Here is a 113,475-nt window from a genome sequence, read left to right as displayed (position 1 = left end):
ACAGCCCGTACGGCGTGTCGTTGACGACGTCGATCGCGGTCTCCTCCGAGTCGTAGCCGAGCACCGTGGTGACCGGCCCGAAGATCTCCTCGGCGTAGATCCGCTGCTGCGGGGTGACGTTGCTCAGCACCGTCGGCGGGTACACCGTGCCCTCGGCCTGCCCGCCGCCGCAGTGCACCACCGCGCCGTGCTCCACCGCGTCCGCGACGAGCTCGGCGACCCGGTCGGCGGCCGAGCGGTTGACCAGCGGGCCGATGACCGTGCCCGGGTCGGTCGGGTCGCCGGTGGCCAGCCCCCGCACCTTCTTGGCGAAGCGCTCGGCGAAGTCCTCGACCCGGTCGGCGGGGACGAGCACGCGGTCGGCGGACATGCAGATCTGGCCGGCGTTCATGAACGAGCCGAAGGCCACCGCGTCGACGGCGTAGTCCACGTCGGCGTCGTCGAGCACGAGGATCGAGTTCTTGCCGCCGAGCTCCAGCACGGCGGGTTTGAGGTGCTGCGCGGCCTGCACCCCGATCGCGCGGCCCACGCCCGTCGAGCCGGTGAAGTTCACCCGGCGCACCCGGCGGTCGGCGATGAGCGCACCACCCACCTCGGCGCCGTCCTCGCGGGCGTTGGTGACCACGTTGAGCGCGCCGTCCGGCAGCCCCGCCTCGTGCATGACCTCGGCGAGGAACAGTCCGGCGGAGATCGGCGCCTCCTCGCTGGGCTTGAGCACCACCGTGTTGCCCGCCGCCAACGCGGCCGCGAAGGAGCGCGCGCCCAGGATCAGCGGGGCGTTCCACGGGGCGAACGCGGCGACCACGCCGGCCGGCTGGCGCACCGCGAAGCTCCACTCGCCGGGGTCGGAACCGGCCAGCACCTCACCGCGCGGGGCGGTGAGGCCGCCGGCGGCCTCCCGGAGGACGTCCGCGGCCAGCGCGGCGTTGAACATCGCCCAGGGGCGGGTGCCGCCGACCTCCTGCGCCAGCAGGTCGCAGGCCTGCTCGGTGCGCTGCTCCAGCAGTTCGGCGGCGCGGAGGAACACCCCGCGCCGGGTGGCGATGTCGGAGCGGGACCACTCGGTGAACGCGGCCTCCGCCGCGTCGACGGCCGCCGCGGCGTCGGCGGTCGACGCGGCGGCCACCTCCGCGTAGACCTCGCCGGTGTAGGGGTTGATGTCCTGCTCCGTGCGCCGCCCCTCGGCGGGGCGCTGCGCACCGGCGATCAACAGCTGCTTCGTCAGCGGCGCCATGACACCCACTTCCCCGGGCCGCTCGGCCCGGTCGTCTCAGCGATGTGCGTGATGCGCACGCAACGCCGGCATGCGCACCGTTCTCCCGGGAGGCTACGCCGGTTCACAGGTTGAAGACCTTGCGCGCGTTCTCCCCGAGGATGTTCTGCTTGCCCCGCTCGGACAGGAACGGGATGCCCATGATCCGGCCCGGCACGTCGAAGTCCCAGTGCGGCCAGTCCGAGGAGTACATGAGCGTGTGCTCGGCGTCCATCGCCTTGAAGGTGCTCTCCAGCAGCGACATGTCGGTGATCTCCATCGGCTGGGAGGTGTAGTACATCTCGCGCATGTAGTCGCTGGGCAGCTTGGTCAGCAGCGGGGCGTCGGACTGGCGCATCAGGTACTGGTGGTCCAGCCGCTGCATCAGGAACGGGATCCAGGCCAGCCCGCTCTCGATCCAGATCGTCTTCAGCTCGGGGAAGCGCTCCGGGATGCCGTTGATGACCCAGTTCGTCAGGTGCGTCATGTTGCAGGTGGCGAACGACAGCGCGTGGGCCGAGAGGAACCGGTTCATCATCGAGGTCATCGAGTCGCCCTGGTTCGGCCCGGCGTGGAAGCCGATCGGCATCCCGCGCCGCTCGAGCTCGGCGTAGACCTTCATGTAGGAGTTCTGGTGCACCCGCACCGAGCGCTGGCTGGTGACCAGGAAGCCGATCACGCCCGGGTGGTCGGCGTACTCCCGGATGGTCTCCAACGAGGCGTCCGGATCGTCGAACGGCAACCCCAGCATCGTCTTGATCCGGCCGTCCGCGGACAGGATCGTCTCGGTGAACCAGCTGTTGTAGGCCTTCATCAGCTGGGTGGCCACCGACTGCTGCGGGTGCAGCCCGACTTCCAGCATCGGCTGCGGGAACACGACCTGGACGTTGATGCTCATCGCGTCCATCGCGCGGCGGACCAGCGTGACGTCCCGGTGCACCTCCTCGTCCGTCACCGGCTCGGCGAGGCTGGCCTGGTGCAGGATCCGGCCGCTGACGTCCTGCTGGGTCAACCCGGGGGGGTGGTTGCTCAGCGCGACGTTGCTCGCGTTCGGCCAGTTCCGCATCATCTGCTGGCCGCTGTCGCGCAGCACCGGGTCCTCGATGCGCTCGATGATCTGCGGCCACGAGTCGAGTTCGACGTGGTGCGAGTCCACGTCGACGATGAAGTAGTCGTCCAGCCCGTACCGCTCGGTGTCCAGGCGGGCGTTGGCCAGGATCTCCCGCGAGTCGGTGCGGGTGGTGATCTCCTGCGTCGCGCGCGGCTGCGCGGTGTTCGCGTCGGTCACGGCTCCTCCTTGCACCGGTCAGCCGGCCGTGCGGCTGCGGGAGAACCACAGCGCGAGGTCGAACGGGTTGAGGTCCTGGGCCTTGAGCAGCGCGGTGGCGAGCACGACCGCTTCGGTGGTGCTCACGCCGTCCTCGAGCGGGGGAGTCGCCTCGTCGGCGTCCTCGTTGGCCGTGGCGTACAGCCGCGTGGCCGCGCTGACGAGCGCGCGCAGGTCCTCCGCCGGGACGTCGGCCACCCCGCCGGTGCGGAGGAGCTCGTCGGCTCCGTCGCGCACCCGGCGGCACAGCTCGCCGAACTCGGACGCCGGCGCGGAGCCGGATTCAGACGGTGACATAAACGCGGCCCTCCTCCTCGGCGACCGGGACGTCGTGCAGGCGGATCTGCTGCTTGCCCGGGTGGCTGCCGGTGGTGACGTCGTACTCGAAGCCGTGCCAGGGGCAGACGATGTGCAGCTCGTCCTCGTCGAAGTCCATGCCCCGGCTGCGCCGCTCGTCGTCGAGCACTTCGCGGACGCGGGAGACGAGCCGCCCCTGGCACACCGGCCCGCCCTGGTGCGGGCACCGGTTCTCGTAGGCGTAGAGAGCTCCCTGGAAGCGGAAGATGCCGATGGTGGTGCCCGCGACGTCGACGACGTAGCGCCCCCCTTCGGGGACGTCCTCGCTGGTGCCCACCGGATACCGCGTCGCTGCGGTGGTCATGTGGCCTCCGGTCTTCGGGTCGTGCGGCAGTCTTCGGGTTGCCGGGCCCAGCGGGCCCGGTCCTCAGTCTGCGTCGCGGGTGAGGCAGGTCGCATCAGTCGGATGACTGGTCACCGCGGCGGTCCCCGCAGATCGCACGGGTGGGCTAACGTGTGCGCCCGGGAGGTCCTGCGATGAGCACCTTCGGTGACGAGATCCGGTACGCCCGGGACGCGCTCGCCGCGCCCGGCGGCGGTTGGCTCGTCGCCGGCGGCAGGGCGGTCGGCAAGACCGCGCTGCTGCGCGACGTGGCCGAGCACGCCCGCACCGCCCGCGGAGCGGAGGTGCTGTGGGCGGCGGGCGGCCCCACCGAGGCGCGCGCGCCCGGCGCGGTGGCCGGCGCCCTGCTCGGCGCTGAGGTGCGCCCCGGGGACCCGGTGCGGCAGCGGCTGGCCGAGCGCGCACCCGTGCTGCTCGTCGTCGACGACGCGCACCGCGTCGACAGCGCCTCGGCGGAGCTGCTGGCGCACCTCGCGCGCGGCGCGCGGGGCCGGCGCGTGTGGGTCGTGCTCGCCGCCGACGCGCGCGCCCGGCTGCCCGCCGGGCTGGCCCGACTGCCGCGCCGCGATCTGTCCGGAGTGGACGAATCCGGGGCCGCGGGGATCGTGCCCGCGGCGAGACCGGCGGTGCGCACCGAGATGCTGCGCCTGGCCCGCGGGAACCCGCTGGTGCTGCGGGAGTTCGCCGCGGAGCTGGGCGAGGCCGAACTCGCCGGGTCCGCGCCGCTGCCCCGGCAGGTCCGGCTCGGCCCGGCCGGGCGCGCCGTGTTCGCCCCCGACTGGGACGTGCTCGACGGGTCCGCGCGCACCTGGTTGCTGCTGCTGGCGCACGGCCCGCCCGAGTACGGCGCGTGCGCGCGGGCGGCGGCGGAGTTCGGGCTGGGACCGGACGAGCTGGCGCCGGCCGAACGCGCCGGCGTGGTGCGCGGGGCCGAATGGGCGGAACCGCTGACCGCCGCCGCGGTGCGCCACGCGGGGACCACCGCCGAGACCGAGCGGGTCTGCAGCGCCCTGGTGCGCGCGCTCGACGCCGACGAGTGGCCGGTCGCCCGCGCCCGCGCCCTGGCGGGGGCGGTGCGCGCGCCGGAGCGGGCGGCGACCGAACTGGCCGCGGCGACCGTGCCGCTGGCGCGCGGCGGCCACCTGCTGGACGCCCACGCCGCGGCGGTGCGCGCGACCGAACTGGCCGCCGAGCGGTCCGACCGCGACCGCTACCGCATCATCGCCGCCGAACTCGCCTGGCTGGCGGGTTACAGCGAGCACGCGCTGCGCCTGCTCGACCGCGCGGAGCCGCGCGGCGCGGACGCGCGCACCTCCGCGGCGGTCATCCGCGCGGTCATCCACGGTTTCCGCGACTCGTGGACCCGCGGTTGGTGGCTGCTCCCCACCGAACCCGACCCGGAGCCGGGCGGGGCGGAGCACGCGTTCCGGCTGCTGGTCACCGTCATCAACGCCGGGTGGAACACGGTGTCGGTGGATTCGCTGCACCGGGCGGTGCGCCGCCTGCGCGGTGCCGTGGAACCCGGGTTCGCCGCTGCCGTCGGCGCGCTGGAGCAGGTGCTCGACGGCAACAGCGCACCGGTGCCGGAGCACAGCGCTGCGCTGCGCGAACTGGCCTGGTGGGCGCGCCCGTCGGATGCGCTGCACCCGAAGTCCTGGCCGCCGCCGCTGCTGCCGATGTTCCTCGGCGAGGAGGAGGACTACGCGCGGTTGTTCTCCGCGCTGCTGGACAGCGAGGCGGTGCTGGGCGCCCCGAGCACGCGGGCGCTGCTGCTGCTGAAGACCGCCGCGGCGGAGCTGGCGCTGGGGCGCTGGGACCGGGCCGCGGAGCACGCGGTCGCCGGCGCCGAGCTGGCCGAGGAGCTCGGCCACCACGCGCTGCGGGCGGATTCGCTGCTGTGCCGGGCGTGGATCGCGGCCGCCCGCGGTGCGGAGGAGCACTGCACCGGACTCGTGGACGCAGCGCTGCGCTGCGGCGAGGACGACGCGAACGTGCGCGAACCCGCCATGGTGCCGTGGGTCCGCGGACTGGCCGCGCTGACGCGGGGGCGTCCCGGTGAGGCCTGCGAGCACCTGCGGTGGGCGGTGCGGGACCCGGCAACGCCGCAGCGGGCGACGCTGCGGCGCCTGGCCACCGCGGACTACGTGGACGCGGCGGTGCGCGCCGGCGCCGGGGACGAGGCCGCGGCGGCCGTGGAGGATTTCGCGGGCTGGGTGGAGCGCGGCGCGGCCGCGTGGGCGCGGCAGGACCTGGCGCTGTGCCGGGCCCTCCTCGCCGGCGATGACGCGGACGAGTGGTACGCCCGGGCCCTGGAGCTGGCCGCGGACAGCGGTCGGGTGCTGTGCACCGGGCGGGTGGAGCTGCGCTACGGGGCGTGGCTGCGCCGCAGGAAGCAGGAGCAGCGGGCCCGCGCGTACCTGCGCGCCGCGGAGGGGCGTTTCGAGCGGCTCGGGGCGGAGGAGTGGCGCCGGGCGGCGCACGCGGAGCTGCGCGCCTCCGGCGAGACGCACCAGTCGGACCCCGGGGCCCCGCTGACCCCGCAGGAGCGGGAGATCGCGCTGCTGGCGGCGGAGGGGATGACGAACCGGCAGATCGCGGCGAAGCTGGCGCTGAGCCCGCGGACCGTGGGCTACCACCTGTACAAGGTCTTCCCGAAGCTCGACATCACCTCGCGGGCGCAGCTGGCGCACGTGCTGGACCGGGACTGAGGGCCCGTTCCTCGACCTCGCGTACCTGCTGCGCGGGGCCAGCGCGGCGCCTCGCAGCGTTGTCGTCGGTTGACGTGGCTCCGCCACGCCGCCCTCCTCCGCCTCGCGAGGCATCCACGCTGAACCCCGCTCGCAACGGAGGAGGTTCAGGAACAGGCTCCGGGGGAGTCCGCGGGGGGAACCGGTCGCCCGACGTGGAACGGGCCGCCGGTCGCGGTGACCGGCGGCCCGTGCGGTCGCATCACCCGCCGCGCAGCGCGGGGCTCGGCGGCGGTGCGGTGCGGGTCAGGCGAAGGCGTTCTGCACGACCTCGGTCTGCTCGACCTCGTGCACCTTCGCCAGACCGGTGGCCGGGGCGGCCATCGGACGCCGCGACACCCGCTGCAGCTTGCCCTGCAGCTCGGGGAACAGCTCCGGCAGGGACAGGCCGAGGAACGGCCACGCACCCTGGTTGGCCGGTTCCTCCTGCACCCAGCGGACCACGTCGGCGTTGGAGTAGCGCTCCAGCATCTTGCCGATCTTGCGGTGCGGCAGCGGGTAGAGCTGCTCCAACCGCACGATCGCCGTGTCGGTGATGCCCTGCTTGTCGCGGTGGGCGGCCAGCTCGTAGTAGAGCTTGCCGGAGCACATCACCACGCGCCGCACCTGCGCGGGGTCCGGCTGCGCCGGGTCGTCCAGCACGGAGGTGAACTTGCCCTCGGTGAAGTCCTCCACCGGGCTCGTCGCCGCCTTCATGCGCAGCATCGACTTCGGCGTGAACACCACCAGCGGCCGGTGGATGCCGTCGAGGGCGTGCCGGCGCAGCAGGTGGAAGTAGTTCGCCGGGGTCGACGGCAGCGCCACGGTCATCGAGCCCTCGGCGCACAGCTGCAGCCACCGCTCGATGCGCGCCGAGCTGTGGTCCGGGCCCTGGCCCTCGTGGCCGTGCGGCAGCAGCAGCACCACGTCGGAGCGCTGCCCCCACTTGGCCTCACCGGAGGAGACGAACTCGTCGATGATGGGCTGCGCACCGTTGAAGAAGTCGCCGAACTGCGCCTCCCAGGCCACCAGGGCGTTCGGGTGGGCCACGGAGTAGCCGTACTCGAAGCCGACGGCGGCGAACTCGGACAGCGCCGAGTCGTAGGCGAGGAACTTCGCCTGGTCGGCGGAGAGGTTCTGCAGCGGCGTGTACTCCTCACCGCTCTTGCGGTCGATGAGCACCGAGTGCCGCTGGCCGAACGTGCCGCGCCGCGAGTCCTGGCCGGCCAGCCGCACCGGGCGGCCCTCCACGGCCAGCGAGCCGAACGCGAGCAGCTCGCCGAAGGCCCAGTCGATGCCGCCCTCGCGGCCCATCTTGGAGCGGCGCTCCAGCACGGGCTTCACGCGCGGGTGCGGGGTGAAGCCCGCGGGCAGCTCGGTCTGCGAGTCGGAGATGTGCTCCAGCGTCTCCCGGGAGATCGCCGTGGACAGCCCCGTGGGCACCTGCTGCTCGGACTCCACCGAGGGGCTCGGTTCCGGCGGCTGCTTCTCCAGCTCGCGCACCTCGTTGAACACGTGCTCCAGCTGGCTGGCGTAGTCCTTCAGCGCGGTCTCGGCCTCGTCCACGGTGATGTCGCCGCGGCCGATGAGCGACTCGGTGTAGACCTTGCGGACGCTGCGCATCTGGTCGATCGCGTCGTACATCCGCGGTTGGGTCATCGACGGGTCGTCGCCCTCGTTGTGGCCGCGGCGGCGGTAGCAGACCATGTCGATGACGACGTCCTTGCCGAACGCGCGGCGGTACTCCACGGCCAGCCGGGCGACCCAGACGCAGGCCTCCGGATCGTCGCCGTTGACGTGGAACACCGGCGCGCCGATCGTCTTGGCCACGTCGGTGCAGTACTTGCTCGACCGGCCGTACTCCGGCGCGGTGGTGTAGCCGACCTGGTTGTTGACGATGACGTGCATGGTGCCGCCGGTGCGGTACCCGCGCAGCTTCGACAGGTTCAGCGTCTCGGCGACCACGCCCTGGCCGGCGAACGAGGCGTCGCCGTGCAGCAGGACCGGCAGGACGGTGAAGCCGTCGTTGCCCTTGTCGAGGATGTCCTGCTTGGCGCGGACGATGCCCTCGAGCACCGGGTTGACCGCCTCGAGGTGCGAGGGGTTGGAGGTCAGCGAGACCTTCGTCTCGCCGTCGCCGAACATGCGGAAGTACTTGCCCTCGGCGCCGAGGTGGTACTTCACGTCACCCGAGCCGTGCGCCTGGCCGGGGTCGAGGTTGCCCTCGAACTCGCGGAAGATCTGCGAGATCGGCTTGCCGACGATGTTGGCGAGCACGTTCAGCCGCCCGCGGTGCGGCATGCCGACGACGACCTCGTCCAGCTCGTGCTCGGCCGAGGCGTCGAGCACCGAGTCCAGCAGCGGGACGACGGTCTCCGCGCCCTCGAGGGAGAAGCGCTTCTGCCCGACGTACTTCGTCTGCAGGAACGTCTCGAACGCCTCGGCGGCGTTGAGCTTGGACAGGATGTACTTCTGCTCGCTCTGGTCCGGCTTGTGGTGGGGCTTCTCCACCCGCTGCTGGATCCACTCCCGCTCGTCCGGCTCGAGGATGTGCATGTACTCCACGCCGACCGAGCGGCAGTAGGAGTCGCGCAGCACACCGAGCACGTCCCGCAGCTTCATGTACTCCTGACCGGCGAAACCGCCGACCGCGAACTCGCGGTCGAGGTCCCACAGGGTCAGGTCGTGCGAGAGGACGTCGAGGTCCTCGTGCCGCCGCTGGCGGTAGTTGAGCGGGTCGATGTCGGCCATGAGGTGGCCGCGGGTGCGGTAGGCGTCGATGAGCTCCAGCACCCGCGCGGTCTTGTCGACCGCGCCCTCGGGGATGTCCTGGGTCCAGCGCACCGGCTCGTACGGGATGCGCAGCGAGGCGAAGACCTCGTCGTAGAACCCGTCCTCGCCGAGGAGCAGTTCGTGCATCTTGCGCAGGAACTCGCCGGACTCGGCGCCCTGGATGACCCGGTGGTCGTAGGTGGAGGTCAGCGTGACGATCTTGCTGATCCCCATGTCGATGAGGGTCTTCTCGCTGGCGCCCTGGAACTCGGCCGGGTAGTCCATCGCGCCCACGCCGATGATGGCGCTCTGCCCCTTGGTCAGCCGCGGCACCGAGTGGTTCGTGCCGGACGGGCCCGGGTTCGTCAGCGAGATCGTCGTGCCGGCGAAGTCCTCGGCGGTGAGCTGGTTGTTCCGGGCCTTGCGGATGATGTCCTCGTAGGCCTGCCAGAACTGCTGGAAGCTCATCTCCTCGCAGCCCTTGATGGAGGCCACGACGAGGTTGCGCGAGCCGTCCTTGCCGGGCATGTCGATCGCCAGGCCCAGGTTGACGTGCTCGGGGGTGATCGCGGCGGGCTTGCCCTTGGCGTCCTCGCCGTAGTGGCGGTTCATGTTCGGGAAGTCCCGCAGCGCGCGCACCAGCGCGTAGCCGATCAGGTGCGTGAACGAGACCTTGCCGCCCTTGTTGCGCTTGAGGTGGTTGTTGATGACGATCCGGTTGTCGAACAGGAGCTTCGCCGGAACCGCCCGCACGCTGGTCGCGGTGGGCACGGTCAGCGACTGGTCCATGTTCTTGGCGATCGCGGCGGCCGGACCGCGCAGGGTTTGCACATCTTCGCCGGCCGGGGCCTCCTTCACCGGTGCGGCCTTGGCCGCCTCGGTGGGCGAGGGCTTCGCCGCGGACTGGGACGCCGCGGGCTGGGATGTCGCGGACTGGGACGCCGCGGGCTGGGATGTCGCGGACTGGGACGCCGCGGACTGGGAGGGGGATGCGGATTCGCTCGACGCCGCGGACGGGGCGGTCCGGGCCGACTGGTCGGCGGGCTTGCGGCCGTCGGTCGACGTGCCCGTCGAGCCGGTGCTGCCGGCCGCACCGGAGTCGGCCGGACCGGAGGTCGTCGACGTCGAGGGAACCTGACCGTTCGTCCCCGTGCTGGCGGCGGTCGCTGTCGCGGTCTGCGCGCTTTGCTGCGTTGCCGAAGCGCTGGCCGCGGCTTGGCCGGCGGATTTCTCGGTGGATGCTTGGCCCGGCTTGTAGTCAGCGAAGAACTCGTGCCACGCAGAGTCTACGGAGGCGGGATCGCGGAGGTACTGCTCGTACATCTCCTCGATCAACCACTCATTGGGGCCGAACTGTGACGCAGGGCTGCTGCTGGACACGGCTGGCGTTCGCCTCGATCCATATGCTCGGGATTGACAGACACTCACGTACCAGGCTAACGGTCCGATCCGGGTGCGTGTCACACCGCGGCCACCGGGGCCGGGTGGTGCCGACGGAATCGTTCAGGAAACGGGACGTGTCGGGTTGCGCCGTTCTCCGCCTCGCGGAGCCGCGACGGGGAGCCGTCTGCTGTGCGAATCCTGCGCATGACCTCGATCACGTCGGCTGCTGGTACGCGCTGGTGCCCGATTATCGGCCATTCTGGGGGAGGGGTTTCAACAGCGCACCGGTGTGAGCCGGGCCTCCGCTCGGGTGAGGGGCGCACATGCCCGCCGGAATCGGTCCAGCACCCGTTCGGAGTACTGCTTCCGCCTCGGACGTGCCGGCGCGCCGGGACCCGCAGCGAGGCGACGCCGGAGGTTCCTCCCAGCCACCCCCATCCACCCGCCCTCAACAGCCGATCCGCGGGATCCCGAGTCCCGGCTGCCGAGTCCCCGGCTACGCGATGTGGGACTCGTCCGCGGCCTCCTCGCCGGCTCCGGCGGTGTCGCTGCCGGAGGAGCGCCACAGCTGCGCGTACCGCCCCCGCCGCCGCAGCAGCTGCTCGTGCGTGCCCTGCTCGGCGATCCGGCCGCCGGCGACCACGACGATGCGGTCCGCCCGCGCCGCCGTGGCCAGCCGGTGCGCCACCAGGAACGTCGTGCGCCGCTGCGTCACGCGCCTGCTCGCGTCGGTCACCAGCGCCTCCGTGGCCGGGTCCAGCGCGGCCGTGGCCTCGTCCAGCAGCAGCACGTCGGGTTCCACGAGCTCGGCCCGGGCCAGCGCCACCAGCTGCCGCTGGCCCGCCGAGAGCTCCCTGCCGCGCTCCCCGGTCCGCTGGCGGAAGCCGCGCCGCAGCTGCGCGATGCCGGGCAGCGCGCCCACGTCGCGAGCGGCGCCCTCGATCCGCGCGGCGGGTGCGCCGGGCCGCCCGTAGGCGATGTTGTCGGCGACCTCCCCGGAGAACAGGTGCCCCTCCTGCGGCACGATCGCCGTCCTCCGGTGGAAGGCGTCCGGGTCGTAGCGCCGCACGTCCACCCCGTCGGCGAGCACCGCGCCCGCGGTAGGGTCGTAGAAGCGGGCGAGCAGCTTGATCAGCGTGGACTTGCCCGCACCGGTGGCCCCCACGAACGCCACCGTCTCGCCGGGGGAGACGTGCAGCGACACCTCGCGCAGCGCCTCCTCCGAGCTGCCCGGGTAGCGGAAGGACACCCCGCGCAGCTCGATCTCGCCGCGCAACTGCTCCGGCACGGGCACCGGGTCCCGCGGCCGCGGGACGGACGTCGGGGTGCGCAGCAGCTCGCCGATGCGCCGCAGGCCCACGCTCGCCTGCTGGTACTGGTCGAACACGCCGGACAGCTGCTGGATCGGGGAGAAGAACTGGGTCAGGTACAGCATGAACGCCACGAGCACCCCGGCCGTCATCTCGCCCGCGGCCACCCGCGTCGCGCCCACGCCGAGCACGACCGCCTGGGCCACCTCGGACAGGAACGCCACGAACGGGAAGTACGTGGCGATGTAGCGCTGCGCCCGCAGGCGGGAGCGGCGGTAGGCGTCGCTGCGCCGCGAGAACTGCCTGGCCGAGTGCTTCTCCCGGCCGTGCGACTGGGCGACCCGCAGCCCGGCCACGTTCTCCTGCATGTCCGCGTTGACCGTGCTCACCCGCTCGCGGGCCTCCGCGTAGGCCACCGAGGACAGCCGGCGGAAGATCACCGTGGCCACCACCAGCACCGGCAGCACCGCCATGGCCACCAGCGCCAGCTCCAGGTTCGTGACCAGCAGCGCGACCGCGATGCCCACCAGCGTGAACAGGCTGACCACCGCCGTGGCCAGACCGGTCTGCAGGAACGTCGACAGCGCGTCGACGTCGGTGGTCATCCGCGTCATGATCCGCCCGCCGAGCTCCCGCTCGTAGTAGTCGAGCCCGAGCCGCTGCAGGTGGGCGAAGCTGCGCAGCCGCAACGTGTACAGCAGGGTCTCCCCGGCGCGCGAGGCCGCGACCGTCTGCAGCTTGACGAACAGCCAGCCCGCCGCCACGAGCACCGCCCCGATCGCGGTGACCAGCCACACCACGTCCGCGTTGCCGCTGGTGACCCCGTCGTCGATGCCCACGCGCACCAGCGAGGGCAGCGCCACCGCTGTCAGCGCGTCGGCGGCGACGAGCAGCACGGTCAGCAGCAGCCCCCACCGGACCAGGCGCAGCGTGCGGCTCAGGCGGAAGTGCGGGTCGGGGGCCGTCGGGTCGGCACCGGGCAGCCGCGGCTCGTCGGTGGCCGCGGGCAGGCGGCGCAGCCCCCGCTCCAGCTCCTCGGTGGAGTGCCCGTCCGCCCCCGGCGCGCCGTGCCCGGAGGAGCCCCCGGCCCCGGCCGCACCCGCGGCCCGGACGGCCTCGACGGTCTCGTCCGGTTCCGGTTCCGGCCACAACCGCGGCGTCGTCCCGTCCGGCCCCGGCTCGTCGAGGCCCGCGGCGTCCTGGTCGTGGCGCGCGTCGAGCGCGCCGTGCGGGGAGGCGAGCAGCGAGCGGAACAGCGAGCACCGCTGCTGGAGCTCCTCCTGCGTGCCCACGTCGACGACGCGGCCCGCGTCGAGCACGGCGATCCGGTCGGCGAGGGCCAGCGTGGACCGGCGGTGCGCCACGAGCAGCGTCGCCCGCGTGCGCATGACCGAGCGCAGCGTGCTGTGGATGGCCGCTTCCGTCGTCGGGTCGACCGCCGAGGTGGCGTCGTCGAGCATGAGCACGCGCGGGTCGGACAGCAGCGCGCGGGCCAGGGCCACGCGCTGGCGCTGCCCGCCCGAGAGGGTGTGCCCGCGTTCGCCGACGACCGTGTCGTAGCCCTCGGGCAGGGCGCTGATGAACTCGTGCGCCTCGGCGGCCTCGGCCGCGGCGCGGACCTCGGCGTCGGTGGCCTCCGGCCGCCCGTAGGCGATGTTGCCGCGCACCGAGTCCGAGAACAGGAACGCCTCCTCGAACACCACGCCCACCGCCGAGCGCAGCGAGGCCAGGCGCAGGTCGCGCAGATCGCGGTCGCCCTCGCCGGGCGGGCCGAGGCGCAGCGCGCCACCGTGCGGGTCGTAGAAGCGGGGGAGCAGCAGCGAGACGGTGGACTTGCCGGAGCCCGCAGGCCCCACCAGCGCCAGGGTCTCGCCGGGGCGCACCCGCAGCGACACGTCGCGCAGCACCGGCTGGTCGCGGGTGTAGCCGAAGGTGACGCCGTCGAGCCGGACCTCGAGCGGTCCGTCCGGCAGGTCGACCGCGCCGGGTCGGTCGGTGACCTCCGGCTGCGAGTCGATGATCTCGTGGATGCGCTCCACGCCCGCCCGGGCCAGCTGGGTCTGGATGATGATGCTGGACAGCATCCGCGCGGGTCCGGCCAGCATCGACACGTAGCCGGCGAAGGCGACGAACGTGCCCAGGCTGACCTGTCCCTGCAGCGCCATCCAGCCGCCGAGGCCGAGCACGCCGATCTGCCCGGCCGAGGGAAGCGCGGACAGGCTCGCCGCGGGCAGGGACGTCATGCGCGCGGCCCGCAGCCGCTCGGCGAACAGCCGCCGGGCGCGGGACTCCAGCGCCCGGACTTCGCGGGCCTGCTGCCCGAAGCCCTTGACCACGCGGACGCCGGTGACGTTCTCCTCGACCTGCTGGGCGATCTCGGCGGCGCGCTGCTGCGCCGACCAGGTCGCGGGGAACAGCGTCTTCTTGCTGCGGGCGGAGACCACGGCGATCAGCGGCGCCACGATCAGCGAGACCACGGTCAGCAGCGGTGACAGCCACAGCATGGCCCCGAGGGCGATGACGCCGAGCACCAGCGAGCCCAGCGCCATCGGCAGCATGGACAGCAGCGCGTTGATCAGCTGCAGGTCGCTGATGGACCGGGACACGACCTGGCCGGTGCGCATCGCGTCCTGCTTGCCGCCGTCGAGGCGCTGCACCGCGCCGAACACGGCGCGGCGCAGGTCGTGCTGCACGTCGAGGGCGAGCCGGCCCGCGCTGTAGCGGCGGACGAAGGCCGCGCCGAAGCGGAACAGCCCCAGGCCGAGCAGCGCGCCGACGATCCAGGGCAGGCTCCCGGTGGAGCCGCGGACGGCTTCGTCCACGGCGCGCTTGGTCAGCAGCGGGACGAGGGCTTCCAGCCCGACCGCGGTGCCCGCCGCGCCCAGCGCGAGCACCAGCGCCGCGGGGTGGCGCCAGCAGGCGGCGGACAACCGGCGGATCCAGCCCCCCGCCGCCCGGCGCGGGGAAGCGGGTCCGCCGGACTCGTCCTGCGTGGTGTTCGTCGCCTCGATCTGCGCCGTGCCGGAATCCTTCACCTCGCCAGGTTAGGCCGCTTCGCCGACATCGGCGGCCGGCCCGCCGCGGCGGTGTGAGCTCGCCGACCGCGCGCAGCGGCACGGGGGTGCCGCTGGTCCGGGCAGCTGGGCCGCGGAAGCGGTGCGCGGGGAGGAAGAGGCAAACGCTTTTCAGAGGACGTCGCGGCGGCGGCTGGCGGCCCAGCCGAGCAGGACGATCGCCGCGGTGTAGGCGGCGAAGGTCAGCAGGCTCGCCCACCACGGGTGCCCGCTGCTGCCGCCGGCGAACAGGTGCAGCGTTTCGACGACCCCCGGCGGCACGGAGCCCCGCGCGGGTCCGGGGAGCTCCGCGGTTCCGGAGAGCTCCGCGAGGAAGATCGGCACGGCGATGTTGCCCACCACGCCGCCCGCCGCGGAGGCGGGCAGGTACGCGCTGATCGCGTTCGCCGTGACGTTGCCGGAGCTCGTCAGGAACGAGGCCAGCATGGACTCCACCGGGAACCGGTACAGCAGGAGGACGAAGATCGAGGCCACGGAGTTGGCGATCAGCGCGCCGAGGCCGACGCCGAGCAGCGTCCACAGGATCATCACCAGCACGCCCGCCCCGCCGACGGTGAACCAGTCGAGCGGGCGGCCGAAGCCCTCCAGGCCCGCGCCGACCAGCGCGCCGATGCTGGAGCACAGGACGTTGACCAGCCCGTAGACCAGACCTGCGCCCGCGTAGACGAGCAGTTTGGCGCCGAGGACGGCGCCGCGCGGGTTGCCGGTGAGGAACGTGGTGGTGATGCTGCGGTTCCAGTGCTCACCGGAGACGGCCATCGCGCCGAACAGGGCGGCGAAGATCGTGCTGAAGTTCGTCGCCATGGACACCGTCAGCAGCCCGAGCGGCAGCGTCCCCCCGAACGCCTGCTCCAGCTCGTTGAGCGTGCCGAGGGCCGTGCCGAGCCAGCCCGCGAGGAAGCTGAGCACCGCCACCGGGACGAGCAGCGCCCACCACAGGTGCGTGGTGGCGATCTTGCGGATTTCGGCGCGGACGAGCCCGCCCATCACGCGTTACCTCCGATACCGGGACCGTGCGGGAACTGGCCGGACGGGGGCGGTCCGGGAGGTCCCCACGCCCCGGCTCCTCCCTGCGGTGGCTGCCCTCCGTGCGGGGGCGGCCCGTGCGCACCTCCCGGCGGTTGGTCCCCCGCGTACTGGCCGCTGGTGAGCTGGAAGAACAGCTGCTCCAGGTCCACCTGCTCGGTGGCGGCCTCGTGCAGCGCGACTCCGGCGCCCAGGGCGATCTCGGCGATGGTGCGGGAGTCCGCGCCGGTCACGGCGATCCGCCCGTCGGGCAGCTGCTCCTGGCCCAGGCCGTGCTCGGCCAGCGCGGTGACGAGCGCGGCCGGGTCGGAGGCGCGCACGAGCGCGCGGGTGCGCTGCGCGGCGCGCAGCTGGTCGAGGTGCCCGTCGTAGACGCACTGGCCGCGGCTGATGATGACCACGTGGTCCACGGTGTGCTCCATCTCGCGGAGCAGGTGGCTGGAGGCGAGCACGGTGCGGCCGCTGGCGGCGAACGTGCGCAGGAAGTTCCGCAGCCACGCGATGCCCTCGGGGTCGAGGCCGTTGGCGGGCTCGTCGAGCACGAGGATCTGCGGGTCGCCGAGCAGTGCGGTGGCCAGCGCCAGCCGCTGCCGCATGCCGAGGGAGAAGCTTCCGGCCTTGCGCCGGGCGGCGCTGCTGAGCCCGACGAGGTGCAGCGCGTGCCGGGCCTGCTCGTCCGGGACGCCCATGGCGGCGGCGTAGCAGCGCAGGTGGTCGAGCGCGGTGCGCCCGGGGTGGAAGCTCTGCGCGTCGAGCACCGCGCCGACGACCGAGGCGGGCCGCGGCAGCCGGTGGAAGGGCAGCCCGTTCACGGTTGCGGTACCCCCGGTCGGGTTGACCAGGCCGAGGATCATGCGCAGCGTCGTGGTCTTGCCGGAGCCGTTCGGCCCGAGGAAGCCGGTCACGAGGCCGGGGCGGACGGCGAAGCTCAGGTCGTGCACCGCGTGGATCGGACCGAAGCTCTTCGTGAGTCCCTGCACCACGATCCGGCCGCTGTTGTCGTGCACACGCCCCTCCTTGTCCGGACCGGCCCGCGCAGCGGTGCGGGCCGGTGCCCATCCTGCCGGACCGCCGCGGAGTTCCCGGCGGGTGGCGCCGGGGTGTGACGTGCGCCTCACGGGAGGGGGCGCGTTTTCACCCGATAGAACCTGTATCGATTCTGGAGCAAAATCACGCCCCCGAGCGGTTGCTGATTCTCGGCAAACGCCGCCACGTGACCTACACTGAGTGGTGGCGGCCCGCTCCCGGTGACCCCCAGGCCGGTTGAGCGGGCCGCCCTCTTCGTTCCCCGCGTGTTCCCTCCGCAACTGCCGGAGGGGCGACATCACCCGGTGCCGGTGGTGCCCTGCGGTGCGCACCCGCTGGCCCGGCGGGCCCCTACTCGAGCACGTCGCCCACCGCCGTCGCGGCGATCCCGTGGGCCGTTCCCACCGCCTCGTTCGTCAGCACGCCGTCGTGGGCGTTGAGCCCGTCGGCCAGCGCCGCGTCCTCCAGGCAGGCCTGCCGCCATCCCTGGTCGGCCACGCGCAGCACGTACGGCAGGGTGACGTTGGTCAGCGCGTGCGTGGAGGTGTTCGGCACCGCGCCCGGCATGTTCGCCACGCAGTAGAACACCGAGTCGTGCACCCGGTAGGTCGGCTCGTCGTGCGTCGTCGGGTGCGAATCGGCGAAGCAGCCGCCCTGGTCGATGGCGATGTCCACGAGCACGCTGCCCGGTTTCATCGCCGCCACGAGCTCGTTGGACACGAGCTTCGGCGCCTTCGCCCCCGGGATGAGCACGGCGCCGATGACCAGGTCCGCCTCGCGCACCGCCTGCTCCACGGCGTAGCGGTTGGAGGCCACCGTCGTGATCCGGCCGCCGAACGCCCTGTCGATCTCGCGCAGCTTGGCGACGTTGGTGTCCAGCAGTTGCACGTCCGCGCCCATGCCGAGGGCGATGCGCGCGGCGTTGAGCCCGGCGACCCCGCCGCCGATGACGACCACGCGGGCCGGCGGGACGCCCGGCACGCCGCTGGGCAGCATGCCGCGCCCGCCGCTCGGCCGCATCAGCGAGTGCGCGCCGACCTGCGGCGCGAGGCGCCCGGCCACCTCGCTCATGGGGGCGAGCAGGGGCAGGGTGCCGTCGGCCAGCTGCACGGTCTCGTAGGCGATGCCGGTGACGCCCGCGGTCAGCACCGCCCGGGTGAGCTCCTCCGACGCGGCCAGGTGCAGGTAGGTGAACAGCACCTGGTCCCGCCGCAGGTGCGGGTACTCCTCCGGGATCGGCTCCTTGACCTTGAGGACGAGCTCGCCCTCCGACCAGACGTCCTCGTGCTGCCGCAGCACCTTCGCGCCCGCGGCCAGGAAGTCGTCGTCCGGGATGGACGAGCCCGCCCCCGCCTCGGCCTCCACGAAGACCTCGTGCCCGCGGGTGGTCAGCTCGTGCACACCCGCCGGGGTGAGCGCGACCCGGTACTCGTTGTTCTTGATCTCGCGCGGTACAGCGATGCGCACGGTCGATCCTTTCCCTCGGTGTCGCGTGTCACGATCCGTCGCACCGCTGGGCGACGCATCATTCCCACACGATGAGCGTGCCCACCTCCGTTTGTGCCGTCAGCACAAAACGCCTGCGCAAGGAGATGTGGGCCCGAACGGGCGATGACGTCGAAGAGGAGCGCGGACCGCCGGTACCGGTCCGCCGAGCGGCCGGTGCACCCGGTTGCGGTCCTCGTGGGGACCGGGGGCACGCGCTCCGCTGCGCACCTCCAGCGCGGAACACCTGCGCAAGAGCGGTGTGGGGCATGATCGGGGGAGGCCGCGCGTCCGCGGGGCGCGTCCGCGCGAAGCGCTCGAGGAGGGTGACGATGGCAGAAGCAGGCCGAGGGTTCCGCGTCCGGCCGCCGCGCCCGTCCGACCTGGAAGCCCTCCTCGCCATCCACGGCGACCCGCGGACGAACCGGCACAACCCGCGCGGGCCGCTGCGCGACCGCGAGGAGGGCCGAGCCCTGCTGGAGGAGTGGATCGACGACTGGCGGCGCTGCGGCATCGGTTACTGGACGGTGACGGCCTCCCCGGATGTTCCGGGAGGGACCGGTGCGCCGGGAGAGGTGGGTGCGCGGGGGAACCCCGGAGGGGGAGACCCCGGGAGCATCGCCGGTTTCGGCGGCGCGCGGTACCTGGCGGCCGGATCGGCGCGGGTGTTCAACCTGTACTACCGGTTCGCCCCGGACCGGTGGGGGCGCGGGTGGGCCTCGGCCCTCGCGCGGCACGCGGTCGGCGCAGCGCACCGCGCCGACCGCGGGACACCGGTGATCGCGCGGATGGAACCCGCCAACCGGGCGTCCGAACGCGTCGCGGAGAAGGCGGGGCTGGCCTTCGCCGGCCACGACCGCAACGGGCGCCGCGTCCTCGCCGACCGCCCGGTCGCGGAGGGGTTCCTCGCGGACCTGCCCCCGTGAGCGCGGGAGGTCAGCGGGCGCTCAGTCGTGCTGGGCCCACGCGCCGGCGAGCAGCTGGACGAGCAGCGCCGCGCGCACGTCCGGGTCGTCCAGGTCGAGCTGCAGGACCTCCTCGACCCGCCGCATCCGGTACCGGAAGGTGTTCGGGTGCACCCGCAGCTCGCGGCTGGCCCGCCGCGGCTCGGCCGGGTGCCGCAGCCAGGCGTGCAACGTGGCCACGTAGTCCGAGCCGTGCCGCCGGTCGTGCTCGCGCAACGCCGCGAGCGGCCCCAGCGCGCCCACGCCCGCGTCCGTGGCGGCCCCGGCCATCCGCGACAGCACCAGCGCTGGCCAGTGCTCCTCGTACACCACCACCCGCGAGCGGGTGAGCCCGCCGCGGGACAGTCCCACGAGCTCGTCGGCCTGCCCGCGGGAGGCGGCGAGATCGGCGACGCCGACGGCCGTGCCCACGCCGATGAGCGGACGCGGGTCGATGTCCCACCCGGCCAGCGCCTCCCGCAGCGTGCGCCACCCGCCGGGACCGGAACGGTCCGGAACCACCGCGTACAGCAGGTTGCCGATCTCCGTGACCAGCGGGTGCGGCCCGATCCCGCGGGTGATCCACTCCCAGATGCCCAGCCGGTGCCCCTCGTCCGGCCCCTCCGGGGCGGGCACCTCGATCGCCACCACCCGGTGCGGCTCGTTCGACACGGCCAGCTCCGTGGCGGCCGCGCGCCAGCCCTCGCCTCCCTGCAGCAGCAGGCGCACCTGCTCGGCCGAGCGCTGCCGCTCCGCGTCGGAGACCGCGCGCCAGCGCAGCAGGCGCAGCGCCACGAGCGGGGCGGTGTCGGCGAAGGCGGTGGCGCGCTCCTCGGAGACCTCCTCCGGCACCACGGCCCACATCGACCCCAGCAGCTCGCCGCCCATCCGGATGGGCACCACCAGCCGCGGCAGCGTGCCGTCCTGCTGCGCGGGCACGAACACGGCCGAGCCGGACTTGCTCAGCTGCCGGAACGTGCCGCGGGCGCGGAACTTGGCCAGCACCTCGTCCGGCTGGCGCCGCCCCATGATCGTCGACACGCGCGCCGGGTCGATCCGGTCCTGCCGCGCCGAGTGCGCCAGCACCTGCGAGTGCGCGTCCTCGATCGTGACCGGTGCGTCGACGACATCGGCGACCGCGTCGGCCACGCGGAACAGGTCCCCCAGGCCCGGCAGCCCGGTGAACTCCCGCGCGGAGCCGCCGGCCGCGGGCACCTCCGGCTCCTCCCGGCGGCCGCCGGCCTCCGCCAGCGCGGCGCGCACCAGCCACACCAGTTGCGCCCACGAGGTGCCGGGCAGCACTTCCACGAGCGCGAGTCCGGCCTCCCGCGCGGCCGCGCGCACCGGTTCCTCGTCGGGCCACGGCGCCTTGCACAGCAGACCGGCCGCACCCCGCTCGGCGCACTCGGCGACGAGGTCGAGCGCCTCGCTGCGGTCGTGGCACGCCACACCGAGAACCAGATCACCTTCGGTGATCGTGATGTCGGCCTCAGCGACGACGACGTCGCCCACGCACGGGGTCGCGTCCGGCAGAACCGCTGCGCGCAGCAAAGTCGGGCCCACCCGCTGGACGAGCGCGGGGAGTTCCAACATGAGCTGCCTCACTGGTGCGCGGCCGGTGGTGCGGTGGGGCGTGTTGACAGCCCGCTGCGTCCGTTTATCGTGACCACACCGACAATCGCATAAGCCGATGATCCCGAGCGGGAGAGACCCCGAGTGCCCCTGGGCACCGGGGCGCCGAAGGAGCAAGACTCCCCGCAAACTCTCAGGCCCAGTGACCGCTCGGAGGAGGTGACTCTGGAAAGCGGCATCACCGCAGGTGCCGCACCCACGGTGCAAGTCGCGCACGCGGCGAAGCTCTCAGGTTCCGCAACAGAGGGGGAGGCCCATCCCGGGCAGTGCACTGACCGCGGCCTGCCCGGACGACGAACGGACGGAGCCTCCCGACATGACGTTGCCGAGCGAACTGCACTACACCGAGGAGCACGAGTGGCTCTCCGACTCCGGTGAGATCACCCGGATCGGCATCACCCAGCACGCCGCCGACGCCCTCGGCGACATCGTCTACGTCCAGCTGCCCGAGGTCGGGGAGCAGATCGAGGCGGGGCAGTCCTGCGGCGAGCTCGAATCCACGAAATCGGTGAGCGACCTCTACGCGCCGGCGACCGGGGAGGTCACCGCCGTCAACGAGGCCGTGGTCGACGATCCTGCGATCGTCAACTCGGACCCGTACGGTCAGGGGTGGCTGCTGGAGGTGCGCGTCACCGAGATGGGCAAGGTGCTCACCGCCGAGGAGTACCAGCAGCTCATCGGTTAGGGCCTGTTCCGGAACCTCCTCCGTTGTGCGCGGGGTTCAGCGTGGATGCGCCGCGAGGCGGTGGAGAGCGGCGTGGCGGAGTCCCCTCCGAAAGGGGCGGACGCTGCCCCGCGAGGCGCCACGCTCCCCGCACAGCAGGTGTGCGAGGTTGCGGAACAGGATCTTGGATCCTGAGGGAGTCCGGGCGGCCGGCCGCCCGGAGCGACGAGCCCACCGGCCGCCGGTGCACCGTTCCCGCCCGCGTTCACCGCGGTGCCGCTGCACGGGAATGACCAGTGAGACGACACCGCGGTCGCTGGCAGGGCGCGGTCCCGCGGCCTGACAGCACAACAGGGGGACCGATCAATGGCGATCAGCGTCTTCGACCTCTTCTCCGTGGGAATCGGACCGTCGAGTTCGCACACCGTCGGCCCGATGAGAGCTGCCCGCATGTTCGCCGAACGGCTGGAGCGGGACGGCGCGCTGCCCGCGGTCGCGCGGGTGCGGGCCGAATTGTTCGGATCGCTCGGCGCCACCGGAACCGGCCACGGCAGCCCGAACGCGGTGCTGCTCGGCCTGGAGGGCAACGCCCCCGAAACGGCCGACCCGGCCGTCGGCGGCGAGCGCGCGGCGGAGATCCGGCAGAGCGGCAGTCTGCGGCTGGCCGGTTCCCGCGAGATCCCGTTCCCGGTGGACGACGACCTGGTGCTGCACCGGCAGAAATCGCTGCCGGTGCACCCCAACGGCATGCGGTTCTCCGCCACCGACTCCTCCGGTGCGGAGCTGGCCAGCGCCGACTACTACTCCGTGGGCGGCGGTTTCGTCGTCGACGAGCAGGCCAGCGGCACCGACCGCATCGCCCCGGACGCGACCGCCGTGCGGCTGCCGTTCCACAGCGGCGAGCAACTGCTGCACACGGCCGTCGAGCTGGGGCTGCCGATCAGCGAGGTGATGCGCGCCAACGAGATGTCCTGGCGCAGCCCGGAGGAGGTGCGCGACGGCCTGCTGCACATCTGGCACGTGATGCGCGAGTGCGTCGACAACGGGTGCCGCGCCACCGGCCACCTGCCCGGCGGGCTGAAGGTGCGCCGCCGCGCGGCGGACCTGCGGGCGAAGCTGTCCGACGAGGACGACCCGACCGAGTGGGCGGGGCTGTACGCGCTGGCGGTCAACGAGGAGAACGCGGCCGGCGGCCGCGTGGTGACCGCGCCGACCAACGGCGCGGCGGGGATCGTGCCCGCCGTGCTGCACTACTACGCGCGGTTCGTCCGCGGTGCCGACGAGGACGGCATCGTGCGCTTCCTGCTCACCGCGGGCGCCATCGGCGCGCTGTTCAAGGAGAACGCGTCGATCTCCGGTGCCGAGGTGGGCTGCCAGGGCGAGGTCGGCTCGGCCTGCTCCATGGCCGCCGCCGGGCTGACCGAGGTCCTCGGCGGCACCCCGGCGCAGGTGGAGAACGCCGCCGAGATCGCCGTCGAGCACAACCTCGGGCTGACCTGCGACCCGATCGGCGGGCTCGTGCAGATCCCGTGCATCGAGCGCAACGCGGTCGCTTCGGTCAAGGCGATCACGGCGGCGCGCATGGCGCTGCGCGGCAACGGCACGCACTTCGTGTCCCTGGACAAGGCGATCAAGACGATGCGCAACACCGGGCGCGACATGAAGGACAAGTACAAGGAGACGGCGCGGGGCGGCCTCGCGGTCAACGTCATCGAGTGCTGAAGGCCCGCTCGCAACGGAGGAGGTCGCGCACGGGCTCTCAGAGCACGATGTACAGCAGGGCAGCGGCGCCGGTGAGCACCACCGCCGCGGTGACCGCCGCGTGCAGCCCCGCACCGGGCAGCGGGCGGGCGGCGTGCAACCGGCGCTCCTCCTGCAGGTTCCGGCGCCAGGTCAGCCACGTGCTGCCCGCGGCCAGCGGCACGAGCACCACCGCGCAGACGGCCGCGGCGAGCACGCTGTGCCAGGCGAGCAGCCGCAGCAGCACGAGGACGCCCACGGTGAACGCCAGCGTGGTGCGCAGCCAGGCCAGGGCGGTGCGCTCGGTCTGCAGCCCGGGGTCCCAGGGCTGCCGGGGGCGCGGTCCGTTCGCCGTCATCGCGGTGCTCCCTCCGCGGCGGGCGCCCTCTCCGCGTCGGGTGTCCGTTCCCTCGCGGTGCGCATCTCAGACGCCGGGCAGGAACATGAGCACGCAGGCGAGCACACCGGCCGCGACGAGGCCGTAACCGAGCACGGGCCCGAGCCGCGGGGCGGGCAGGGTGCGCCCCGCGCGCAGCGCCCGCTCGGTGGCGAACCAGCGGTGGAACGCCCCACCGGCGCAGGCCACCCCGCCCGCCACGAGGAGCACCGCGAGGATCGTCCGCAGTGGACTCGCGGGTGAGTGCGGTACGACGTTGAGGGCTTCCACACCGACGCCCGCCGCCATCAGCGCCAGCGCGGTGCGGATCCACGCGAGGAAGGTTCGCTCGTTGGCGAGGCTGAAGCGCGGGTCCGGGTCCTCGCCGGTCGCGTACAGCCGCCGCGGCCAGCGCTCGCCGTCGGGTTCGGAGGCCATACCGCCAGGTTATCCGCTCGCACCGGCGGGCCTGCGGAGCAGGGAAGACCGCTCCGGGACCGGGAGCTGTGCTGGGGCCGCCCCGGCGGGGTCGATCCGGCGTGGGGAACGGTCCAGCGCGGGGCGATCCGGTGGGCCGATCCGGTGTGCCGGAGCGGACGACTGCGCGGGGCAGCCGGGACGCCCGGTACCGAGCCGGCGTCCCGGCGCGCGGCGCGGTCGTTCAGAACTGGAAGATCTTGCCGGTTTCGGCCTGCATCCGGCAGGAGTTCGAGTACTCCTTCTGGAAGCGCACCGGCTCACCCCTCCAGTCGCCGGTGGCCGTGGCGGTGACGGGGGCGTACTCCATCGTGCACCGCATCTCATCGCTCTTGAGCGTGTTGAGCTTGCCGTTGGCGCTGGCGAGCGAAGCGCACGCCTGCCGGGCCGCGGGATGCGATCCGCCGGCCGGGTCGCAGGTGAGCACCGCGGCGCTGCGCGCGGAGTCCTGCTTCTGAACGGTCAGCGTGAGCATGCTGTCGGCGGGCTCGGCCGCGGGGTCGGGGTTGGCGGCGGCGCTCGCGACAGCGGGGCTGAGTGCGAGCCCGGCAGCGGCGACCGAGCCGAGCACTGCCCGACGGAACCTGGTCATGTGCACACTCCTCTGCGAAGGTAGCGGACTGCCACCATCTTTATCGGCGTGCGCGGCGTTGTGTATCGGGTATGCCCGAATTTAACTTGATCGAGGTTCCGAGGCGCTGCGGTTGTGACGAGAAGTAACGATCAGCGGCGCTCTTTCCGCTCCGGTGATCACACCGTCGGGTGGTGTCCGCTGTGGTCTGATCACGAGCGGGGAGCGCGTCGTCCGGTCGTCACCGGCTCGGGCTCCGCGGCCGGGAGGACCGCCCGGCGTCCGCGCCCCCTTCCGCCGCGCCGGAGTCCTCCCCGGGTTCCCCGCGGGAATCCCCCGTGGATGCGGAGTGGTCCGCGCCGCGGTCCCCGTCGGTGGATCCGTCCACGTGCGACTCCTCCCGGCTCTCCCCCACGTGGTGCCGGATCACGCGGTTGACCGCGCGCTGGAACCCGTCCACGAGCACCCGCAGCGTCAGCGGCCGCAGTTCGTCGGCCACCGCCTGCACCCGTTCGCGCTCCTCCTCCGGACGTCCCCGCTGGCGGTACGGCCGCAGCACGTTCTCGGCGAAGAGCTCGCGCAGCTCCACGGCGATCTGACCGGTGTGCTGGTCCACGATCTCCTTGGCGCGCACCAGCATGTCCTGCGGCAGGTCGAACTCCAGGATGCGCAGGCCGACGTCGAGCATGGCCGGGACCAGCAGCCGCACCCGCCCGGAACCGTCGTCGAGGCGCTGCACGATCCCCAGCTGGACGAGCTGGTCGATGCGCGCGTCGTCGAGGTGGCGCCCGGCCCGCTGGTCGAGCTCGTGGCGGTCGAGGTCCTCGGCCTGGTCGTCGGTCCACGGGGCGATCAGCGCGCGCTGCAGGGCCAGCTCCGCGGGGGAGGCGTCGTCCGGGATGCGGTGCAGCTGCCGCTCGATCGCTGCCAGGGTGAAGCCGAGCGCCTGCAGCTCCCGGATCAGGTCGAGCCGGGCGAGGTGCTCGCCCGAGTACATCCCGGTCCGCCCGCGCAGCCGCGGCGGGGGGAGCAGCCCGCGCGAGGAGTAGAAGCGGATCGTCCGCACGGTCACCCCGGCGCGGGCGGCCAATTCATCGACGGTGAGCTCGTCGTCCGCTGTTCGGAGCATGGCCGCACGATACTCCTTGACCTCTGTGACACCAACGGTGTAACACTGAGCACGTCACAATCTCTGCGGGGCGCGCCGTACCGGACGGGCCCGGGAACGAGGTGGTTCGTGACCGAATCCTCGCAGGCCGCGCGCCCGGCGGGGCCGCTGGCGGGCGTGCGCGTGGTGGAACTCGCCGGGATCGGACCGGCGCCGTTCTGCGGCATGCTGCTGGCCGACCTCGGCGCCGACGTCGTCCGCGTCGACCGGCCGCAGAACGCCGGGAACCCGGCCGACGTGCTCGACCGCGGCAAGCGCTCGCTGGCCGTCGACCTCAAGCACGCGGACGGGGCGGCGGCCGTGCGCGGCCTCGCCGACCGCGCCGACGTCCTGCTCGAAGGACTGCGCCCCGGGGTGACCGAGCGGCTCGGCATCGGCCCCGAGGACTGCTGGCGCAGCAACCCCGCGCTCGTGTACGGGCGGATGACGGGCTGGGGCCAGGAGGGGCCTCGCGCCGACCGGGCCGGGCACGACATCAACTACATCGCGCTCACCGGGATGCTGCACTCCATCGGCCGCGCCGGCGGTCCGCCGCAGGTGCCCGTGAACCTGCTCGGGGACTTCGGCGGCGGCTCCCTCTACCTCGCCGTCGGGGTGCTGTCCGCGCTGCTCGAAGCGCGCACCAGCGGACGCGGCCAGGTCGTCGACGCGGCCATCGTGGACGGTGCGAGCCACCTGGGCACCATGCTGTTCGGCATGCTCGGCGCCGGTCTGTGGACGACCGAGCGGGGGACCAACCTGCTCGACACCGGCGCCCCCTACTACGACGTCTACGAGACCGCCGACGGCGGCCACGTCTCCGTCGGCGCGCTGGAACCGCAGTTCTACGCCGAACTCGTCGAGCGGCTCGGGCTCGCCGAGCGGTTGCCCGACCGCGACGACCCGGCCAACTGGCCCGAGATCCGGCGCGCGTTCGGCGACGTCTTCCGCACGCGCACCCGCGAGGAGTGGGAGGAGGTCTTCGCCGGCTCCGACGCGTGCGTCGCGCCCGTGCTGTCCATGACCGAAGCGGCCGAGCACCCGCACGTGGCCGCGCGGGCGGTGCTGCCCGAGGCCGGCGGCGTCCGGCAGCCCGCAGCCGCACCGCGGTTCAGCCGAACCCCGGCGGAGCCGCCGCGGGAACCCCCGCGCGCCGGTGCGCACGCAGCCGAGGTCGCCCGCGACTGGGCGCTCGGCGACGACTTGCTCGAGTCCGAAGCCGTGGTGCGAAAGGAAGTCTGACGATGCGGCGGGAACTGTACGACACCGATCACGAGGCGTTCCGCGACACGGTGCGCACCTTCGTGGAGAAGGAGCTCGCACCGCACGCCGAGCAGTGGGAGCAGGACGGCGTGGTCAGCCGCGACGCCTGGCTCGCGGCCGGGCGGCAGGGCCTGCTCGGGTTCGCGGCCGAGGAGCGGCACGGCGGTGCGGGGGTCGACGACTTCCGGTTCAACACCGTCTTCGCCGAGGAGCTCGTCACCGCCGGGATCACCTCCTTCGGGGCGCCGCTGCACAACGACATCATCGCCCCCTACCTGCTGAAGCTCGCCACCGAGGAGCAGCAGCAGCGGTGGCTGCCCGGGTTCTGCTCCGGCGAGCTCATCAGCGCCATCGCGATGACCGAACCGGGGGCGGGCAGCGATCTGCAGGGCATCACCACCACGGCGGTGCGCGAGGGCGACCACTACGTGCTCAACGGGCAGAAGACGTTCATCAGCAACGGGATCCTCGCCGACCTGGTGGTCGTCGTGGCGCGCACCGATCCCGAGGCGGGCCACGAGGGCATCAGCCTGCTCGTCGTGGAGCGCGGCGCGGAGGGCTTCGAACGGGGCCGCAACCTCGACAAGATCGGCCAGAAGGGGCAGGACACCGCCGAGCTGTTCTTCAACGACGTGCGCGTGCCCGCGGAGAACCTGCTCGGGCAGGAGGGGCAGGGCTTCGTCTACTTGATGGAGAACCTCCCCCAGGAGCGGCTGTCCATCGGCGTGGCCGCCGCGGCCGCCGCCGAGCACGTCCTCGACGAGACGACGCGGTACTGCCGGGAGCGCACCGCCTTCGGCCGCCCCATCGGCAAGTTCCAGCACGTCCGCTTCGAGCTCGCCGAGATGGCCACCGAGGTCCAGATCGGACGCACTTTCGCCGACCGGTGCGTGCAGGAGCACAACGCCGGTGAGCTGAGCATCCCCGACGCGGCCATGGCCAAGTGGTGGTTGACCGAGATGAACAAGCGCGTCGTGGACCGCTGCCTGCAGCTGCACGGCGGTTACGGCTACATGGCCGAGTTCCCCGTGGCCAAGGCCTACCTGGACTCGCGCGTCCAGACGATCTACGGCGGGACGACGGAGATCATGAAGGAGATCATCGGCCGTTCCCTCGGGATCTGAGGGCCTTTCCCGCCTCGCAGAGCGTTCCACCGCGCTCCGCCTGCTGCGCGGGTGGCGGGCCGGTGCTCCGGGAGCACGTCCTCCCGGAGGGCTGGCCGCGCACCCGGTCGCCGCGGGAGACTGGCGGGCGGTGTCCGCCGGTGCCGCGATCGGAGAGGCGTGCGATGGAGCGTTCGATGCCGTACCTGCCGGACTGGGTCGTCCCGCCCGACCCGGCCGGGCGCACGCTCGCCGCCGTGCTGCCGGGCCTGCTCGCGGCGATGGGCGCGCGCGGGCACACCGACGCGGTCGGGTTCCCGGAGTGCCGCAACGCGATCGTGCTGCTCGTGGACGGCCTGGGGCAGCAGCTGCTGGCCGAGCACGCCGCCGACGCGCCGTACTTGTCCGCGTTGCCCGCCGCGGAGCCGCTCACCGCGGGATTTCCCACGACCACGGCCGCCAGCATCAGCTCGCTCGGCACCGGCAGGTGCGTCGGCGAGCACGGCATCGCCGGCTACACCTTCGCCGCACCGCCCGTGGGCGGGCTGCTGCACCCGCTGAGCTGGAGCACGCACGGCACGGAGGAGGACGCCGCGGGGCACCGCACCGGCCTGCTGAGCACCTGGCCGCCGGAAGCGGCGCAGCCGCGCCCCACGATCGCCGAGAGGTTGACGGGCTCGGGGATCGAGCTGCGCACGGTCGTGCCCGCCGAGTTCGCCGGCACCGGACTGACCCGCGCCGCGCTGCGGGGGGCGCGGCTGCACGGGGTGCGCGCCCTCGGCGATCTCGCCGAGGGGATGCTCGCCGCGGCGCACGCCGATGCGCCCACGCTGTGCTACGCCTACCACGGGCACGTCGACCTGCTGGGGCACGCGCACGGTCCGGGTTCGGACCCGTGGCGCTTCCAGCTGTCCCAAGTGGACCACCTGGTCTCCTCCGTGGCCGAGCGGCTGCCCTCCGGGGTGTCGCTGGTCGTGGTGGCCGACCACGGGATGGTCGCCGTGGACCCGTCGGAAGTGTTCGACGTGGACACCGACGCCGCCCTGTCCGCGGGCGTGCGCCAGGTGGCCGGCGAGGTCCGCGCGCGCTACGTCTACCCCGAGCCGGGCGCGGCCGGTGACGTGGCCGAGACCTGGCGGGGCGTGCTCGGCGAGCGCGGTGTGGTGCTCACCCGCGAGCAGGCGATCGACGAGGGGTGGTTCGGCCCGGTCGTGGACGACGAGGTGGTGCCGCGGATCGGCGAGGTCATCGCCGTGATGCGCGAGTCCGGCGTCATCCGGTCCACCGTGGAGCCCGGGGAGTCGCGGCTGCTGGGCCACCACGGTTCGGTTACCGCCGCGGAGCAGTGGGTCCCCGTCCTGCTCGGGCCGTAGCGCGGACTCGCTCAGTCGCCGAGCCAGCGGATCCACGCGCCGTGGCTGTGCACCTGCGCCAGCGGGCTGCCGTCGCGGGTGAGCGCGAAGTCCGTCCCGCCGTCGGCCGGTGCGTCGGCGATGCCGTCCAGCGCGGTCGGGGGTTCGTTCGCGATCCAGCGCGCCCCGAGCCCGCGCACGGCCGCCGCGAACGCGCGCCTGCGCTCCGGGTCGACGTAGGGCAGCACCGCGGTGTGGAACACGACGAGCGTCGCCTCCGGCGGAGCCGCGCGGGCGAGCGCGGCGAGGTCGTCCACGAGGTCGCCGCGGTGCACCGGCGGTGGATCGCGGCGGGCGACGATCACCGCGGCCTCCAGGCGCCGGGCCCGTTCCGGCTGGCCGGGCCAGACGAGCGCGCGGAGCCAGTCGGTGTCGGCGGTGTCGTCGACGCGCAGCGGATGCTGGTCGATCCCGGCGCGCCACACCACGCGGGGCGGTTGCGCGGGCAGCGGCACCGGTCCGCGCGGGCGGCAGGGCAGCACCGGCGCACCGGGCTCCGGCGGGTCGAGGCGGTGGCCGGCGTAGTCGTAGCCGTAGCGGTCCGGCAGCAGGGTCAGCCCGGCGCTGGCACCCACTTCGAGCAGGGCGAGCGGCTGCGGCAGCTGGGCCAGGGCGGGCAGCAGCACGGCGCAGCGCCCGGCCTCGTTGGTCTGCGTGCGGCGGGTGCGCAGCGCGCGCTCCAGTTCGGCGCCGCGCCCGCGCACCACCGCCCGCAGCGCGTCGAGGTCGGCGGGCAGCCCGGCGACCCAGCGCAGCGCCGCGAAGAACAGGGTGGGTTGCCGCCGGTCGGGCGGCAGCCGGTGCAGGAAGGCGAGGAGCTCGCCGTCCTCGGCGATGCCGCGCGCCCACTGCTCGTACCGCGGCGACTGCCCGCGCGCCGCGTGCTCGGCGAAGCTGCGGTAGTTCTCCGCGGTGGACCGCTCCGCTTCCAGACCGATCAAGGGCGCCTCCTCGTCCTGCCGGTGATGGTGGCACGTCGGACTCGCCAACGGCGCGTGACCGCGGGCACAATCGATCGGTGGCAGCGGTGCGTGGGCAGCGGCTGCTCCGCGGGGCGCCGCGAGGACGGCGCGCGGCTGCATCGCCACCTCTTGTATCTATGTGGGCTACAACCTAGGGTTCACGATCGAACCCGAAACCTGACTTCCGCTGAACGAAAATCCGCTGACGAGATTCCCCGGAGGCGGTCATGTCGGCCAGCACGACGCACGACCCGGCCGAGCGTCCCGGCGAGCAGCAGGACGTCGCCGGCGCCGTCCGGCGGTTCCGCGCGCTCCTGCCGGAACGCGCGATCATCACCGATCCGCAGCAGCTGCGGACCTACGAGTGCGACGGGCTCGCGAGCTACCGCGCGACCCCCGCCGTCGTGGTCCTCCCGGAGACGGCCGAGGAGGTCCGGGCGGTCGTGCGCACCTGCCACGAGCACGGCCTCCCGTTCGTCGCCCGCGGCTCCGGGACCGGCCTGTCCGGCGGTGCCCTGCCGCACTCCTCCGGCGTGCTCGTGGTGACCTCGCGGATGCGGCGCATCCTCGACATCGACGTCGCCAACGAGCGCGCCGTCGTCGAGCCCGGCGTGATCAACCTCGACGTGACCAAGGCCGTCTCCGCCGACGGGTACTACTTCGCCCCCGACCCCTCCAGCCAGCAGGTGTGCTCGGTCGGCGGCAACGTCGCGGAGAACTCCGGCGGTGCGCACTGCCTGAAGTACGGCTTCACCACCAACCACGTCCTCGCGCTGGAAGTCGTCACCCCGGACGGGCAGCTCGTCGAGCTCGGCGGGCCCGCGCGCGAAGCGCCCGGCTACGACCTGCTCGGCGCGTTCATCGGCAGCGAGGGCACGCTCGGCGTCGCCACCAAGATCACCGTGCGGCTGCTGCGCGCCCCGGAGAGCGTGCGGACGCTGCTGGCCGGGTTCCCCTCCACCGACGAGGCCGGGGCCGCGGTCTCGGCGATCATCGCCGACGGCATCACCCCCGCCGCCATCGAGATGATGGACGCCCTGTCGATCGAAGCCGCCGAGCAGGCCGTGGCCTGCGGCTACCCCGAAGGTGCGGGGGCCGTGCTGGTCGTCGAGCTCGACGGGCCCGCCGCCGAGGTGGAGCACGCCTTCCGGCTGACCACCGAGCACTGCGAGCGGCACGGCGCGTTCGAGGTGCGCGTCGCCGCCGACGACGCCGAGCGCGCTCGCATCTGGAAGGGGCGGAAGTCGGCCTTCGCCGCGGTGGGGCGCATCAGCCCCGACTACATCGTGCAGGACGGGGTGATCCCGCGGACCGCGCTGCCCGAGGTGCTCGGCCGCATCGCGCGGCTGTCCGCGGAGAGCGGGGTGCGCGTCGCCAACGTCTTCCACGCCGGCGACGGCAACCTGCACCCGCTGGTGCTGTTCGACTCCGCCGAGCCGGGCGCGGCCGAGCGGGCCGAGGAGGTCTCCGGGGCCATCCTCGACATCTGCGTCGAGCACGGCGGGTCGATCACCGGCGAGCACGGGGTGGGCGCGGACAAGGTCGTCTACATGGGCCGGATGTTCACCACCGAGGACATGGCCACGATGCAGGCGGTGCGCTGCGCGTTCGACCCGGCCGGGCTGTGCAACCCGGGCAAGGTCTTCCCCACGCCGCGGCTGTGCGGCGAGGTTCCCGGGCCGCGGCGCGGTGTGCATCCGTTGACCGAAGCGGGATTGGCGGACCTGTTCTGATGAGCACGAGCACCTCGGACGAGGCAGGAACGGCGGACCGGGCCGGAGCGGCGCTGCGGGCCGCGCTCGGCGCGGAGCGCGTCAGCGCGGCCACCGGGACCGACGCCCAGCTCGGCGCGCGCTGGCGCGTCGCGGCCGGCAGCACCGAGGAGGTCGCCACCGCGATGCGGGTGAGCTCCGAGCACGGGCTCGCGGTGGTGGCCCGCGGCGGCGCGACGAAACCGGACTGGGCCGCGGAGCCGGAGCGCGTCGACGTGGTGCTCGACGTGGCCGGCGTGCGCGGCGTCGTCGAGCACGCGGCCGGCGACCTCGTGGTGCGCGCCCGCGCCGGCACGCCGCTGGACGAGCTCAACGCCGAGCTGCGCCGGCACGGCCAGCAGCTCGCGATCGACCACCCGCTGCCGGGCGCGACGCTCGGCGGGGTGGTCGCCACCGCCGAGTCCGGTCCGGCGCGGCACTCCTCCGGCGGCGTGCGCGACCTGCTCATCGGCATCACCGCGGTGCTCGCCGACGGCACGGTGGCCACCTCCGGCGGCAAGGTCGTCAAGAACGTCGCCGGCTACGACCTCGGCAAGCTCTACACCGGCTCCTACGGCACGCTCGGCGTGATCACCGAGGTCGTCTTCCGGCTGCACCCGGTCAGCTCCGAGCACCGCTGGATCCTGGCCACCGCGGACGCGCCGGAGGAGGCGGGCCGGATCGCCGCCGCCGTCCGCGGCAGCCAGGCCATGCCCACCGCGATCGAGGTCGACCGGCCCGAACCGGACGGACCGCTGGCGGTGTGCGCCGAGCTCGAAGGCCTGCCGGAGGTGACGCACCGCCGCGCGGAGGAGCTCCGCAGCTCCCTCGGCCTGGAGGCGGAGATCCGCTCCCGGCCACCGGAGTGGTGGGGGAGTTACCCGTTCGACGCGAGCGGCGGCACCGGCCTGCGCGCCGGCGCGCCCCCGGCCGAACTGCCCGACCTGCTCGCGGCGGTGCAGCAGGCGGCGGCCGAGCACGGCGTCACCGCCGCCGTCCGCGGCGCGGCCGGTCTCGGCGTCGTCCACGTGGGACTGGACGGCGCAGCCGATCCGCACCGGGCGGCTGCCCTCATCGGCGAGCTGCGCCGGCGCTGCACCTACGCGGTCGTGCTGCGCGCCCCGCGGGAGGTCCGCGCGGCCGTGGACGTGTGGGGACCCGTCGAGCCCGGGCTGCACGCGTTGTTCGCCCGCACCAAGCACTACTTCGACCCGGACCGGCGCCTGGCGCCCGGGCGGTTCGCAGGAGGGATCTGATGACGCAGGGGACATCCGGTGAGGCGGCGGGCCCCGGCGCGTTCGACGCGCTGCACCCGCCGCAGCAGGAGCTGATCAACGACTGCGTGCACTGCGGTTTCTGCCTGCCCGCGTGCCCCACCTACGAGCTGTGGGGCGAGGAGATGGACTCGCCGCGCGGGCGGATCGACCTCATGGACCTGGGGCTGCAGGGCGAACCGCTCACCGGCACGATGGTCGGGCACTTCGACAACTGCCTCGGCTGCATGGCCTGCGTCAGCGCCTGCCCGTCCGGGGTGCGCTACGGCGAGCTCATCACCGACACCCGCGCCCAGGTGGAGCGCAACCACACCCGCAGCCGCTGGGAGCGGCTGCTGCGCGGCGCGATCTTCGCGCTGTTCCCGTACCCGCGGCGGCTGCGCGCCCTGCGCGCACCGCTGGCGCTCTACCAGCGCTCCCGGATCGGACCGCTGCTGCGCAGGACCGCGCTGTGGCGGCGGCTTCCAGCGAGCCTGCGCACCATGGAGTCGCTGACCCCGCCGGTGCGGCGGGCGGAGAAGCTCGGGAAGCGCCTGCCCGCGCGCGGCCGCCGGCGCGCGACCGTCGGCATGATCACCGGCTGCGTGCAGAGCGCGTTCTTCCCGGACGTGAACGCGGCGACGGCGCGCGTGCTCGCGGCGGAGGGCTGCGACGTGGTGATCCCGCCGTCGCAGGGCTGCTGCGGCGCGCTCAGCGAGCACTCCGGTCGCGCCGAGGAGGCCGTCGGGTTCGCGCGGCGCCTGCTGGACCTGTTCGAGCGGTCCGAAGTGGACTACGTGGTGATCAACTCGGCCGGCTGCGGCTCCACCCTCAAGGAGTACCCGCGGCTGCTGCGCGAGGACCCCGAGTACCGGGAGAAGGCGGAGCGCTTCTCCGCGCGGGTGCGCGACGTCAGCGAACTGCTCGCCGAGCTGGAACCGCGGGCCGCGCGGCACCCGCTCGAACTGGACGTGGCCTACCACGACGCCTGCCACCTCGCGCACGGCCAGGGCATCCGCTCGGCGCCGCGCGAACTCCTCGCCGGCATCCCCGGCCTGCGCCTGCGGGAGATCAACCGCGGCGAGCTGTGCTGCGGCTCGGCCGGGGTGTACAACCTGCTGCAACCGGAGGCCGCCGGCGAGCTCGGCGACCGCAAGGCGCAGAACGTCCTGGACACCGGGGCCCACCTGCTGGTCAGCGCGAACCCGGGCTGCTCGATGCAGATCCGCACCGCGCTGCAGCGCCGGGACGAGGAGCTGCCGATGGCGCACACGGTGCAGCTGCTCGACGCCTCGCTGCGGGGCGTCGACGCGCAGCAGCTGCTGCGTTGATGGAGTCCGCGGATCGGCCGGCGCAGCGGGCGGGTGGGGAACCCCCGGCGAGTCGGCCTGCTCGCGTGGGGAGGAAGCGGCTGCGCCGCTTGCCCGGCGGACCGCTGCGGCCAAGCACGCGGCCGCCGATCTGCGCGGTGGCTCGGGGTGGTTCGCGCAGTGATGTGCCGTCGAGGGCGGGCGGCTCGTCGCTATTGACGATGACAGTCGCGCTGTCACACTCTGGTTGAAGCACCTGCCGCGCGACGAGGAGGCCCGCGACATGTCCGAGGCGTACGTCTACGAAGCGATCCGCACGCCGCGAGGGCGTGGGAAGAAGGACGGATCGCTGCACGGGACCAAACCCGTCAGTCTCGTGACGGGGCTCATCGACGAGCTGCGACGGCGGCACCCGCGGGCGGATCCGGAGGAGATCGACGACCTCGTGCTCGGCGTGGTCTCCCCGATCGGGGACCAGGGCGGCGACATCGCCAAGACCGCTGCCCTGGCGGCCGGGCTGCCGGAGACCGTCAGCGGCGTGCAGCTCAACCGCTTCTGCGCCTCAGGACTGGAAGCGGTCAACACGGCGGCGCAGAAGGTCCGCTCCGGCTGGGAGGACGCCGTCCTGGCCGGTGGTGTCGAGTCGATGTCCCGCGTGTCCATCGGCTCGGACGGCGGCGCGTGGGCGATGGACCCGGAGACGAACTTCGCCACGTCCTTCGTCCCCCAGGGCATCGGTGCGGACCTGATCGCCACGCTGGAGGGCTTCGACCGCGACGCGGTGGACGCCTACGCCGCCGAGTCGCAGACGCGGGCGAGCAAGGCCTGGGCCGACGGGCGGTTCGCGCGCTCGGTCGTGCCCGCGGTCGACCGCAACGGGAACACGGTGCTCGACCGCGACGAGCACGTGCGCGCCGGCACCACTGCGGAGAAGCTCGGCGGGCTCACGCCCTCCTTCGCCGAAATGGGCGAGGCCGGCGGCTTCGACGCGGTCGCCCAGCAGAAGTACCACTGGGTGGAGCGCATCGACCACGTGCACACGCCGGGCAACTCCTCCGGCATCGTCGACGGTGCCGCGCTCACCCTCGTCGGCAGCGAATCGTTCGGCGCGCGCCACGGGATGACCCCCCGCGCCCGCGTCGTCGGTGCGGCGCTGAGCGGATCCGACCCGACCATCATGCTCACCGGCCCCGGACCGGCCGTGCGCAAGGCGCTGCGCACCGCGCAGATGAGCATCGAGGACATCGACCTGGTCGAGATCAACGAGGCGTTCGCCGCGGTGCCGCTGAAGTTCATGCGCGATTTCGGGGTTCCGCACGAGAAGGTCAACGTCAACGGCGGAGCGATCGCGATGGGCCACCCGCTCGGCGCCACCGGCGCGATGATCCTGGGCACGCTCATCGACGAACTCGAGCGGCGCGAACTGCGCTACGGGCTGGCGACGCTCTGCATCGGCGGCGGCATGGGCATCGCGACCATCGTCGAGCGCGTCGCCTGAGCGCCGCGCCCGCGCCACCCGCAACACCCCCGCAACCCGGCTGACGAAGACTGAAGGGCAGCGCATGACCGAGGAGAGCACCATCCGGTGGGAGTCCGACGGCGACGGCATCGTCGTGCTGACCCTGGATGACCCCCAGCAGCAGGCCAACACGATGAACGAGCGCTTCCTGCGCTCGATGGAGGAGACGCTCGACCAGCTGGAGCAGCAGCGCGACCAGATCACCGGCGTCGTGATCACCTCGGCGAAGAAGACCTTCTTCGCCGGCGGCGACCTGCGCGAACTCGTCCAGGCCCGCCCGGAGAACGCCGCCAGCGTCGCCGAGAGCACCGCGCGGAGCAAGCGCCAGCTGCGCCGGCTGGAAACCCTCGGCGTCCCGGTCGCGGCCGCGATCGGCGGTGCCGCGCTCGGCGGCGGCCTGGAGATCGCCCTGGCGTGCCACCACCGGGTCGCACTCGACCACCGCTCCGTGAAGCTCGGCTTCCCCGAGGTCACGCTCGGCCTGCTGCCGGGCGCCGGCGGCGTGGTCCGCAGCGTGCGGATGTTCGGCATCACCGACGCCCTGCTCAACCTCCTGCTGGAGGGGCAGCAGCTGAAGCCGCCCAAGGCCGCCGAGCAGGGGCTGGTCGACGAGCTCGTCGACTCGGCCGAGCAACTGCTCGGCCGGGCCAAGGAGTGGATCACCTCCGGTCCGGAGCCGACGCAGCCCTGGGACCGCAAGGGCTACAAGATCCCCGGCGGGGCGCCGGACAACCCCAAGTTCGCCGCGAACCTGCCCGCGTTCCCGGCGAACCTGCGCAAACAGCTCAAGGGCGCTCCGCTGCCCGCGCCGCACCACATCATGTGCGCGGCGGTCGAGGGGGCGCAGGTCGACGTGGACACCGCGTTCAAGGTCGAGGAGGAGTACTTCCTCGCCCTCGCGTGCGGGCAGACGTCGAAGAACATGAGCAAGGCCTTCTTCTTCGACCTGCAGCAGATCAACTCCGGCGGCAGCAGGCCCGACGGCCAGCCGGAGACGCGGGCGAGCAAGGTGGCCGTGCTCGGCGGCGGCATGATGGGCGCGGGCATCGCCCACGTGTGCGCCCGGGCCGGCATGGAGGTCGTCATCAAGGACGTCTCCGCCGAGGCCGCGGCCAAGGGCAAGTCCTACTCGGAGCAGGTGCTCGACAAGGGCGTGGCCAAGGGCCGCGTCAGCGAAGCCGAGCGCGCGGAGGTGCTGGCGCGCATCACGCCGACCGCCGACGTCGAACCGCTCCGCGGTGCGGACCTGGTCATCGAGGCGGTCTTCGAGGACCCGGACGTGAAGCAGCGGGTCTACGCCGAGATCGAGGACGTGGTCGACCCCGACGCCCTGCTGTGCTCGAACACCTCCACGCTGCCGATCACCGGCCTGGCCGAGGGCGTGCGGCGCAGCGAGGACTTCATCGGCCTGCACTTCTTCTCCCCGGTGGACAAGATGCCGCTGGTGGAGATCATCCGCGGCCAGCGCACGAGCGACCGCGCGCTGGCGCGGGCGTTCGACGTGGTCCGGCAGATCAACAAGACGCCGATCGTGGTCAACGACAGCCGCGGCTTCTTCACCAGCCGCGTCATCGGCACGTTCCTCAACGAGGGCGTGGCGATGCTCAGCGAGGGCGTCCCGGCGCAGACCATCGAGCAGGCCTCCGCGCAGGCCGGGTTCCCCGCGGGCGTGCTGCAGCTGTTCGACGAGCTGACGCTGACGCTGCCGCGCAAGATCCGCGAGGAGTCCCGGCGCGCGGTCGAGGCGGCCGGCGGCACGTGGACGCCGCACCCGGCCGACGCGGTGCTCGACAGGATGGTCGAGGAGTTCGAACGTCCCGGGCGCAACGCGGGAGCCGGTTTCTACGAGTACGCCGACGGCAAGCGCACGCACCTGTGGCCCGGTCTGGCGGAGCACTTCGGCAGGTCCGATGTGGACCCGTCCGCGGTGGACTTTACCGCCCTGACCGAGCGGATGCTGTTCATCCAGGCGCTGGAAACGGTGCGGTGCTTCGACGAAGGGGTCATCGAGACCGTGCCGGACGCGAACATCGGGTCGATCTTCGGCATCGGGTTCCCCGCGTGGGCCGGCGGCGTGGTGCAGTACATCAACGGCTACCCGGGCGGGCTGCCGGCGTTCGTCGCGCGCGCCCGCGAGCTCGCCGCGCACCACGGGGACCGGTTCACCCCGCCGGCGAGCCTCGTGGCCAAGGCGGAGTCCCGCGAACCGCTGGACGCGGGGGAGCCGGACTCCCAGGTCGTCGCCGCCACCGCGGCGTAGACCCGGGAGTCCGCGGATCGGCTGTTGAGGGCCGGGGGTGGGGTAGCTGGGAGGAACCTCCGGCGGGGCCTCGCTGCGGGATTCCCGACATCGGGGAGCCGCCTGCTCCCAGCTGCCTCCGACCTCCCAGCTGCCCCCGACCACCCTCCCCGGACGGGAGCAGCCCCTTCGGGGCTGTCCTCGCGAGGCCAGCGCCGGAGAACCCCCGTCGGGTCGGTCTGCGTGCGTGGTGAGGAAGCGGCTGCGCCGTCCACGTGGCGCAGCACAAGGTCACCGATCCGCGAGTCCCCGCAGAAGAGCATGCGGCCAGGCGCGCGGGGCGGTCGGCGGTGCAGCCGGCCGCCCCGGCGTGCGCGGCGGTGCTCCCCGGCGGCGGGGCTGCGCGGGCCCGGCTCGCTCGGCCCGCCGGGGCAGGACCAGCTGGTCGGCCGGTCGGCGCACGTCGGGGCGGGCGCCGATCAGCCCTCCGCGAGCCGGTCCACCGCGTCCGGCAGCAGGCTCGGGTGCAGCAGGTCCATCAGGTGCTGCGCGGCCTCGTCCGGGGTCACCTCCGGGCGGCGCTCGCGCCACAGCGCGAGGCGTTCGCAGGCACCGATGATCGACTCGGCGAAGGCCTCCGCGCGCAGCTCGCTGAGATCGGGGCGCGTGGCCTGCAGCAGGCGCGCGGTGAAGTCCGTCTGCTGGGCGCGGATGGCTTCCAGCTCGCTGGTGACCGAAGTGCTGGCCACGGCTGACTCGTTGCGCAGCAGCGCCCAGGACTGCGCGTGGTCCTCGCCGAAGCGGAAGAACGCCAGCAGGCAGTCGTGCAGCAGCTGCTCGGGGTGCTGGGCGTGCTCGGCCGCGCGCGTGGTGGACTCCAGCAGCTCCCGCTTGGCGCGGTGCAGGCAGGCGATGAGCAGTCCCTCCTTGGAACCGAAGTACTCGTAGAGCATCGGTTTGGACAGCCCCACGCGGTGGGCGATGTCGTCCATGGACGAGGCCTGGTACCCCTCCGCCGCGAAGATCTCCTCCGCCGCGGACAGGATCTGCTGTTCGCGCTCCGCACGGGTGTGCCGCTTGCGCGCGCCGTTCGTCGTCTCCGCTCGCTGCCGTGTCACCACGGAACAAACCCTACCGCAAGTAACCTACTCGTAGTAGCCTACTGTGTGGTAGCGCCGGATGGCGGTGAGAGGAGGGCCGATGACGCGGCAGAACAGCTCGGGTCGGCGCCGGTACGAGCACTCGGTGGTCATCGTGGGGACCGGGTTCTCGGGGCTCGGTGCGGCGATCAGGCTCAAGCAGTCGGGCATCCACGACTTCGTCGTGCTGGAGAAGAGCGACACCCTGGGCGGGACCTGGCGGGACAACGTCTACCCCGGGTGCGCCTGCGACGTGCCGTCGCTGATGTACTCCTTCTCGTTCGAGCAGAACCCCTCCTGGTCGCGGGCGTTCGCCACGCAGGACGAGATCTTCGACTACCTGCGCCACTGCGCCGACAAGTTCGGAGTGCACGAGCACATCCACTACGGCGTCGGGTTCACCGGCGCGGAGTTCGACGAACCCGCGCAGAAGTGGCACGTCGCCACCGCGGACGGCACCGAGTACGTCGGCCGCGCCCTGGTCTCCGGGGTGGGCGCCCTGCACATCCCCAAGTACCCCGAGGTGGCGGGGATCGAGCGGTTCACCGGCGAGGTCTTCCACTCCGCGCAGTGGAACCACGACTACGACCTGGCGGGCAAGCGCGTGGCCGTGCTCGGCACGGGCGCCAGCGCCATCCAGTTCGTGCCGAAGGTGGCCGAGGAAGCAGCGCAGGTGCACCTGTTCCAGCGCACCCCGCCGTGGATCCAGCCCAAGCCGGACGCGGAGATCCCGCCGAAGGTGCGGCGCTGGTTCCGCCGCGTCCCGGGGCTGCAGCGCGCGGCGCGCTGGGCGTTGTACTGGGTGCTCGAGGCCCGCTACCTCGGCGTGTTCAGCCGCCGGTTCGGGCGGCTCGCCGAGTGGCAGGCCAAGCGCTACATCCGCAGAAGCATCACCGATCCGGCCAAGCGCGAGGCCGTCACGCCGGACTACCGGATCGGGTGCAAGCGCATCCTGCTCTCCAGCGACTACTACCCGGCCCTGAACCGGGACAACGTCGACCTCATCACCTCCGGCGTGCGGGAGGTGCGCGAGAACTCGGTGGTCACCGGCGACGGGGCCGAGCACGAGGTGGACGCGATCATCTACGGCACCGGCTTCCACGTCACCGACGCGTTCGACCACCTGTCCATCGTCGGCCGCGACGGGCGCAAGCTCCAGGACGCCTGGAGCGAGGGGATGAACGCGCACCTGGGCATCACCGTCTCCGGGTTCCCCAACCTGTTCTTCCTGCTCGGGCCGAACACGGGCCTGGGGCACAACTCGGTGGTGTTCATGATCGAGTCGCAGCTCAACTACGCGATGAGCTGCCTGCGCCCGATCTGCCGCGGCGATGTCGGCTACATCGACGTGCGCCAGTCCGCCCAGGACGCCTTCAACGCGGAGGTGCAGGGCGACTCCTCGGCCGACGTCTGGGCCGACGGCGGGTGCTGGAGCTGGTACCTGGACGAGAACGGCGTCAACCGCGCCCTCTGGCCGGGCTTCAGCTGGAAGTACTGGTTGCGCACGCGCAAGGCCGATCCCGCCGACTACGAGGTGGTCGCCCCGGCGGGGCGGTGACGCCGCGCCCGCGCCCACCGCGCGTCCCCTCGTCGGCGGTACATTTCCGGCACGGGGACGCGCGTCGGCGTGTCGGGTGACCTGTCCACCCAGCTCGCACGTGCGTTCGATATCCTCCGCGACGGCGCGTGATGCGTGGTCCGCGATGTGCTCGGAGCACCGCTGCTGCACGGCCGCGGCACCGGACCCGGCGGCCCCGCGGGCACGCGCCGCACACCGAGTCGTACACCGGACGGGGTTCTCATGGGGCGCGCACTTTCCGACGACGAACTGGCCACCCTCCGTTCGGAGCTGGCCGCGGGCAACACGCCGACCGTGTGGTTCACCTCCGAAGCGGTCGGGGTCACCGAGGGGCGCTCCGGCAAGGTCATGGACCTGGGCGAGCCCGCGGAGGGCGATTTCATCCAGGTCCGGCCTGCCGGGTCGAAGGACGTGCTGTCGTTCTCCGCGGGGGAGGTGACCACCGAGCGGCCACCGCGCAAGCGCTCCTCGGGCGGGGACGGCGGTCGGGGAGGCTCCGCCGGATCCTCCGGCACCCCGGCGTCCGGGAAGGCGAGCACGGGGCGCTCCACCGCCGCGAGCGGGGCGCGCGGTTCCGGCGGGACGAGCGGCGCCTCGCGCGGCGCTACCTCAGCGGGCGCGTCCGGCAGCGGGGCGGAACGCGCCTCCGGTGGTGCGACGAAGCGCTCCGCAGCGACCTCCTCCGGCGCCACCTCCTCCGGGGCTTCCCCCTCCGGAGCGGCCTCCGCGCGCTCCGGGCAGCAGGCAGCGGCGCAGCAGAAGACCTCGGCGAAGTCCGGCGGCGAGGAAGGCGGCGGGAGCAGCGGTGGCGCCCGTTCCGGGCAGCGCCGCCAGCGCGCCACGCCCGGGGCCGTCGTCACGCTCACCGCCGATGCCGAGGGGCAGTGGCACGTGGAGGTCACCAGCGGCAAGAAGCGCGTTCTGCGGGCCACTCCCGTGCCACCATCCGCGGTGGCGCAGGCGGCGCACGCGCTGCACGACGACGTCGCCGCCGCCGTCGAACCCGTGCTCGAGGCGGCGCGGGAGCGCCAGCGCGCTCGCGTCGAACAGCTCCAGCAGGAACTCGACAGCGCCCGCCGTCTCCTCGAGGATCTCGACGGGCAGCAGAGCTGAGCCCGGTGCCGCGGCACCGGGCCGCGGCCGCGGACGACGACGGAGCAGCGAGGCGCATGACCACACGCACATCGACCGCTCACCCGCTGCGGAGCCGTTCCTTCGGCGCGCTGCTCGCGGTGACCGTCGGCGGGTTCGGCGGGTATGCGCTGCTGCTGTCGGTGGTGCCGCTGTGGGCGGTCACCCAGGGGGCGGGGAAGTTCGCCGCCGGTGCGACCAACGGCGTGTTCATGCTGGTCACGGTGCTGACCCAGTTGTTCGTGCCGTGGCTGCTGCGGCGCGTCGGGCACCGCGTCGCGCTCGCGGCGGGCACGGCGCTCATCGGGCTGCCCGCCCCGCTGTTCGCGCTCGCCGGCGAGCTGTGGTCGCTGCTGCTCGTGTCCGGGATGCGCGGGATCGGCTTCGGGCTGCTCACCGTCGCCGGCAGCGCCCTCGTCGCGGAGATCGTCCCCACCGAGGTGCGCGGCCGGGCGGCCGGACTGTACGGCTTGGCCGTCGGCCTGCCCAACGTGGTGTTCCTCTCGGCCGGGGTGTGGCTGAGCCACCAGATCGGTTTCGCGTGGGTGTTCCTCGTCGCCGGTGCCTTCCCGGTGGTGACCGCGCTCGCCGTGCTCGGCGTCCGGCCGGTGCGCGCGGCCGAGCCGCGCGGCCGGAGCCGGGGCCTGCCGCTGGCTCTCGCGCCGCCGTGGCTGGTCATGACCATCGTCGCCACGACCGCGGGCGGGCTGCTCGCCTTCGTCCCGATGGCCGTGGGCGAGTCGGTCGCTCCGGTCTCGCTGGCCGCGTTCGGCGCCACCATGATGCTCGGCAGGTGGGCCGCCGGGCACATCGGCGACCGCTTCGGCACGCGCCGGGCGCAGCTGCCGTCGATCGCCGTGGCCGCGGTCGGGCTGGTGCTGTTCGCCGCGGGAAGCGCCGGTGCCGCCGGCTGGGCGGTGCTCGGCGCGGGCGTGTTCGGAGCGGGCTTCGGTGCGGTGCAGAACATCACACTCGTGGCGATGTTCGAGCGGGCGCCGTCGGGTGCGGCCAGCGCGGTGTGGAACATCGCCTACGACGCGGGCAACGGCCTGGGGTCGGTGGGTTTCGGGGCGCTGCTCAGCGCCGTGAGCTACCCGGTCGCGTTCGGGCTCGCCGCGGCGGCGGTGGTGGTGTGCGCACCGGTGGCCCTGCTCGGGCGGGCGAGTCGCGGGTGGTGGAGGAGCACCGGCTGAGCGGCCGCGCGGTGCTCCGGGGCGGGACTCCGCTCGGAGCCGCCGTGCGCGCAACCGCAGGCAGTGCGACCGCGCGCGGTGCTACTAGACTCGGGGCGTGTTGCGGCGCATGCTGACCCCGCGGTGGATCCTGGTTCACCTGCTGTTCCTCGCGGCCACCGTCGTCACGGTCCTCCTCGCCGCGTGGCAGTGGGACCGCGCGCACGCCGCCGGGGGCAGTTTCCAGAACCTCGGATACGCCCTGCAGTGGCCGCTGTTCGGTGCGTTCACCCTGTTCTTCTGGTGGCGCGTCATCCGCCTCTTCGGTTTCGGCGACGGGCCGGAGCAGCGGGCCCTCGCCGCCTCGGCGAGTTCCGCGCAGGCACGTGCCGCACCCGCGGAGGACGCCCCCGCGGAGCGGGCCCGTTCCGCGGCGGGGGTCGGTTCCACCGGGCAGCGCCGCCGCCCCCTCGTGCCTCCGCCCGCCTCGCCGGTCGATCCGGACGAGGATCCCGAACTGGCCGCGTACAACCAGTACCTGCGCGAACTGAACGAACAGGACGGACGGGACGGCGGGCACCGGACGTGATCGACGCGCTGCGTTCCGTGCCGCAGCTGCGTCACCCCCGTGTGATAAGAACGAAGGTGCTGGCTGATTCTCTTCAGCGGACGGTGGGTGTGCTCTCGAGATCCACCGCCGAGCCGGTCTGTTCAGAGGAAGCGGAACGATTGGGGCGGGCGTGCGCAGTGGCGTACTGCTGAAAATGTTCGGGCTCTGCGTGCTCGCGGGTGTGCTGGTCGCCTGTTTGGCGCTGCCCGGGGCGACAGCCGCCGGATCGATGGTCAACCGGACCACCGACGCGATGGAGCAGATGTCCACCTCGCTGGCGAACCGCGACATGCCGCAGGTTTCCACGGTCGCGGACAAGGACGGCGAGCCCATCGCGCACTTCTTCGAGGACTACCGCGTCGACACCGAGCCCGGCCAGATCGCGGACACGATGAAGGCCGCGATCACCGCTGTCGAGGACAAGCGGTTCTGGGAGCACGACGGCGTGGACTGGCAGGGCACGATGCGCGCCCTGGCGACGAACGTGGCCTCCGGCGGGACGACGCAGGGCGCCTCGACGATCACCCAGCAGTACGTGAAGAATTACCTCGTGCACGTCGTGGCGCAGACCGACGCCCAAGCGGCCAAGGCGCAGGAGACCACCATCGCGCGCAAGCTCCGCGAGGCGAAGATCGCCGTGGGGCTGGAGCGCTCGATGAGCAAGGAGGAGATCCTCACCGGGTACCTCAACGTCGTCCCGTTCGGCAACCAGACCTTCGGCATCGGCGCCGCCGCGCAGACCTACTTCAACACGACACCGGACAAGCTCACGATCTCCCAGTCGGCCCTGCTGGCCGCGATCGTCAACCAGCCCGGTTCGCTCAACCCGGAGAGCAACCCCGAGGAGGCGCTCCAGCGCCGCAACCTCGTCATCGACCTGATGGCCGATCCGCACAACAACATCCGGATCACCAAGGAGGACGCGGAGCGGGCGAAGAAGGAGCCCCTCGGGATCGCGTCCCCGCTGGGGAGGCCGCCGAACGGCTGCGTCGGGCTCGGCAAGGGCAAGACCGACGGCTTCTTCTGCAACTACGTGGTCGACTACCTCGAGCAGTTCGGCATCGACAAGCACGACCTGGAGACCGGCGGCTACACGATCCGCACCACGCTGGACCGCAAGGCCAGCGACTCCGCCAAGGAAGCCGCGGAGAAGCACGTGCCGACCCAGACCGAGGGCATCGCCAACGCGATGGCCGTGGTCGAGCCGGGGCAGGGCAAGCACGAGGTGCGGGCCCTGGTCGCCAACCGCGATTACGGCAACGACGCGAGCAAGGGGCAGACGGCCTACGACATCGTCAGCCGCGTCCAACCGTTCGGGGCGGGGTCGATCTACAAGATCTTCACCGCGGCCGCGGCCATCGACCAGGGGATGAGCGCCGAGGACGTCATCCCGGTGCCGCCGACGTACACCTCGCAGGTGTACAAGACGGGGGGCACGCCGTACACGGTGGGCAACGCGGACGGCGTGGATCCGGGACCGCGCAGCCTGCAGGACGCGCTGGCGACGTCGCCGAACACCGCGTTCGTGGCCCTGGAGGAGAAGGCGGGCCTGAACAACGTCGTGGACATGGCCTCCAAGCTCGGCATGCGCAAGAGCATGAACCAGGTCAACATGTCCGGGCAGACGCTGGAGCCGGACGGTTCGAACGGGCCGTCGCTGGCGGAGAGCATCAAGCGGACCAACAACGGCGCGTTCACCCTCGGGTTCACGCCGACGAGCGTGCTGGAGCTGTCGAACGTCGCCGCGACGCTCATGAGCGATGGGGTGTACTGCCCACCGACCCCGCTGGAAGGGGTGCAGGACCGGCGCGGCAACCCGGTGCCGATTGACGAGCCCTCCTGCGAGCAGGTGGTGTCCCCGCGCACGGCGCACGAGCTGCAGAAGGGGATGAGCAAGGACCACACGGCGGAGGGCACGTCGCACCACGCGGCGCAGCAGGCGGGCTGGAACCGCCCGCTCATGGCCAAGACCGGTACGACGCAGCAGCACCGCTCCGCGGCGTTCCTCGGCGCGAGCCCGCAGCTGGCCGGTGCGGTGCTGACCTACGCGGACGGTTCCTCGCCGGAGGGCATCTGCGACGGGGGTGGCGATGCGCCGCCGTACCTGTGCGGAGGTGGCGGCAACATCTACGGCGGCAAGGTACCTGCGCGCACCTGGTACGACGCGATGATGCCGATCCACGAGGGTCTTCCGGCGAAACCCCTGCCGGGCGTGCAGCAGTAACCGGCGAGGACCGGCCGGGCGACTCGGTCCCGGCCTCCGGGCTTCGCGCCCGGGGGCCGGGACGGGCCTGGCGTTGGACGTGTCCGGTCTACCGCCGCTTCTCGGGGCGCGTGGGGCGGCGGACTCCGCGGGAGATGCCCTCCTGCGCCACGGGGACGTGCACGGGCAGGCGCTTGCGCAGGACGAGCAGTCCGATGAGCGCGGCCAGCAGGAGCCACCCGGTCCAGCCGAGCAGCCCCGTGGTCGCGTTGTTCACCGGGTGGCCTGCGGCGCTGAACAGCACCCCCATGCCGGCCGCGGCGTTGACGAAACCGTGCCCGATGGCCGCGGGCCACACGCTGCCCGAGGCGAGCCGCAGCCATCCGAGCAGCGTGCCGACCAGCACGCAGAAGCACATCATCATGATGATCGCCGCCACCGCGGGCACCGCCGGGTAGTTGTACCCCAGGAGGAGCACCGGTGTGTGCCACAGCCCCCACAGCACGCCGCTGACGAGGAACGCGCCCGGCTGACCGAGCGGCAGCAGCTCCGGCAGCAGGTAGCCGCGCCAGCCGAGCTCCTCGCCGAGCGCGGGCACCACGTTCAACCAGCCCACGAGCACGATCTGGGCGAGCTGCACCAGCGCCAGCGTCCGCGGCGCGGAGCCCGGGGTCTCCTCGCCGAGCACCGCGCCCTGCTGCTGCGCCAAGCCGGACAGCCCGAACCAGTCGGCCTGGTAGACGCCGAGCGCCCACCCCAGCACCAGGGCGAGCAGCATCACCAGGGGCGGGGCGAGCCAGGCGAGCAGCCCGTAGCGCCACCACTTCCGGACCCCGCCGCTGCTGGTGAGCCCGGTGCGGCGCAGCAGCGGCCCTCCGCCGGGGCTGATCCACTTGGCCACCACCAGCGCGGCCGCCGCGGGGGTGAGCATCATCAGCGGCAGCAGCACGACCGAACCGGCCCAGGACAGGCCCTGGCCGCTCAACCACAGCGGGAGGGTGATCAGCCAGGCCGGGACGTAGGCGAGCAGGACGAACGCGACCGTCCCGCGGACGTCGACGCGTTGCTGTGCGGTGCGCATGGCGCCCATTCTGCCAACGCCTCCCGGTGCCGGGACGTCTTCGCGGTCCGCGCGGCCCGCGTTCAGCGGTAGCGCAGCGGGTTTTCGCGCCCGCAGGGCTGAGGGGTGTTGCCAGCGGGGCGGTGCGGCGTCCAGGATGTGCTGATCACCGCCGTCGAGGGTGGGCGAACGGGGGCGGACGTGGTCGAGGACGAGCAGTTCCACCGGGTGCTGCGGCGCGCGGACGTGCTGGCGATCGGCGTCGGGTCGATGATCGGTTTCGGTTGGGTGGTGCTGGCCGGGGAGTTCATCACAGAAGCCGGATCGCTCGGTTCCGCGCTGGCGTTCGTGCTCGGCGGGATCGTCGTCGGGCTCGTGGGGCTGACGTACGCGGAGCTGGTCGCCGCGATGCCCCGGGCGGGTGGTGAGCACCACTACGCGTTGCGGGCGCTCGGCGCGCGGTGGGCGTTCGTCGCCTCCTGGGCGGTGATCCTCGGCTACGTCTCGGTCGTCGCGTTCGAGTCGGTGGCGCTGCCGGAGACCCTCGCCCACCTCCTCGACCTCCCCGACTGGACGGTGTGGACGGTTGCCGGGTCGCCGGTGCGGATCGCCTGGGTCGCGATCGGCGTGCTCGGGGCCGTCGCGGTCACCGCGGCCAACTACGTCGGCGTGCGTCCCGCCGGCCTCGTGCAGATCGTCGCCGTGGTCTTCCTGCTGTGCGTGGGCGCGCTGCTGGTGACGGGGGCGGCCGTCGGCGGTTCGCCGAGCAACGCCGAACCGTGGTTCACCGGGGCCACCGGGATCATCGGTGTCGTGGCGGCCACGCCGTTCCTGTTCCTCGGATTCGACGTGATCCCCCAGTCGGCGGAGGAAGTGCGCATGCCGCGCGCCCGGATCGGGCGCCTGCTGCTGTTCGCGGTGGCCTGCGCCACCGCCTGGTACGTGCTGGTGCAGCTCACCGTCGGATCGGGCCTGACCGCGGCGGAGTCGGCGGCCGCCGAACTGCCCACGGCGGAGGCGATGGCCGCCCTGTGGGACTCGCAGCTCATGGGCGGGGTGCTCGTCCTCGGCGGTGCGGCGGGGATCGTGACGAGCTGGAACGGCCTGCTGCTCGGGGCGAGCCGCCTGCTGTACGCCATGGCCCGCTCCGGCATGCTGCCGCGCTGGTTCGCCCGCGTGCACCCGCGGTACGGAACACCGAGCAACGCGATCCTGTTCATCGGTGCCATCAGCGTGGTCTCCCCGCTGTTCGGCGACCGGATGCTGACGTGGCTGTCGAACGCGGGCTCGGCCAACATCGTCATCGGCTACCTGCTCGTCGGCGCGGCGTTCCTCGTGCTGCACCGCAGGGAACCCGATCTGGAGCGGCCCTACCGCGTGCGGGCGCCCCGCACCACCGGCGTGCTCGCCGTCGCCGCCAGCGCGGCGCTGCTGCTCGTGTCCCTGCCCGGCATGCCGGCCGAGCTGGCCTGGCCCGCCGAGTGGATCATCGTGGCGCTGGCCTGGGGTGCGGGCCTCGTGCTGCTGCTGCGGGTGCCGCGCGTCGGACCGGGGGCGGATGCCGAGAACCGGCTGCACGAGCGCGCCGCGCGCGGCTGATCGGCCGTTCGGGGATCGTGGCAGGATAACTCCATGACCACGTTGTTCCCGGAAACCCGCCGAGCCCTGCTGCGTCGTCTGGCCGTGGAGCAGGCGAGCAACCGCGTCCCCTCGCTGACCGCGGGACTGCTCCGCGACGGCGAGGTGCTGTGGTTCGACGCGCGCGGTGAGGTCGGCGGCGCCGAACCCACGCGCGACACGCAGTACCGGACCGGGTCGATCACCAAGACGTTCACCGGCGTGATGGTGATGCGGCTGCGCGACGAAGGGCTGCTGGACCTGGCCGACCCGCTGGAGAAGTTCGTGCCCGGCACGGCGGTCGGCGACCGCAGCATCGGCGCGCTCCTGTCGCACAGCAGCGGGTTGCGCGCCGAACCCGCCGGTTCGTGGTGGGAGCGCACCGAGCGGGAAGCCGGCCCGGAGTTCCTCGAGCGGGTCGACGCCTCCGCGGTGCGCCCGACGCCGCGGCACGCGTTCCACTACTCCAACACCGGTTTCGGCGTGCTCGGCGAACTCGTCGCCCGGGTGCGCGGGTGCTCCTGGTTCGAGGCCGTGGACCGGGAGATCCTGCGCCCGTTGGAGATGCGTCGCACCACGTCCCGTCCGGAGGCTCCGCACGCGCAGGGGTTCGCGGTGCACCCGTGGGCGGACGTGGTGCTTCCCGAGCCGGAGGAGGACGCCGGTGCGATGGGCGCCGCGGGCCAGCTGTGGTCCACGTTCGACGACGTGGCGCGGTGGATGCGGTTCTTGCTCGGCGACACCGGGGAGGTGCTGCACCCGGACACGGTGGCGGAGATGCGCGTGCCCGCGGCCGTCGACGAGGGGGACGAGTGGCGCGCCGGGTACGGTCTCGGGCTGCAGCTGTCGCGTCCCGGCGGACGCCGGTTGGCCGGGCACACCGGGTCCATGCCCGGCTTCCTCGCGACGGTGTGGGTGCAGCCGGAGGAGAACCAGGGCGTGGTGTTCATGGCGAACGCCACCAGCGGCGTGCAGCCCGCGCTGTGCACCGATCTGCTATCCATTTTGGACAATCACGAGCCGCGGATCCCGGAGCCGTGGCGCCCGGACGGGGACGTCGACATGGGACTGCTCGAGCTGACCGGTGAGTGGCACTGGGGACCGAGTCCCCACGTCCTGCGGGTCCTGCCGGGCGGGATGCTCGATCTCAGCCCGATGCGCGGGGGCGGGCGCGCCTCGCGGTTCCGCCGGCTCGACACCGACAGGTGGATCGGGCTGGACGGCTACTACGCCGGCGAGACCCTCCACGTCGGACGGGACGCGGACGGCACGCCGCGCTACCTCGACCTGAGCACGTTCGTCTTCACGCGCATCCCCTACGACCCGCAGGCGCCGGTGCCGGGCGGTGTCGCCGGCTGGCGCAGCAGCTGCTGACGCCCTCCGGCAGCTCCGCCGGGCTGCGCTGCCCGAACCGCCCGCGCCGCGGTGTTTGCCCGTAGTCTCGGTGGGGAGCCCGGGCCTTCGGCCGGTTCGGGCCCGGGGCTCGACGAGAGGAGGGGCGGATGCCGACGGCATGGGTGCTGCCGGGCGGCTCCACGTTCGGGGCGATCCAGGCGGGGTCCGCGACCGCGCTGCTGCAAGCGGGGGAGCGGCCCGACCTGCTCGTGGGCACCTCGGCCGGTGCGCTCAACGCGGCGTGGCTCGCGCACGACCCGACCGAGCGCGGTGCGAAGGCGCTGCGCCGGCTGTGGACGACGATGCGCCGCGCCGACGTGTTCCCGGTGCAGCCGCTGCGGATCCTCGCTGCCCGGCTCGGCCTCGCGCACCACGTGATGAGCAGCTCCGGCCTGCTGCGCTGGCTGCACCGCAACCTGCCCTACCAGCGCATCGAGCAGACCGGGGTGCCGCTGACGATCACGGCCGCGGACCTCGAGCGGGGTACCGCGGTGTACTTCGACCGCGGGCCCGTGCTGGGGCCGCTGGTGGCCTCCTGCGCGATCCCGGGGATGTTCCCGCCCGTGCGGTTCGGCGAGCGCTGGCTGGTCGACGGCGGTGTCACGACGTTCATGCCGGTCACCAGGGCCGTCGACCTGGGGGCCGATCGCGTGTTCGTGCTCCCCTGCGGCGGGGCGGAACCGTTCCGGACCGGAAGCGGGGACAACGCGGGCGCGGTCGCGACGTGGCCGGTCCCCTCGACGCCCCCGCGGTCGGTGGCCGGGGTGAACGGCGCCTCCTTGGGGGCCGCGATGGTGGCCGGTGCGCGTTCGGAGCTGCGGTACGGCGCGGAGCGCACCGAGCTCTACGTGGCGCCCGCGCCCTCGACGGAGGGGTTGTCGCGGTACTCGTTCGACCACTCGGCGGCGCTCATCGACGCGACCTGGGAGGTCGTGCGCCACTGGTACCGCCGGGCTTCGCCGGTGCAGGCCGGGCCTGTGGACCTGACCGGTGCGCAGCCGGCCGCCGGACGCACGGACGTGCCCTCGGTCTGAGGAGCGCGGGCGTGCGCTCCGGCTCCCGGGCTGGGCACCCCCTTTGAGCGTCCCCGGCTGGGGTGCGCTAGAGTGGAGATCGTCGGCACGGAGCCGATGCGGAAGAGCCCTCGTAGCTCAGCGGATAGAGCACTGCCCTCCGGAGGCAGGTGTCGCAGGTTCGAGTCCTGCCGAGGGCGCCCAGGTCAGAGATGTGCGAAGCGCCCCGGGAGCAGTCCTTGGGCGCTTTTTCGCGCCTCATTGATCATTCCTGGGGCACATTTGGGGCACATGAGCCTCACGCGACCCCGCAACCCCATCGCGAACGTGCCGGCGCTGCGCGTGCTGCGCGGACAGGCGCGGCAGCGTGCACTACTCTCTGTGCAGACGGTCGTTCTCACCGTGGTGCGCAGGAGGCGGCGATGGACGTCAACGAGGTCGTCGTCTGGATCCTGATGATCTGCATGGTCCTCGGCGGGCTCGATCGGGCGATCGGCAACAGGTTCGGGCTCGGGGAGAAGTTCGAAGAAGGGTTCATGGCCCTGGGCCCGCTGGCGTTGGCGATGGTCGGCGTGGTGTCCCTGGCGCCCGTGCTGGCAAAGGTCCTCGAGCCCGTCGTCGTCCCGGTCTACACGTTCCTCGGAGCAGACCCCGCGATGTTCGCCACGACATTGCTCGCGAACGACATGGGCGGTTATCCGCTCGCGGTGGAACTCGCGCAGACGGAGCAGGCGGGTCTGCTGGCCGGGCTCATCCTGGGCGCCATGATGGGCCCGACGATCGTCTTCACCATCCCGGTCGCGCTGGGGATCATCGAGAGGGAGGACCGCGGCTTCCTCGCCCAGGGGTCCTCGCAGGCGTGATCACGATCCCGCTCGGCGTACTCGTCGGTGGTCTGGTCGCCGGCTTCGACCCGGCGATGGTTCTCGCCAACCTGGTGCCGATCGTCATCGCCGCCGTGCTCATCGCGCTGGGCCTGTGGTGGATCCCGGACAAGATGACCACCGGCTTCCTGTGGTTCGGCAAGTTCCTCGCCGCGCGACCCCTGACGAAGGTCGGCACGCTGCTCGGCATGAACGACAAGGCCGCCGGGGGGTGATCGCCACGCTCGCCAACAACATCCCGATGTTCCAGATCCTCAAGGAGATGGACCCGCGCGGGAAGGTCCTCAACGTGGCCTTCGCGGTGAGCGCGGCGTTCACCTTCGGTGACCACCTCGGCTTCACGGCAGGAATCGAGCGGACGATGATCTTCCCGATGATCGTCGGCAAGCTCCTCGCCGGCATCACCGCCGTTCTCGTCGTCGACCTGCTCGGCGCCGGCAACGCACTGATCACGGCGGTCCGCAGCGCCTCCGGGCCCGGTGGCCGCCGGACCTCCGGGAAGTCCTGAGTGGTGGGCAGATGCACACGCGGGAGGTGCTCAGCGTCGGTATCGACGTGGGCACGATCACCTCGGAACTGGTCCTTTCGCGCCTGACCGTGCGCAGCGGTCACCGGGCGGGCGTCGTTCCCCGCCTCGAGGTGGCCCCGGGCGCGGTCGTCCACCAGGGCGTCCCGCTCAGCACCCCGCTGAGGAGTCCGGGCGAGGTCGACGTCGAGCGCCTGCTGTCGTTCGTCGAGCGGGAGTTCCGCGCCGCCGGGGTGCTCCCCGCCGACGTCGATACCGGAGCGGTCATCATCACCGGTGAAGCCGCCAGGGCGAAGAACGCGGAGAGCATCCTCGCGGCCGTCTCGGAATTCGCCGGCGACTTCGTCGTGACGGTGGCCGGACCGAACCTCGAGGCGCAGATCGCCGGGCGCGGGTCGGGTGCTGCGGCGTTCTCCGCGAAGCACTACACGACGGCGATCAACGTCGACATCGGCGGCGGTTCGGCGAACGCCGCCGCGTTCCGCTCCGGCCAGCACCTCGCCTCGGCGGCCGTCGCGGTCGGCGGTCGTCAACTCGCGCTCGATCCCAGCTCCGGGACCGTGACGAACCTGGCGCCACCGGGGCAGGCGCTGGTCGCCGATCTCGGCCTGGAACTCGCCGCCGGCCAGCAGGCGAGCGCGCCGGCGCTGCAGGAGCTCACCGACGCCATGGCGGATCGCATCGTCGACCTCGTGCACGGCGGTGACCAGCCGCTGCCCCTGGGGATCGCCCTCACGCCGCCGCTGCCGCGGTTCACCGGTGACGTTGCGGCCGTCTTCCTGTCCGGTGGCGTCGGCCGCGCCTACTACGACGGCGACCCGGCGGGGGACGTGGCCGAGATCGCCGCCTACGGGGACGTGGGCCCGCTGCTCGCCCGGTCGCTGCGGGAGAACGCACGCCTCCGCGAGATGCCGGTGCGGGCTCCGGCCGATGCGCTCCGCGCGACCGTGCTCGGAGCGGCGAGCCAGACGGTGACCCTCTCGGGATCGACGATCTGGACTCGACGGGCCCTGCTGCCGCTGCGGAACCTGCCCGTCATCGAACCGGAGGTCGGTGATCCGATCCCGGAGCCCGCCACCCCGGCCGCCGAGCTCGGTCGCGCCGTGCGGCGTTGGGACCGGGAGGCGGAACCGAGCGCAGCCGTGGCACTGGACCTGCCCGCGGACCTGGACTTCCCCGCCCTGCAGCGGGTGGCGCACGGCGTGGCCGCCTTCGCGCGCCAGCGCCCGCGGGAGCAGGAGCCGGTGGTCCTGGTCAGCGAGCACGACTACGCCCAGGCACTGGGCCAGGCGATCAACGCCGTCCTCCCGGAGGTGCCGCTCATCGTCATCGACCAGATCGAGCTCGGGGAGGGCGATTTCATCGATATCGGACAACCGGTGCCGCACGACCGCGCCGTCCCGGTGTCGGTCAAGACGCTGGTCTTCTACGCAGGGGGCTGAAGTGCACGTTCGACGGCAGGAGGCGCTGGGATGTTGCTGAGAACGAGGTTGTTCGGCGACACGCACGAATTCGGCTCGATCAAGGAGCTGCTCGCCAAGGCCAACGAGGAGAAGTCCGGTGACCAGCAGGCGGGCATCGCCGCCCGCTCCGCCGCCGAACGTGTCGCAGCGAAGTTCGTGCTCGCCGAGGTCCCGCTGTCGGCCCTGCGGGAGAACCCCGCGGTCCCGTACGACGAGGACGAGGTCACCCGGGTCATCGATGACGCCGTCAACGAGGCGGTCTACGCCGAGATCCGGAGCTGGACGGTCGGTGAGCTGCGGGACTGGATCCTCGACAACACGACGAGCGCCGAGATGATCCGTCGGGTGAGCAACGCGCTGACGGGCGAGATGATCGCGGGCGTCACGAAGCTCATGTCGAACCTCGACCTCGTCGTGGCGGGGCGCAAGCTCCGGGTGAGCGCGCACTGCAACAACACCATCGGGCTCGAGGGCACCTTGGCCTCGCGGAACCAACCCAATCACCCGACGGACTCCGTCGACGGCATCCGGGCGACGATCTACGAGGGCCTGTCCTACGGCTCCGGTGACAGCGTCATCGGCATCAACCCGTCCGACGACTCCGTCGGCAGCGTCGCGCGGCTGCTCGAGATGACCAAGGAGGTCATCGACCACTGGGAGATCCCCACCCAGAACTGCCTGCTGGCCCACGTGACCACGCAGGTGGAGGCGATGAAGCGGGGCGCACCGGTGGGGTTGCTCTTCCAGAGCCTGGCCGGTTCGGAGAGGGCGATGGCGGCCTTCGGCGTCAGCGTCGATCTCATGGACGAGGCGCACGCGATGGTGCGGAAACACGGCTGGGCCACCGGCCCGAACTACACGTACTTCGAGACCGGGCAGGGCACGGCGCTGTCGGCGGACGCGCACAACGGGGCCGACCAGCTCGTCATGGAGGCGCGCATCTACGGCATGGCCAAGCGCTGGAACCCGTACCAGGTGAACACCGTCGTCGGTTTCATCGGGCCCGAGTACCTCTACGACGCCGTCCAGATCACCCGGGCCGGCCTCGAGGACCACTTCATGGGCAAACTCGCCGGCCTGCCCATGGGGTGCGACGTGTGCTACACCAACCACGCGCGGGCTGCGCAGAACGACCTGGAGAACCTCGCAGTTCTCCTCGCGTCGGCCGGCGGCAACTTCATCATGGGTGTGCCGATGGGCGACGACGCCATGCTCTCGTACCAGAGCACCAGTTACCACGACGCAGCGAGGCTGCGCCAAGCCCTCGGACTGCGCCCCCTCCCCGAGTTCGAACGCTGGATGGAGGAGGTCGGCCTCCTCGAGGGCGGCAAGCTCACGGACAAGGCCGGTGACGCATCGTTCTTCCTCAAGAGGTGAGAGGTCATGCTCGGCAGCGAAACCGAGAACAGCTCCCGGAGAGCTCCGGGCGAGCCCGCTCCCGACGCGGCTTCCGGCGCGTCGCCGCCCGCCCGCTCGGCCGAAGGCGAGCTCGTCATCGACCTGCCCGACCCCGCCGCGGAAGACCAGCGCCGGGTGATCGGCGTGGTGGATCCGGCGGACCCGGAGGGGTTGCGCAACCTGTGCGCTGCGACCAACGCCCGGCTCGGTACGGGGCGCGCCGGCCCGAGCCCGCGAACCGGCGCCCTGCTGCTCATGCAGGCCGACCACGGTGCTGCGCAGGACGCGATCTACGGCGAGGTCCCGGAATCCGTGAAGGACCACCTCGGCCTGTTCACCGTGCGCACCCAGGTCGCGGACCGCAGCGAGTACCTGGTGCGACCGGAGTCCGGGCGCCGGCTCACCGAGGAGGCGAAGCGCATGCTCGCCGAGCGCTGCGTGATGTCGCCCGACGTGCAGATCTGCGTCGGGGACGGGCTGTCCGCAGCGGCTATCGCGAACAACCTCGCCTACATGTACCCGGTCACCGAACAGGGGCTGAGTTCCGCCCGCCTGACCGTCGGCACACCGTTCTTCATCGAGAACTGCCGGGTCGGGGTGATGAACGACGTGAACACCGTCATCGGCGCCGAGGTGGTGCTGCTCCTCATCGGTGAGCGGCCGGGCCTCGGCATCGCCGACGCGATGAGCGCCTACGCGGGCCACCGCCCGGAGCCCGGCAAGACCGATGCGGAGCGCGACCTCGTCTGCATGGTCAGCCGGCACGGCGGCACCAACCCGCTCGAGGCGGGCGCGCACGTCGTCGAGCTCGTGCGCAAGACCCTCAGGTACCGGGCCTCCGGCGTGCGCCTCCGCGAACTGTCCGCAGTGGACGAACACGCCGCGCGGTGACTCGCGGCCGCGCGGGAACGGGTCCGTCCACCGCATCCCGCGGGAGCGCGCGGTGCCGAGGGGCGAGTGGCCCCGTCAGCCGGCCGCGGTCGTCTGCGGGCGCCCGGCGTTGTGCGCGCGGACGAGGACTTCGGGGGTCGAAGGCGCGGGAGGCTCCCCGCGCATCGGTGGTGGACTCACCGCCGCCGGGGTTCGGCGGTGGGCGCGGGAGCGGTGGCGGGGGTGCGGAACCACCGCCGGGCGGCCAGGGACACGTACACCAGCCCGACCAGCACGGGGACCTCGATGAGCGGTCCGACGACGCCTGCCAGCGCCTGGCCGCTGGTGACGCCGAAGGTGGCGATGGCCACGGCGATGGCCAGCTCGAAGTTGTTGCCCGCGGCGGTGAACGCCAGCGTCGTCGAGCGCTCGTACGACAGGCGCATCCCCTTGCCGAGGGCGAACGTGCCGGCCCACATGACCACGAAGTAGACGAGCAGCGGCAAGGCGATGCGCACCACGTCCAGCGGTTGGCCGGTGATGGCCTCGCCCTGCATGGCGAACAGCACGACGATGGTGAACAGCAGCCCGTACGGGGCGATCGGTCCGATCCGCTCCAGGAACGTCGTCTCGTACCACCGGCGCCCCTTGGCGCGCTCGCCGATGCGGCGGGACAGGTAGCCGGCCACCAGCGGGACGCCGAGGAAGATCAGCACGTTCTTGGCGATGGACCACGCGGTGACGTCGAGGTCGGCGGTCGGCAGCCCGAGCCAGCCGGGCAGCACCGAGAGGTAGAACCAGCCCAGCCCGGCGAAGGCCAGGACCTGGAACACGGAGTTCAGCGCGACCAGCACGGCGGCGGCCTCGCGGTCGCCGCAGGCCAGGTCGTTCCAGATGATGACCATGGCGATGCAGCGGGCCAGCCCGACGATGATCAGCCCGGTGCGGTACTCGGGCAGGTCGGGCAGGAACGTCCAGGCCAGCGCGAACATCACGGCCGGTCCCACCAGCCAGTTGATGACCAGCGAGGAGACCAGCAGCCGCCTGTCCGAGGTGACGGACTCCAGCCGGTCGTAGCGCACCTTGGCCAGGACCGGGTACATCATCACCAGCAGGCCGATGAAGATCGGCAGCGACACCCCGGAGATCACGTGCAGCGAGTCCAGCGCCGTGTTCAGGCCCGGGACGAACCGCCCCGCCAGCAGGCCCACCACCATGGCCGCGCCGATCCACACCGGCAGGAACCGGTCCATCAGCGGGAGTCGCTGCACCACCGAGGGGGCCTGCGGCCCCGTCGTCCCGGTCACCTCGTCACCTCGTGTCGTCCGTGCGTCGGTGCCGGCGGCGCGGGTGTCCGCCGGCCGTGCTTCGTGCGGGGGTCGTGCTCAGGCGGGCTCGTGCTCAGGCGGGGGTCGCCGTGTCGGGCGCGGGGCCGAGCACCGCGCTCAGCTGGCCCAACGTCTCCGGGCGCACCCGGTAGTAGATCCAGGTACCGCGCCGCTCGCCGGTGATGGCACCGGCTTCGCGCAGCACTTTGAGGTGGTGCGAGATCGTCGGCCCGGACAGCTCGAACGCGCCGCTCAGATCGCACACGCAGGCCTCGCCGCCGGCGTGGGCGGCGATCAGCGACAGCAACCGCAGCCGCACCGGATCCCCCAGGGCCTTGAAGACCGCCGCGAGGTCCGCGGCCTGGTCGGCCGACAGCGGCTCGCCGGTCGTGGGCGAGCAGCACCACTGCCCGGAGCTCCGTTCCGGGCCGAGACCCCGCTCCTGTTTCGACATGGCTCTATCTTGACAGGTGTCGATACGAGGAGCAAGCTTCCTCCATCCGTTGTTTCGATTATCGTCTAATCAGGAGGCGGTCATGTCCCGGATCCAACTCGCCCTGCGGGTCGGTGACCTGCAGGGGTCGATCGACTTCTACGCCAAGCTGCTCGGCGTCGAACCCGCCAAGCTGCGCCCCGGCTACGCCAACTTCGCCGTCGCGGAACCGCCGCTGAAGCTCGTCCTGCTGGAAGGCGAGGCCGGGCAGGGGGCGGTGCTGGACCACCTCGGCGTCGAGGTCGCCGACAGCGGCGCGGTGCGCTCCGCCACCCGGCGCCTGTCGGAGTTGGGCCTGTTCACCGCGGTGGAGGACGACGCCACCTGCTGCTACGCCACCCAGGACAAGGTTTGGGTCCGCGGGCCCGGTGACGAGCCCTGGGAGGTCTACACCGTCACCGACGACGCGCCCGAGCTCGCCGGCGGGGACGCCGCGGAGCAGGCCGCCTGCTGCGGCGGCTGAGGCCGCGGAGCCGAGCGGGCGCGGGGCCTCGCCGATGCCTCCGCGCCCGGTCTGGCGCGCTCGCCCGGCGGTTCATCGGTGCCGTTGCCGGAGCGCGGGTCGTTGCCGGGGTGGGTGTCGCACCCGGCGGTCGCCCGGAGCTGAGGGTTGGGCGCTCCTGGGGTCAGTGCCGGTCCTCGTGGGCGTCCAGCTCCGCTCCGGCGGCGGGGAACTCCCGTCCGCAGTGCCAGCACGAGCGCGAGACCCGGTCGACCCGCTGGCCCTCGGTCTCGCCGGGGCGGGCTCGGCGCCACCCCTCGGGGCGGGGTGTTCTCGGCGACGCCTGGCCGGCTCCGGGGTCCTGCTCGACGAGGTCGCGCACGCTGCCCATGGCTCTCCGCTCCAATCGCGATCAATCGTGTGCAAGTGCGACATATGTAATCATACATACTTATTCTGCTCTATAAGCGATTCATTGCGTCATTCAGCTGGACGAGCGTGTGAACGCGTCAGAACGTAGGCGCATGTCCGGGTATGTGACGACAGCGCAGGCGGCGAAGGCGATCGGTGTGGACCGCAGGACATTGCAGCGGTGGGCATCTGAGGGGGCCGTGACGCCTGCTCTGGTCACCCCGGGCGGTCATCACCGGTGGGATGTCGAAGATCTGAAGCGTCAGCTCCGGGCGGGGCGCCAGTCCGGTTGACCCCGCCATTCACCTCGGTGACGAGTTGCGGCGGCTCTCCGAACAGGAGCTCCCGGGAAGTCGCCTCCCGCTGCGGTGGCCCGCGCACGCCGCGGGAACGGTGCGTCGCGGTGCTCGAGGGCGCTGCGCTCCGAGTTCCCGCCGGTGATCTCCCGGCGCGCCGCGCCGAGCGTGGTAGCGGGGTGGGAGCTCGTCGAGGTGCACCCCTTCGAGGAGGGCGAGCTCCCCCGCCGGTTGTGGCGCGTCACCCAGACCCTGCCCGTCCCCAAAACTGCCCACCACCCGGACCCGGCCCGCCGCGCGGAGCAGCTGAGCACGCGTGCTCGCCGGCAGGACTGCGTCAGGTCGTTTCGCGCGCCCCTCGCGGGCGGAGAGCGGAAAGGGCGTCGACGGCCGTCCGCGTGCGGAGCCGCGCCGGGGGCTCCGCGGGTGTTCCGGTGACCGGGGTGCACTTCCCGAGAAGCGCCGCCGGCGAGCTGAGCAGTTGGGGAGCGCCGGGCGTCCGGGTAGGAGGCAGCCGGGGCGACGGTCCCCGCCCCGGCCGGGGTCACCTCGTGCGGACCGGCTTCAGTTCTCCTCGCCCTTCTTGTCCTCGTTGCCCTTGTTGCCGTTGCCGCCGCCCTTCTCGCCTTCGCCCTTCTTTCCCCCGTGGCCCTTCTCGCCTTCGCCTTCGCCCTTCTTCCGCTCGTCGCCGCCCTGCGACGGCTCCTCCTCGACGGGCGCAGGTGGTGGCGGCGGCGGAGGAGGTGTGCTCGTCTCCGCGCGCAACACCGTGTCGGAGTCGATCAGCGGGGATCCGTCCGCGGTGATCACGCCGAGCTGGTGGCGCTCCCGCACCGTCACGCCGTTCGGGTAGGCGAGTTCGATTCCCACGTGGACGGTCTTCTCGTCGGAGGCGCGCGGTGGCGAGGTGACCGCCAGGCTCGAGACCCGGTTCCAGGTGCTGCGGTACTGCTGCTGCCCCTGGGCGCGCATGCGCGGTCCGAGCCGCGTCCACGCGTTGCCCGGGTGCTCGGGCAGCAGCGCGTAGTAGTCCGAGACGACGCGCTCCAGCTCCGCCGGGGCGACCTCGCGCGTCGGCGCGGGCGGCGGGGGAGCGGGGTCCTCGCTCGTGAGCAGCGGGACGGTGATCAGGCCGGCGAGGAGCACCGCGGTGATGGCGGCCGCCAGCACGAGCGGCCGGCGCCGCCGCGCGTTCCCGCGGTTCGGGGCGACCGCGGCGGTCGTCCCCGGCGCCCACTGGCTGGCCGGGCGCGCGTCGACCCGGGTGCCGCCGGCCCCGGCGACCGCTCCCGCGGTGACGACGGCGGGCATGGGCTGCGTCGGCGGTTCGCCGGTGGGTTGGGTTGCCGAAGCCGGCGGCTGCTCGCCGGCCGCGGTGCGCAAGGCGGCGCCCAGCTGCTGCGGCCCGACCCGTGCTTCCGGGGCGGCCGCCATGGCCTGGACGAGCACCGGGGTGAGCGGACCCGCGCGCTGCGGGGGCGGGACGTTGCCCGCGGCGGCTTCGTGCAGGACCGCCAGCGCGTTGTCGGTCTGCTGGCCGAACGGGGGGTGCCCCTCGACGGCCGCGTACAGGGTGGCCCCGAGGGAGAACACGTCGGAGGCCGGTGCCGGGGGCTTGCCGCGGGCGATCTCGGGTGCGAGGAACGCGGGCGTTCCGTTGAGCATCCCCGTTTGCGTCACGGTGATGTCCCCGGCGGCGTGCGAGATGCCGAAGTCGGTGATCTTGACGGTTCCGTCTTCGGTGATGAGCACGTTGCCCGGTTTCACATCGCGGTGGACCACACCCGCCTCGTGCGCCGCCGCGAGCGCCTCCGCGGCCTGGCCGCCGATCGCGGCCGCCTCCGCCGGGGCGAGCGTGACCCGCTCGGTGAGCACGTCGGCGAGGCTGCGCGCGGGCACGTGCTCCATGACCAGCACGGGCAGGCCCTCGTGCTCGGTCACGTCGTGCACCGCGACGACGTTGGGGTGGTGCAGCCGGCCGGCGATGCGTCCTTCGCGCATGGCGCGCTGCCGCGCCTCCTCGGCCTGCTCGGCGTCCGCTCCGAGCTGCGGCAGCAGCTGCTTGAGCGCCACCGACCGCTGCAGCCGCTCGTCGGTCGCCAGCCACACCACGCCCATCGCACCGCTGCCGAGCCGCCGCTCCAACCGGTAGCGGTCGGCGAGCAGGTCCCCTGCGTCACTCACGAATCACACGTTCCTCCATCGCCCGGGCCGGTCGGCAGCCGCCCCGCAGGAGCCGGCACCTGCGGGTGGCAGGAGTGCGTCCGTCCCCGCGGTAGGCGCTGGCAGCGGCGCATCCTGCGGACGCGCCGCAGCCCCGCGGCAACCGCCCGCGGGAGAACCGCCCGCGCGACGAGGCCGGTCCTTCGTCCTGCCGGGACGGGCTGCGCCGCCGGTTCCGCTCAGCGCTGCAGCAGCTTGGCGACGTAGGTGCCGATGACCAGGTAGATCAGCGCTGCCAGGCCGTAGTTGAGCACCACCCCGAGCACGGCGTCATCGGGGGTGAACACGTCGCCCAGTCCGAGCACCAGCACCTGCGCCAGTCCGTAGACGAACGAGACGAATCCGTTTCCCTGATTGGCCTCGAAAACGGTGAAAAGGATGTGCAGCACGAAAGTCGCCACGACGACGCCGGTCACGACGCGCACGATGTTCGCGACTGCTTCGGAACCTCCGTCCCGACGAGGATTTTCCTCGTGGTGGTGGCCGGGTGGCGGCGGGTAATGACCCGGGTTCTGCGGCGGATGCGGATTCGGTCCCTGCCGGGGGTGGTAATTCATGGTTCGTGATTGTGCAGAACTGCGTACGTGCACTACAACCCCGGTCAGACCACTGAGAGCGAGCGCGGGTGGGCGGACCGTGAAAGCGGTATCGAAGATTCCGTTTTCTCGTTGCGCTGGCCGGTGGCGATGGGCGAGCATTCCGGTGTGCAATGAAGTTACCCAACAGTTACCGGCGGGAGTTCGAATCGTTTTCGTTGCTGTGGGATTCCCCCTGCAGGGAGATCGGCGGGGGATGGCATGCTGCGGTTTCCGCATGGTCGGGGGTCGCGCACCGGATTTGACCGCTTCGGCTCGTTGGCGAGCTCGTGCAGAAAAGGGACGAAACACCTATGACCTACGCGCAACCGCGTTATCGGGCGCAACCGCGCCCCCCGGCACCGCCGCCGAAGAAGCGGAGGTGGGGGCGCCGGGTGTTCGCGGTGCTGCTGGTGCTGCTGCTGGCGCTGGTCGGCTTCCTGGCCTACGTGGACTACTCGCTGAAGCGGGAGCCTGCGCTGCCGAGCGGCGGTGATCGGCCGCAGGACGGCCCGGGCACGAACTGGCTGCTGGTCGGCTCGGACAGCCGCGAGGGCTTGGACGAGCAGCAGCGGGCCGAACTGGGCACGGGTGAGGCCGCCGGCCGGCGCACCGACACGGTGATGCTCGTGCACGTCCCGGAGGCGGGCGGCGAGCCGACGATGGTGAGCCTGCCGCGGGATTCGCTGGTGACCATCCCCGGCCAGGGCGAGGGCAAGCTCAACTCCGCCTTCGCCCACGGCGGCCCGCAGCTGCTCACGCGGACCGTGGAGGCCAACACCGGCCTCCGCGTCGACCACTACGCCGAGGTGGGCCTCGGCGGGTTCGCCGGCATCACCGACGCGGTCGGTGGGGTGGAGGTGTGCCCCGAGGAACCGATGCAGGACCCGAAGGCGAACCTGGACCTGCAGCCCGGTTGCCAAACCCTGCGGGGGCCGCAGGCGCTCGGGTACGTGCGCAGCCGCGCCACCGCGGAAGGCGATCTCGACCGCGTCCAGCGGCAGCGGGAGTTCCTGGCGGCGCTGACCGAGAAGGTCTCCAGCCCGCAGGTGCTGGCCAACCCGCTGCGGCTGTTCCCGCTGATCCTGGACACCTCGCAGTCGTTCCGCGTGGACACCGGTGACCACGTGTGGCACCTCGGCGCCCTCGGCTACGCGATGCAGGGCATCACCTCCGGTCGGGGCGTGACCACGACGGTGCCGTTCGGCGGCTTCGGCGAGACCGAGGACGGCGCTTCGGTCGTGGAGTGGGACACCGAGGCCGCCCAGCAGCTGTTCGGCGCCCTGGCCGAGGACGCGCCGGTGCCGCCGGAGGTCGTCACCGACCCGGCGAAGGCGGGGTGATCCTCGTGTCCGACACGAGCGCGTGGGGCTCCTTCGGCGCGGATCTGGAGCAGGCGCTGCGCGCCTTCGAGCAGCAGCTCGCCCGCATCGCACCGGTCGGGCGCCGGCACGTCCACCCCGAGGAGGACGCCGGCGAGCTGCACCAGCAGCGGATGGTCGTGATCCGCTACGCCGAGGCGCTGCCGAGGGCGGAGTGGCCGCGGCCGGTGTGCGAGCACTGCGCGGGGCGGCGCGAGGTCGAGGCCGTGCAGGCCCGGCACGGTGCGGACGGCGCGCCGTCCGGGTTCGACCCCGCTCGGCGCATGTGCCCGCGGTGCTGGGGAACGGGTCTGGTGCTCAACTCCTCCGGGGAGGGGTGAGGTCGCGGCCGGGGCGGTACCGGTCGCTGCGGGGAGAGGTCCGGGGCGCGCGGAGACCGCGCCCCGGACCGTCCGCACCGGTTGGCTGCCCCGGCCTGTTCCGCGGGCGGTTCCGTCGCGCGGGAGCTGTCAGCAGGAGCCCCGGTAGGTCCCGAGCGTCCAGAGGTTGCCCTCCGGATCCCGGGCGGTGAACGCGTACGACTCCGCGCCGTTGCCGAACGCGGTGGTGTGCGGTGGTTCGACGACCTCGCCGCCCGAGCGGAGCAGGCGCTCGTGGACGGCGTCCACCTCGGCGGTGGCCAGGTAGATCGCGCTGCCGCCGGGGCGCGTCCCGCCGTGCACTCCGCCGGTGTGCTTCGTGCCGCCGAGCACCAGCGCCCCGCCACCGGGCCAGACGAGTTCCGCGTGGGCGATGTCGCCCGCGTCGTCCGCGGCCGTCGTCGCTTCGCGGAACCCGAGGACGTCGACGAGGAAGCGCAGCGCTGCGCGGGTGTCGTCGTAGTGCAGGATCGGCAGCAGCCCGCTCCGGGAAGTTCCGCTCATGGCGGGCAGACTACGCGCGGCACCGGTACCGCATCGAGCGCTCCGCGGCACCGGGAAGTGCCCCGGGCCGGCCCCGTGGTGCTGGTGAGCTCCCCCGCCATCGCGGGCTGGATGTTCGTCGAAGCCGGGGGGTCCAACCGCACCGTCCACCGAGGACGCGCTGACGGCGGTGCGATGTGGACGCAGGTCTTCGGGAGCGTCGTCGAGCACTTCCTCGGCGGGCCCGGCGCGCTGCTCGGCCCGGTGCTCGGCGCCGTGCCGAGCTTCTCCTGGTTCATCGGGGCGGCCCTGGCCGCCGCGCTCCACCTGGCCGTGACCGACCGCGGTCTGCCGGTCGGGGACGTCGACGGGGAGGGGATCGCCGCCGCCAGCGGGTGAACCCCGCACTGGCAGAGTTGCGCCCGCGGCGGTGAGCGGTCCGCCCGGGCCCCGCGGCCTCCCCGCGGGGACTCCCCCGGAGCCCCGCCGCCGGGAGCACGCACGTGGTCGGGCCGCCGGGCGGCCCATCGACCGAGATCAGCCCACCACTCGAACGGAGGACGACAGCACGCATGCGCATCCTCGTGGTCAACGTGAACACCAGCGAGCAAGTGACCGAGGCGATCGGGCAGCAGGCCCGCGCGGTGGCGGCGGGGACGACCGAGATCGTGCCGCTGACACCGCCGTTCGGCGCGGAGTCCGTCGAGGGCAACTACGAGAGCCACCTCGCCGCGGTGGCGGTGATGGAGACGGTGCGCGCCCACGGCGGGCCGTTCGACGCGGTGATCCAGGCCGGCTACGGCGAGCACGGCCGCGAGGGGCTGCAGGAGCTCGTGGACGTGCCGGTGGTGGACATCACCGAGGCCTCGGCCAGCGCGGCCCAGTTCGTCGGCCGCACCTACTCGGTGGTCACGAGCCTGGACCGCACCGCGCCGCTCATCGAGGACCGCCTGCACCTGGCCGGCCTGGCGCAGCGCTGCGCCTCGGTGCGGGCGAGCGGGCTGCCGGTGCTGGAGCTCGAGCGCGACCCGGACGCCGCGATCGAGGCCATCGCCGAGCAGGCCGAGCGGTGCGTCACCGAGGACCGCGCCGAGGTGATCTGCCTCGGCTGCGGCGGCATGGCCGGCCTGTCCGAGCGGGTCGTGGCCCGCACCGGCGTGCCCGTGGTCGACGGTGTGGCCGCGGCGGTCACCACGGCGGAGGCGCTCGTGCGGCAGGGCCTGGCGACGTCGAAGGCCCGCACCTACGCCGCGCCGCGGCCGAAGCGCGTGGACAACTGGCCGCCGCGCGGGGCTTGAGAGGTGCCCGCGGGAGGGGCCTGCGGGGTCCGCCCGCCGGAGGGCACCGCTCGGGCGGGTGGTGGACGAGTGCCCGGCCGGGTGGAGTTCGATCACTCGTCCGGGCGGAACCGCCCGACTGCGTCCGGCGCCGCGCGGAACCGCGGGGTAAGCACGTCCGCGGTCCTGCCGCCCCGGCGGTCGGCTCCGGGCGCGCCCGTGCGGCAGCCGGCCCCGGGCTGTCCTCGGGGGGCGCGCTCGACGGCCGGCATCGGGCGCCGGTTCCGCTGCGGGCCGCCCCGGCGGTCGTCGGGCGGCGCGCCGTCCGGTGCGAAGCGGCCGCGCGGAGCGCTGCCGCACCCGGACGGATGAGGCCGCAACAACACTTGCGCATATGCACATCTGACTATGTATTATCGGCGCCATGGGACACGAGCACGGCCACGGCCACGGGACCGCCGCCGAGGCGGTGCACGCCTCCGGCCGCCACATCCGCCGGATGGGCCTGGCGTTCGGCATCCTGCTGGCGTTCTTCGTCCTCGAAGCGGTGGTGGGGTTCGCCACCTCGTCCCTGGCGCTGCTCTCCGACGCGGGGCACATGCTCACCGACGTCCTCGGCGTCGGCATGGCGCTGGCCGCGATCACCGCGGCCCGGCGGGCGACGAAGGACAACCGCACGTTCGGCCTCTACCGCATGGAAGTGCTCGCCGCGCTGGCCAACGCGGTGCTGCTGTTCGGCGTCGCCGGATACATCCTCTACGAGGCCGTCGGCCGCGTGCTGGAACCACCGCACGTGCCCGGGCTGCCGATGGTGCTCACCGCCGCGGCCGGGCTGGTCGCGAACCTGGTGGTGTTCGCCCTGCTGCGCCGGGGCTCGGCGGAGAGCATCAACGTCCGCGGGGCCTACCTCGAAGTGCTGGCCGACACGATCGGTTCCGTGGGCGTCCTCCTCGGCGGCCTGCTGACCTGGGCGTTCGGCTGGTACCTGGTCGACCCGATCGTGGCCGTGGCCGTGGGCGCGTTCATCCTGCCGCGCACGTGGCGGCTGGCGCGGCAGGCGCTGCGCATCCTCGTGCAGCAGGCGCCGGACCGCCTCGACGTCACCCGCATCCGCGCGGAGCTCGCCGCGCTGCCCGCGGTGGCCGAGGTGCACGACCTGCACGTGTGGACGCTGACCTCGGGCATGGAGGTCGCCTCGGCGCACCTGACGACCACGCCGGGGGCCGTGCACAGCGAGGTGCTGACCGCGGCGCAGCGGCTGCTGTCCGAGCACTACCGCATCGAGCACTCGACGCTGCAGGTCGAGCCGGCCGAGTGCGCCCGGCGCTGCTCGGCGCTGACGTGGTGATCCGCTCCCGCGGGCCCGGGGCGCGTCGACCCAACCCGTTCGCTGAACAGCGCGGACGCCCGCCTAGACTGCATCAGGTGACTCCTGCCGCGCTTGCTGAACTCGTCCGGAAGACCGCTGTCGACGTGCTCTCCGCCCGCGGGCTCGACACGTCCGCGCTGCCCGAGTCGGTGACCGTCGAGCGACCCCGCAACCCGGAGCACGGCGACTACGCCACGAACCTGGCCATGCAGGTCGCCAAGAAGGTCGGGACGCAGCCGCGCGAGCTCGCCGGCTGGCTGGCCGAGGCGCTCGACGAGCTCGGCGAGATCGACACGGCCGAAGTCGCCGGACCGGGCTTCCTCAACCTGCGCCTGGCGGCGGACGCGCAGGCGCAGATCGTGCGCGACGCGCTGGGCGCCGGTGCGGAGTACGGCCGCGGCGAGGCCTACGGCGGCCGCCGGATCAACCTCGAGTTCGTCTCCGCCAACCCGACCGGGCCGATCCACCTGGGCGGCACGCGCTGGGCCGCGGTCGGCGACGCGCTCGGCCGCATCCTGAGCGCCCAGGGCGCGGACATCACGCGCGAGTACTACTTCAACGACGCCGGGGCGCAGATCGACCGCTTCGTGCGCTCGCTCGTCGCCGCCGCACGCGGTGAGGAGCCACCGGAGGACGGCTACGGCGGCGCCTACGTCACCGACATCGCCAGCGCCGTGGTGCGCCGGGAACCGGACGTGCTCCAGCGCTCCGAGCAGGAGCGCGACGAGGCGTTCCGCAGCCTCGGCGTCGGGCTCATGTTCGACGAGATCAAGCGCAGCCTGCACGAGTTCGGCACCGACTTCGACGTGTTCTTCCACGAGGACTCGCTGCACACCTCCGGTGCGGTGACCGAAGCGGTGGAGACGCTCAAGGCCTCCGGCGACGTCTACTTCGCCGACGGCGCCTGGTGGCTGAACTCGAGCGAGTTCGGCGACGACAAGGACCGGGTGCTGATCAAGAGCGACGGCGCCCCGGCCTACATCGCCGGCGACCTGGCCTACCTGCGGGACAAGCGCAGCCGCGGGTTCGACCTGTGCCTGTACATGCTCGGGGCGGACCACCACGGCTACGTCTCGCGGCTGAAGGCCGCGGCGGCCGCCTTCGGCGACGACCCCGACGTGGTCGAGGTCCTCATCGGACAGATGGTGAACCTGGTGCGCGAGGGCCAGCCGGTGCGGATGAGCAAGCGCGCCGGCACGGTCGTCACGCTCGAGGACCTCGTGGACGCGGTCGGCGTGGACGCGGCGCGCTACGCGCTGATCCGGTCCTCGGTGGACACGGCGGTGGACATCGACCTCGACCTGATCAGCCGCCGCACCAACGAGAACCCGGTGTTCTACGTGCAGTACGCGCACGCCCGGCTGTCCTCGCTGCAGCGCAACGCCGCGAGCCTGGGCATCGACCGCGGCGCCGTGGCCGACGCCGACCTGTCGCTGCTCACGCACGACCGCGAGGGCGACCTCATCCGCACCATCGGCGAGTTCCCGCGCGTGGTGCACGCGGCCGCTCAGCTGCGCGAACCGCACCGCGTCGCGCGGTACATGGAGGACCTCGCCGGCGCCTACCACCGCTTCTACGACGCCTGCCGGGTACTGCAGCCCGGCGACGACGAGACCGGCCCGCTGACCGTGGCGCGCCTGCACCTGTGCGAGGCGGCGCGGCAGGTGCTCGCCAACGGCCTGGCGCTGCTCGGGGTGAGCGCTCCGGAACAGATGTGACCCCGGGTGCCCGCACGCGCGTCGACCGGGGCGCCGGCCCGGGTGGCGCGGGCGCGGGTGCGCGGTCGTGGTCGAGCGCGTCCGCACCGCGGCCTCGCCGAGCGCCAGCACACACACGACAGGCCCGGGGCCGGGCGGCGTGCGCCGCCCGGTCGCGCGGGCCAGCCCGAAGGAGCAGCCCATGCGTGCCCACCCCGCCGGACCCCGGCACGCCGACGTCGTGCCCGGTGGCGCGACCGCCGGCCCCGCGCCCGGGTCCGGAGCCGAACTGGACCAGCTGCACCCCCACGTGTGGCCGCGGAACTCCGCCCGCGGCGACGACGGGGTGGTGCGCTTCGCCGGCGCCGACGTCCGCGACCTCGCCGAGCGGTTCGGCACCCCGGCGTTCCTGCTCGACGAGGACGACTTCCGCGCCCGCTGCCGCGACTACGCCGCCGCGTTCGGCGACCCGGCCGCGGTGCACTACGCGGCGAAGGCGTTCCTGTGCACCGAGGTGGCCCGCTGGGTCGCCGAGGAGGGGCTGAGCCTCGACGTGTGCAGCGGTGCCGAGCTCGGCGTGGCGCTGCGGGCGGAGTTCCCGGCCGAGCGCATCGCCTTCCACGGCAACAACAAGTCGACGGCGGAACTGGTCCGGGCCGTCGAGGCCGGTGTCGGCACCGTGGTGCTGGACTCGTTCCACGAGATCGCGCGCCTGCAGCAGGTCGCCTCCGAGCACGGCGTGCGCCAGCGCGTGCTGGTGCGGGTCACCGTCGGTGTGGAGGCGCACACGCACGAGTTCATCGCCACCGCGCACGAGGACCAGAAGTTCGGCTTCTCGCTCAGCGGCGGCGCGGCGGCCGAGGCGGTCACCCGCGTGCTGCAGGCGGATGCGCTGGAGCTGTCCGGTCTGCACAGTCACATCGGCTCGCAGATCTTCGACACCGAGGGGTTCGAGCTCGCCGCGCACCGGGTGATCGGCCTGCTGGCCGACGTGCGCGACGAGCACGGCGACGAGGCGCTGGCGGCGGTGTCCACCGTGGATCTCGGCGGCGGGTTGGGCATCGCCTACACCGCCGAGGACGATCCGCTGCGCCCGACCGAGCTGGCGCGCAAGCTCCGCGAGGCCGTGGCGCGGGAGTGCGCCGACGCCGGGCTGCCGGTCCCGCACATCGCCGTGGAACCGGGGCGGGCGATCGTCGGGCCGAGCGCGGTCACGCTGTACGAGGTCGGCACGATCAAGGACGTGGACCTCGACCAGGGGGCCTCCCGGCGCTACATCAGCGTCGACGGCGGGATGAGCGACAATGTCCGCACCGCGCTGTACGACGCGGCCTACGACTGCCGGCTGGTGTCCCGCGGCGCCACCGCACCCCCGGTGCTGTCCCGCATCGTGGGCAAGCACTGTGAGTCCGGTGACGTCGTGGTGCGAGACTGCTGGCAACCGGAGGACATTGCACCGGGCGACCTGATCGCGGTCGCGGCGACCGGTGCGTACTGCTACGTGATGGCCAGCAACTACAACCGGCTGCCGAAGCCGCCCGTGGTCGCGGTGCGCTCCGGGAACGCCCGGTTGCTACTGCGCAGGGAGACCGAGGATGACCTGCTCCGGCTGGAGGTGTGAGTGATCGAGGACCGCAAACCGATCAAGGTCGCGCTGTTGGGGTGCGGCACCGTCGGCGCCGAGGTGCTGCGGCTGCTGCGGGACCAGCCGGGGGAGTTCGCCGCGCGAACAGGTGCGCCGCTCGAGGTCGCCGGCGTCGCCGTGCGCCGTCCGCACAAGCACCCGGACGTCCCCGCGGAGCTGCTGACCACCGACGCCGAAGGGCTCGTGGACAGCGACGTGGACATCGTCGTCGAACTCGTCGGCGGCATCGAGCCCGCGCGTTCGCTGCTGCTGCGCGCGCTGCACGCGGGCAAGGCCGTGGTGACGGCGAACAAGGCGCTGGTGGCCGAGCGGGGCCGGGAGCTGCACGCAGCCGCCGACGCCTCCGGTGCCGACCTGTACTTCGAGGCGGCCGTGGCCGGGGCGATCCCGCTGCTGCGCCCGCTGCGGGAGTCGCTGGCCGGTGACCGCATCAACCGGGTGACCGGCATCGTCAACGGCACGACGAACTACATCCTCTCGGCCATGGACGCCACCGGCGCCGGCTACGCCGAAACGCTGGACGAGGCCGGGCGGCTGGGCTACGCCGAGGCCGACCCGACCGCGGACGTGGACGGCTTCGACGCGGCGGCCAAGGCCGCGATCCTCGCCTCGCTCGCCTTCCACACCCGGGTCAGCGGCGCCGAGGTGCACCGCGAGGGCATCTCCGGGGTCACCCCGGGCGACATCGAAGCCGCGCGGATGCTCGACCGGACGGTGAAGCTGCTGGCGATCTGCGAGCGCGTCGTCGGCGAGGACGGCAGCGAGGCCGTGTCCGCGCGGGTGCACCCGGCGATGATCCCGCGCGGCCACCCCCTGGCCGGGGTGGGCGACGCGTTCAACGCGGTCTTCGTGGAAGCCGAGGCCGCGGGCGAGCTCATGTTCTACGGGCAGGGCGCCGGCGGTGCGCCGACCGCGAGCGCCGTGCTCGGCGACCTCGTGGCGGTGGGGCGCAACCAGGTCGTGTCCGGTCTGGGGCCGCGGGAGTCGGCCTACGCCCAGCTCTCGGCGCGGCCGATGGGCGAGACCCCGACGCGGTACCACATCAGCTTGGACGTGGCGGACAAGCCGGGTGTGCTCTCCCAGGTGGCGGCCACGTTCAACGAGCACGACGTGAGCATCTCCGTCGTGCGCCAGCAGGGCCGGGGCGAGGACGCGAGCCTCGTCGTGGTCACGCACACCGCGACCGACGCCGCCCTGCGGTCCACCGTGGACAAGGTCGCGCAGTTGCCGGTGGTGCGCGAGGTGGTCAGTGTGATGCGGGTTGAAGGTGAACGATCGTGACGTCTTACATGTCGGACGGGGCCGCGGCCCCGGGCAGCGTGCCGGGCTGGCCTGGTGTGATCGAGGCGTACCGGCACCGGATCGAGCTCGCGGGCAACGCTGAGGCGGTGACGCTCCGCGAGGGCGGCACACCGCTCGTGCCGGCTCCGCACCTGTCCGCGCAGACCGGCTGCGACGTGCACCTCAAGGTGGAGGGGGCCAACCCCACCGGCTCGTTCAAGGACCGCGGCATGGCCGTGGCCATCACGCAGGCCCGCGCGACCGGCAGCCAAGCGGTGCTGTGCGCCTCCACGGGCAACACCTCGGCCTCCGCGTCGGCGTACGCGGCGCGGGCGGGGCTGACCTCGGCCGTGCTCGTGCCCCAGGGCAAGATCGCCATGGGCAAGCTGGCCCAGGCCGTGGCGCACGGCGCGAAGATCCTGCAGGTCCAGGGCAACTTCGACGACTGCCTCGAACTGGCGCGCAAGACCACCGCGGAGCACCCGGTCACCCTCGTGAACTCGGTGAACCCGGCGCGGCTGGAGGGCCAGAAGACCGCCGCGTTCGAGGTCTGCGACGTGCTCGGCCGGGCCCCTGACGTGCACTGCCTGCCCGTGGGCAACGCGGGCAACATCACCGCCTACTGGAACGGCTACGCCGAGTACGCCCGGGACGGGGTGACCGGCAGCGCCCCGCGCATGTTCGGGTTCCAGGCGGCGGGGGCCGCACCGATCGTGCACGGCGAGCCGGTGACCGAGCCGGAGACCGTGGCCACGGCGATCCGGGTGGGCAACCCGGCGTCGTGGCAGAACGCGGTGAGCGCCTGCAGCGCCTCGGACGGATTGTTCTCCGCGGTCACCGACGAGCAGATCCTGGCCGCCTACCGGCTGCTGTCCTCGAAGGAGGGCGTGTTCGTCGAACCCGCCTCGGCCTCCAGCATCGCCGGCCTGCTGGCCGCTGCCGGGGACGGTCGGCTGCCGACCGGCGCGACCGTGGTGTGCACGGTCACCGGGCACGGCCTCAAGGACCCGGACACGGCGCTGTCGGGGATGGTGGAAGTGGAGCCGCTGCCGGTGGACCCGTCCGCCGTGGCGACCGCGCTGGAGCTGACATGAGCGAACCGCAGCAGGCGCGGGCGGACGAGCTGCCCGTGCCCGCGGTGCAGGTGACCGTTCCCGCGTCCGCGGCGAACCTCGGCCCGGGCTTCGACGCCCTGGGGCTGGCGCTGGGCCTCTACGACACGGTGCACGTGCGCCAGGTCGACGGGCGGCCGGGCTCCGCCGCGGTCACCGTGGAGGGCGCCGGGGCCGGCGAGGTGCCCGAGGACGAGCGGCACCTGGTGGTGCGGGTGCTGCACGACACGTTGGCCGAGTTCGACGTGACCCCGCCCGCGTTGGAGCTGACCTGCCGCAACGCCATCCCGCACTCCCGCGGGCTGGGCTCCTCGGCGGCGGCGATCACCGCCGGGATCGCCGCGGCCCGCGCGTTGACGGGGCGCACCGGGTGGGACGCCGGGAGCCGGGCCGAGGTGCTGCAGCTGGCCGCCAGCCGGGAAGGGCACGCGGACAACGTGGCGGCGAGCCTGCACGGCGGTTTCGTCATCGCCTGGAGCGAGCAGGGCCGCTACCACGCGGTCTCGCGGGCGCCGCACGAGGCGCTCTCGCCGGTGGCGCTGGTGCCGGAGGAGGAGTCGTCGACGCACCGCACGCGCGGGCTGCTGCCGGAGAGCATCCCCCACGGCGACGGGGTGTTCACCGCCGGCCGGGCCGCGCTGGCGGTGCACGCGTTCACCGCGGCCCCGGAGCTGCTGCTGCCCGCGACGCAGGACCGGTTGCACCAGGAGTACCGGGAGAGCGCCTGGCCGGGCACGGTCGCGCTGGTGCGCGAGCTGCGCGCGCGGAACGTGCCCGCGGCGGTGTCCGGGGCGGGTCCGACGGTGCTGGCCCTGCCCCCGGACGGGGACCTCGGCATGGTTCCCGAAGGGTTTTCGGTGCTGCCGCTGCCGGTGGACCGGCGCGGAGTGCGGGTGCGCACCGAGCAGTGACCCGATGCGATCGGGCCCGGGGACGCGGGCCCGGAGACGTGGGGCCGCGGACGCGGGCCCGGGAATAGCGGTGGAAGCGGCGGCGTTGTGCCGGGCGAGTCGGGCCGTGCGGCGCAGCGCCGGCATGATTCGAACGGCATGACTCGAACGGCGTGGTCCGCGCTCGCACGTGACGTGCCCGGCTCGGTGGCGGGTGCCCGGCGGGTTGTTACCGGGTGTCCAGCGGGTCGGTCCGGGTGCTCTGCGGCGGTGCGGAGGTCCGCACCGGTTCCCCGTTCCGCGGGAAATCCGCCCCAGGGCGTTCGGACACCGCGCCCGAGTGGTACAAAGGAAGTGTCACCGCGGGATGCGGTGGCGTTTCGATCCGCTGGACGCTGTGCACGGCAGGGACCGGTCGGACGGCGGCGCACCGGTTTCCGCTCCGAACAGGCGTCGGAACGGCGGTGTTCGGGCGGTGACACGTCCAGCGCAGTGATCGAAGTGGGGCGCGCGATGCGCCCTGGGGGTTGTTGCACCTGAATCACAGGGCGTCTACCCTCAAGGTCAATCAGTCACCGCGCGCAGGGCGCCGGTGTTGTATCCGGGACTTCCCGGGACGCATCCTTCGCTGTGTATTGACCTCACTCGTCCGTCGCGGGTGAAGATCAAGTTAGCGAGCCCACTGGCGGTGACCGAGGCAGGAGTCGTCAACTCAATGCACCGGGGCTACCGGCCGTCGACGTGACGCACGGCCGACCGCGAAACCTTCCGCGCGCAGGGCCTTTCGGCGCGGGTGCGCGGATGCGGGGCACGTGCGGGCGTGGTTCCCCGGAGCTCGGGCGGACCGCTCGCGGGAGCGGGGACGGTCCGGGACGGGCAGCAGGCCGAGTCGGTGATTCCTGGAAGTGGTGGCAGGGCGTGCATCGGCGAGTGTGGATCGGAGTGGATGCAACGCACGTGGACCACGGTTCGGGCGCGGCAGCGTGGCGAACGGGTTCCACGACCTCGCACTGGTTGAGTCACGCGAGCCGGGGACTTCTCCCTGCCCGGTGCTGCTGGTTCCCCGAGCTGTCCACGGCACGGGCCGTGGCGCGTACACGCATGGGACCCCACCGGCATCCGGACTGGTAGCACACATCGGTCGTCCGCGGAACGGACTGCGGGCGGGCAATCCGCTGGGCTGGGCGAGACGCACGGCCCGGTCAGGAAGGATATTCGTGAGCGACACCGAATTGTTGAGCAGCGAGGCAGCCAACAGCAGCGCAGCGGCTGACCAGCAGGGCTCAGGACAGTCGTCCACCGCGAACGGGTCGGCCAACGGCACCACGCGCCGACGCGGTGGTCTGTCCGGCATGGTTCTGCCGGAACTGCGCGAGCTCGCCCGTGAACTGGGGATTGAGACCAAGGGGCTGCGCAAGGGCGATCTGATCGCGGCCATTAGGGAACGTCAGGCTGCCAGTTCGAACGAGTCCGCGGGCTCCGCTTCCGGCAACGGCAAGCAGCGCTCCCGGGGCAACGGCAAGACCCGGGAGGCGAAGGGCGACGGCGCCGCCTCCGGTTCCGAAGTGGACTCCTCCGGCGCCGAGGCGGGCGGCTCCGCGCCGAACTCCTCCAAGGCGCACCAGCCGGCGCTCGACGAGCAGGAATCGGCGTCCGGCCAGCGCGGCAGCACCGGTGAGCAGACGTCGAACAACGGCGGTCAGCAGGGCGGCCGGAACCGCCCGCGCCGGCAGGACTTCGACTCCGACGACAACCGGCGCGGCGGGCGGCGGCGTCGCCCGTCCGGTGGCCGCGGGGGCAACGGCGCCGGGAGCCACCAGCAGGAGGAGGACCGCGCCTCCGACAAGAGCGACCAGAAGCAGCGCTCTGAGCAGCACGACTCGGACGACGACGGCAACCGCAACCGGCGGGGCCGCCGCTACCGGGACCGCCGGCGCAACCGCGGGCGCGGTGAGGGCGGCAACGAGCCGGAGGTCCGCGAGGACGACGTGCTGCTGCCCGTGGCCGGCATCCTCGACGTGCTGGACAACTACGCCTTCGTGCGCACCTCCGGTTACCTGGCCGGTCCGAACGACGTGTACGTCTCCCTGTCGCTGGTGCGCAAGTACGGGCTGCGGCGCGGTGACGCCATCCAGGGCGTGATCCGCCAACCCCGCGAGGGCGAGCAGCAGCGGCAGAAGTTCAACCCGCTGGTGCGCGTGGACGCCATCAACGGCCTGGACACCGACTCCGCCAAGAAGCGGGCCGAGTTCCACAAGCTGACCCCGCTGTACCCGAACGAGCGCTTGCGGTTGGAGGACGACCCGCAGCACCTCACCGGGCGGATCATCGACCTGGTGATGCCGATCGGCAAGGGGCAGCGCGCGCTCATCGTGTCGCCGCCGAAGGCGGGCAAGACGATGGTGCTGCAGTCGATCGCCAACGCGATCACCGCGAACAACCCCGAGTGCCACCTCATGGTCGTGCTCGCCGACGAGCGGCCGGAGGAGGTCACCGACATGCAGCGGTCGGTGAACGGCGAGGTCATCGCCTCGACGTTCGACCGTCCTCCGTCGGACCACACCACGGTCGCCGAGCTGTCGATCGAACGGGCCAAGCGGCTCGTCGAGATGGGCCACGACGTGGTGGTGCTGCTGGACTCCATCACGCGCCTGGGCCGGGCCTACAACCTGGCCGCGCCCGCCTCCGGGCGCATCCTCTCCGGCGGTGTGGACTCGACCGCGCTGTACCCGCCGAAGCGCTTCCTCGGCGCCGCGCGGAACATCGAGGGCGGCGGTTCGCTGACGATCGTGGCCACCGCGCTGGTGGAGACCGGGTCCACGATGGACACCGTCATCTTCGAGGAGTTCAAGGGCACCGGCAACGCCGAGCTCAAGCTCGACCGCAAGCTGGCCGACAAGCGGCTGTTCCCCGCGGTCGACGTGGACGCCTCCAGCACCCGCAAGGACGAGATCCTGATGTCCCAGGACGAGCTGGCCGTCACGCACAAGCTGCGGCGCGTGCTCGCGGCGCTGGACACCCAGCAGGCCCTGGAGCTGGTCCTGGACAAGCTGCGCAAGACGAGCACGAACATCGAGTTCCTCATGCAGGTCGCCAAGAACACCCCGGGCAAGGACGAGGACTGAGCGGAACGCCCGGCGGGCCTCCCGCCGGGCGGGCGGCTCCCGGGTGCCCGCGGTGCTTCCGCGGGCGGACCGGCGGGCCGTCCGCGCTCCGGAGAGCTCCGGCCGGGGCGGGGCGCCCGCCCGGTGGTCGCCGGGAACAATCCGGGAGCCCCCTCCGTTCCAGGTCACAGGCCTTGGTCTGGCACAATCGAAGGCTGGTTCACCGCGCCGGTTCACCTCCGCGGGCAGCAAGCCACCCCCGGGGGACCCGGCGTCGTCAAGGAAGGACAAGGCTTTGAAGAGCGGAATCCACCCGGAGTACGTGGTCACCGAGGTGACCTGCAACTGCGGCAACGCTTTCACCACCCGCAGCACGCGCACCAGCGGCAAGATCCACGTCGAGATCTGCGCCAACTGCCACCCCTTCTACACGGGCAAGCAGAAGATCCTCGACACCGGCGGCCGCGTCGCCCGGTTCGAGGCCCGTTACGGACGTCGTCCGCAGAACGCCCGGACCAAGAAGTAGGCGTTCGCACGGCGCCCGCTCCTGCCGCACCCGCGGTGAGCGGGCGCCGTTGCTGCGTTCGGGTCGGGTCCGCATCGTTCGGGAAGAAGGTCATCGCCGGTGGAAACGTCGAAGGTCGATGAACTGCTGGCCGAGTACGCCGAGCTGGAGCAGCGGCTGGCCGACCCGGACGTGCACGCCGACCACGCCGCGGCCCGCAAGCTCGGCCGGCGCTACAACCAGCTGAAACCGGTCGTGAACACCGCACGGGCACTGGACCGGGCGCGGTCCGACTGGGCGACGGCCAAGGAGCTGGCCGGGGAGGACAGCGGCTTCGCCGCGGAGGCCACCCGGCTGGAGCAGCGCGTCGGCGAGCTGGACGAGCAGCTCACCGAGCTGCTGCTGCCGCGCGACCCCTACGACACCTCCGACGTGCTCGTGGAGATCAAGGCGGGCGCGGGCGGTGAGGAGGCCGCGCTGTTCGCCGGGGACCTGTTGCGCATGTACCTGCGGTTCGCCGAGCGGCAGGGCTGGCACGCCGAGGTGCTCGGCGCCACCGAATCCGAGCTCGGCGGGTACAAGGACGTCACCGTGGCGGTCAAGGACGGCTCCTCCGATCCCGGCCCGGACGGCGTGTGGTCCCGCATGAAGTTCGAGGGCGGGGTGCACCGCGTGCAGCGGGTGCCCGTCACCGAGTCGCAGGGCCGCGTGCACACCTCCGCGGCCGGCGTGCTCGTCTTCCCCGAGCCCGAGGAAGTCGAGGTGGAGGTCGACGAGAAGGACCTGCGCATCGACGTGCACCGCTCTTCGGGACCGGGTGGGCAGAGCGTGAACACCACGGATTCCGCGGTGCGCATCACCCACCTGCCGACCGGTGTCGTCGTGGCCTGCCAGAACGAGAAGTCCCAGCTGCAGAACAGGCTGCGCGCGATGCACGTCCTGCGGGCCCGGCTGCAGGCCATGGCCGAGGAGGAGCAGGAGCGCGAGGCGGCCGAGGCGCGCCGCAACCAGGTGCGCACCGTGGACCGCTCGGAGCGCATCCGCACCTACAACTTCCCGGAGAACCGCATCTCCGACCACCGCATCAACTACAAGGCCTACAACCTCGACCACGTGCTCGACGGGGAGCTGGCGCCGGTCATCGAGGCGCTCGTGAGCGCCGACCGGCAGGCCCGGTTGACCACGGAGGCCTGAGCGGCCGCAGCGGGAGGTCGCGTGTCCCCACAGTCGTTGCGCACGGTCCTCGCCGAGGTCACCGACGTGCTCGCCGAGGCGGGAGTGCCCACGCCCCGCGTCGATGCGGAGCTGCTGGCCGCGCACGCGCTCGGTGTGGAGCGCGGGCGGCTGCTGCTCGTGCGCGAACTCGACGGGAGCACCGCCGAGCGCCTGCGCGAACTGGCGCGGCAACGGGCCCGGCGCGTCCCCCTGCAGCACGTCACCGGTTCGGCCGTGCTCGGGCGCGTCGAACTGCGCGTGGGACCCGGGGTGTTCGTGCCGCGCCCGGAGACCGAGCTGCTGCTGACCCGGGGGTTGGCGCTGGTCGAAGGGGTGCGCGCGCCCGTGGTGGTGGACCTGTGCACCGGCTCGGGCGCACTCGCCCTGGGGTTCGCGCACGAACGCGCCGACGCGCAGGTGCACGCGGTGGACAACGCGCCGCGGGCGCTGGAGTGGGCGCGGCGCAACGCGGCCGAGCGCGCCGCAGCGGGGGACCCGCCCGTCGCGGTGCACGGGGGCGACGTGGGCGATCCCGCCGTGCTGGCGCACCTGGACGGTGCTGTGGATCTCGTGCTGTGCAACCCGCCCTACGTGCCGGAGGGGACCGAGGTGCCCGCGGAGGTGGCCGAGCACGATCCGGCCGCGGCGGTGTTCGCCGGGGCGGACGGGCTGCAGGTGATCCGGCACGTCGCGGCGTGCGCGGCGCGGTTGCTGCGACCCGGTGGCGGGGTGGCGGTGGAGCACGACGACACGCACGGCGACGCGGTGCCGGAGCTGTTCCGCGCCGCGGGGTTCACCGAGGTCTCCGCCCGGGAGGACCTGGCAGGGCGCCCCAGGTTCGTCACGGCCCGGTGGCCGGCTGCGCAGTAGAGCAGTTCCCGCGGTGGGCGGGGCCCGAGCGCCGGCGAGCCGTTGGTCGCGCGCCGCGGTGGTCGTCCTGCCGGCGGATCTGCTCCTCCCAGGGCGCGGTGAGGTGGGTGGTGATCTCGGATTCCACGTCACGAGCCCGCATCGGCAGCATCATGGCCGGGATGTTGACGGGCGTGACCGTCATCCGCGCATTGGCGGTGAGCACGAGCCGGTGCAGGCCGGAAGCGCGGTCGACGACCTCCCGCGTGTCGCGCACGGCGATCACGAGCATGCGCTGCATGCCGAAGCTGTGGACGTCCACGGCGGCGATGTTCTCCCACGGGATCGTCCCGGCGGATGCGGTTCCCTCCGAGCTCAGTTCGCGCGGTCGCGAGCGCATTTCGCGCGAGTGGTGCGCAGTGCTCGGGTGATTCCGCGCCGCCGCCCGCGCGAACGGAGTTCCAGAATTGGTTAGTGATCGTTCATCAGGAATTCACCCAGAATCCGGTTGAACTCCTCCGGCCGCTCCCGGTTCGGCCAGTGCCCCGCGCCCTCGATCACGTGCAGGGGGCAATCCAGCTCCGCGGCGCACTCCCGGGCGGCGGCGACGGGGACGAACCGGTCGTGCTCGCCGTGCACGAGCACCATCGGGCACGACACCCCCCGCAGCAGCGGCAGCAGGTTCGTGCGCAGCCCGCGGAACCCGACCGCCTCGCGGTGCCAGTGCCCGACCACCCCTCCCCGGTTGCGGCACTCGGCCCGGACCTCGCCGAGCAGCGAGCGCTCGTCGTCCGGCACCGCCCCCGGGGCGAGCAGCGTCCGCCGGAACAGGGGGCGGGCCACCGGTCGGGGCGCGCGCAGACCCCACGCCGCCAGCCTGCTGACCAGGGGCAGGTGCGCGGCCGCGTAGAGCGTGCGCTGTCGCCGGCGCCGCACCTGGATGCCCAGCGGGTCCACCAGCGCCAAGCGCCGCACCCGGCTCGGGTTGCGCGCGGCGAAGCCCGCGGCGGCGGCCGCACCGACGGAGAGCCCGACGAGAGCGACCGAGTCCAGTTCCCACTCGTCGAGCAACCAGCGCAGCGTCTCCTCGAACGTGCGCTGGTTCGTCCGCCCGTACCAGGGCAGGCTGCCTCCCTGCCCGGGCAGGTCCGGCGCGTGCACCCGGTGCGCTCCGCCCAGCGCGGGCAGCGCGTGCCGCCAGCTGATCAGGGCGTTGTCCGGTCCGCCGCCGTGCAGCAGGACCACCGGCGAGCCGGTGTCGCCGCACCGGTAGTAGCGGACCACGCCTGCCAGGAACTCCGCGTGCGCGACCTCCACACCGGCGGGGGGACTGGTCATGGCCGAACTCTCCTCGTTCTCGCGTCTCCGGTCGAGGCCGGACCTCTCTCCGGTGCCGGGCCTCTCCGGTGCCGGGCGGCGGGCCGGAGTGCCGCCGCGGTGCCGGGTGATCTTCCCGGATCGCGCGGCGCCGTACCACTCGAACGCGCCGGGAGGCGGCATGTCAGGATCTACTCGTGTGAGCACCGTGTACGACTGCGGTCGGCCGGACAGCCGCGAGGCGGGACTGGCTGCGGCCGCGAATGCGATTCGAGCCGGTGGGCTCGTCGTCCTGCCCACCGACACGGTTTACGGCATCGGCGCCGACGCGTTCGACTCGAACGCGGTGGGCGCGCTGCTCGAGGCCAAGGGGCGCGGCCGGGACATGCCCGTCCCGGTGCTGGTCGGGTCCTGGTCCACGGTCGACGGACTGGTGCTGTCGACGCCGCGCCGCGCGCGCACGCTCATCGAGGCGTTCTGGCCCGGTGGGCTGTCCCTCGTGGTGCACCAGGCGCCCTCGCTGCCCTGGGACCTGGGCGACACCCGCGGGACGGTGAACCTGCGCATGCCGCTGCACCCGGTGGCGCTGGACCTGCTCCGCGAGGTCGGCCCGATGGCGGTCTCGAGCGCCAACCGCAGCGGTCAGCCACCCGCCGGCACGGCCGCCGAAGCGCAGCGCCAGCTCGACGACTCCGTGGACGTCTACCTCGACGGCGGGGACAGCGGTGAGACCGTGCCCTCCACGATCGTCGACCTCACGCACGACCGGCCGCGCGTGCTGCGCGAGGGCGCGATCAGCCGCGCCGAGCTGTCCGAGGTGCTGGACGAAGAGGTCGACCCCTCCGACTGACGCGCCCCGGCGGGTGCTCTCCCGGCGGGCGCGGGAGCGCACCCGCGCCCGGAGCGCCCGGTCAGGTCCGGTGCCGGGGTGAGCCGCGCGCGGCGATAGCGTGGCGGGGTCAAGCAACTGCGGCAGCGACGAGGAGCGTCGAGTTTGGTCACGCCGTGCACCTGGCGGATCGGCGGCCTTCCGCGGGCCGGCTCGCCCCGGAGGTGACCCGTCGGGATGAACAACAACCCCTGGGCCTCGGCCGGGCTCCCGGCCCGGGAGTACCTGCTGGTGCTGTTGACGGCTGCGGCGGTGACCTTCCTGCTGACCGGGCTGGTCCGCCTCGTGGCGATGCGCGTGGGGGCGGTCGCGCACCCGCGCAAGCGGGACGTGCACGTCACCCCGATCCCCCGGATGGGCGGCCTCGCCATGTACGGCGGCGTGCTCGCGGCGATGTTCCTGGCCAACAACCTGCCCGCGCTCTCGCGCGGTTTCGACTACTCCAAGGACGCGCTGGCGGTGGTGCTCGCGGGCGGGCTGATCGTCCTCGTCGGCGTCCTCGACGACCGGTTCGAGCTGGACTCGCTGACGAAGCTGGCCGGGCAGGTCACCTCGGCGGGGATCCTGGTGCTGCTGGGGGTGCAGTGGTTCAGCATCTGGGTCCCGTGGGGCGGGGAGGACGGCGGTTCCCCCGGGCAGCTGATGGTCCTGGGCAGCAACCAGGGGCAGCTGCTGAGCGTGCTGCTGGTCGTCGCCATGATCAACGCGATGAACTTCGTGGACGGGCTCGACGGCCTGGCCTCGGGGATCGGCCTCATCGCCGCGAGCGCCACGTGCGTGTTCTGCCTGAGCCTGCTGGACCGGCACGACGGGGACGTCACGGCGTACCCGCCCGCGCTCATCGCCGCGACCATCGCCGGGGCCTGCCTGGGCTTCCTGCCGCACAACTTCCAGCCGGCGAAGATCTTCATGGGCGACTCCGGGTCGATGCTCATCGGTCTGATGCTGGCCACGGCGAGCACCACGGCCTCCGGGAAGATGGACTACACCGGGCCGAGCCCGACCGACAGCATCGCCCTGCTGGCGCCGCTGCTCGTGGTGGCGGCGGTGCTGTTCATCCCGCTGCTGGACCTGAGCCTGGCCGTGGTGCGGCGCACGCGGGCGGGGAAGAGCCCGTTCCACGCGGACAAGATGCACCTGCACCACCGGTTGTTGGAGCTCGGGCACTCCACGCGGCGCGCGGTTCTGCTCATCTACCTGTGGGCGGCGCTGATCGCCTTCGCCGCGGTGTCGTTGACCCTGTTCAACGCGGTGGCGGTGGCATGGGTGTTCGTCCTGGGCGTGGTGGCGGCGGCTATCATTTCCGCGATTCCGCGGATACGCGCCCGTCGTGATCGTGAGGTGTGATGAGCGAAACAATTTCTGGTTCGTCCGGGGAGCCGGACGCGACCGCTCCGCAGCGGAATCCGCACGCGGATTCGGTGCTGCGCCTGGCCTCGGCCATGCTGCGCACCGCCTGGCTGCCCGCTCTCGCGACGGTCGTCCTCGGCGCGCTCGCCTCGTTCGCCCTGGTCGGCTGGACCGGTTCGGTCTCGGCGCTGCTCGGCGGTGTCGTGGCCTTCGGGTCCTCGCTGCTGACCCTCTGGCTGATGCGATTCAGCGCGGGCATGAACCCGGCGTTCGTCATGGCCCTGTGCCTGGGCGGCTACATCGGCAAGATGCTGGTGCTGCTGGTGGTCATGACGCTGCTCGGCGCAGTCGGGTTCGTGCAGCGGGAGGCGCTGGCATTCACCATGCTGGCCACCATCCTGGTCTGGGCCGGGGCCGAGATTGTTGCATTCCGCAAAACGCCGATTCCTACTATCGTCCCGTCGGAGTAAACGCCCGACACTCTGAGGTCACTGTCGACCAGGGTTCGTCGGTCTGCGTTACCCGTTGGTATGGTTCTGCCCGACCGTGCTCTCCTGCGTGCGGCGGGGGGTTCGCGAAGGTGCGAACTCCCGGGTGCGGACGAGGAGAGGGGGTCTGGCACGTACCTGGTCAGGTGTCAGGTACGTTAAGTGCAAAACGTGACGATTCCCCCGGGTGAGTGTTCTCGACCGGGAGAACCGGAAGGAGCCCAGTTGGGCGCGCTGACGTTGGCTCAGGGCGGATTTCAACCGCCGGGCGCCGATAGTTTCGTACTCCCGCCGATCTTCGGCGGTGTCACCAAGCCGATCGCGCTGGTCGTTCTCTCGGCGGTGATCATTGGCGCCTACTTCGTGATCGCCACTCGCAACCTCAAGCTGGTTCCCGGGCGGGGTCAGTTCGTTGCTGAGTTCCTTTACGAGTTCAGCCGGAACAAGATCGCCCGGGAGCAGATCGGGGCCAAGGACTTCCGGCCGTTCGTGCCGCTGATCTTCGCGCTGTTCACCTTCATCCTGGTGAACAACCTCTTCGGCATCATCCCCCTCGTCCAGTTCCCCACGATGTCGCGCATCGGGTTCCCCCTGGCGCTGGCGCTCGTGGTCTACCTGGTGTTCCACGGAGTGGGATTCGCGCGGCACGGCTTCCTCGGGTACTTCAAGCACGTGATGTTCCCGCCCGGCGTGCCCAAGCCGATCTACCTCCTGCTGTCCCCGATCGAGTTCCTGCAGAAGTTCCTCTTCCAGCCGGTTGCGCTCGCGATCCGGGTCTTCGCGGCGATGTTCGCCGGACACCTGATCCTGCTGGTGTTCATGCTGGGGGCCGAATACCTCCTGCTGGAGGCGGGTGCGCTGTACGCGCCCGTCGGGATTTTCTCCGCAGCCTTCGCGATCGCCATGACGTTCGTGGAAGCCCTGATCCAGGTCCTGCAGGCGTACATCTTCGCCCTGCTGACCGCGAACTTCATCGGCGCAGCCCTCGCACAAGAGCACTGAGGAATTCCACGATCTCCGATCCGCACGGTAAGAGCGGACCGAGTGAAAGGTAGTGAAAGTGAGCAACATCGTTCTTGCGCAGGCCGCAGACGCTGCAGGCGCCATCAACCCCGGCCTGGCCGCGATCGGCTACGGCCTGGGCGCGATCGGTCCCGGCGTCGGTGTCGGGCTGATCTGGTCCGCGGTGATCAACGGTACGGCGCGCCAGCCGGAGGCCCAGGGCCAGCTGCAGGGCATCGCCTGGATCTCCTTCGTGCTGGTCGAGGTGCTGGCGCTGATCGGCCTGGTCATCTACTTCATCGCGTCCGCTGCCTGAGTTGTCGACCTAACCCACGTTGGGAGACGGTGTGGTGAAGACGCAGATGGTGCTGGCGGCGGAGAACCCGATCATCCCGGCGCCTGCCGAACTAGTAGTCGGCCTGGTCGCCTTCCTGCTGCTGCTGTTCGTACTCTGGAAGTACGCGGTGCCGCGCTTCGAGAAGATCTTCGCGGAGCGCACGGAGCGGATCGAAGGCGGCATCGCCAAGGCCGAGCAGGCCCAGGCCGAGGCCCAGCGCACGCTGGAGCAGTACAAGGCGCAGCTGGCCGAGGCCCGTTCCGAGGCGGCCCGCATCCGGGACGACGCGCGCGCCGAGGGGCAGCAGATCCTGGAGGAGATGCGCTCCCAGGCCCAGGCGGAGTCCGACCGGATCGTCAACCAGGGGCACGCCCAGCTGGCCGCTCAGCGGTCCCAGATCGTCGCGGAGCTGCGCGGGGAGCTGGGCCGGCACGCGGTGGAGCTGGCGAGCCGCGTGGTCGGGGAGTCGCTGGAAGACGAGGCCCGCCGCCGAGGCACCGTCGACCGGTTCCTCGACGAGCTGGAATCGACCTCCGCCTCGGAGGGGTCCGAGTCGACCAGTTCCGGGGCCTCCCGGGGCTAACCGAGTGAAAGGCGCTTGACAGTTGAGCACCCTCGTGCACGCTGCGAGCAGGGATGCGCTGGCGGCCACCGAGTTGCAGCTGCTGCAGGCAACTGACGGTGCGCAGCCGGCGGAGATCACCGAGCTCGCCGACGAGCTGTTCGGCGTGGCCGACCTGCTGGGCCGTGAGTCCACGCTGCGCCGGGCGCTCGCCGACGCGGCCACCGACCCCGGTGATCGGGAGCAACTGGCTCGCGGGCTGCTCGGTCAGCGGATCAGCGCCCGCGCGCTGCCGGTCGTGGTGGAGGCCGCGCGTGCCCGGTGGTCCGGGCCGCGCGACCTGGTCGCCGGACTGGAGCGGATGGCCCGCACCGCGCTGCTGGTGCAGGCCGAGCGGGCAGGTCGGCTGGACGCCGTGGAAGACGAGCTGTTCCGCCTCGGCCGCATCGCCGGGGCGAACGTGGAGCTGGACCGGCTGCTGTCGGATCCGACCGCGGTGGTCGACGGCAAGTACGCCGTCGTCGACCAGCTCGTCGACGGCAAGGTCGAACCGATCACGCAGAGCTTGGTCCGCCAGCTGGTGGCGCAGTCCCACGGGCGGCGGGTCAGCGAGGGCTTGGTCGAACTCGCCGAGTTGTCGGCCAAGCGGCGCGAACGGTCCGTGGCCCGGATCCGTTCGGCGACACCGCTGGACGAGCAGCAGCAGCAGCGGCTCTCCCGCACACTGCAGCGGATCTACGGTCGCCCGATCGCCCTCCACCTGGAGGTCGATCCGGAGGTGGGCGGCGGCCTGGTGATCCGGGTCGGTGACGAGGTCATCGACGGCAGCATCGCGGGACGTCTCCAGTCCCTTCGGCGCGACCTCACCGAATGAGGCGAGGCATCATGGCCGCAACGCGCCGGACGAGAACTCCTTTCCCAGAACGACCCGAGAGCAGGAACGAGACATGGCGGAGCTGACGATCTCGTCGGACGAGGTCCGCAGTGCTATCGAGAAGTACGTCTCCAGCTACTCCCCGGAGGTCAGTCGCGAGGAGGTCGGGGTCGTCACCGACACCGGTGACGGCATCGCCCATGTCGAGGGCCTGCCTTCGGTCATGACCGAGGAGTTGCTGGAGTTCCCGGGCGGCATCCTGGGTGTCGCGATGAACCTGGAGGCCAACTCCATCGGTGTGGTCATCCTGGGCGACTCCGAGAAGATCGAGGAGGGCCAGGAGGTCCGCCGCACCGGCCGGGTCTCCTCGGTCCCGGTCGGGGACAACTTCCTCGGCCGCGTGGTGAACTCGCTGGGCGAGCCGGTCGACGGCCTCGGCGAGATCAGCGCGGAGACCGACCGGGAGCTGGAGCTCCAGGCGGCGTCGGTCTTGCAGCGGCAGCCGGTCGAGGAGCCGATGCAGACCGGGATCAAGACGATCGACTCCCAGACGCCGATCGGCCGGGGACAGCGGCAGCTGATCATCGGCGACCGCAAGACCGGCAAGACCTCGATCGCGGTCGACACGATCCTCAACCAGAAGAGCAACTGGGAAAGCGGCGACCCGAGCAAGCAGGTCCGCTGCATCTACGTCGCGATCGGGCAGAAGGGCACCACGATCGCCGGTGTCCGGGAGCGCCTGGAGGCCGCCGGTGCGATGGACTACACCACCATCGTCGCCGCTCCCGCCTCGGACTCGCCGGGTCTGAAGTGGCTGGCGCCCTACGCCGGGTCCGCCCTCGGCCAGCACTGGATGTACCAGGGCAAGCACGTGCTGATCGTGTTCGACGACCTCACCAAGCAGGCCGAGGCCTACCGCGCGATCTCGCTGCTGCTGCGGCGCCCCCCGGGCCGCGAGGCCTTCCCGGGCGACGTGTTCTACCTGCACTCCCGGCTGCTCGAGCGCTGCGCGAAGCTCTCCGACGACATGGGTGCGGGCTCGATGACCGGTCTGCCGATCATCGAGACGAAGGCCAACGACATCTCGGCCTACATCCCCACCAACGTCATCTCCATCACCGACGGGCAGTGCTTCCTGCAGTCCGACCAGTTCAACGCCGGTCAGCGGCCGGCCATGGACGTCGGTACGTCGGTGTCCCGCGTCGGCGGCGACGCGCAGATCAAGGCGATGAAGAAGGTGACCGGTAACCTGCGCGTCGACCTGGCGCAGTACCGGGAGCTGGAGGCCTTCGCCGCGTTCGCCTCGGACCTGGACGCCGCCTCCCGGGCGCAGCTGGACCGCGGTGCCCGTCTGATGGAGCTGCTCAAGCAGGACGAGGGCAACCCGCTGCCGGTGCAGGAGGAAGTGGTCGCGCTGCACCTCGGCACGGCCGGTCATCTCGACTCGGTCCCGCTCGAGGACGTGCAGCGGTTCGAGTCCGAGTTCCGCGAGCACTTCCGCCGCACGCACGGTTCGGTGCTGGACAGCATCGTGGAGACCGGCCAGTTCTCGGACGACACCGCCAAGGCGCTGGACGACGAGGTGGCGAAGTTCAAGAAGCAGTTCACCGCCTCGGACGGATCCTCGGTGGCGCCGCAGGACGAGGAGATCGGAGCGATGAACGCCGACGACGTGGAGCAGGAGACCGTGAAGGTCAACCGTTCCACCTCGAAGAAGTGACCGGGTAGGCCATGGCACAACTTCGGGAGATTCGCAACCGCATCCGCTCGGTCCAGTCGACGCGGAAGATCACCAAGGCGCAGGAGCTGATCGCGACCTCGCGGATCACGAAGGCGCAGGCGCGAGTGGAGGCGTCCCGCCCCTACGCCGAGGAGATCACGAAGGTCCTGACCTCGTTGGCCGACGTGAGCGCGTTGGACCACCCGCTGCTGACCGAGCGGACGAACCCGGAGCGGGTCGGTGTCCTGGTCGTCACCAGCGATCGCGGTTTCTGCGGTGGTTACAACGCCAACGTGTTCCGGGCCACGGAGGAGCTGCTCGCCCTGCTCCGCGATCAGGGCAAGACTCCGGTCCTGTACGTCATCGGCCGCAAGGGCGAGGCGTACTACCGGTTCCGGAACCGGGAGGTCGAGCAGTCCTGGGGCGGTTTCACCGACCGCCCCGAGTACGCCAACGCCTCCGAGGTGGGCGACTTCCTGGTGCGGGCCTTCATGGCCGGCTCCGGCAACCGCGTCGACGAGGACGACCCGAGGAGCCGGCTGGGCGTGGACGAGCTCCACCTGGTCAACACCGAGTTCCAGTCGATGCTGACGCAGCGGCCGAAGGTCACCCGGGTCGCACCGCTCGAGGTGGAGTACACCGAGTCGGTGCCGCGCTCGACCTACGAGTTCGAGCCGGATCCGACCGCGCTGCTGGCGGCGTTGCTGCCGAAATACGTCAAAACACGCCTGTTCGCTGGACTGCTGGACGCGGCGGCGTCCGAACACGCCGCCCGCCGCACGGCGATGAAGTCGGCGACGGACAACGCGGACGAGATGGTCCGCACCCTCAGCCGAGAGGCCAACCAGGCTCGCCAGGCGCAGATCACCCAGGAAATCAGCGAGATCGTCGGCGGTGTCGAGGCGCTCTCGTCCGCAGGAAGTGAGTGACATGACTGCTACTACCACGGCAACAGGCACCGGCCGTGTCGTCCGGGTGCTCGGCCCGGTCGTGGACATCGAGTTCCCGCGGGACGCGGTGCCCGATCTGTTCAACGCCCTCAAGGTCGACATCACCGCGGAGGGCATGGCCAAGACGCTGACCCTCGAGGTCGCGCAGCACCTGGGTGACAGCGTCGTGCGCGCCATCTCCATGGCGCCCACCCAGGGCCTGGTCCGCGGCGTGGAGGTCACCGACACCGGTGCGGGCATCTCCGTGCCGGTGGGCGACGAGGTCAAGGGCCACGTGTTCAACACCCTCGGCCAGTGCCTGGACACCCCCGGTCACGCGTCCGAGAACGAACTGTGGGAGATCCACCGCAAGGCGCCGGCGTTCGACCAGCTCGAGGGCAAGACGCAGATCCTGGAGACGGGCCTGAAGGTCATCGACCTGCTCACCCCGTACGTCCAGGGCGGCAAGATCGGCCTGTTCGGCGGTGCCGGTGTGGGCAAGACGGTGCTCATCAAGGAGATGATCACCCGCGTCGCCAAGAACTTCGGTGGTACCTCCGTGTTCGCCGGCGTCGGCGAGCGCACCCGCGAGGGCACGGACCTGTTCCTGGAGATGACCGAGGACGGCGTCATCAACGACACCGCCCTCGTGTTCGGCCAGATGGACGAGCCGCCGGGCACCCGCATGCGCGTGGCGCTGTCCGCGCTGACCATGGCGGAGTACTTCCGCGACGTGCAGCAGCAGGACGTGCTGCTGTTCATCGACAACATCTTCCGGTTCACCCAGGCCGGCCAGGAGGTCTCCACGCTGCTCGGCCGCATGCCCTCGGCGGTGGGTTACCAGCCGACGCTGGCCGACGAGATGGGCGAGCTGCAGGAGCGGATCACCTCCACGCGCGGCCGGTCGATCACGTCGATGCAGGCGATCTACGTGCCGGCCGACGACTACACCGACCCGGCCCCGGCGACCACCTTCGCCCACCTGGACGCGACCACGGAGCTGTCCCGGAACGTGTTCCAGAAGGGCATCTTCCCGGCGGTGGACCCGCTGACCTCGTCCTCGACGATCCTCGAGCCGAACATCGTCGGCGACGAGCACTACCGCGTCGCGCAGGAGGTCATCCGGATCCTGCAGAAGTACAAGGAACTGCAGGACATCATCGCGATCCTCGGCATGGACGAGCTGTCCGAGGAGGACAAGCTCACCGTCAACCGCGCGCGGCGCATCGAGCGGTTCCTCTCGCAGAACATGCTCGTGGCCGAGCAGTTCACCGGCATGCCCGGTTCGACCGTTCCGCGGTCGGAGACCATCGAGGCGTTCGACAAGATCGCCCGCGGCGACTTCGACCACTACCCGGAGCAGGCGTTCATGGGCATCGGCGGTCTGGAGGACCTCGAGAAGGCCTACGAGAAGATCACCGGCCAGTGATCCTCGGGCTGTGACTCCGGTGGCCGCGCGGCGCGGCCACCGGAGTCGAGCGGAACGCCCGGGCGGCGACGTCGGGCAACGGCTCCATCCGGGAACCTTCCGTCCAGGGCGGACGGCGGGTTCCCGTCCTGTATCGACTCCCAGGTGGTCGGGTGGTCGTCCACCGCCTGCGCGCCACCTGCCGTCCGCAGGCCACCCCGCGGCCACCGGTGCCGGGGTGGCTAGACTGCGGGCACACACCCGACGAAGGAGACGCACGTGGCCAACATGTCCGTCCAATTGGTCGCTGTGGAGCGACGCCTCTGGGCCGGGGAAGCGTCCCAGGTCGTCGCGCAGACGACCGAGGGAGAAATCGGAATCCTGCCGGGTCACGAGCCGGTGCTCGGCCAGTTGGTCGAAGGCGGGGTCGTCAAGATCACCACGCCGGGGAACCACACGGTCACCGCCGCCGTGCACGGCGGTTTCCTGTCGGTGACGTCCGAGGGCGTGAGCGTGCTCGCCGAGTCCGCGGAGCTCTCCGACGAGATCGACGTCGCGCAGGCCCGCGAGGACGTGCAGCGCGGCGACGAGGAGGCCCGAGCACGGGCGCTGGTGCGACTGCGGGCGGCTGGACACTCGGCATAGCGGGGCCACCGCATGGGATCGGTGGTTGCCTGGGGCGCGGCAGTGGTCGGGCTGGTGCTCGTCCTCGCCGCGGTGCTCGTCGCGATGCTCGCGTGGCGTCGCCTGCGCACGTTGCGCGTCGGGGGTGTGGACGTCGCGCTGCGGCTGCGCAAGGACCAGCGCGGCCGCGGGTGGCACCTCGGAGTGGCCCACTACCGCGGCGAGGAGTTCGCCTGGTACCGCGCGTTGAGCCTGCGCTCCGGGCCCGATCTCGTGCTGAACCGCAAGAACCTGGCGATCGACGAGCGCCGCGATCCCACGACGGCGGAGAGCTACGCGGTGCCCGCGGGGTCCACGGTGCTGGACCTGGCGGGGCACTCCTCGGAGCTCGAGCTCGCGATGGACGGCGGCGCGCTCACCGGGTTCCTGTCGTGGATGGAGTCGGCGCCCCCGTCGGGGCGCTCGGTCCCGTGGAGCGCGAAGTGACGGGGCGGTCCCGGTAGCCGGATCTCGCCGGGGCGCTCACCTGCTCTAGCCTGGGACGCGTGCGCGTTCTCCGTGTCCCCTACGACCACCCCGACGCCTCTCGGCTGATCGCCGCGGTGCAGGCGGAGTACCTGCAGCGCTACGGCGAGCAGGACGTGTCCGCGGTGGATCCCGCCGAGTTCGCGCCGCCGCGCGGCGCGTTCTTCCTCGGCTACGTGGACGGTGCGGCGGCGGTGTCCGGCGGGTGGCGGCTGCGCACCGATCTGCCCGGCGGCAGTGGACGGGACGCGGAGATCAAGCGGATGTACACCGCGCCGTGGGCGCGCGGTCGGGGGTTGGCCCGCACCGTGCTGGGTGAGGTCGAGAGCTCGGCCGGCCTGGCCGGCTGCAAGCGCGCCGTGCTGGAAACGGGCGTGCACCAGCCGGAGGCCCTGGCCTTGTACGACTCCGCCGGGTACGCACCGATCGCCCCGTTCGGCGCGTATGCCGCCGATGCGGAGAGCCGTTTCTTCGGCAAGGAGATCTGAGCGGCGGACGAGCACCCCGGCCTGCCGGTGGACATTTCCCGTGGGGTTCATCGGCCTCGGCGGGGCGGTTGCTGCGGCGGGGCGGGTGCTCCGTGCCCGCGCGTCAGGCGTTGCCGCCGGGTCGCCACAGCACGTCACCGTCCGGATTGGCCAGCCGCGCCAGGATGAACAGCAGGTCGGACAGGCGGTTGAGGTACTTCGCGGGCAGCTGCGAGGTGCGCTCGGCGTCCTCGGCGACCTGGCCCCACGCGCCGCGCTCGGCCCGCCGGGCGATGACGCGCGCCTGGTGCAGCAGCGCTCCGCCGGGTGTGCCGCCGGGCAGGATGAACGAGTCGAGCTTGCCCAGGCGCGCGTTGAACTCGTCGCACCACTGCTCGAGCCGGTCGACGTAGTCCTGGGGGACCCGCAGCGGCGGGAACTTGGGGGCCTCCTCGAGCGGGGTGGCCAGGTCGGCGCCCACGTCGAACAGGTCGTTCTGCACCGAGCGCAGGACCTCGGCGATCTCGGCGGGCAGTTCCGCGGTCGCCAGCGCCACGCCGATCGCCGCGTTGGTCTCCTCCACGTCGGCGTAGGCGACCAGCCGCGGATCGGTCTTGCTCACCTGCGAGTTGTCGGACAGTCGCGTGGTCCCGCCATCGCCGGCCCGGGTGTAGATCTTCGTGAGGTGTACGGCCATGCCGCCACCCTAGTGGACCGCGGCCGCGGAGGGCCGAAAACGGCCGCCGAGCACCGAGATCCGCCCATGAGCAGCACCACCCGCTACGGCGGGAGGCGGAGCGGGGCCGTAACCTCGGTACCCGTGAGTGAACATTTCCGGGTGCACGGCGGCGCGCGGTTGGTCGGCGAGGTCGACGTCGTCGGGGCGAAGAACAGCGTGCTCAAGCTGATGGCCGCGGCGCTGCTCGCCGAGGGGACGACGACGATCACCAACTGCCCGGAGATCCTCGACGTCCCGCTGATGGCCGAGGTGCTGCGCAGCCTGGGGTGCTCGGTGGAGATCGACGGCACGACGGTGCACATCACCACCCCGTCCGAGGTGGAGCACCGCGCGATCTCGCCCGCGATGGGCAAGCTGCGGGCGTCGGTGTGCGTCCTGGGGCCGCTGGTGGCGCGCTGCCGGCGGGCCGTGGTGACGCTGCCCGGTGGCGACGCGATCGGTTCGCGGCCGCTGGACATGCACCAGAACGGCCTGCGGCAGCTGGGTGCGAGCAGTCACATCGAGCACGGCGCGGTCGTGGCCGAGGCGGAGGACCTCAGCGGCGCGCAGATCTGGCTGGACTTCCCCAGCGTCGGTGCGACGGAGAACATCCTCATGGCCGCGGCGCTGGCCGAGGGCACGACCGTCATCGACAACGCGGCGCGCGAGCCGGAGATCGTCGACCTGTGCGTGATGCTGCAGCAGATGGGCGCGAAGATCGAGGGTTCGGGGACGTCGACGCTGACTGTGCACGGGGTGCCGAAGCTGGAGGCGGTGGAACACCGCGTCATCGGCGATCGCATCGTCGGCGCCACCTGGGCGTTCGCGGCGGCGACGACGCGCGGGGACATCACGGTGCGCGGGGTGCAGCCGCAGCACGTCAACCTCGTGCTGGAGAAGCTGCGCATCGCGGGTGCGGAGATCACCACTTCCGACGAGGAGTTCCGGGTGGTGATGGACCGGCGGCCGGAGGCGGTGGACTTCGTGACGCTGCCGTTCCCGGGGTTCCCGACGGACCTGCAGCCGATGGCGCTGGCGCTGTCGGCCGTGGCCGACGGGACTTCGATGATCACCGAGAACCTGTTCGAGTCGCGGTTCCGGTTCATCGAGGAACTGGTGCGGATGGGGGCCGACGCGCGCACCGACGGGCACCACGCGGTGGTGCGCGGCCAGCAGCGCCTCTCCAGCGCGCCGGTGTGGGCCACGGACATCCGGGCCGGTGTGGGGCTGGTCCTGGCGGGGCTGTGCGCCGACGGCGTCACCGAGGTGTGGGACGTGTTCCACATCGACCGCGGCTATCCGGACTTCGTGGAGAACCTCAGCCAGCTCGGCGCCACCGTCGAACGCGTCGGCGAGGACGGCTGACCGCTGAGGCGCACACGATGGCGTGGTGATCATTTGTCGCCCGTTCGCGTGGGGACAGCTTCCAATTTTCATGAAAATTGCGCTCCCTGGAACGAGTCCAGATCGTGCGCGGTGCGGCTCCGCCTCAGCCCTTGACGGCGCCGCTGGTGAGGCCGGAGACGACGAAGCGGCGGAACACGAGCACGAGCACGGCCACCGGCAGGGTCGCCGAGACGGCGCCGGCGAAGATCGTTCCGTAGGGCACCTCGAAGGAGGTGCCGAACAGCGAGATGCCGACGGGGATGGTCCGGTAGGCGTCCTGCGCGTTGAGCGTGAGCGCCATGAGGAACTCGGTCCAGGTCGCGGTGAAGGTGAAGATCCCGGCGGTGAGAACACCCGGCCGCACCACCGGCAGGATGATCTGCAGCACCGTGCGCACGGGCCCGGCGCCGTCGACGACGGCGGCGTCCTCGAGCGCGCTGGGCACCGACAGCATGTAGTTGCGCATGATCCAGATGGCCAGCGGCAGGTTGAACGCCACGTACGGGATGATCAGCCCCAGGTGCGAGTTGAGCAGCCCGAGCTGGCGCTCGGCCAGGTACAGCGGGGTGATCACCGCGACCGGCGGGAACACCGAGATCATCAGCAGTGCCATGAGCAGCGGCCCGCGCCCGCGCATGGGCAGGCGGGCGAGGGCGTAGCCGGCGAAGAGGGCCAGGGCGAGCACGAGCACCGTCGAGGACAGCGAGACGATGACGCTGTTGGTCACGTAGGTGCCGAAGTTGTCGGCGCCGAAGGCGCGTTCGTAGTGCTCGCCGGTGATCTCCGACGGCCACGGCGCGGGCGGGGTCGCGCCGATCTCGCCCAGTGGTTTCAGCGAGTTCACCACCATCCAGTACAGCGGTGCCGCCGTGATGACGAACATGAGCGCGGCGCCGGTGTTGACGAGGTTGAACACGCGGCGGAGGCGGCGCACCCGGGACCTCCGCCTCCGGTTCCCCCGCTCGCGGGGCGGTTGCTCGCTGGTCCCCTGCTCGCGGGGTGGCTGCGTGCGGGTCAAGCCGTGTCCTCCTTGCCGACTTGGGCGCGGAAAGCGCGCAGGAACAGCAGGCAGGCGCCGACCACCAGCAGCGCGGTCGTGGTGGCGATGGCCGCCCCGGTTCCGATCTGCAGGTTCCGGAACAGCGTCTGGTAGGTGAGGATCGCCAGCGACTGGGTCGCCGTGCCGGGGCCGCCCTCGGTGAGCACGAACGGCAGGTCGAACACGCCGAAGGCCTGCAGGGTGCGGAACAGCACGGCCACGGCGAGCGTTGAGCGCAGCTGCGGCAGCGTGACCCGCCAGAACGTCGTCCACGCGCCGGCGCCGTCGACCTCGGCGGACTCGTAGAGCTCGCGGGGCAGCATCATCAGCCCGGCCAGCGCGATGACGGCCACGAACGGCGTGGTCTTCCAGATGTCGGCGACCATCATGCCCGCGATGGCCGGGGCCGGTTCGCCGAGGATGAGCGGGGTCGTGCCGGTGAGGGCCTGCCACGTCCAGGTGGCCGCGCCGTAGGTCGCGTCGTAGATGTAGCCCCACAGCTCCGCCGAGATGACCGTGATCATCGACCACGGGATGAGCAGGAAGGCGATGAACCAGCCGCGCGCCGCGCCGAGCCGTTCCAGCACGAGCGCGGCCAGGACGCCGAGCACGAGTTCGGCGAGCACGGTCACGACGGTGTAGCCGACGGTGAAGGCCACCGAGTAGTACCACTCGCCGGAGCGCAGCAGGGTGGCGTAGTTGTCCCAGGTGAAACCTTCCAGCCGGAACCCCTCGTAGGTCATCTGCACCTCGGTGAAGCTCAGCACCACCGAGAACGCGACGGGGAACAGCGTCACGGCCGCGACGACGGCCAGCGCCGGCGAGGTGTACAGCCAGCCCAGCCGGGCCAGCCGGCGTTCGCGCGACCGGTGTCGCACGCCTCGCCGGGACGCCTGCTCGGAGGCCGCGCGCTGCGAACTCGTGGGGGGCTGCGGACTGGTGGGCGTGCGCGCAGTGGTCACAGTGCCACCCCCGCCAGTGCCGAGTTGATCCCGGCGGCGACGTCCCGGGTCAGCCCGCCGGGGCCGCGCGAGCCGATGACGAGCGCGTTGAACGCGGTGCGGACGGCGTCGGAGATCTGCGGGTAGTAGGGCGTGCGCGTGGGGCGCGGGTGGAGCTCGAGTTCCGGGGCGACGCGGAACGTGGGCAGGTCGTCGCGCTGCAGCCGAGGGTGCTCGAGCGCGGTCTCCGAGGCGGGCACGTGCGCCGAGCGCGTGCACAGCAGCAGTTGTGCGGGGACCTCGGACAGCCAGCGCGCGAACTGCAGGGCCGCGCCGAGGTTGCGGGTGTGCGGGTTGATGTAGTTGTGCCAACCGCCCACTGTGGACACCTTCGCGGTGCGGGTGCCGGCGAACGTGGGGCGCGGGGCCACGCCGGTCCTCCCGGCCACCGCGGACTCCTCCGGGCTCGCGATCGTCGTCCACAGCGAGTCCCAGTTGCGCAGGAACGCGGCCTGGCCGGAGCTGTAGGCGGTGACGGACTCCTGCTCGCTGTAGGTGCCGACCGCGCGCGGGGAGACGCCGGTGCGCATCATCTCGTCGATGAACTCCGCGGTGCGGCGCCCGGCCGGGCCGTCGATCGCCGCGGCGCCGTAGTCCGCGGTGACGAAGCTGCCGTCGGCGTCGCTGAGGAACTCGGAGATGTTGGCGGTGATGGTCTCCGAGGGCGCGCCCTGCCACAGGAACCCGTAGCGCACGTCGCCGGCGTCGACGAGCTTCCGCGCCGTGCGCGCGAGCTCCTCCCAGGTGCCCGGAACCGCCAGGTCGTGCTTGGCCAGCAGGTCGCTGCGGTAGTACAGGAACGACTCGGCGAGGTAGAACGGGAACGCCCAGCGCCGGCCGTCGTAGGTCAGCGAGGTGACCACCGGTTCGGCGAAGTCCTCCCAGAAACCGGCGGGCACGAGTTCGTCCAGCGGCGTGGCGAGCGCGTTCTCGCCGAACTGGGCGGGCCAGGCGCAGTCGCCGAGGTAGACGTCGGGCAGTTCGGACCCGGCGGCGATCTGGGTGGCGAAGGTGGACCGCTGGGTGTCCGAGGTGGGCGGGGTCTTGGTGACCCGCACCGTGATGTCGGGGTGCGCGGTCTGGAAGGCCTCGACGAGCGCGGGGCGCAGGTCGCTGCCGTCGCGGCCGTCGATCGGGGCGGCTGCCCACTGGATCGTGACCGGTCCGCGCGGCGGGGCGGGGTCCTTCCCGGCGAGGGGATCGCTGTCGGCCCGGGCGCAGCCGGCGAGCCCGGCTGCGCTGAGCGCTCCGGCCAGCAGCGTCCGACGGGATAACGGCATGTGCGGCCTCCTCACTGGCACCGCGGTCCTCCGGTGGCGCGACCCGCTGCGGGGTGTTCCACGTCACCGCACGGCTGCAAACGTTTGCAGCAATCGACGCGATCGTCAACCTCCTGTTTCACGATGCGTCCTGTGCGGTGTGCTGATTTTCGCGATCACCCGTGTGGAAGCGTTGCCAACTGTGCGGGGGCGTCCGTAGGCTCACCGAGCATGACTGGGCAGTCGCACCCCCGGATGAGCGATGTGGCCGCACGTGCCGGCGTGTCCCTGTCGACCGTCTCCCGCGCCCTGCGCGAGGCCCCCGGGGTCGCGCACGAGGTGCGCGACCGGGTCCGGCAGGCGGCGAACGAGCTGTCCTACGTGGTCTCCCGGGACGCCTCGTCACTGGTGACCGGCGCGACCGGGAGGATCGCGGTGCTCGTGCCGTTCCTGCAGCCGTGGTTCTTCGGCGTCGCCCTGTCCGGACTGGTCAACCGCCTGCGGGCCGCGGAGCGGGACATGCTGACCTACGAGGTGGGCGACCGGCGCGCGGCCCGCGACGTGCTCGCCGAGCTGCCGCTGAAGCGCAACGTGGACGCGGTGATCGCGCTCGCCCTCGACCTCGGCGACGAGGAGATCGCCGTGCTCGACGAGATCGGCGTGCCCGTGGTGTTCGCCAGCCAGCGCGTGGCCGGGCGGCCGAGCGTGTTCGTGGACAACGCCGCGGCGACGGCCGCGGCCACCCGTCAGCTCATCAACCTCGGGCACACCCGCATCGGGTTCGTCCAGCCCTCCGACAGCACCGGGTTCAGCTGGAACTCGCGCACCCGCGCGCAGGGGTTCCAGCGCGCCATGGGCGAAGCCGGGCTCGCCGTGCCGGACGAGGCGGTCGTGCTCACCGGATCCGGCTCGCGAGGCGGTGCGGACGCGGCGGCCGAGTTCCTCTCGCGTCCGGACCCGCCCACCGCGGTGGTGGCCGAGTCCGACGACGTCGCCTTCGGCGTGCTGCGCACCGCCTGGCGCAGCGGTGTGGCGGTGCCCGGAGCGTTGTCGGTGGTCGGCTTCGACAACCACGACACGGCCGAACTGCTCGATCTGACCACTGTGGAGCAACCGGTCGCCGACCTGGGGGAGGGAGCGGCCGAGCTGGCCGTCCGCGCCACGGCCGAGCCGGACGTGACCACCCACGTCGAACTGCCCACCCGCCTCGTCGTCCGCGGTTCCGCGGCACGACCGAGAACGACCAGGCGACTGGTCGACGCACCCGAGGATGAGGGGAAGAGATGAGCACCTGGTGGCGCAACGCGGTGATCTACCAGATCTACCCGCGCAGCTTCGCCGACGCGGACGGCGACGGGATCGGCGACATCCGCGGTATCACGAGCAGAGTGGACCACCTGGCACGGCTGGGCGTCGACGCCGTGTGGCTGTCGCCCTGCTTCCCGTCGCCGTGGGTCGACGGCGGGTACGACGTCGCCGACTACCGGGACATCGACCCGGTGCTCGGCACCCTCGAGGACTTCGACGAGATGGTCGCCGCGGCCCACGCGCGCGGTTTGCGCGTGCTGCTCGACATCGTGCCGAACCACACCTCCAGCGAGCACCGCTGGTTCCGGGAGGCGCTGCGCTCGGATCCGGGATCGCCCGCCCGCGAACGCTACGTCTTCCGCGAGGGCCGGGGCCCGGACGGCGACCAGCCGCCGACGAACTGGCTCTCCCGGTTCGGCGGTCCCGCGTGGACGCGCCTGCCCGACGGGCAGTGGTACCTGCACCTGTTCGACCCGCAGCAGCCGGACCTGAACTGGCAGCACCCGGAGGTGCGCGCGGAGTTCCGCGACATCCTGCGCTTCTGGGGCCGCCGCGGAGTGGACGGCTTCCGCATCGACGTGGCCCACGGGCTCGTCAAGGACCTCGCCGAGCCGCTGCGGGACACCGACAACGACCACGCCGACCGCAAGATGGCCGAGTTCGAGGTGAACCCGGACCACCCCTTCCTCGACCGGCCCGGGGTGCACGAGGTCTACCGGGAGTGGAACGCGGTGTTCGGCGAGTTCGATCCGCCGCTGTTCGCCGTGGCCGAGGCGTGGGTGCCGAACTCCAGCCGCGTGCTCTACACCCGCCCCGACGAGCTGCAGCAGGCGTTCAACTTCGAGTTCCTGCAGGTGCGGTGGGACGCCGCGCGGTACCGCGAGGTGATCGACTCCTCGCTGGCCGCGGCGGCCGAGGCGGGGACCGTGCCCACGTGGGTGCTGTCCAACCACGACGTGGTGCGCCACCCCTCCGTGCTCGGGTTGCCCGAGGGGGTCGATCTGGCGGCGTGGCTCGCCTCGCGCGGGACCGCACCGCCGGCCGACCCGGAGCTCGGCACCCGCCGGGCGCGGGCTGCGCTGCTGCTGGAACTGGCCCTGCCCGGATCGGCCTACGTCTACCAGGGCGAGGAGCTCGGCCTGCCCGAGGTGGCCGATCTGCCCGATGAGGCGCTGCAGGACCCCCGGTGGGAGCGTTCCGGTCGCACGGACCGGGGCCGCGACGGCTGCCGCGTGCCGCTGCCGTGGACCCGCGCCGGCGTCTCCGCCGGGTTCAGCACCGCTGCCGGGTGGTTGCCGCAGCCGGACGGGTGGGGCGAGTACGCCGTCGAGGTCCAGGACGGTGATCCGGAGGGGATGCTCGAGTTCTACCGCGCCGCGCTGCGGGCGCGCCGCGAGTTCGGCGAGGACGAGCGGTTCGCCTGGGACGACAAGCACGACACCGGTGAGGTGCTGGCCTTCCGTCGCGGCGACGACGTGCTCGTGCTGGTCAACACCGGTGCGTCCGAGGTGCCGCTGCCCGCGGGGGAGGTGCTGCTGTCCAGCACCGGCCTGCCCGCGCGGGTGGACGGGGGCGAGCCGCTGCCCGGGGACGCGGCCGTCTGGCTGCGCACCGGATAGGGATGTTTCCGCGGTGATCCGCGCAGACCCGCCGGCCCCGCGGGCGCCGTCCCGCGGGGCCGGCCCGCGTCATCCGTCGAGCCGGGTCGCTCCTCGCCTCGGATCACCCGGAGCGCAGGAAACCGCTGTTGTTGAGCGCCGAGCGGCGGTACCCGTAGAAGCCGTACACCGCCAGGCCCGCGGCCATCCAGAGCAGGAAGGCGTACCAGGTGACCGGCTGCAGCCCCGTGATCAGGTAGACGCACAGCGCGAGACCGAGCAGCGGGACGAGCGGCATCAGCGGCGTGCGGAACCCGCGCGGCAGCTCGGGGCGCGTGCGGCGCAGCACGATCACGCCGATGTTGACGAGGCTGAAGGCGACCAGCGTGCCGATGCTGGTCGCCTCGGCGAGCTGGTTCAGCGGCACGACCGCGGCGAGCACCGCCACGACCGCGCCGACCAGCGCGATGTTCCGCCCCGGCACGGCCCGCCGGTTCACCTGGGAGAACATCTTCGGCATGAGCCCGTCGCGGGACATCGACACGAGGATGCGGGTCTGCCCGTAGAGCACGGTCAGCACGACCGAGGCGATCGCGATGACCGCGCCGAGCGCCAGCACCACCGAGGTCCACGTCTGACCGGTGACCAGGCGCAGCGCCACCGCCAGCGAGGCCTCCGACTCGCCCAGCGCGTCGGAGCCGACCGCTCCCACGGCGGTGAAGGCCACCGCCACGTACACCAGGGTGACGATCGCCAGCGACAGGATGATCGCGCGCGGCAGGTCACGCCGCGGGTTCTTGGCCTCCTCGCCCGCGGTCGAGGCGGCGTCGAACCCGATGAACGAGAAGAACACCGCCGAGGCGCCCGCGGAGATCCCGGCGAAGCCCGCCGGGGCGAGCGGCTCCATGTTGTCCGACCGGAAGCCGGTGGCCGCGACGATGACGAAGAAGACGAGCACCGCGATCTTGAGCAGCGTGGTGACCGTGGCCGCGGCCGCGCTCTCCCGCACGCCCCTGAGCAGCACGCCCGTGGCCAGCAGCACCACGAGCGCGGCCGGGACGTTGACCAGGCCGCCTTCGCCGGGCGGAGCCGCCAGCACTTCGGGGATCGTCACGCCCAGCACGCCGTCGAAGAACTCGTTGAGGTAACCGCCCCAGCCGACGGCGACCGCGGCGACCGACACGCCGTACTCGAGCAGCAGGCACCAGCCGCAGATCCAGGCGATGAGCTCGCCGAGCGTGGCGTAGGTGTACGAGTAGGCCGAGCCGGAGACGGGGACGCTGCCGGCGAGTTCGGCGTAGGACAGCGCGGAGCACAGCGCTGCCAGCCCGGCGAGGACGAACGAGAGCACGACGGCCGGGCCCGCCGCGGGCGCGGCCTCGGCCAGCACGACGAAGATGCCGGTGCCGAGCGTGGCGCCGACGGACAGGGCCACGAGCGGTACGAGTCCGAGGGAGCGCCGCAGGCGCGTGTGCGCCCCTTCGTCGTCCATCCGCTCAGCGGGCTTGACGCGGAACAGAGTTCGGGCGGTTGACACGAGTGCCTACCGTAGCTCCCCGTGTCGATCACTCGATCGACGGTCGCACGGGCCGGGTGTCGCGTAGCCGGTCGCCACGCGCGGACGCGCCGCGGGGCCGGTGGGTGACCGCCCGGGGTGTCCGTCCGGTGATCCGCCCGCCGTACCCTGAGGCGCGTGCGACTCGTCATTGCCCGCTGCCAGGTGGACTACATCGGCCGGCTCACCGCGCACCTCCCGATGGCGCAGCGGCTGCTGCTGATCAAAGCGGACGGTTCGGTCTCGGTGCACTCCGACGACCGCGCCTACAAACCGCTGAACTGGATGAGCCCGCCGTGCTGGCTGATCGAGGACCCGGGGCTGTGGACGGTGCAGAACAAGTCCGGTGAGAAGCTGGTGATCACCGTCGAGGAGGTCGTGCACGACTCGCACCACGAGCTGGGGGCGGAACCGGGCCTGGTCAAGGACGGCGTGGAGGCGCACCTGCAGGAGCTGCTCGCCGAGCACGTCACCACCCTCGGTGAGGGCTGGTCGCTCGTGCGGCGCGAGTACCCCACCGCCATCGGCCCGGTGGACCTGATGTGCCGGGACGAGGCGGGCAACAGCGTCGCCGTGGAGGTCAAGCGCCGCGGTGAGATCGACGGCGTGGAGCAGCTGACGCGCTACCTGGAGCTGCTCAACCGCGACCACCTGCTCGCCCCGGTGAAGGGGATCTTCGCCGCGCAGCAGATCCGGCCGCAGGCCCGCACGCTCGCCGAGGACCGCGGCATCCGCTGCGTCGTGCTGGACTACGAGCAGCTGCGCGGGATCGAACCGGACGAGTACCGCCTGTTCTGATCCCGGTGACCCGCCCCGGACAGCGGGAGGGAGCAGCATCGTCGGGGCCGTCCTCGCGAGGCGGCGCCGGAGAACCCGCGGCGGGTCGCTCTGCGTGCGTGGTGGGGAAGCGGCTGCGCCGCTTGCCTGACGGGCCGGTGCGGCCGAGCACGCGATCGCCGATCCGCGGGCTCTCTTGTGGAACAGGCCGTAGCAGGACGTGCCGCAGTGCTCCGCGCATCACCTGTTCACGTGAGAAGTCGGCGACGCGTGCCGCGCTCCGCGCCGGGGACGTCCGGATGTCCCAGGATCAACGAATTGGTATCGGTCCGCCGCGCGGACGAGCGGTGTGGGTTACTGTTCGACGGCCTGCGTGGATGTGGTGACTGTCGTTCGACTCTGTTGCCTTCGCGCGGGGTCGGATGCTCGGTCAGGCCACCGGTGTGCGGGTCGGTTCGAAAGGTGGGGTAGCGGTGCAGTATCTGGCGCAGGGCGAACTGCGGCTCGACGCCAACGCCGTCGACTACGTGCTGCTTGCGCTGTACTTCGCGTTCGTGGTGGGCATCGGCTACCTGGCGCGCCGGTCGGTGTCCACGAGCCTGGACTTCTTCCTCTCCGGGCGCTCCCTGCCGGCCTGGGTGACGGGGCTGGCGTTCATCGCGGCGAACCTCGGCGCGATCGAGATCATCGGCATGTCGGCCAACGGCGCCCAGTACGGCATGCCGACCATGCACTACTTCTGGGTCGGCGCGGTGCCCGCGATGCTGTTCCTCGGCATCGTGATGATGCCGTTCTACTACGGCTCGAAGGTCCGCAGCGTCCCCGAGTTCATGCTGCGCCGCTTCGGCAGGGCGGCGCACCTGGTCAACGGCATCAGCTTCGCGCTGGCGCAGCTGCTCATCGCCGGCATCAACCTGTTCCTGCTGGCCAGCATCGTCAACGTGCTGCTCGGCTGGCCGCTGTGGGTGTCCATCCTGGTCGCGGCGGTGATCGTGCTCAGCTACACCGCGATGGGCGGGTTGTCGGCCGCGATCTACAACGAGGTGCTGCAGTTCTTCGTGATCGTGGCGGCGCTGCTGCCGCTGACCCTCGCCGGCCTGCACAAGGTCGGCGGCTGGCAGGGGCTGGTCGACAAGGTCTCCGCGAGCCCCGGTGGCTCCGCGCAGCTGTCGGCCTGGCCGGCCAACGAGCTCACCGGTTTCGGCAGCAACTTCCTCAGCGTGCTCGGCGTCGTGTTCGGCCTCGGCTTCGTGCTCGCCTTCGGCTACTGGACGACGAACTTCGTCGAGGTGCAGCGGGCGATGGCCTCCAAGAGCATGTCGGCGGCCCAGCGCACGCCGATCATCGGGGCGTTCCCCAAGCTGCTCATCCCGTTCATCGTCATCATCCCGGGCATGATCGCCGGGGTGGCGGTGCAGGACCTCGCCGCGTTCAAGGCCACCGGCGAGGGCAACGTCGACTACAACGACGCGCTGCTGCTGCTCATGCGCGACCTGCTGCCCAACGGCATGCTCGGCATCGCCCTGGCCGGGCTGCTGGCCTCGTTCATGGCGGGCATGGCGGCGAACCTCAGCTCGTTCAACACCGTGTTCACCTACGACATCTGGCAGGCCTACATCGTCCGCAACCGGCCGGACGACTACTACCTGCGGATGGGGCGGTGGGTGACCGTCGGCGCCACGCTCGCCGCGATCGGTTCGGCGTTCATCGCCTCCGGCTACGAGAACCTGATGGACTACCTGCAGCAGCTGTTCTCGTTCTTCAACGCGCCGCTGTTCGCCACGTTCATCCTCGGCATGTTCTGGAAGCGCATGACCCCCACCGCCGGGTGGCTGGGCCTGGTGCTGGGCACGGTCTCGGCGGTGACGGTGTTCGGCCTCGCCGAGGGCGGCGTGCTCGACCTGCCCGGGCAGGGCGCGAGCTTCGTCGGCGCCGGCACGGCCTTCGTCGTCGACGTGGCCGTCAGCATCGCCGTCAGCCTGGTGACCAGGCCGAAGCCCGAGGCGGAGCTGGTCGGGCTGGTGTACTCGCTGACCGAGCGCAGCTCGCTGCGCGCGAGCACGACGGGGGAGGACGCGGGCTGGTACCGCCGCCCGGGTCTGCTCGCGGGCATCGCCCTGGTCCTCGTGATCGTGCTGAACATCGTCTTCGGCTGAGGTCCCGGGCGCGGCGACCCCCTCGCCACGTCCCGGGAGCAACGTCCCAGTCGTCATCGAACGGAGGTGATCGGTGTGGCGGGCGGAACCGAACGGCGCACCGGCCGGAGGAGCACCGCTGGTGCCTTCGACGTGCGCACCGTGATCGCGCTGCTGTTCGCCATCTACGGCGTCGTCCTGGTCGTGATGGGGCTCGTCGGCACGACGCAGGAGGAGATCCTGCGGGCCGACGGGTTCAACCTGAACCTGTGGTCGGGACTCGGCATGCTCGTCTTCGCCGGGCTCATGCAGGGGTGGGCCTGGTGGCGCCCGATCGTCGTGAGCGAGGAGGGGGGCGGCCAGTAGTCCTCCGCCCCGGGGTGTCCCGTCGCCGGGCGGGGCACCCCGGGCCCCGCCCGGCGAGCGGTGTCGCGAGCGTCGCGCGGACTCCTGCACCTACCGTCCGGTAACCGAGTGGAACACCGCCGTTCGGGCGAGGCGTATCGCACCGCTCGTCCGTTCACCCGCTGTTGGTCCGCGGCCCCGTTCCAGGCAAGGATTCCGTAGGCTGCACGATTAACGACGAGCGAGGTAGCAGGTGGGAGGCCCGGCATGACCCAGACCGTCGGTATCGCGGGTGAGAAGTCCGCGAACGCTGAGCCCGAGAAGTTCGACTCCCTCGACCCGCGCACCGGAGAGGTCGTCGGTCGGCACCCGGTGCACGACGCGGCAGCGGTCGGCGACACCGCGCGCGCGGCGCGCGAGGCGCAGCAGTGGTGGGCCGAGCTCGGGTTCGCCGAGCGGAAGCGGCGCCTCGACCAGTGGCGCAGGATCCTCGTCAAACGCCTCGACGAACTGGCCGGCCTGATCTGCGCGGAGACCGGCAAACCACTCGACGACGCCAGGCTCGAACTGGTCCTCGTCATCGACCACCTGCACTGGGCCGCGGCCAACGCGGAGAGGACGCTGCGCCGCAGGAAGGTGCCCTCCGGGGTGCTCATGGCCAACCACGCCGCCAGCGTCGAGTACCTGCCCTACGGCGTCATCGGCGTGATCGGCCCGTGGAACTACCCCGCCTTCACCCCGATGGGATCGATCGCCTACGCCCTCGCGGCGGGCAACGCGGTCGTGTTCAAGCCCAGCGAGCTCACCCCTGCCGTCGGGGAGTGGCTGGCCGGGACCTTCGCCGAAGTCGTCCCGGAACGGCCGGTGTTCTCCGTGGTCACCGGCTTCGGCGCGACCGGCGCTGCGCTGTGCCGGTCCGGGGTGGACAAGGTCGCCTTCACCGGCTCGACGGAGACCGGCAAGCGCGTCATGGCCTCCTGCGCGGAGGACCTCACCCCGGTGCTCGTGGAGTGCGGCGGCAAGGACGCGCTCATCGTCGACTCCGACGCCGACGTGGAAGCGGCCGCCGAGGCCGCCGCGTGGGGCGCGATGTCCAACGCGGGGCAGACGTGCATCGGCGTCGAACGCGTCTACGTCGTCGACTCCGTGGCCGACCGCTTCCTCGACGCGGTCAGCGCGCGCGCCGCGAAGCTCCGCCCCGGGGCGGAGCCGAACGCCAGCCTCGGCCCGATCACCATGCCCGACCAGGTCCCGGTGGTCCGCGAGCACATCGACGACGCGCTGCAGCGGGGCGGGCGCGCGCTCGTCGGCGGTTCCGACTCGGTGCGCCCGCCGTTCGTGGAACCGGTCGTGCTCACCGACGTCCCCGAGGACTCCGCGGCGGTCGCGGAGGAGACCTTCGGCCCGACCATCGTCGTGCGGCGGGTCGGCGACGCCGACGAGGCGGTGCGCCTGGCCAACGACACCCGCTACGGCCTCGGCGCCACCGTGTACTCCAAGTCCCGCGGCACGGAACTGGCGCGGCGGCTGCGCAGCGGCATGGTCGCGGTCAACTCGGTGATCTCCTTCGCCGCGGTGCCCTCCCTGCCGTTCGGGGGCGTCGGCGACTCGGGCTTCGGCCGCATCCACGGAGCCGACGGGCTGCGCGAGTTCGCCCGCGCCCAGTCGGTGACCCGCATGAAGTTCCGCATCCCCCTGAACCCGATGAGCTTCGGCCGGCCCAAGGGGACGGTGCGGAGCCTGGTGCGGCTCGTTCGCCTGCTGCGGAAGTGAGCAGTGGCGCGCACCGCTCGGGCAGGAGCGGGGACCCGCGGCGGGCCGCCGCCGAGCTGCAGGCCGGGATCACCGGCGCGCGGGGTCCCGGGAAGCTGGCAGGATGGTGCGGGTGTGACGGCGCGCACCCGGCCGCGGGCCCGGCTGCGGACGCGCCGCCCGCTGCGAGCGTTCCCGCCCGGTGAGGAGGCCATGGCGTGAAGAAGATCGTGGACGACCCGTCGACCCTCGTCGACGACGCGCTCCGGGGCATGGCCGCGGCCTGGCCGGACCGGCTGCGGCTGCGCACCGACCCGGCCGTGCTCGTGCGCTCCGACGCGCCGGTCTCCGGCAAGGTCGCCGTGATCTCCGGCGGCGGCTCCGGCCACGAACCGCTGCACGGCGGGTTCGTCGGCCCCGGGATGCTCGACGCGGCCGTGCCCGGCGCGGTGTTCACCTCGCCCACTCCGGACGCGGTCCAGCGGGCGGTGACCGAGACCAGCGCCGGTGCGGGTGCGCTCATGCTGGTGAAGAACTACACCGGCGATGTGCTCAACTTCGAGACCGCGGCGGAACTGGCGGACGTGGACGACGTCGCGGTGCGCAGCGTGATCATCGACGACGACGTCGCGGTGCAGGACTCGACGAACACCGCGGGGCGGCGCGGCGTGGGCGGCACGCTCATGGTCGAGAAGATCGCGGGCGCCGCCGCGGAGCGCGGGGCGGGACTGGGCGAGTGCGCGCGGATCGCGCAGCGGGTGGTCGACGGCGTCCGCTCCATGGGAGTGGCGCTGACCGCGCCGACCGTGCCGCACGCCGGGGAGCCGAGCTTCCAGCTCGGCGCCGACGAGATGGAGATCGGCATCGGCATCCACGGCGAGCCGGGGCGGGAGCGCGTGCCGCTGGCCCCGGCCTCGGAGCTCGTGCGGCGGCTGCTCGACCCCGTCCTGGCGGACCTGCCGTTCGGCGAGGGCGACGAAGTCGCGCTGCTGACCAACTCGATGGGCGGCACCCCGCAGCTGGAGCTCTACGCCGCGCACGGCATCGCCGAGCGGATGCTGGCCGAACGCGGGATCCGCGTGGCCCGGCGGCTCGTCGGGCCGTACGTGACCAGCCTGGAGATGCAGGGGATGAGCCTGTCGCTGCTGCGGCTCGACGAGGAGCTCCGCGAGCTGTGGGACGCTCCGGTGGACACCCCCGCACTGCGGTGGTGAGCTCGGGTCGGGCCAGCTCGGGTCGGGGGCGACTTCGGGAGGTGGGAACGATGGGTTGTTCGGCCCGTGACGTCGCCGCGGCGCTGCACGCGGCTGCCACGGCGATGAGCGAGCACCGCGAGGAGCTGATCGAGCTCGACCGGCACATCGGCGATGCCGACCACGGCGAGAACCTCGACCGCGGGTTCCGCGCCGTGGCGTCCAAACTGGACACGAGTTCGTGGGAGACGCCTGCCGCCGTGCTGAAGCTCGGCGCCACGGTGCTGATCTCCACCGTCGGCGGCGCCTCCGGCCCGCTGTACGGCACGGCGCTGCTGCGCGCGGCCACGTCCGCGGGCGAGGCCGCGGAGCTCGACGGGCAGGACGTCGCCGCGGCGCTGCAGGCCGCCGTCGACGGCGTCGCCGCCCGCGGCAAGGCGGAGGTCGAGGACAAGACGATGATCGACGCGCTGACCCCCGCCGCCCGCGCGGCCCGGGAAGCCGCCGAGCTCGGCTCGGGGCCCGCCGACGTGCTCGCCACCGCCGCGGAGGCGGCGCAGCTCGGCGCCGAGCGGACCGAACCCATGATCGCCCGCAAGGGCCGCGCCTCCTACCTCGGCGACCGCAGCGCCGGCCACCTCGACCCGGGGGCGCGCTCCACCGCGCTGCTGCTGCACGCGATGGCCGAAACAGCGAGGAAGCGCTCATGACCGTTGGACTGGTGATCGTCTCCCACAGCGCCCGGCTGGCCCGCGGCGTCGTCGACCTGGCGGGGCAGATGGCCCCGGACGTGGCCGCCGTCCCGGCCGGCGGCGGGCCGGACGGCAACCTCGGCACCGACTTCGACGCGGTGAACACCGCCGTCGACCAGGCCGAGGACGGGGCCGGCGTCGTGCTGCTGTACGACCTGGGCAGCGCGCGCATGGTGGCCGAGCTGGCCGTCGAGACGCGCGAGCAGCAGGCCGTGCTCGTCGACGCCCCCGTGGTGGAGGGGGCCGTGGCCGCCGCCGTGTCCGCCCAGGGCGGGGCAGCCCTGGGCGACGTGGCGCAGGCGGCCCGGTCCGCCGCGCACGAGCGGGCCGACGAGACCGCCACCGCCGAGGCGGCCCCCGCGGCGCCGCCGGCCGCGGCGGAGGGACCGCAGGAGCACGAGCTCACGCTGCGCAACGAGGTGGGGCTGCACGCGCGCCCGGCCGCGCTGCTGGCCCGCTGCCTCACCGGTCTGCAGGCGGAGGTGCACGTCGCGCTGGGCCAGCAGCAGGCCAACGCCGGCAGCGTGCTGGAGGTCATGGGGCTGGGCGCGCGGAAGGGCGACACGGTGCGGCTGCGCGCCGACGGCCCCGATGCGCAGCAGGCCCTCGACCGCATCGTGGAGCTCGCCGAGCGCGACTTCGACGAATGACCGCTGACCGCGCGGCCGGTGGCGGCCGCGGCCCGCTACCGTGGGGGCGTGCCACGCCGCAACCGAGTGCGCCGCCCGCGCGGAGGCGGCCCGCCTGAACTCCCCCTCGGCGGGATCGGCGCGTCCCGCGTGGAGAGCGGACCGGACGGCGACTGGGTGGTGCGCACCGTGCCGGCCGCGCAGGCGGTGAAGGAGTACCGCTGCCCCGGCTGCGACCACGAGATCCGCCCCGGCGTGGCGCACGTCGTGGCCTGGCCGGACGCGGAGTTCGGCGGGGCGGAGGTGCGCCGCCACTGGCACACCGGCTGCTGGCACCGCGGCGGGCCGCCCCGGCGCCGGTAGCCCCCGTGTCGCGCGGAGCACGCCGGCGACGACCGCGCATCCGGAGCGGCCCGGCCTCGTGGCAGGATCGATCCCGATGAGCACCGAGGAAGAGGCCCCGGCGGGCACGCGGATCGGGCCGAACACGATGCTGCCCGCGCGGCGGCGGTCGATCACCCTGCACACGGCCGACGAGCTCCGGCTGATCGGCGAACTGGCGCTGCCGGAGTCCCGCCCGCCGCGGGCGACCCTGGTGTGCTTGCACCCGCTGCCGACGCACGGCGGGATGATGGACTCGCACATCTTCCGCAAGGCCGCGTTCCGGCTGCCGGCCCTGGCCGACGTGGCCGTGCTGCGGTTCAACACGCGCGGCACCGCGAGCGAGCAGGGCCGCAGCGACGGCGACTTCGACGGCGGTGCGGGGGAGAAGTTCGACGTGGCCGCCGCCCTCGAGTACGCGGAGTTCGAGGACCTGCCGAACGTGTGGCTGCTCGGCTGGTCCTTCGGCACCGACCTGACCCTGGTGCACGGCCTCGACCCGCTCGTGCGGGGTGCTGTGCTGCTGTCCCCGCCGCTGCGCTGGAGCACCGAGGAGCACCTGCGGGCCTGGGCCGGGTCCGGGAAACCGGTGCACGCGTTCGTCCCCGAGCACGACGACTACCTGCAACCGGCGGAAGCGCGCCGCCGGTTCGCCGCGATCCCGCAGGCCGAGGTCGTCGGCTTCGACGGCACGAAGCACCTGTGGGTGGGCAAGGCGGAGGCCGCGCTGGACGGGATCGTCGGCGCGGTCGCACCGGAGGTGCCGACACCGCTGCCGCGCTCGTGGGACGGCCCGTCCGAGGAGCGCCGGGTGACGATCGTGAACTCCTGACCGCGGTGAGCGGGGCGGGCCGGATGCGCAGATGGGTGCTGCACGTGGACATGGACGCGTTCTTCGCGTCCGTGGAGCAGCTGACCCGCCCCACGCTGCGCGGGCGGCCCGTGCTCGTCGGCGGGGTCGGCCCGCGCGGCACGGTCGCCGGCGCCAGCTACGAGTCGCGCGAGTTCGGCGCCGCCTCGGCCATGCCCATGGCGGAGGCGCGGCGCCGCTGCCCGACGGCCGTGGTGCTGCCGCCCCGGTTCCGCGTGTACCAGGTGGTGAGCAGGCGGGTGCTCGGGCAGGTGCGCGCCGCCAGCGACGTCGTCGAGCAGGTCTCGGTCGACGAGGCCTTCCTCGAACCGGTCCGGCTGGGCGGGGTGCAGCCCGCGGAGGTGCGCGCGTTCGCCCGCGACCTGCGCGGGCGCATCCGCGCGGAGGTCGGTGTGGCGGCGTCGGTCGGCGCGGGCAGCGGCAAGCAGCTCGCCAAGATCTCCTCCGGGCTGGCGAAGCCGGACGGGATGCTCGTCGTGGAACCCGACGAGGAGCGGGAACTGCTGTGGGCGCTGCCGGTGCGCAAGCTCTGGGGCGTCGGCCCGGTCAGCGAGGGGAAGCTGCACCGCATCGGCGTGCACACGGTCGGCGAGCTGGCCGCGATGCAGCCGCACGACGTCACCGCCCTGCTGGGGCAGGCGCACGGCACCGAGCTCTACCGGCTCGCGCACGGCGAGGACGAGCACCCGGTGGCCGAGCGCGCCGAGTCGAAGCAGGTGGGGGCGGAGACCACGTTCGACGTCGACATCACCGACCCGCGGCGGCTGGCCGGCGAGGTCGACGCGATGGCGCAGGCCGCCCACCGGCGGCTGGTGGGGGCGCAGCGCGCGGCGCGGACGGTCACCGTCAAGGTCCGCGACGCGGACTTCACCACGATCAGCCGCTCGGACACGCTCGCCACGGCGACGAGCGACCGGGCGGCGCTGATGAGCGCGGCGCGCCGCCTCGTCGCCGCCGCGGTGCCCCCCGGCACGCCGGTGCGCCTGGTGGGCGTGGCCTACACGGGGCTGGCGCACTGGGAGCAGGAACCGCTGTTCGGCGGGGAGGAGGGCGAACGGCCCGCCGAACCCTCCGAGGAGGGTGCCGCCGAGCAGCGGCACCCCGGTGGTTCGCCGCAGGCCGGCCGCGGGTGGCGCGCCGGCGACGACGCCTTCCACCCGGAACTCGGCCACGGGTGGGTGCAGGGGGCCGGGCACGGGCGGGTCACGGTGCGGTTCGAAACGGCCGCGACCGGTCCCGGGCCGGTGCGCACGTTCGTCGCGGGCACGCCGGAACTGGTGCGGGGCGATCCGGTGGCCAGCCTCGGCTGGGACGCGGAGACGCTCGCGCGGTTCCACGACGGCTGAGCGCGGCGCCCCCACCGCCGGGCCGGTCGCCGAGATCGTCGATCGGTGCTCGCTGAACGGTCGGCGTGCTGCCGGAGGGGAGAGCCCCGTATTGCGCAGCGATCGATTTCGTACGCGGTCAGTCCAGACCGAGGACGGCCCGGAGGGCGATGTCGACGGCGCGCATCTCGGCGCTGTCCAAGCGGCCAGCGAACTCGCCGAGGCGCGTCTGCGGGTCGAGTACGAGCAGCTGCTCGACCATCACGCGGGTCTTGGTGCCGTTGATCTCGATCTCGGGGCGGAACGAGGCTTCCCGTCGTCCGGTCGAAGTGGGGGCCACGAGCCACGTGGACAGCGGCAGGTCATCGGATTGCACGATGACGGCGTAACGAGCACCGGCTCGTTCGTGCCCGCGGGTGCCCTGGGGTGCTTTGAGCCGGTAGAGGTCACCACGCACGGTGAGCGTCCATTTCGGCGGCCAGATCCCGCGATGCGGCGACGTCCTCGGGGTCGTTGCGCAGTGCTTCGGCTTCGGCTCGCAGACGCGCCCGCCGGTGCGCCCGTTCAGCTTCCAGGATTGCCATCCGGGCTGCCTCCGAACGGGAATACCCCTCCTGGGTCAGGAACTCCAGTGCGTGCTCCACCTCGGAGTCAGTGCGGATCGTAAGCGTATTCATACAACACAATGTACTACGCAAAGCACTACGCGTGGGCGTGACTGTCGTGATCGCAGGCAGTTCGCTGAGTTCGGTCGACGGGGCACGGCCCGCCTCCGGGCGGGGTCTGGGGCGGCGACCTGGAGTATCGCTCCGATGGGCTCTGATCGCGGTTCCAGGACGGCTGAGCGCGGCGCCCCCACCGCCTGGTCGGTCGCGTCGCGGGCGGCCGGCGCGGCCGCGGTCGCTCACTCCTCCTGCGGCGGCGGTGGCGGCAGGTGCCTGCGGTACTGGCCGATCCACGTGCGCGGGGCGATCCCCCGGACCGCGCGCTCCAGCTGCTTCGGCACGCGGCTGAACGGCGGCAGGTGGAACCGGTAGCGCTCCCCCGGGGTGCCGGACACCGAGGGCGGTTCGACCACGCGCCACCTCTCCCAGTCCGGGTGCCGCTCGGCGAAACCCGGGTCGGTCGGGTAGAACTCCAGCGCCACCCGGCGCTCCGGGTGCACCGGGCGGCGGTTCTCCACCCACGGGAGCGCGCCCACGCCCACGGCGGAGATCTCCTGCCACGGCACGCCGAACACCTCGCCGCGGGTGCGCACGTACAGGCCGCTGTGGTCGAGCAGGAAGCCGCGGCTGTTGAGCATGCCGCGGGCGGAGATCACGAACCAGACGAACACGATGCCGAAGACGAGCTGCCAGATCCACACGCCCGCGCTGTGCCCGTCGAAGGCGAGGGCGGCCGCGCACAGCACGGTGAGCAGACCACTCGTGCCACCGCCGACGAGCAGCAGGCGGAAGGAGCTGGCGCTGACGTCCACGTCGCAGGCCTGCGGGCTGAGCAGGCTCGCGCGCGGCGGCTG

General features: G+C 72.5%; 99 protein-coding genes, 1 tRNA gene, 1 pseudogene and 2 riboswitches (2 of these 103 running past the window's edge). Of the genes and pseudogenes, 68 read left to right on the top strand and 33 right to left on the bottom strand.

All coding sequences use genetic code 11. The annotated features are described in order from the left end of the window. The 4 genes from ACYVJE_RS09500 to ACYVJE_RS09485 form a co-directional block, all read right to left on the bottom strand. On the bottom strand, positions 1-1,234 hold the 5' portion of the coding sequence (locus ACYVJE_RS09500) for an aldehyde dehydrogenase family protein (RefSeq protein ID WP_461144174.1). 230 nt of this gene lie to the left of the window's left edge; the window shows 1,234 of its 1,464 coding nt (coding positions 1-1,234); the start codon lies at positions 1,232-1,234; its stop codon lies off the left edge, out of view. A gap of 103 nt (positions 1,235-1,337) precedes the next feature. Further along, entirely contained in the window at positions 1,338-2,540 is a 1,203-nt protein-coding gene (locus ACYVJE_RS09495; protein WP_461144173.1) for an amidohydrolase family protein, read from the bottom strand. 18 nt (positions 2,541-2,558) lie between these two features. Continuing rightward, the gene (locus ACYVJE_RS09490) at positions 2,559-2,876 is read right to left on the bottom strand and encodes a hypothetical protein (RefSeq protein WP_459157103.1); all 318 of its coding nucleotides are present in this window, start codon (positions 2,874-2,876) and stop codon (positions 2,559-2,561) included. Further along, positions 2,863-3,240, bottom strand: coding sequence for a Rieske (2Fe-2S) protein (locus ACYVJE_RS09485; protein ID WP_459157102.1), 378 nt, complete (start codon positions 3,238-3,240; stop codon positions 2,863-2,865). The genes ACYVJE_RS09490 and ACYVJE_RS09485 overlap by 14 nt, the downstream gene beginning before the upstream one ends. 173 nt (positions 3,241-3,413) lie before the next feature. Here ACYVJE_RS09485 and ACYVJE_RS09480 point away from each other — a divergent pair, with 173 nt between their 5' ends. Next, complete coding sequence (locus ACYVJE_RS09480; RefSeq protein WP_461144172.1) at positions 3,414-5,987, top strand: helix-turn-helix transcriptional regulator; 2,574 nt, start codon at positions 3,414-3,416, stop codon at positions 5,985-5,987. Positions 5,988-6,272: 285 nt separating this feature from the next. Here ACYVJE_RS09480 and ACYVJE_RS09475 read toward each other — a convergent pair whose 3' ends face one another. The 5 genes from ACYVJE_RS09475 to ald form a co-directional block, all read right to left on the bottom strand. Further along, entirely contained in the window at positions 6,273-10,100 is a 3,828-nt protein-coding gene (locus tag ACYVJE_RS09475) for a multifunctional oxoglutarate decarboxylase/oxoglutarate dehydrogenase thiamine pyrophosphate-binding subunit/dihydrolipoyllysine-residue succinyltransferase subunit (RefSeq protein WP_461144219.1), read from the bottom strand. A gap of 556 nt (positions 10,101-10,656) precedes the next feature. Next, the gene (locus tag ACYVJE_RS09470; RefSeq protein WP_461144218.1) at positions 10,657-14,481 is read right to left on the bottom strand and encodes an ABC transporter ATP-binding protein; all 3,825 of its coding nucleotides are present in this window, start codon (positions 14,479-14,481) and stop codon (positions 10,657-10,659) included. 174 nt (positions 14,482-14,655) lie between these two features. Beyond that, on the bottom strand, positions 14,656-15,531 hold the full coding sequence (locus tag ACYVJE_RS09465) for an ABC transporter permease (RefSeq protein ID WP_461144171.1): 876 nt from the start codon (positions 15,529-15,531) through the stop codon (positions 14,656-14,658). Next, a complete protein-coding gene (locus tag ACYVJE_RS09460) occupies positions 15,531-16,577 on the bottom strand; it encodes an ABC transporter ATP-binding protein (protein WP_461144170.1) in 1,047 nt (348 codons plus the stop codon). The genes ACYVJE_RS09465 and ACYVJE_RS09460 overlap by 1 nt, the downstream gene beginning before the upstream one ends. A gap of 370 nt (positions 16,578-16,947) precedes the next feature. Further along, on the bottom strand, positions 16,948-18,063 hold the full coding sequence (gene ald, locus ACYVJE_RS09455) for an alanine dehydrogenase (protein WP_461144169.1): 1,116 nt from the start codon (positions 18,061-18,063) through the stop codon (positions 16,948-16,950). Positions 18,064-18,413: 350 nt separating this feature from the next. On the opposite strand from ald, the gene ACYVJE_RS09450 reads away from it, so the two are divergent. Next, complete coding sequence (locus tag ACYVJE_RS09450; protein WP_461144168.1) at positions 18,414-19,007, top strand: GNAT family N-acetyltransferase; 594 nt, start codon at positions 18,414-18,416, stop codon at positions 19,005-19,007. 21 nt (positions 19,008-19,028) lie between these two features. Here the strand turns inward: ACYVJE_RS09450 and ACYVJE_RS09445 are convergent, their stop codons facing one another. Then, positions 19,029-20,618 carry a helix-turn-helix domain-containing protein gene (locus tag ACYVJE_RS09445; protein ID WP_461144167.1) on the bottom strand — a complete coding sequence of 530 codons (1,590 nt, stop codon included), beginning with the start codon at positions 20,616-20,618 and terminating at the stop codon, positions 19,029-19,031. Between the two features lie 98 nt (positions 20,619-20,716). Further along, a riboswitch (glycine riboswitch) is annotated at positions 20,717-20,816 on the top strand. Continuing rightward, positions 20,817-20,911, top strand: a riboswitch (glycine riboswitch). It begins immediately after the preceding riboswitch. A 62-nt stretch (positions 20,912-20,973) separates the two neighbouring features. On the opposite strand from ACYVJE_RS09445, the gene gcvH reads away from it, so the two are divergent. Together gcvH and ACYVJE_RS09435 are read left to right on the top strand one after the other, a co-directional pair. Further along, a complete protein-coding gene (gene gcvH / locus ACYVJE_RS09440) occupies positions 20,974-21,342 on the top strand; it encodes a glycine cleavage system protein GcvH (RefSeq protein ID WP_461144166.1) in 369 nt (122 codons plus the stop codon). A 345-nt stretch (positions 21,343-21,687) separates the two neighbouring features. Beyond that, positions 21,688-23,043: an L-serine ammonia-lyase gene (locus ACYVJE_RS09435; protein WP_461144165.1), complete on the top strand. Its 1,356-nt coding sequence runs from the start codon at positions 21,688-21,690 to the stop codon at positions 23,041-23,043. 37 nt (positions 23,044-23,080) lie between these two features. Here ACYVJE_RS09435 and ACYVJE_RS09430 read toward each other — a convergent pair whose 3' ends face one another. The 4 genes from ACYVJE_RS09430 to ACYVJE_RS09415 form a co-directional block, all read right to left on the bottom strand. Then, positions 23,081-23,419: a DUF202 domain-containing protein gene (locus ACYVJE_RS09430; RefSeq protein WP_461144164.1), complete on the bottom strand. Its 339-nt coding sequence runs from the start codon at positions 23,417-23,419 to the stop codon at positions 23,081-23,083. Between the two features lie 66 nt (positions 23,420-23,485). Beyond that, positions 23,486-23,875, bottom strand: a complete 390-nt coding sequence (locus ACYVJE_RS09425) for a YidH family protein (protein ID WP_461144163.1) — start codon at positions 23,873-23,875, stop codon at positions 23,486-23,488. A gap of 223 nt (positions 23,876-24,098) precedes the next feature. Then, complete coding sequence (locus ACYVJE_RS09420; RefSeq protein WP_459157091.1) at positions 24,099-24,506, bottom strand: SSI family serine proteinase inhibitor; 408 nt, start codon at positions 24,504-24,506, stop codon at positions 24,099-24,101. Positions 24,507-24,726: 220 nt separating this feature from the next. Continuing rightward, positions 24,727-25,614 carry a MerR family transcriptional regulator gene (locus ACYVJE_RS09415; protein WP_461144162.1) on the bottom strand — a complete coding sequence of 296 codons (888 nt, stop codon included), beginning with the start codon at positions 25,612-25,614 and terminating at the stop codon, positions 24,727-24,729. Positions 25,615-25,722: 108 nt separating this feature from the next. Here ACYVJE_RS09415 and ACYVJE_RS09410 point away from each other — a divergent pair, with 108 nt between their 5' ends. The 3 genes from ACYVJE_RS09410 to ACYVJE_RS09400 all read left to right on the top strand — a co-directional run bounded on the left by ACYVJE_RS09410 (position 25,723) and on the right by ACYVJE_RS09400 (position 29,371). Continuing rightward, positions 25,723-26,874: a CaiB/BaiF CoA transferase family protein gene (locus tag ACYVJE_RS09410; RefSeq protein WP_461144161.1), complete on the top strand. Its 1,152-nt coding sequence runs from the start codon at positions 25,723-25,725 to the stop codon at positions 26,872-26,874. A 2-nt stretch (positions 26,875-26,876) separates the two neighbouring features. Further along, positions 26,877-28,019, top strand: a complete 1,143-nt coding sequence (locus ACYVJE_RS09405) for an acyl-CoA dehydrogenase family protein (RefSeq protein WP_461144160.1) — start codon at positions 26,877-26,879, stop codon at positions 28,017-28,019. Between the two features lie 176 nt (positions 28,020-28,195). Next, positions 28,196-29,371: an alkaline phosphatase family protein gene (locus ACYVJE_RS09400; protein WP_461144159.1), complete on the top strand. Its 1,176-nt coding sequence runs from the start codon at positions 28,196-28,198 to the stop codon at positions 29,369-29,371. A gap of 11 nt (positions 29,372-29,382) precedes the next feature. Here ACYVJE_RS09400 and ACYVJE_RS09395 read toward each other — a convergent pair whose 3' ends face one another. Continuing rightward, the gene (locus ACYVJE_RS09395; protein WP_461144158.1) at positions 29,383-30,351 is read right to left on the bottom strand and encodes a DUF2332 domain-containing protein; all 969 of its coding nucleotides are present in this window, start codon (positions 30,349-30,351) and stop codon (positions 29,383-29,385) included. 248 nt (positions 30,352-30,599) lie between these two features. Between ACYVJE_RS09395 and ACYVJE_RS09390 the strand changes: the two genes are divergently transcribed. The 5 genes from ACYVJE_RS09390 (at position 30,600) to ACYVJE_RS09370 (ending at position 38,465) form a co-directional block, all read left to right on the top strand. Further along, positions 30,600-32,105: an FAD-linked oxidase C-terminal domain-containing protein gene (locus ACYVJE_RS09390; protein ID WP_459157085.1), complete on the top strand. Its 1,506-nt coding sequence runs from the start codon at positions 30,600-30,602 to the stop codon at positions 32,103-32,105. After that, on the top strand, positions 32,105-33,379 hold the full coding sequence (locus ACYVJE_RS09385) for an FAD-binding oxidoreductase (RefSeq protein ID WP_459157084.1): 1,275 nt from the start codon (positions 32,105-32,107) through the stop codon (positions 33,377-33,379). Before ACYVJE_RS09390 ends, ACYVJE_RS09385 begins: the two co-directional genes overlap by 1 nt. Then, the gene (locus ACYVJE_RS09380) at positions 33,379-34,707 is read left to right on the top strand and encodes a (Fe-S)-binding protein (protein ID WP_459157083.1); all 1,329 of its coding nucleotides are present in this window, start codon (positions 33,379-33,381) and stop codon (positions 34,705-34,707) included. The genes ACYVJE_RS09385 and ACYVJE_RS09380 overlap by 1 nt, the downstream gene beginning before the upstream one ends. A 262-nt stretch (positions 34,708-34,969) precedes the next feature. After that, positions 34,970-36,184, top strand: coding sequence for an acetyl-CoA C-acetyltransferase (locus ACYVJE_RS09375; RefSeq protein WP_461144217.1), 1,215 nt, complete (start codon positions 34,970-34,972; stop codon positions 36,182-36,184). Between the two features lie 64 nt (positions 36,185-36,248). Then, positions 36,249-38,465, top strand: a complete 2,217-nt coding sequence (locus ACYVJE_RS09370) for a 3-hydroxyacyl-CoA dehydrogenase NAD-binding domain-containing protein (protein WP_461144157.1) — start codon at positions 36,249-36,251, stop codon at positions 38,463-38,465. Positions 38,466-38,923: 458 nt separating this feature from the next. Here ACYVJE_RS09370 and ACYVJE_RS09365 read toward each other — a convergent pair whose 3' ends face one another. Next, positions 38,924-39,565 carry a TetR/AcrR family transcriptional regulator gene (locus ACYVJE_RS09365; protein WP_459157080.1) on the bottom strand — a complete coding sequence of 214 codons (642 nt, stop codon included), beginning with the start codon at positions 39,563-39,565 and terminating at the stop codon, positions 38,924-38,926. Between the two features lie 79 nt (positions 39,566-39,644). On the opposite strand from ACYVJE_RS09365, the gene ACYVJE_RS09360 reads away from it, so the two are divergent. From ACYVJE_RS09360 to ACYVJE_RS09340, 5 genes are all read left to right on the top strand, one after another. Further along, on the top strand, positions 39,645-41,141 hold the full coding sequence (locus tag ACYVJE_RS09360) for a flavin-containing monooxygenase (protein ID WP_461144156.1): 1,497 nt from the start codon (positions 39,645-39,647) through the stop codon (positions 41,139-41,141). Positions 41,142-41,384: 243 nt separating this feature from the next. Next, a complete protein-coding gene (locus tag ACYVJE_RS09355; RefSeq protein ID WP_461144155.1) occupies positions 41,385-42,275 on the top strand; it encodes a DUF6319 family protein in 891 nt (296 codons plus the stop codon). Positions 42,276-42,331: 56 nt separating this feature from the next. Continuing rightward, positions 42,332-43,486, top strand: coding sequence for an MFS transporter (locus tag ACYVJE_RS09350; RefSeq protein WP_461144154.1), 1,155 nt, complete (start codon positions 42,332-42,334; stop codon positions 43,484-43,486). Positions 43,487-43,583: 97 nt separating this feature from the next. After that, positions 43,584-44,054: a hypothetical protein gene (locus ACYVJE_RS09345; RefSeq protein ID WP_461144153.1), complete on the top strand. Its 471-nt coding sequence runs from the start codon at positions 43,584-43,586 to the stop codon at positions 44,052-44,054. A 175-nt stretch (positions 44,055-44,229) separates the two neighbouring features. After that, the gene (locus ACYVJE_RS09340) at positions 44,230-46,299 is read left to right on the top strand and encodes a transglycosylase domain-containing protein (protein ID WP_461144152.1); all 2,070 of its coding nucleotides are present in this window, start codon (positions 44,230-44,232) and stop codon (positions 46,297-46,299) included. Positions 46,300-46,387: 88 nt separating this feature from the next. Here ACYVJE_RS09340 and ACYVJE_RS09335 read toward each other — a convergent pair whose 3' ends face one another. Continuing rightward, positions 46,388-47,359: a CPBP family intramembrane glutamic endopeptidase gene (locus ACYVJE_RS09335; RefSeq protein WP_459157074.1), complete on the bottom strand. Its 972-nt coding sequence runs from the start codon at positions 47,357-47,359 to the stop codon at positions 46,388-46,390. Positions 47,360-47,497: 138 nt separating this feature from the next. Between ACYVJE_RS09335 and ACYVJE_RS09330 the strand changes: the two genes are divergently transcribed. From ACYVJE_RS09330 to eutC, 9 genes and pseudogenes are all read left to right on the top strand, one after another. Beyond that, a complete protein-coding gene (locus ACYVJE_RS09330) occupies positions 47,498-48,937 on the top strand; it encodes an APC family permease (protein WP_461144151.1) in 1,440 nt (479 codons plus the stop codon). Between the two features lie 33 nt (positions 48,938-48,970). Continuing rightward, a complete protein-coding gene (locus ACYVJE_RS09325) occupies positions 48,971-50,329 on the top strand; it encodes a serine hydrolase domain-containing protein (protein ID WP_461144150.1) in 1,359 nt (452 codons plus the stop codon). A 128-nt stretch (positions 50,330-50,457) separates the two neighbouring features. Continuing rightward, on the top strand, positions 50,458-51,384 hold the full coding sequence (locus ACYVJE_RS09320; RefSeq protein WP_461144149.1) for a patatin-like phospholipase family protein: 927 nt from the start codon (positions 50,458-50,460) through the stop codon (positions 51,382-51,384). Between the two features lie 106 nt (positions 51,385-51,490). Then, a tRNA-Arg gene (locus ACYVJE_RS09315) sits at positions 51,491-51,563 on the top strand. A 12-nt stretch (positions 51,564-51,575) separates the two neighbouring features. Continuing rightward, a pseudogene (locus tag ACYVJE_RS09310) lies at positions 51,576-52,462 on the top strand (ethanolamine utilization protein EutH). Next, the gene (gene eutH / locus ACYVJE_RS09305) at positions 52,459-52,755 is read left to right on the top strand and encodes an ethanolamine utilization protein EutH (protein WP_461144148.1); all 297 of its coding nucleotides are present in this window, start codon (positions 52,459-52,461) and stop codon (positions 52,753-52,755) included. Before ACYVJE_RS09310 ends, eutH begins: the two are co-directional and overlap by 4 nt. A gap of 11 nt (positions 52,756-52,766) precedes the next feature. Next, a complete protein-coding gene (locus tag ACYVJE_RS09300) occupies positions 52,767-54,215 on the top strand; it encodes an ethanolamine ammonia-lyase reactivating factor EutA (RefSeq protein ID WP_461144147.1) in 1,449 nt (482 codons plus the stop codon). Between the two features lie 30 nt (positions 54,216-54,245). Continuing rightward, on the top strand, positions 54,246-55,613 hold the full coding sequence (locus tag ACYVJE_RS09295; protein WP_459157068.1) for an ethanolamine ammonia-lyase subunit EutB: 1,368 nt from the start codon (positions 54,246-54,248) through the stop codon (positions 55,611-55,613). Positions 55,614-55,619: 6 nt separating this feature from the next. Then, positions 55,620-56,525: an ethanolamine ammonia-lyase subunit EutC gene (eutC, locus tag ACYVJE_RS09290; protein ID WP_461144146.1), complete on the top strand. Its 906-nt coding sequence runs from the start codon at positions 55,620-55,622 to the stop codon at positions 56,523-56,525. 176 nt (positions 56,526-56,701) lie between these two features. Here eutC and arsB read toward each other — a convergent pair whose 3' ends face one another. Then, the gene (arsB, locus tag ACYVJE_RS09285; RefSeq protein WP_461144216.1) at positions 56,702-57,757 is read right to left on the bottom strand and encodes an ACR3 family arsenite efflux transporter; all 1,056 of its coding nucleotides are present in this window, start codon (positions 57,755-57,757) and stop codon (positions 56,702-56,704) included. A 148-nt stretch (positions 57,758-57,905) separates the two neighbouring features. Further along, positions 57,906-58,286, bottom strand: a complete 381-nt coding sequence (locus ACYVJE_RS09280; protein WP_459157066.1) for an ArsR/SmtB family transcription factor — start codon at positions 58,284-58,286, stop codon at positions 57,906-57,908. 82 nt (positions 58,287-58,368) lie between these two features. On the opposite strand from ACYVJE_RS09280, the gene ACYVJE_RS09275 reads away from it, so the two are divergent. Beyond that, positions 58,369-58,788: an ArsI/CadI family heavy metal resistance metalloenzyme gene (locus ACYVJE_RS09275; protein ID WP_461144145.1), complete on the top strand. Its 420-nt coding sequence runs from the start codon at positions 58,369-58,371 to the stop codon at positions 58,786-58,788. Positions 58,789-58,951: 163 nt separating this feature from the next. Here ACYVJE_RS09275 and ACYVJE_RS09270 read toward each other — a convergent pair whose 3' ends face one another. Continuing rightward, positions 58,952-59,158 (bottom strand): hypothetical protein, encoded by a 207-nt coding sequence (locus ACYVJE_RS09270; RefSeq protein ID WP_461144144.1) that lies wholly within the window; start codon positions 59,156-59,158, stop codon positions 58,952-58,954. Positions 59,159-59,291: 133 nt separating this feature from the next. Here ACYVJE_RS09270 and ACYVJE_RS09265 point away from each other — a divergent pair, with 133 nt between their 5' ends. Beyond that, a complete protein-coding gene (locus tag ACYVJE_RS09265; RefSeq protein WP_459157063.1) occupies positions 59,292-59,471 on the top strand; it encodes a helix-turn-helix domain-containing protein in 180 nt (59 codons plus the stop codon). A 567-nt stretch (positions 59,472-60,038) separates the two neighbouring features. On the opposite strand, the gene ACYVJE_RS09260 is transcribed toward ACYVJE_RS09265, so the two are convergent. Next, positions 60,039-61,658, bottom strand: coding sequence for a serine/threonine-protein kinase (locus tag ACYVJE_RS09260; protein WP_461144143.1), 1,620 nt, complete (start codon positions 61,656-61,658; stop codon positions 60,039-60,041). Positions 61,659-61,876: 218 nt separating this feature from the next. Beyond that, positions 61,877-62,113: a hypothetical protein gene (locus ACYVJE_RS09255; protein WP_459157061.1), complete on the bottom strand. Its 237-nt coding sequence runs from the start codon at positions 62,111-62,113 to the stop codon at positions 61,877-61,879. Between the two features lie 473 nt (positions 62,114-62,586). Here ACYVJE_RS09255 and ACYVJE_RS09250 point away from each other — a divergent pair, with 473 nt between their 5' ends. Beyond that, positions 62,587-63,615 (top strand): LCP family protein, encoded by a 1,029-nt coding sequence (locus tag ACYVJE_RS09250; RefSeq protein WP_461144142.1) that lies wholly within the window; start codon positions 62,587-62,589, stop codon positions 63,613-63,615. A 5-nt stretch (positions 63,616-63,620) separates the two neighbouring features. Further along, complete coding sequence (locus ACYVJE_RS09245) at positions 63,621-63,974, top strand: hypothetical protein (protein WP_461144141.1); 354 nt, start codon at positions 63,621-63,623, stop codon at positions 63,972-63,974. Positions 63,975-64,103: 129 nt separating this feature from the next. Here ACYVJE_RS09245 and ACYVJE_RS09240 read toward each other — a convergent pair whose 3' ends face one another. Further along, positions 64,104-64,517 carry a VOC family protein gene (locus ACYVJE_RS09240; protein ID WP_459157058.1) on the bottom strand — a complete coding sequence of 138 codons (414 nt, stop codon included), beginning with the start codon at positions 64,515-64,517 and terminating at the stop codon, positions 64,104-64,106. A gap of 84 nt (positions 64,518-64,601) precedes the next feature. Between ACYVJE_RS09240 and ACYVJE_RS09235 the strand changes: the two genes are divergently transcribed. The 12 genes from ACYVJE_RS09235 (at position 64,602) to prmC (ending at position 79,461) form a co-directional block, all read left to right on the top strand. After that, complete coding sequence (locus tag ACYVJE_RS09235; RefSeq protein ID WP_461144140.1) at positions 64,602-64,895, top strand: hypothetical protein; 294 nt, start codon at positions 64,602-64,604, stop codon at positions 64,893-64,895. Positions 64,896-65,068: 173 nt separating this feature from the next. Next, entirely contained in the window at positions 65,069-65,794 is a 726-nt protein-coding gene (locus ACYVJE_RS09230; RefSeq protein ID WP_461144139.1) for an aspartate/glutamate racemase family protein, read from the top strand. A gap of 403 nt (positions 65,795-66,197) precedes the next feature. Continuing rightward, positions 66,198-67,121 carry a cation diffusion facilitator family transporter gene (locus ACYVJE_RS09225; protein WP_461144138.1) on the top strand — a complete coding sequence of 308 codons (924 nt, stop codon included), beginning with the start codon at positions 66,198-66,200 and terminating at the stop codon, positions 67,119-67,121. A 77-nt stretch (positions 67,122-67,198) separates the two neighbouring features. Continuing rightward, positions 67,199-68,860 carry an arginine--tRNA ligase gene (gene argS / locus ACYVJE_RS09220; RefSeq protein ID WP_461144137.1) on the top strand — a complete coding sequence of 554 codons (1,662 nt, stop codon included), beginning with the start codon at positions 67,199-67,201 and terminating at the stop codon, positions 68,858-68,860. 181 nt (positions 68,861-69,041) lie between these two features. Then, positions 69,042-70,460: a diaminopimelate decarboxylase gene (lysA, locus tag ACYVJE_RS09215; RefSeq protein ID WP_461144136.1), complete on the top strand. Its 1,419-nt coding sequence runs from the start codon at positions 69,042-69,044 to the stop codon at positions 70,458-70,460. Next, positions 70,461-71,765 (top strand): homoserine dehydrogenase, encoded by a 1,305-nt coding sequence (locus ACYVJE_RS09210; RefSeq protein WP_459157052.1) that lies wholly within the window; start codon positions 70,461-70,463, stop codon positions 71,763-71,765. It begins immediately after the preceding gene. An 8-nt stretch (positions 71,766-71,773) separates the two neighbouring features. Next, positions 71,774-72,859 (top strand): threonine synthase, encoded by a 1,086-nt coding sequence (thrC, locus tag ACYVJE_RS09205; RefSeq protein ID WP_459160061.1) that lies wholly within the window; start codon positions 71,774-71,776, stop codon positions 72,857-72,859. Further along, a complete protein-coding gene (thrB, locus tag ACYVJE_RS09200) occupies positions 72,856-73,788 on the top strand; it encodes a homoserine kinase (RefSeq protein ID WP_461144135.1) in 933 nt (310 codons plus the stop codon). Before thrC ends, thrB begins: the two co-directional genes overlap by 4 nt. A gap of 1,196 nt (positions 73,789-74,984) precedes the next feature. Beyond that, positions 74,985-76,892 (top strand): transcription termination factor Rho, encoded by a 1,908-nt coding sequence (gene rho, locus ACYVJE_RS09195; RefSeq protein ID WP_461144134.1) that lies wholly within the window; start codon positions 74,985-74,987, stop codon positions 76,890-76,892. 274 nt (positions 76,893-77,166) lie between these two features. Beyond that, on the top strand, positions 77,167-77,397 hold the full coding sequence (gene rpmE, locus ACYVJE_RS09190; protein ID WP_459157049.1) for a 50S ribosomal protein L31: 231 nt from the start codon (positions 77,167-77,169) through the stop codon (positions 77,395-77,397). A 99-nt stretch (positions 77,398-77,496) separates the two neighbouring features. Continuing rightward, entirely contained in the window at positions 77,497-78,570 is a 1,074-nt protein-coding gene (prfA, locus tag ACYVJE_RS09185) for a peptide chain release factor 1 (protein WP_459157048.1), read from the top strand. Between the two features lie 21 nt (positions 78,571-78,591). Continuing rightward, entirely contained in the window at positions 78,592-79,461 is an 870-nt protein-coding gene (prmC, locus tag ACYVJE_RS09180) for a peptide chain release factor N(5)-glutamine methyltransferase (RefSeq protein WP_461144133.1), read from the top strand. Here the strand turns inward: prmC and ACYVJE_RS09175 are convergent. After that, entirely contained in the window at positions 79,433-79,840 is a 408-nt protein-coding gene (locus ACYVJE_RS09175) for an STM3941 family protein (RefSeq protein WP_461144132.1), read from the bottom strand. The two genes, prmC and ACYVJE_RS09175, sit on opposite strands and share 29 nt — an antisense overlap. Before the next feature lie 71 nt (positions 79,841-79,911). Further along, positions 79,912-80,778 (bottom strand): alpha/beta fold hydrolase, encoded by an 867-nt coding sequence (locus ACYVJE_RS09170; RefSeq protein ID WP_461144131.1) that lies wholly within the window; start codon positions 80,776-80,778, stop codon positions 79,912-79,914. Positions 80,779-80,956: 178 nt separating this feature from the next. Between ACYVJE_RS09170 and ACYVJE_RS09165 the strand changes: the two genes are divergently transcribed. The 13 genes from ACYVJE_RS09165 to ACYVJE_RS09105 all read left to right on the top strand — a co-directional run bounded on the left by ACYVJE_RS09165 (position 80,957) and on the right by ACYVJE_RS09105 (position 91,953). Continuing rightward, a complete protein-coding gene (locus tag ACYVJE_RS09165) occupies positions 80,957-81,607 on the top strand; it encodes an L-threonylcarbamoyladenylate synthase (protein ID WP_461144130.1) in 651 nt (216 codons plus the stop codon). 216 nt (positions 81,608-81,823) lie between these two features. Continuing rightward, complete coding sequence (locus ACYVJE_RS09160; RefSeq protein WP_461144129.1) at positions 81,824-82,993, top strand: glycosyltransferase family 4 protein; 1,170 nt, start codon at positions 81,824-81,826, stop codon at positions 82,991-82,993. Continuing rightward, positions 82,993-83,466 carry a hypothetical protein gene (locus ACYVJE_RS09155; RefSeq protein WP_461144128.1) on the top strand — a complete coding sequence of 158 codons (474 nt, stop codon included), beginning with the start codon at positions 82,993-82,995 and terminating at the stop codon, positions 83,464-83,466. Before ACYVJE_RS09160 ends, ACYVJE_RS09155 begins: the two co-directional genes overlap by 1 nt. Before the next feature lie 243 nt (positions 83,467-83,709). After that, on the top strand, positions 83,710-84,486 hold the full coding sequence (gene atpB, locus ACYVJE_RS09150; protein ID WP_461144127.1) for a F0F1 ATP synthase subunit A: 777 nt from the start codon (positions 83,710-83,712) through the stop codon (positions 84,484-84,486). Positions 84,487-84,544: 58 nt separating this feature from the next. Further along, positions 84,545-84,802, top strand: coding sequence for an ATP F0F1 synthase subunit C (locus tag ACYVJE_RS09145; RefSeq protein WP_459157040.1), 258 nt, complete (start codon positions 84,545-84,547; stop codon positions 84,800-84,802). A gap of 46 nt (positions 84,803-84,848) precedes the next feature. Continuing rightward, entirely contained in the window at positions 84,849-85,406 is a 558-nt protein-coding gene (locus ACYVJE_RS09140) for a F0F1 ATP synthase subunit B (protein WP_459160060.1), read from the top strand. Positions 85,407-85,428: 22 nt separating this feature from the next. Continuing rightward, positions 85,429-86,259 (top strand): F0F1 ATP synthase subunit delta, encoded by an 831-nt coding sequence (locus ACYVJE_RS09135; RefSeq protein WP_461144126.1) that lies wholly within the window; start codon positions 85,429-85,431, stop codon positions 86,257-86,259. A gap of 73 nt (positions 86,260-86,332) precedes the next feature. Then, positions 86,333-87,979, top strand: a complete 1,647-nt coding sequence (gene atpA / locus ACYVJE_RS09130; protein ID WP_461144125.1) for a F0F1 ATP synthase subunit alpha — start codon at positions 86,333-86,335, stop codon at positions 87,977-87,979. An 11-nt stretch (positions 87,980-87,990) separates the two neighbouring features. Next, complete coding sequence (locus ACYVJE_RS09125) at positions 87,991-88,908, top strand: F0F1 ATP synthase subunit gamma (protein WP_459157037.1); 918 nt, start codon at positions 87,991-87,993, stop codon at positions 88,906-88,908. A gap of 1 nt (position 88,909) precedes the next feature. Then, positions 88,910-90,337, top strand: coding sequence for a F0F1 ATP synthase subunit beta (gene atpD / locus ACYVJE_RS09120; RefSeq protein WP_459157036.1), 1,428 nt, complete (start codon positions 88,910-88,912; stop codon positions 90,335-90,337). Between the two features lie 258 nt (positions 90,338-90,595). Then, positions 90,596-90,961: a F0F1 ATP synthase subunit epsilon gene (locus tag ACYVJE_RS09115; RefSeq protein WP_459157035.1), complete on the top strand. Its 366-nt coding sequence runs from the start codon at positions 90,596-90,598 to the stop codon at positions 90,959-90,961. Between the two features lie 12 nt (positions 90,962-90,973). Beyond that, positions 90,974-91,426, top strand: a complete 453-nt coding sequence (locus ACYVJE_RS09110) for a DUF2550 domain-containing protein (RefSeq protein ID WP_459157034.1) — start codon at positions 90,974-90,976, stop codon at positions 91,424-91,426. A 59-nt stretch (positions 91,427-91,485) separates the two neighbouring features. Further along, a complete protein-coding gene (locus ACYVJE_RS09105) occupies positions 91,486-91,953 on the top strand; it encodes a GNAT family N-acetyltransferase (protein WP_461144124.1) in 468 nt (155 codons plus the stop codon). Between the two features lie 103 nt (positions 91,954-92,056). Here ACYVJE_RS09105 and ACYVJE_RS09100 read toward each other — a convergent pair whose 3' ends face one another. Next, positions 92,057-92,629 (bottom strand): cob(I)yrinic acid a,c-diamide adenosyltransferase, encoded by a 573-nt coding sequence (locus ACYVJE_RS09100; RefSeq protein ID WP_459157032.1) that lies wholly within the window; start codon positions 92,627-92,629, stop codon positions 92,057-92,059. A gap of 123 nt (positions 92,630-92,752) precedes the next feature. Between ACYVJE_RS09100 and murA the strand changes: the two genes are divergently transcribed. Continuing rightward, positions 92,753-94,015: a UDP-N-acetylglucosamine 1-carboxyvinyltransferase gene (gene murA, locus ACYVJE_RS09095; protein ID WP_459157031.1), complete on the top strand. Its 1,263-nt coding sequence runs from the start codon at positions 92,753-92,755 to the stop codon at positions 94,013-94,015. Positions 94,016-94,139: 124 nt separating this feature from the next. Here murA and ACYVJE_RS09090 read toward each other — a convergent pair whose 3' ends face one another. Genes ACYVJE_RS09090 through ACYVJE_RS09080 form a run of 3 tightly spaced genes read right to left on the bottom strand, consistent with a single transcriptional unit; the run spans position 94,140 to position 97,356 of the window. Next, entirely contained in the window at positions 94,140-95,054 is a 915-nt protein-coding gene (locus tag ACYVJE_RS09090; RefSeq protein WP_461144123.1) for a carbohydrate ABC transporter permease, read from the bottom strand. Beyond that, positions 95,051-96,037 carry a carbohydrate ABC transporter permease gene (locus ACYVJE_RS09085; RefSeq protein WP_461144122.1) on the bottom strand — a complete coding sequence of 329 codons (987 nt, stop codon included), beginning with the start codon at positions 96,035-96,037 and terminating at the stop codon, positions 95,051-95,053. Before ACYVJE_RS09085 ends, ACYVJE_RS09090 begins: the two co-directional genes overlap by 4 nt. After that, positions 96,034-97,356, bottom strand: a complete 1,323-nt coding sequence (locus ACYVJE_RS09080; RefSeq protein WP_461144121.1) for an extracellular solute-binding protein — start codon at positions 97,354-97,356, stop codon at positions 96,034-96,036. Before ACYVJE_RS09080 ends, ACYVJE_RS09085 begins: the two co-directional genes overlap by 4 nt. Before the next feature lie 210 nt (positions 97,357-97,566). On the opposite strand from ACYVJE_RS09080, the gene ACYVJE_RS09075 reads away from it, so the two are divergent. Together ACYVJE_RS09075 and ACYVJE_RS09070 are read left to right on the top strand one after the other, a co-directional pair. After that, positions 97,567-98,622, top strand: a complete 1,056-nt coding sequence (locus ACYVJE_RS09075) for a LacI family DNA-binding transcriptional regulator (protein ID WP_461144120.1) — start codon at positions 97,567-97,569, stop codon at positions 98,620-98,622. Beyond that, a complete protein-coding gene (locus tag ACYVJE_RS09070) occupies positions 98,619-100,262 on the top strand; it encodes a glycoside hydrolase family 13 protein (RefSeq protein WP_461144119.1) in 1,644 nt (547 codons plus the stop codon). The genes ACYVJE_RS09075 and ACYVJE_RS09070 overlap by 4 nt, the downstream gene beginning before the upstream one ends. Before the next feature lie 103 nt (positions 100,263-100,365). On the opposite strand, the gene ACYVJE_RS09065 is transcribed toward ACYVJE_RS09070, so the two are convergent. After that, positions 100,366-101,778 carry an amino acid permease gene (locus tag ACYVJE_RS09065; protein WP_461144118.1) on the bottom strand — a complete coding sequence of 471 codons (1,413 nt, stop codon included), beginning with the start codon at positions 101,776-101,778 and terminating at the stop codon, positions 100,366-100,368. Positions 101,779-101,934: 156 nt separating this feature from the next. Between ACYVJE_RS09065 and nucS the strand changes: the two genes are divergently transcribed. The 10 genes from nucS to ACYVJE_RS09015 all read left to right on the top strand — a co-directional run bounded on the left by nucS (position 101,935) and on the right by ACYVJE_RS09015 (position 111,977). After that, positions 101,935-102,594, top strand: coding sequence for an endonuclease NucS (nucS, locus tag ACYVJE_RS09060; RefSeq protein ID WP_461144117.1), 660 nt, complete (start codon positions 101,935-101,937; stop codon positions 102,592-102,594). 452 nt (positions 102,595-103,046) lie between these two features. Beyond that, positions 103,047-104,729, top strand: a complete 1,683-nt coding sequence (locus tag ACYVJE_RS09055) for a sodium:solute symporter family protein (RefSeq protein WP_459157023.1) — start codon at positions 103,047-103,049, stop codon at positions 104,727-104,729. Positions 104,730-104,804: 75 nt separating this feature from the next. Beyond that, the gene (locus ACYVJE_RS09050; protein ID WP_461144116.1) at positions 104,805-105,074 is read left to right on the top strand and encodes a hypothetical protein; all 270 of its coding nucleotides are present in this window, start codon (positions 104,805-104,807) and stop codon (positions 105,072-105,074) included. A gap of 246 nt (positions 105,075-105,320) precedes the next feature. Further along, positions 105,321-106,826, top strand: a complete 1,506-nt coding sequence (locus ACYVJE_RS09045; protein ID WP_461144115.1) for an aldehyde dehydrogenase family protein — start codon at positions 105,321-105,323, stop codon at positions 106,824-106,826. A 197-nt stretch (positions 106,827-107,023) separates the two neighbouring features. Next, the gene (dhaK, locus tag ACYVJE_RS09040; RefSeq protein WP_461144114.1) at positions 107,024-108,019 is read left to right on the top strand and encodes a dihydroxyacetone kinase subunit DhaK; all 996 of its coding nucleotides are present in this window, start codon (positions 107,024-107,026) and stop codon (positions 108,017-108,019) included. A gap of 50 nt (positions 108,020-108,069) precedes the next feature. After that, positions 108,070-108,708, top strand: a complete 639-nt coding sequence (gene dhaL, locus ACYVJE_RS09035) for a dihydroxyacetone kinase subunit DhaL (protein ID WP_461144113.1) — start codon at positions 108,070-108,072, stop codon at positions 108,706-108,708. Continuing rightward, positions 108,705-109,400, top strand: a complete 696-nt coding sequence (gene dhaM / locus ACYVJE_RS09030; RefSeq protein WP_461144112.1) for a dihydroxyacetone kinase phosphoryl donor subunit DhaM — start codon at positions 108,705-108,707, stop codon at positions 109,398-109,400. The genes dhaL and dhaM overlap by 4 nt, the downstream gene beginning before the upstream one ends. Before the next feature lie 48 nt (positions 109,401-109,448). Beyond that, entirely contained in the window at positions 109,449-109,742 is a 294-nt protein-coding gene (locus ACYVJE_RS09025; protein ID WP_459157017.1) for a hypothetical protein, read from the top strand. Positions 109,743-109,818: 76 nt separating this feature from the next. Next, complete coding sequence (locus tag ACYVJE_RS09020; protein ID WP_461144111.1) at positions 109,819-110,592, top strand: alpha/beta hydrolase; 774 nt, start codon at positions 109,819-109,821, stop codon at positions 110,590-110,592. Between the two features lie 23 nt (positions 110,593-110,615). Further along, on the top strand, positions 110,616-111,977 hold the full coding sequence (locus ACYVJE_RS09015; RefSeq protein ID WP_461144110.1) for a DNA polymerase IV: 1,362 nt from the start codon (positions 110,616-110,618) through the stop codon (positions 111,975-111,977). 118 nt (positions 111,978-112,095) lie between these two features. Here the strand turns inward: ACYVJE_RS09015 and ACYVJE_RS09010 are convergent, their stop codons facing one another. From ACYVJE_RS09010 to ACYVJE_RS09000, 3 genes are all read right to left on the bottom strand, one after another. After that, entirely contained in the window at positions 112,096-112,413 is a 318-nt protein-coding gene (locus ACYVJE_RS09010) for a type II toxin-antitoxin system PemK/MazF family toxin (protein ID WP_461144109.1), read from the bottom strand. Beyond that, a complete protein-coding gene (locus ACYVJE_RS09005) occupies positions 112,403-112,633 on the bottom strand; it encodes a hypothetical protein (RefSeq protein ID WP_459157013.1) in 231 nt (76 codons plus the stop codon). Before ACYVJE_RS09005 ends, ACYVJE_RS09010 begins: the two co-directional genes overlap by 11 nt. A 227-nt stretch (positions 112,634-112,860) precedes the next feature. Then, positions 112,861-113,475, bottom strand: partial view of a hypothetical protein gene (locus tag ACYVJE_RS09000; RefSeq protein WP_461144108.1) — the 3' portion only. Its footprint extends 147 nt past the window's final position; the window shows 615 of its 762 coding nt (coding positions 148-762); its start codon lies off the right edge, out of view; its stop codon occupies positions 112,861-112,863.

It is taken from the genome of Salinifilum aidingensis, assembly GCF_054782015.1.
Note: the sequence above shows the minus strand (reverse complement) of the source record. Positions and strands in the feature narration are given on the sequence as shown.

What these genes read in the sequence shown, in the direction of transcription:
- ACYVJE_RS09450 (WP_461144168.1), top strand. Translation starts at nt 18,414, where the DNA reads ATGGCAGAAGCAGGCCGAGGGTTCCGCGTCCGGCCGCCGCGCCCGTCC.
- ACYVJE_RS09480 (WP_461144172.1), top strand. Translation starts at nt 3,414, where the DNA reads ATGAGCACCTTCGGTGACGAGATCCGGTACGCCCGGGACGCGCTCGCC.
- ACYVJE_RS09270 (WP_461144144.1), bottom strand. Translation starts at nt 59,158, where the DNA reads ATGGGCAGCGTGCGCGACCTCGTCGAGCAGGACCCCGGAGCCGGCCAG.
- thrC (WP_459160061.1), top strand. Translation starts at nt 71,774, where the DNA reads ATGTCGGACGGGGCCGCGGCCCCGGGCAGCGTGCCGGGCTGGCCTGGT.
- ACYVJE_RS09350 (WP_461144154.1), top strand. Translation starts at nt 42,332, where the DNA reads ATGACCACACGCACATCGACCGCTCACCCGCTGCGGAGCCGTTCCTTC.
- ACYVJE_RS09400 (WP_461144159.1), top strand. Translation starts at nt 28,196, where the DNA reads ATGCCGTACCTGCCGGACTGGGTCGTCCCGCCCGACCCGGCCGGGCGC.
- ACYVJE_RS09045 (WP_461144115.1), top strand. Translation starts at nt 105,321, where the DNA reads ATGACCCAGACCGTCGGTATCGCGGGTGAGAAGTCCGCGAACGCTGAG.
- ACYVJE_RS09280 (WP_459157066.1), bottom strand. Translation starts at nt 58,286, where the DNA reads ATGTCGAAACAGGAGCGGGGTCTCGGCCCGGAACGGAGCTCCGGGCAG.
- ACYVJE_RS09435 (WP_461144165.1), top strand. Translation starts at nt 21,688, where the DNA reads ATGGCGATCAGCGTCTTCGACCTCTTCTCCGTGGGAATCGGACCGTCG.
- ACYVJE_RS09375 (WP_461144217.1), top strand. Translation starts at nt 34,970, where the DNA reads ATGTCCGAGGCGTACGTCTACGAAGCGATCCGCACGCCGCGAGGGCGT.
- ACYVJE_RS09125 (WP_459157037.1), top strand. Translation starts at nt 87,991, where the DNA reads ATGGCACAACTTCGGGAGATTCGCAACCGCATCCGCTCGGTCCAGTCG.
- ACYVJE_RS09075 (WP_461144120.1), top strand. Translation starts at nt 97,567, where the DNA reads ATGACTGGGCAGTCGCACCCCCGGATGAGCGATGTGGCCGCACGTGCC.
- ACYVJE_RS09140 (WP_459160060.1), top strand. Translation starts at nt 84,849, where the DNA reads ATGGTGCTGGCGGCGGAGAACCCGATCATCCCGGCGCCTGCCGAACTA.
- ACYVJE_RS09405 (WP_461144160.1), top strand. Translation starts at nt 26,877, where the DNA reads ATGCGGCGGGAACTGTACGACACCGATCACGAGGCGTTCCGCGACACG.
- ACYVJE_RS09445 (WP_461144167.1), bottom strand. Translation starts at nt 20,618, where the DNA reads ATGTTGGAACTCCCCGCGCTCGTCCAGCGGGTGGGCCCGACTTTGCTG.
- ACYVJE_RS09475 (WP_461144219.1), bottom strand. Translation starts at nt 10,100, where the DNA reads ATGTACGAGCAGTACCTCCGCGATCCCGCCTCCGTAGACTCTGCGTGG.
- ACYVJE_RS09340 (WP_461144152.1), top strand. Translation starts at nt 44,230, where the DNA reads ATGTTCGGGCTCTGCGTGCTCGCGGGTGTGCTGGTCGCCTGTTTGGCG.
- dhaM (WP_461144112.1), top strand. Translation starts at nt 108,705, where the DNA reads ATGACCGTTGGACTGGTGATCGTCTCCCACAGCGCCCGGCTGGCCCGC.
- ACYVJE_RS09080 (WP_461144121.1), bottom strand. Translation starts at nt 97,356, where the DNA reads ATGCCGTTATCCCGTCGGACGCTGCTGGCCGGAGCGCTCAGCGCAGCC.
- ACYVJE_RS09420 (WP_459157091.1), bottom strand. Translation starts at nt 24,506, where the DNA reads ATGACCAGGTTCCGTCGGGCAGTGCTCGGCTCGGTCGCCGCTGCCGGG.
- atpD (WP_459157036.1), top strand. Translation starts at nt 88,910, where the DNA reads ATGACTGCTACTACCACGGCAACAGGCACCGGCCGTGTCGTCCGGGTG.
- thrB (WP_461144135.1), top strand. Translation starts at nt 72,856, where the DNA reads ATGAGCGAACCGCAGCAGGCGCGGGCGGACGAGCTGCCCGTGCCCGCG.
- ACYVJE_RS09265 (WP_459157063.1), top strand. Translation starts at nt 59,292, where the DNA reads ATGTCCGGGTATGTGACGACAGCGCAGGCGGCGAAGGCGATCGGTGTG.
- ACYVJE_RS09175 (WP_461144132.1), bottom strand. Translation starts at nt 79,840, where the DNA reads ATGCGCTCGCGACCGCGCGAACTGAGCTCGGAGGGAACCGCATCCGCC.
- ACYVJE_RS09300 (WP_461144147.1), top strand. Translation starts at nt 52,767, where the DNA reads ATGCACACGCGGGAGGTGCTCAGCGTCGGTATCGACGTGGGCACGATC.
- ACYVJE_RS09325 (WP_461144150.1), top strand. Translation starts at nt 48,971, where the DNA reads ATGACCACGTTGTTCCCGGAAACCCGCCGAGCCCTGCTGCGTCGTCTG.
- ACYVJE_RS09110 (WP_459157034.1), top strand. Translation starts at nt 90,974, where the DNA reads ATGGGATCGGTGGTTGCCTGGGGCGCGGCAGTGGTCGGGCTGGTGCTC.
- ACYVJE_RS09230 (WP_461144139.1), top strand. Translation starts at nt 65,069, where the DNA reads ATGCGCATCCTCGTGGTCAACGTGAACACCAGCGAGCAAGTGACCGAG.
- eutC (WP_461144146.1), top strand. Translation starts at nt 55,620, where the DNA reads ATGCTCGGCAGCGAAACCGAGAACAGCTCCCGGAGAGCTCCGGGCGAG.
- ACYVJE_RS09100 (WP_459157032.1), bottom strand. Translation starts at nt 92,629, where the DNA reads ATGGCCGTACACCTCACGAAGATCTACACCCGGGCCGGCGATGGCGGG.
- ACYVJE_RS09355 (WP_461144155.1), top strand. Translation starts at nt 41,385, where the DNA reads ATGGGGCGCGCACTTTCCGACGACGAACTGGCCACCCTCCGTTCGGAG.
- ACYVJE_RS09415 (WP_461144162.1), bottom strand. Translation starts at nt 25,614, where the DNA reads ATGCTCCGAACAGCGGACGACGAGCTCACCGTCGATGAATTGGCCGCC.
- ACYVJE_RS09425 (WP_461144163.1), bottom strand. Translation starts at nt 23,875, where the DNA reads ATGGCCTCCGAACCCGACGGCGAGCGCTGGCCGCGGCGGCTGTACGCG.
- ACYVJE_RS09465 (WP_461144171.1), bottom strand. Translation starts at nt 15,531, where the DNA reads ATGGGCGGGCTCGTCCGCGCCGAAATCCGCAAGATCGCCACCACGCAC.
- ACYVJE_RS09360 (WP_461144156.1), top strand. Translation starts at nt 39,645, where the DNA reads ATGACGCGGCAGAACAGCTCGGGTCGGCGCCGGTACGAGCACTCGGTG.
- ACYVJE_RS09370 (WP_461144157.1), top strand. Translation starts at nt 36,249, where the DNA reads ATGACCGAGGAGAGCACCATCCGGTGGGAGTCCGACGGCGACGGCATC.
- ACYVJE_RS09070 (WP_461144119.1), top strand. Translation starts at nt 98,619, where the DNA reads ATGAGCACCTGGTGGCGCAACGCGGTGATCTACCAGATCTACCCGCGC.
- gcvH (WP_461144166.1), top strand. Translation starts at nt 20,974, where the DNA reads ATGACGTTGCCGAGCGAACTGCACTACACCGAGGAGCACGAGTGGCTC.
- lysA (WP_461144136.1), top strand. Translation starts at nt 69,042, where the DNA reads ATGCGTGCCCACCCCGCCGGACCCCGGCACGCCGACGTCGTGCCCGGT.
- ACYVJE_RS09490 (WP_459157103.1), bottom strand. Translation starts at nt 2,876, where the DNA reads ATGTCACCGTCTGAATCCGGCTCCGCGCCGGCGTCCGAGTTCGGCGAG.
- ACYVJE_RS09155 (WP_461144128.1), top strand. Translation starts at nt 82,993, where the DNA reads ATGAGCGAAACAATTTCTGGTTCGTCCGGGGAGCCGGACGCGACCGCT.
- ACYVJE_RS09015 (WP_461144110.1), top strand. Translation starts at nt 110,616, where the DNA reads ATGCGCAGATGGGTGCTGCACGTGGACATGGACGCGTTCTTCGCGTCC.
- ACYVJE_RS09385 (WP_459157084.1), top strand. Translation starts at nt 32,105, where the DNA reads ATGAGCACGAGCACCTCGGACGAGGCAGGAACGGCGGACCGGGCCGGA.
- ACYVJE_RS09390 (WP_459157085.1), top strand. Translation starts at nt 30,600, where the DNA reads ATGTCGGCCAGCACGACGCACGACCCGGCCGAGCGTCCCGGCGAGCAG.
- ACYVJE_RS09160 (WP_461144129.1), top strand. Translation starts at nt 81,824, where the DNA reads ATGAACAACAACCCCTGGGCCTCGGCCGGGCTCCCGGCCCGGGAGTAC.
- ACYVJE_RS09335 (WP_459157074.1), bottom strand. Translation starts at nt 47,359, where the DNA reads ATGCGCACCGCACAGCAACGCGTCGACGTCCGCGGGACGGTCGCGTTC.
- ACYVJE_RS09020 (WP_461144111.1), top strand. Translation starts at nt 109,819, where the DNA reads ATGAGCACCGAGGAAGAGGCCCCGGCGGGCACGCGGATCGGGCCGAAC.
- ACYVJE_RS09005 (WP_459157013.1), bottom strand. Translation starts at nt 112,633, where the DNA reads ATGAATACGCTTACGATCCGCACTGACTCCGAGGTGGAGCACGCACTG.
- atpA (WP_461144125.1), top strand. Translation starts at nt 86,333, where the DNA reads ATGGCGGAGCTGACGATCTCGTCGGACGAGGTCCGCAGTGCTATCGAG.
- ACYVJE_RS09485 (WP_459157102.1), bottom strand. Translation starts at nt 3,240, where the DNA reads ATGACCACCGCAGCGACGCGGTATCCGGTGGGCACCAGCGAGGACGTC.
- ACYVJE_RS09240 (WP_459157058.1), bottom strand. Translation starts at nt 64,517, where the DNA reads ATGAGCGGAACTTCCCGGAGCGGGCTGCTGCCGATCCTGCACTACGAC.
- ACYVJE_RS09275 (WP_461144145.1), top strand. Translation starts at nt 58,369, where the DNA reads ATGTCCCGGATCCAACTCGCCCTGCGGGTCGGTGACCTGCAGGGGTCG.
- ACYVJE_RS09250 (WP_461144142.1), top strand. Translation starts at nt 62,587, where the DNA reads ATGACCTACGCGCAACCGCGTTATCGGGCGCAACCGCGCCCCCCGGCA.
- dhaL (WP_461144113.1), top strand. Translation starts at nt 108,070, where the DNA reads ATGGGTTGTTCGGCCCGTGACGTCGCCGCGGCGCTGCACGCGGCTGCC.
- ACYVJE_RS09320 (WP_461144149.1), top strand. Translation starts at nt 50,458, where the DNA reads ATGCCGACGGCATGGGTGCTGCCGGGCGGCTCCACGTTCGGGGCGATC.
- ACYVJE_RS09170 (WP_461144131.1), bottom strand. Translation starts at nt 80,778, where the DNA reads ATGACCAGTCCCCCCGCCGGTGTGGAGGTCGCGCACGCGGAGTTCCTG.
- ACYVJE_RS09295 (WP_459157068.1), top strand. Translation starts at nt 54,246, where the DNA reads ATGTTGCTGAGAACGAGGTTGTTCGGCGACACGCACGAATTCGGCTCG.
- ACYVJE_RS09430 (WP_461144164.1), bottom strand. Translation starts at nt 23,419, where the DNA reads ATGACGGCGAACGGACCGCGCCCCCGGCAGCCCTGGGACCCCGGGCTG.
- ACYVJE_RS09225 (WP_461144138.1), top strand. Translation starts at nt 66,198, where the DNA reads ATGGGACACGAGCACGGCCACGGCCACGGGACCGCCGCCGAGGCGGTG.
- arsB (WP_461144216.1), bottom strand. Translation starts at nt 57,757, where the DNA reads ATGGACCGGTTCCTGCCGGTGTGGATCGGCGCGGCCATGGTGGTGGGC.
- ACYVJE_RS09380 (WP_459157083.1), top strand. Translation starts at nt 33,379, where the DNA reads ATGACGCAGGGGACATCCGGTGAGGCGGCGGGCCCCGGCGCGTTCGAC.